The sequence below is a fragment of the Pseudomonas sp. SWI36 genome, assembly GCF_002948105.1.
Taxonomy (GTDB): domain Bacteria; phylum Pseudomonadota; class Gammaproteobacteria; order Pseudomonadales; family Pseudomonadaceae; genus Aquipseudomonas; species Aquipseudomonas alloputida.
Genome location: NZ_CP026675.1, coordinates 4,298,255 through 4,411,340 on the forward strand (window position 1 = coordinate 4,298,255; position 113,086 = coordinate 4,411,340).

The following is a 113,086-nucleotide window of genomic DNA, read 5'->3' on the forward strand; positions in this document are numbered from 1 at the left end:
ACCGTTCATGTGCGGCATGTTGCAGTCGAGTACCAGCACATCGAAGTCGCCTTCCCGCCAGGTCGCCAGGCCTTCCTGCCCATCGCGGGCGCTGGCGTGCTCCAGGCCCAGGTAGCCAAGTTGTTGCGCCATCAGTTGCAGGTTGGCCGGGTGATCATCGATGACCAGCACGTTCAGCCGTGGGTCGGGCACGTCGAGCTGCTCGGGCAGCGGTTTGGGCTGCTCTGCGCCATCCACCCGTTGCAGCGGCATCTTCAGGCGCACCTGGGTACCGACATCCTCCAGGCTCTTCATGGACAGGCTGCCGCCCATCATTTCGCACAGGTTGCGGCAGATGGCCAGGCCCAGCCCGGTACCTGCGCGGGCGCCCTGGCTGTGCGGGTTGGCCTGGATGAACGGGTTGAACAGGCGCTGCAGGTCGTCGGGGTGGATGCCGATGCCACTGTCGCGCACCTCCAGCTCCAGTACGGCTGGTGTGCTGGTTCCGTCATCCAGCAGCCTGACGCAGATGCGCACCTGACCGTGCTCGGTGAACTTGATGGCATTGCTCACCAGGTTGGACAGCACCTGCTTGAAGCGCAGCGGGTCAAGCAGGACATGGCAGCGTGCGGCCGGGGCGATCTGCACCTCCAGGGCCAGGCCTTTCTGCCGCGCCTGGCCATCGAAAATGCGCGCCACCGATTCGACCAGCGCCGCCAGGTCGACCACCTCCGGGGCCAGGGACAAGTGCCCGGACTCGATGCGCACGATGTCGAGAATGTCACCGATCAGGCCTAGCAGGTCTTTGGCCGAATGGTGTGCCAGTTCCAGCGCGCTGCGGTCCACCCGGCCCTGGTCGGCGCGCTTGACCGCCAGTTCCAGCATGCCGATGACGGCATTCATCGGGGTGCGGATTTCGTGGCTGATGGTCGCCAGGAACGTGCTCTTGGCCCGGTTGGCATCGTCGGCCTGCTGCTTGGCCTGGCGCAGCTCCAGGACCAGTTGGCGGCGTTCGCTGATGTCGATCCAGCCGCCGATGATGCCCTGCACCTCACCCAGGGAGTCGCGGTACGGCAGGATCCAGTGGTAGATGGTCAGGTCCCGGCCCTTGATCCGTAATGGACGGTCCTTGATCAGTGGTGAACCCGCCGCCATGACTTTCTGGTAATCCGCCTGGATCTGCCGAGCCTGCTCGGAATCGGCAAACAGGCTGTCCTTGAGTTTTTTGCCGATCACCTGATCGGAGCGGGCCTGCACGGCTTCAAGGTAGCTGTAGTTGCAACTTTTCAGGCAACCCTCGCGGTCGCGCACATACATGGGGTGGGGCGTACCGTTGAGCAGGGCGCGCATGAATGCCAACTGGTCGTTCAGCGCGCGTTCGGCGCGCTGGCGCTGGCGAATCTGCAGGCGCAGGCGGGCATTCCAGAGCAGGGCAAGCAACAAAAGCACGGCCGTGGCCAGCACCACCTGCAGGGCAAGGCGGCTGTAGCCTTTTGTGTTGTCATCCTCATGCCTGCCAAAGCCACGCCAGCGGTTGTTGATTACCCCCAGCTCCTCCGGTGAGATGCTCAGCAAGGCCTTGTCGAGGATCGACAACAGCGCCGGTGACGGGGCAATGGTGGCCATGGCGAAATTGGCGGGTTCGCTGCCGACCGAGGTGCGGATGACCAGTTCGGGGTTGCTGGCCAAGGCGTGATTGGCGTCGATCAGGGTGGTGATCACCGCATCGACAGCCCCGCTGTTGAGCAACGCCATGGAGTAGAACGCGCTTTCGGTCTCGACCCAGCTTATCTTTGGGTAGTCCCGGGACAGCATGGCGTTCATGGTGCTGTAGCGGGTAATGGCGATACGATGCCCCTGCAACTGCTCCAGTGAACTCAATGCATTGTTGTCCTTGTGGTTGACCAGCACATAGGCGCTTTCGAGATAGGGGCGGCTGATTTGCAGGTCGTCCCCTGCTTTGCCGGCGCTGGCCAGTGCGGCGATGACATCGGCCCGGCCATCCTTGAGGCGGGCGACCATGTCGGCAATGCCACTGGCGCGCTGCACTTCGAAACGCAACCCGGTGCGCAGGCGAATGAGGTCCAGCAGGTCGGCGGTGATGCCTCGGAAATGCCCCGAATCATCGAAGTAGGACAGTGGGGCAGCCGCGTCATCGGCTGCCACGCGCATCACGGGGTGCTTCTCCAGCCACTGCTGCTCGGCCGCGCTCAATTGCAGTTGGCGATCGCTCAGTAACAGGTCGCTGCCGGCGCTCCAGCGCTTGAAGATACTGGAGCGAATGGCCGGGCTTTGCCTGTCCAGGATGGTGTTTACCAGGTCCAGCAGCACGGTATCTTGCTGACGCAAGGCAAAACCGAAGCCGATGGCCTCGTGTTTGCCGAAGTTGGCCATGCGCAGGCGGGGCAGATGACCACGGTTGAGCTGGTAGTGCGTGGAGATGGTATCGCCGATGAACACGTCGGCCTGCCCGAACGCGACAGCATTCAGTGCCTGGCTGGAAGAACCGAAGGCCAGCAGCTCGGCCTTGGGGTAGGCGGTGAGTACTTCTTGTCTGGGCAAATAGTGGTAGAGCATGCCCAGGCGCATGCCGGCAAGGTCCGTGTCCAGTGCCCGGTTTTCGTCTTCACGCGTTACCAGTACAGGTTGGTCGACGGCATAGGGGCGCGACAGTGCCAGGCCGTCACTGGCCGCTTCGTAGCCATTGGCGCTGCCCAGCAGGTCGATATCACCGTGCCTGAGCGCCTCCACCGCCGCCTGCCGGCTGGAGAAACGCAGCACCCTCACTGGCAACTGCAAGGCCTTGCCGATCAGGTTTGCATACTCGGCGGTCAGGCCCTGGTAGTCGTTGCCGCCACCGGTGATATCGAACGGTGGATAGTCGGGTGCCGACGTGCCCAGCACCAGTTCCTGCCGGCCTTCGAGCCATTGCCGTTGTTCGGGCGTGAGCACGGGCTGGACGGGGCGGGCCGATGAGCGCGCCAGCAACGTAAAGGACGCGGCTTCGCGATGGCCAGCCTGCGTCGCGCCGCTGAGCAGCAGCAAGACGAGCAGCAGGCGATTGATAACTCGGGCCATGACCACGTTCAGACCAGCGCGTTGCGCTTGGCCATCTCGATCAGATCGACCAGCGTATTGACTTGCAGTTTGTGCATGAGGCGCTTCTTGTAGGTACTGACAGTCTTGCTGCTGAGGAACATGCCCTTGGCAATTTCCTTGTTGCTGCGGCCTTGGGCGAAAAGTTGAAGCACCATCAGTTCTCGGTCATTTACCTGGCGGAAAAGTTGCAGGTCGCTGTCGGTCGTCTGGTTGTTTTTTATTGCCTGGCTGGGGAAGTAGTTATACCCGGCCAGTACGGCCTTGATTGCACTGAGCAGTTCACTCAAGTCTTCCTGTTTGCAGACATAACCTGCTGCGCCCGAGTGCATGCAACGTACGGCAAACAATGCCGGGGACTGTGCGGTCAATACCAGAACCTTCAAGGGCAGGGCCATGCTCTGAAAGCGGGCCAGCACCTCCAGGCCGTCTAGCTTGGGGATGCTGATGTCGAGAATGACCAGGTCGGGGTTGCTCTCGCGGATCATCTGCATGGCGTCTACGCCGTTGTCCGACTCGCCGACAATCTTGTAATTCTGGTTTTCCAGCAGCATACGGACGGCCAGGCGAATCACCGGATGGTCGTCAACGATAAATATGGAGTGCATGTTCAACTTCCCTGCGGTCGATTGAGGGTGACAGTGGGCACCTTATCGCAGTTGGAAGTCCTCAGGCGTGCGAGGAATGGCTGTTAGGCCTATATGGGAAACGGCTTACAAGATAAAACAAAATGGGCTACGGAATAGGTGTGCTTAACTCGCTGTCAAAGCGATTTTGGTAACTTTTCATTAGTTTTTATTCGTGCCGTTTAGTGTGGCCCCCGTTGGTGTAGGAAGTTTCCTGCAAGCGTGGTGCAGCGCCTGGCCGAGCCTGCGCTGCACCGACGCGTTTCAGGTCGGGCTGGAGCGCCCGGTCATCTCCCGGGCCATTTCGCTGGCATAGCTGTCGGTCATGCCGGCGATGAAGTCGATCATGCGCAGGAAGGCGCTGTGCAACGAGGCATGCGGGTCTGGCGCATTGTTGCCGATCAGGTCCAGCACCCTGCGACTCTTGAACGATGGCGTACGTCCACCGTGCTGCTCGAGGGCTGCACCGCAGAACGTGTTCAGCAGAATCTCCAGGGTGGTGTAGGCGCCGATCTCGTGCAGGGTCTTGCGTTTGTCCTGGAAGATCTTGTTGCGCGCCATGTCCTTGGCTTGCAGTACACAGCGTTTGGCTGGGCCATGCATGTGTTCCACCAGGTCGCCCGGCAGTTGCCCGGCCAGCAACGCCTGCTGCTGCTCGACGAATGCGTGGGCGGCGGCGTTGGTCAGGTGCTCGATAGCCTTGCCGCGCAGGATGGCCAGTTTGCGCCGACGAGAATCGCGTGGGCCGAGCTGGCGGTAGGTTTCTGGCAGGTCTTCGCCGACCAGGTCGAGCAACAGCGCCTCGACTTCTGCGTATTGCAGCAGCTCCATTTCCAGGCCGTCTTCCAGGTCGATCAGCGCGTAGCAGATGTCATCGGCAGCCTCCATCAGATACACCAGCGGGTGGCGCGCCCAGCGCTGGTGTTCCAGCTGCGGCAGGCCGAGTTTGCGGGCGATCTGTTCGAGCAGGGGCAGTTCGCTCTGATAGCTGCCGAACTTGTGCTTCTTGTAGCCCAGGGCGTCGGCGTGGCGGGCGCTCCACGGGTACTTGAGGTAGGTGCCGAGGGTGGCATAGGTCAGCCGGGTCCCCCCATCGAACTGGTGGTATTCCAGTTGGGTGAGCACGCGAAAGCCCTGGGCATTGCCTTCGAAGTTGAGAAAGTCGGCCCGTTCGTCATCGCTCATGTCGTCCAGCCAGCCACGCCCGGCCGCCTGCTGGAACCAGTGGCGAATGGCGTCTTCGCCGGAGTGGCCGAATGGCGGGTTGCCGATGTCGTGGGCCAGGCAGGCTGACTGCACGATCATCCCCAGGTCACTGGGGGCGCACCAGTCCGGCAGGTTGTCGCGCAGGGTCTCGCCGACGCGCATCCCCAGCGAGCGGCCGACGCAGCTGACTTCCAGCGAATGAGTCAGGCGCGTATGGATATGGTCGTTGCTCGACACCGGGTGCACCTGGGTCTTGCGGCCGAGGCGGCGGAAGGCACCGGAGAAAATGATGCGGTCGTGGTCTTTGTGGAAGGGGCTGCGCCCGAGTTCATCGGCGCTGTACAGGGCTTTGCCCAGCCGTTCGCGGGTAAGCAAGGTGTGCCAGTCCAAGGCGCGGTCTCCTGTCGTTCGAAGGCAGCAGCATACCCTGCAGGAAGCGCATTGTGCTGCGAAGAAGAGGCCAGCCCCACGATGCATTCGTATCGATGGAACGGGCCTCTTCGCAGCACAAGGCTGCTTCTGCCGGGGCGAACCCTGGTCAGGGGCGGCGGCTGCCTTGCAGGTAGAGGCGTACCAGTGGCAACAGGGTGCTGCCCAACCGTATCAGGCGTGTCAGGTTGCCGCTGCGTACGCCTTTGCCGGTGAGAAATCCCAGCGCCACCACGGCACCGATGCCCCACAGTGGCGCATGCTTGATACCCAGGCCTTCATGTAGCGAGCTGCCCATACCGCGCACGCGGCGCAGCGGTTCAAGCAACTGACCGGACTCATGACGGATTTCCTGGCGGTGCATTTCCATGCGCAGGCGCAGCAGCGCCTTGCGCAGTTCGCGCGGGTTACGCGTGTTTGGCAGTTCTGGCAGGCTCATGGCAACAGGCGCTCCCTGTCCTTGGCAAGTTCGTCGAGGGTGGCGCCGAAGGGCGATGATTCGTCGAACACCGCCGCCTTCAGGCGCACGCCGCAGTACAGTGCAGCAATGCCATAGAACACGCACAGACCAATGATACCGGCCAGTCGATAGCTGTCCCACAGCAGCACCAGCAGCAGCCCGGACAGCGCGGTCAGCAGCAGCAGGGCGAACACCAGCGCCAGGCCGGCGAACAGCAGCAGGCTCAAGGTACGGCCCTTCTGCTCCTGCAACTCGATACCGAACAGCTCGATGTGACTGTGCAGCAGCCCCAGCATGGCCGCGCCCAGGCGCTTGCCCGAAGCGCTGGCGCCGTTGGCGTCATTCTCCATGGGTTCCCCTTAGCGCCGGTTGGCCAGCAGACCGATCAACAGGCCGACGCCGGCGGCGATGCCGATTGCCCGCCACGGGTTTTCCTGCACGTACTGCTCGGCGCTGCCAAGCGCTGCCTGACCGCGTTCACGTACCGAGTCCTGGGTCAGTTGCAGGGTTTCGCGGGCCTGGGCCAGGCGCTCGTGAATCTGCTCGCGCAATTCGTCGGCCTGGTCGCCGGCCAGGTTGGCGGTGTCGGCCAGCAGCTTCTCGGTGTCGCGCACCAAGGCCTGGAAGTCAGCCATCAATATCTCTTGTGCATTCTTTGCCGATTTGCTGGCCATGGGTCTCTCCCTGTCGATGAGTGTTGGTACTTCGAGTGACAGCACGCATGGAAGGTTCAAGTGCGGCTGCTGGTATGGGCCTTGCTATGTTTTTGCCACGTTGCGGAGCGCCTGTGACCGGTTATGCGCCGATTCAGGGCGCCCGCGCAGCGGATACCGATAAACCTTAACCCAATCCACGACAAACCCAAGAAAAAACCACGCAGGCTTCACCCCGCTCACCTGAACAGGGTAGGGGCTGGCACCGATTCGGTGCAGGGATGCAGGTTCTTGAACTGTCCTGGTGCCTTTTTCAGCAGGTCTGCCTATTTCATGGAAAACATGCACAGCGCTATGGACTCTCTGGTCCACGGTTCCAACACCCTGTTCATTCTCATGGGCGCCATTCTGGTGCTGGCCATGCATGCCGGCTTCGCGTTCCTTGAAGTGGGCACGGTGCGCCACAAGAACCAGGTCAACGCCTTGTCGAAGATCCTCAGCGACTTCGCCATCTCGGCGCTGGTCTACTTCTTTATAGGCTACTGGATCGCCTATGGGGTCAACTTCTTCCAACCGGCGGCAACGCTGGCTGTCGACCATGGCTATGCGCTGGTCAAGTGTTTCTTCCTGCTGACCTTCGCGGCGGCGATTCCGGCGATCATCTCCGGAGGCATTGCCGAGCGGGCGCGGTTCGTGCCGCAGTTGTGCGCTACGGCGTTGATCGTGGCGTTCGTCTATCCGTTCTTCGAGGGTGTGGTGTGGAACGGTAATCTGGGCCTACAGGCTTGGCTGCAGGCACGCTTCGGCGCACCGTTCCACGACTTTGCCGGGTCTGTGGTGGTACACGCCATGGGGGGCTGGCTGGCGCTGGCGGCGGTGCTGCTGCTGGGGGCGCGCCGTGGGCGTTACCGCGATGGGCGTTTGGTGGCTTTTGCGCCATCGAGCATTCCCTTTCTGGCGCTGGGCTCGTGGATCCTCATCATCGGCTGGTTCGGCTTCAACGTCATGAGTGCCCAGACCTTGCAGGGCGTCAGCGGCCTGGTGGCGATCAACTCGCTGATGGCCATGGTGGGTGGCACCCTGTCAGCGTTGCTGGCCGGGCGCAACGACCCGGGCTTTCTGCATAACGGCCCGCTGGCCGGGCTGGTGGCGATTTGCGCAGGTTCCGATCTGATGCACCCGGTGGGTGCGCTCGCCACCGGCCTGGTGGCGGGGGCGCTGTTTGTCTGGACCTTCACCGCCGCGCAAAATCGCTGGAAAATCGACGACGTCCTGGGTGTGTGGCCGTTGCATGGTCTGTGTGGCGTGTGGGGTGGCATCGCCTGTGGCGTGTTCGGCCAGGTGGCGTTGGGTGGCATGGGCGGTGTCAGCCTGGTCAGCCAGTTGCTGGGCAGCCTGATGGGCGTGCTGGTGGCCTTGGCCGGTGGCTTTGCCGTGTACGGAGCAATTCGTGCGCTGCATGGCCTGCGCTTGAGCCATGAGCAGGAGTTCCAGGGCGCGGACCTGTCGCTGCACCGGATCGGTGCTACCAGCCAGGATTGAGCCAGGTCAGGTGCAGGGTGGGCGTGGCGCGCCTAGAATAGGCTTCTGTGTATGCCAACCCGGGACCTGCCACATGCTGCCTGAATGTCAACTGTTCGGCACCCTCGGCTGCCACCTCTGCGAAGTGGCCGAGGCTGTGTTGATGCCTCTCGTCGATCATGGCCTGCTGGTAGAGCTGGTCGACATCGCCGAGAGCGAGCCTTTGTTCGAGCGTTATGGCCTGATCATTCCGGTGCTGCGGCGCTGTGACAACGGCGCCGAGTTGCACTGGCCGTTCGATACCGAACAAGTGGTGGCCTTTCTTGGGCAATGATGGCTGCAGAGGAGTTGCAACCCTGCTCCATGATCTGTGAAGCGAGCTGATGATCCGGTGGAGGCGCACCGTCGCCGGTAACCTTCTCCATCATCGGAATAGCTCGCCATGTTGATCACTCCACATTTCACCCTCGATGAAATGACCGTTTCCCAGCTCGCCGCCCGCGACGGGTTCGATAATGCACCGCCCCTCGAAGCCAGGGCCAACCTGCAATTACTGTGTGGTGCGCTGGAACAGGTACGTGCGTTGTTCGACGCGCCCATCATCATCAGCAGCGGGTATCGCAGTGAAAGGGTCAATCGGTTGATCGGTGGCGCCTCCGATAGCCAGCACGTGCAAGGGCTGGCGGCGGACTTCACGGTGATCGAGGTCAGCCCGCGCGAGACCGTCCGGCGAATCAGCGAAAGTGCGGTGCCCTTCGATCAGCTGATCCTGGAATTCGACAGATGGGTGCATCTGTCGGTGACGCGCGGCACGCCACGCAGGCAGGTGCTGACCCTGCGCAAAGGCAGCGGCTACCTGGCGGGGTTGCAATGAAGCGCATTGACGGCAGCAAGGGGATGTTCGTATGCTGTATATAAATACAGTATCGAGGTGAAGCCATGCTCAATGTCGAGCAACTCAAGTACAGCGTCAACCGCATGCCCGTGGATCGGGTGGCTGACGCCGTTCTGGAACTGCGCCTCGAAGGCCTGGTGACGGGCGACTGCACGCCGTTCGGCAAAGTCCACTTCAATACCTGCTTCGCCGAGATCGAGGCCTTGTTCCAGCGGGCCGGTTATCACCGAGGGCTGGATGTGGTGGGCTATGAGGGGTTGCTCTATGCACTCTACGACCCTGGCCGCTGGGAGCCGGTGCAAGTACTGCGCTGGCTGAAGGATCGCTGCGAGGCGATGGCCCAGGCTGGTTGAGGGGGCGGGCTTGGGCGATAATGCGCGGCCATGAACGTCTCGAGCCCAGCCATGACCACGCCTTTCGACCCCGCCCGCCAGCAAGCCAGTACGGTGTGCCTGCCACCTGGTAACTGGGTCACGGTGCTCGATTGCTTGTGTGATCATTTCAAGGCTATCGACCGCGCCCAGTGGCTTGACCGCTTTGCCCGTGGCCGGGTGCTGGATGCCGAGGGGCAGGCAGTTGCCGCCGACCTGCCTTACAAGCGTGGCATGCGTTTGCATTATTTCCGCGAAGTGCCGAACGAACGGCCGATCCCGGTGCAGGAGGTGGTGCTGCATGTGGACGAGCACCTGGTGGTGGCCGATAAACCGCATTTCCTGCCGGTGACGCCGACCGGTGAATACGTCGAGCAGACCTTGTTGCGCCGCCTGATCCGGCGCCTGGACAACCCGCACCTGGTGCCGTTGCACCGCATTGACCGGCACACCGCCGGGCTTGTGCTGTTTTCCGCCAACCCGCACAGCCGCAGCGCCTACCAGCGGCTGTTCCCCGAGCGGCGTATCGACAAGCGTTACCAGGCCATTGCCGCTGCCATGCCACAGCATGCCTTTCCGCTGGTGCACAAAAGCCGCCTGGTGCATGGCGAGCCATTTTTCCGCATGCATGAGGTGGAGGGTGAGGCCAACAGTGAAACCCTGGCCGAGGTGCTGGAGAAGAACGGTGAGCGATGGCGCTATGGGCTGTCGCCCGTGACCGGCAAGACCCATCAGTTGCGTGTGCACATGGCGGCTTTGGGGGCAGGGATCAGCAATGACCCGTTCTATCCGCAATTGCTCAACGAAGAGGATGACTACCAGCGGCCGCTGAAACTGCTGGCGCAGAGCCTGCGTTTCGAGGACCCGCTGAGTGGCGAAGAGCGCTACTTCGAGAGCCGCTTGCGGTTGGACTGGTAACACAGCAAGCGGACTTGCCTGCTAAAGGGGCGGGCCTGCTGGCCAATCTCCACCCGCCGTTCACCGTTGCTGCTGCTACCGTATTCGCGGGTAAACCCGCTCCTACGCACGCATCGGTGGTTCGCCACAGGCCGTCGTAGGAGCGGGTTCACCCGCGAATGGGCCGGGCCTGCTGGCCAATCTCCACCCGCCGTTCACCGTTGCTGCCGCTACCGTATTCGCGGGTAAACCCGCTCCTACATGGACCGGGGGTGGACGCGCATCAGTGGTTCGACACAGGCATCGACGGCCCGGCACAGCATCGGTAGTTCGGCACAGCCGTTGTAGGAGCGGGTTCACCCGCGAATGGGCCGGGCCTGCGGGCCAATTTTCACCCGCCGTTCACCGTTGCCGCCGCTACCGTATTCGCGGGTAAACCCGCTCCTACATGGACCGGGGTGGACGCGCATCAGTGGTTCGACACAGGCATCGACGGCCCGGCACAGCATCGGTGGTTCGGCACAGCCGTTGTAGGAGCGGGTTTACCCGCGAACACCGGCAGAGCCGGTGCCATCCCCAGCGGAAGTCTCGAGCTTCAGCGGTTGAAGCGCTCCACCAGCGAATACTGGCTGCCCGCCGTGCTGGTCAGTTCTTCGCTCAGCAGTGCCGAGTGCTGCGCCTGTTCGGCGGTCTGGTCGGCCAGTTCGGCAATGGTGCTGATGTTGCGGCTGATCTCGTCAGCCACTGCGGTCTGCTCCTCGGTTGCAGCAGCAATCTGGGTGGCCATGTCGGTGATATTGGCCACCGCTTCGCTGATGCCTACCAGCGCTTCGTCGGCCTGCATTACCCGATCGACGCCTTCCTGTGCCTGGCGGTGGCCGGTTTCCATGGTCAGCACTGCGTTGCTGGCGGTCTGTTGCAGCTTGGCGATCAGGCCGTGGATCTGCCCGGTGGATTCGGCGGTGCGCTGGGCCAACTGTCGCACCTCATCAGCCACCACGGCAAAGCCACGGCCCATTTCACCGGCGCGCGCCGCTTCAATGGCTGCGTTCAGCGCCAGCAGGTTGGTCTGGTCGGCGATGCCCTTGATCACGTCGACCACGCCCCCAATCTCGTCGCTGTCTTTGGCCAGTTGCGTAACCGTCTGGCCGGTCTCGCCCACTGCCGCCGACAGGCGCTCGATGGCCTCGCGGGTTTCTCCGGCAATCTGCCGGCCCTGGCTGGTCAGGCGGTTGGCTTCCTGGGTGGCATCGGCGGTGCGCTGTACATGGTTGGCCACTTCCTGAGTGGTGGCGGCCATCTGGTTTACCGCGGCGGCGACTTGCTCGGTCTCCACCCGCTGGCGCTCCAGCCCCGAAGAGCTCTTGTGCGCCAAGGCATCGGACTGTCGTGCCTGTTCGCTCAGGTGTTCGGCACTGTCTTGTAGGCGCGTCAGGCAGGTTTTCATGCGTGCGTCCTGGCTGAGCATGGCCATTTCCAGGCGCGCCTGCACGCCACGGCTGTCGGTGAACATCTGCGCGATCAGTGGGTCGGAAGTGGTTTGCTCGGCCAGGCGCAGCAGGCGCTTGAGGCCGCGCTGCTGCCAGCTCAGGCCAAGCAGGCCCAGCGGTACCGAAAGCCCTGCGGCCAAGGCAAAGCCCCAGGAATGACCCAGCCAGTTGCCGATCAGGAAGCCCACCTGGCTGATCAGGATGAACGGTAGCCAGTCCTGCAGCACTGGCAGCCACTTGTCGCGACGCGGTACCGGCGGCTTGCCCTGGTTGATGCGCTGGTACAGGGCCTCGGCGCGGCGGATCTGTTCGGCGGTGGGCTTGACCCGCACCGACTCGAAGCCGACAACCTGGTTGTTATCGAAAATGGGGGTGACATAGGCGTTGACCCAGTAATGGTCGCCGGACTTGCAGCGGTTCTTGACGATACCCATCCACGGCTGGCCCTGCTTGAGGGTTTGCCACATATGGGCAAACACGGCAGGCGGTACGTCGGGGTGGCGCACCAGGTTGTGCGGTGCGCCCGTCAGCTCCTCGCGGGTGAAACCACTGATTTCGATAAAGGCATCGTTGCAGTAGGTGATCACACCCTTGGCGTTGGTAGTGGAGATCAACCGCTGCTGGGCTGGGAAAGTCCGTTCTCTCTGGGTAATCGGCTGGTTGTTACGCATGGGTGATAGTCCGCAGGGCTTTCGACAGGTATCGGCAAGCGGCTGGTTTTATTGAATGGATATTTGATTCATTGATTGCAGAGATCGAGCGCCGCCCCCGCGGCGCTCGGTTTCAAGAACGGAACGAATCTTCGGCCAGACTCAACTGGCGATCATCTGGCGCAACACATAATGCAGAATCCCCCCCGCCTTGAAGTATTCCACCTCGTTCAGGGTATCAATCCGGCATAGCACCTCGATCTGTTCCTGTTGGCCATCCTCGCGGGTAATGCGCAAGGGCAGGCTCATGCCAGGGTGAATATGCGCGCCGTCCAGCCCCAGTACATCGATCTGCTCCTTGCCGGTCAGCCCCAGCTGTTTGCGGTTGTGCCCAGCCTTGAATTGCAGCGGCAATACGCCCATGCCCACCAGGTTGGAGCGGTGAATACGCTCGAAGCTTTCTGCCAGCACGGCCTTGACCCCCAGCAGGTTGGTACCCTTGGCTGCCCAGTCGCGGCTCGAACCGGTGCCGTACTCCTGGCCGGCAATCACCAGCAGCGGGGTGCCTTCCTGCTGGTAACGCATGGCCGCGTCGTAGATCGACAGCTTCTCGCCAGTGGGCACATGCAACGTGTTGCCGCCTTCTTCGCCTGCCAGCATTTCGTTGCGGATACGGATGTTGGCGAAGGTGCCGCGCATCATCACTTCATGGTTGCCACGCCGCGAACCGTAGGAGTTGAAGTCGCGTGGCTCCACACCCTGTTCCCGCAGGTAGCGCCCGGCCGGGCTGTCGGTCTTGATGTTGCCGGCGGGGGAAATGTGGTCGGTGGTCACTGAATCGCCCAGCAGCGCCAGCACCCGTGCGCCGTGAATATTGGCAATTTGTGGCGGCGGCCCGCCGATGCCGTCGAAGAACGGTGGGTGCTGGATGTAGGTGGAGTCAGCCTGCCACACGTAAGTGGCGGCCTGTGGCACCTCGATGGCCTGCCATTGCGCATCACCGGCAAACACTTCGGCGTACTCCTTGTGGAACATCGCCGTATCGACCTTGGCCACGGCCTCGGCAATTTCCTGCTGACTCGGCCAGATATCCCGCAGGTAGACCGGTTGGCCGTCCTTGCCTGACCCCAGCGGGTCGCGCGTCAGGTCCAGGCGCACGCTGCCGGCCAGGGCGTAGGCCACCACCAGCGGGGGCGAGGCCAGCCAGTTGGTCTTGACCAGTGGGTGCACGCGGCCCTCGAAGTTGCGGTTGCCCGATAGCACCGAGGCCACGGTGAGGTCGGCGCTGCCAATGGCTTTTTCGATCGCCTCGTCCAGCGGGCCGGAGTTGCCGATGCAGGTGGTGCAGCCATAGCCGACCAGATCAAAACCCAGTTGGTCGAGGTAAGGCGTGAGCCCGGCTGCCTTGAAGTAGTCGGTGACGACTTTGGAGCCCGGCGCCAGCGAACTCTTGACCCAAGGTTTGCGTTGCAGGCCCTTTTCCAGTGCTTTTTTCGCCACCAGCCCGGCAGCCATCATCACACTGGGGTTGGACGTGTTGGTGCATGAGGTGATCGCGGCAATCACCACGGCCCCATCGCGCAGGGTGTGGGTCTGGCCCTGATGGCTGTAGTCGACTGCGCCGGTCTGGTCGGCGTTGCCCACTGCCACACCGCCGCCACCTTCGCTTTCCAGGCGGCCAACTTCTTTGGCCAGCGGTTTGGGCTGCAGCTCGATGAAGTGGTCGAAGGCTTGGCTGACCTGGCCCAGCGCTACGCGGTCCTGCGGCCGTTTGGGCCCGGCCAGGCTGGCTTCGACGTCGTCCATGTCCAGGGCCAGCGTGTCGCTGAATGACGGCTCCTGGCCGGGCAGGCGCCACATGCCCTGTGCCTTGCAGTACTGCTCGACCAGTTGCACGGTCGCTTCGGGGCGGCCCGAGAGGCGCAGATAGTCCAGGGTGACTTGGTCGACCGGGAAGAAACCACAGGTGGCGCCGTATTCCGGTGCCATGTTGGCGATGGTTGCGCGGTCGGCCAGGGGCAACTCGGCCAGGCCGTCCCCGTAGAACTCGACGAACTTGCCCACCACGCCTTTCTTGCGCAGCATCTGCGTCACGGTCAGCACCAGGTCAGTGGCAGTGATGCCCTCCCGCAGCTTGCCGGTCAGCTTGAAGCCGATCACTTCGGGGATCAGCATCGATACCGGCTGGCCTAGCATGGCCGCTTCCGCTTCGATGCCGCCGACACCCCAGCCGAGTACGCCCAGGCCGTTGATCATGGTGGTGTGCGAGTCTGTGCCCACCAAGGTATCGGGGAAGGCATAGGTGCGGCCGTCGGCCTCACGGGTCCACACCGTGCGGCCCAGGTATTCCAGGTTGACCTGGTGGCAAATGCCGGTGCCCGGGGGGACCACGCGGAAATTGTCGAAGGCGCTCTGGCCCCATCGCAGAAAGGCATAGCGCTCACCATTGCGTTGCATTTCGATGTCGACGTTTTCGGCGAAGGCCTGTGGCGTGCCGTAGCGGTCGACCATTACCGAGTGGTCGATCACCAGGTCGACCGGTGACAGCGGGTTGATCCGTTGCGGGTCGCCGCCAGCCTTGGCCATGGCGGCGCGCATGGCCGCCAGGTCGACCACGGCGGGCACGCCGGTGAAGTCCTGCATCAACACCCGCGCCGGGCGGTACTGGATCTCGCGGTCGGAGCGCCGTTCGCCAAGCCATTGGGCAATGGCGCGCAAGTCGTCGCCGGTGACGGTCGCGCCATCCTCCCAGCGCAGCAGATTTTCCAGCAGCACTTTCAGCGACATGGGCAGGCGCTGCAGGTCACCCAGCTGGCGGGCGGCCTCGGTGAGGCTGAAGTAGTGGTAGGTCTTGTCGCCGACCTTGAGGGGCTTGAGGGTGTTCAGGCTATCGAGCGAGGGCATTGCCAACTCCTTCTGCACCGGTGCCCGGCAAATATTCACGGTTTGCCGGCAGCACCGCTCTGTATCGGTCCGCACGGCACGGACCTGGCTGAATGGTCAGGTTAGACCGGTTTACGCTACCTGACCTTTTTCTGGACCGGCGGGGCGTGTCGCAGGTTCCGAACTTCCTTTATCATCGCCGCCCTGCCGGCGCCTGTGGTGCGCCAGCCGTAGTGGAGTGAGAGATGAATACCCTGTTCATGCATTGCCGGCCCGGTTTCGAGGGCGAGGTTTGCGCCGAAATCAGCGAACATGCCGCCCGCCTGGGTGTTGCTGGCTATGCCAAAGGCAAGCCGCAAAGTGCCAGTGCCGAGTTTGTCTGTAGCGAGGAGGGCGGTGCCGAGCGCTTGATGGGGGAACTGCGTTTCAACCAGCTGATTTTCCCGCGGCAGTGGGCACGTGGCGGTTACGTCGAACTGCCGGAAAGTGACCGCATCAGCGTACTGCTGGCGCAGTTGGCTGACTTCCCGGTGTTCGGTAGCCTTTGGCTGGAGGTGCTGGACAGCAACGAAGGCAAGGAATTGTCTACCTTCTGCCGAAAGTTCGAAGTGCCGTTGCGCAAGGCCCTGGAGAAGGCCGGCCGCCTGGTCGACGACCCTGGCCGTCCACGCTTGCTGCTGACCTTCATCAGCGGCCGGCGGGTATTTGTCGGCGTTGCATCGGCCAGCAACAGCGCCTTGTGGCCCATGGGCATCCCGCGCCTGAAGTTCCCTCGTGAGGCACCTAGCCGCTCGACACTCAAGCTGGAAGAGGCCTGGCACCAGTTCATCCCGCGTGAGCAGTGGGAGCAGCGCCTGGGTGATGACATGACCGGCGTCGACCTGGGAGCCTCGCCGGGTGGCTGGACCTACCAGCTGGTGCGCCGCGGTATGCTGGTGACAGCCATCGACAACGGGCCGATGGCCGAAAGCCTGATGGACACAGGCCTGGTCCAGCACTTGATGGCCGATGGTTTTACCTGGCAGCCGAAGCAGCCGGTAGACTGGATGGTGTGCGATATCGTCGAGAAGCCGGCGCGTACCACCTCGCTGATTGAAACCTGGCTGGGTGAGGGGCTGTGCCGCGAGGCGGTGGTCAACCTGAAGTTGCCGATGAAGCAGCGTTATGCCGAAGTACGGCGCCTGCTCGACCGTATGGAGGCAACATTCAAGGCACGCAAGATCAGGGTGTCGATTGCCTGCAAGCAGCTGTACCACGACCGCGAGGAAGTGACGTGCCACCTGCGGCGGCTCGACTTGAAGCCACGCTGAGGCCAGCGCGTCGTTCTGCTTCTGCTTCTGCTTCTGCGCCTGTGTCTGCTTCTGCTTTTGCTGTTGCATCTAAGCGCGCGATAGTTCAGGCGACGCAGATTGCGACTTCAGGAGGCCGAGTGCAGGGCTTGCGAAGGGAGGTGACGGGCATGGATGCCCGTCAAGCGCTGGGCCCCAGGATGGGGCCTGCAGCGCGGTCCTCCCGGGAGCAAGCCCGGAGCGAGGGGACCCCGGAGCGCAGCGCAGGGGCCGGATGATGGGAGCCGACGGTTTTTGGTTCCTTTTTGCCACGACAAAAAGGGACCCGCCGTAAGGGCGGAAAGGTGACTATGCGCCACCTTCGCGAATGAATACCTAATTGATGTGGATGCTCACATCCAAGAAGCAAGAAGCAAGAAGCAAGAAGCAAGAAGCAAGAAGCAAGAAGCAAATTCGTCTGTTTTGACTCAGCGAACCGTCCGTTTGCGATGGCGACGCTGACTCACCTTTTCGCCCTTACGGCGAGTCACTTTTTGTCAAACGCGACAAAAAGTAACCAAAAAACGCTGCGCTCCCATCATCCGGCCCCTGCGCTGCGCTCCGGGGTTCCCTCTCTCCGGCCTCGCTCCCGGGAGGACCGCGCTGCAGGCCCCATCCTGGGGCCCAGCGCTTGACGGGCATCCATGCCCGTCACCTCCCTCCGCAAGGCCTGCGTTCGGCCTCCTGAAGTCGCGAAGATCAAGATCAAGATCAAGATCAAGATCAAGATCAAGATCAAGATCAAGATCAAGATCAAGATCAAGATCAAGATCAAGATCAAGATCAAGATCAAGATCAAGATCAAGATCAAGATCAAGATCAAGATCAAGATCAAGATCAAGATCAAGATCAAGATCGAGATCGAGATCAAGAGCGCTGGGTTTGAAAGCCGTGCTTGGACCGCGTCGCGCTATGCGCGACAATAGCGATCATTTTCGGAGCCCCCCATGACCGATTTCACCCCCGACGCCATCCTCGATGCCACCGGCCTGAACTGCCCGGAACCCGTGATGATGCTGCACCAGCACGTACGCAACCTGGCCGCCGGCGGCCTGCTCAAGGTCATCGCCACCGACCCGTCGACCCGCCGCGACATCCCCAAGTTCTGCAACTTCCTCGGCCACGAGCTGCTGCAGCAGCAAGAGGACGCCGGCACTTTCCTGTACTGGATCCGCAAGAAAGCCGACTGAATCGCTCTGGAACACGCCCGGCGTTGCGCCTACACTGCGCTCCCCAGACAGGAGAGCGCCATGCTGATAGTTGCCGACGAGAACATCCCGCTGCTCGATGCCTTCTTCCAGGGTTTCGGTGAAATTCGCCGCTACCCCGGCCGAAGCCTCGATGCTGCCAGCGTCAAGGACGCCGATATCCTGCTGGTGCGCTCGGTGACCAAGGTCGACCGTCAGCTGCTCGAAGGCAGCCGTGTACGCTTTGTCGGCACCTGCACCATCGGCACTGATCACCTGGACCTGGACTACTTTGCAGAAGCTGGCATCCACTGGAGCAGCGCACCTGGCTGCAATGCCCGCGGCGTGGTCGATTACGTGCTGGGCAGCCTGCTGACCCTGGCCGAACTGGATGGCGTGGCATTGCCTGAGCGCGTGTATGGCGTAGTGGGCGCGGGTGAAGTGGGTGGCCGCCTCGTGCGGGTGCTGCATGGCCTGGGCTGGAAGGTGCTGGTGTGCGACCCGTTGCGTCAGGCCGCCGAGGGCGGCGACTACGTCAGCCTCGAAACCATCCTGCAGCAGTGCGATGTGATCAGCTTGCATACCCCGTTGCAACGCGGCGGCCAGCACCCGACCTGGCACCTGCTGGGGCAGGCGCAGCTGGCACAGTTGCGCCCGGGCGCCTGGCTGTTGAACGCCAGCCGTGGCCCGGTGGTGGACAACGTGGCCCTGCGCGAGCTGCTGCTGGACCGTGAAGACGTGCACGCGGTGCTGGATGTGTGGGAAGGGGAGCCGCAGGTCGACCTGACGTTGGCCGACCTGTGCACCCTCGCTACGCCGCACATTGCCGGCTATAGCCTCGATGGCCGCCAGCGTGGCACGGCGCAGATCTACCAGGCGCTTTGCCGCTACTTGAGTGTGAACGAGCAGGTGCGACTGGCCGAGCTGCTGCCCAAGCCACCGCTGGCGCAGATCGAGCTGGATGCCAGCACCGACCTGTCCTGGGCCATGGCCACCCTGTGTCGCGCCGTGTATGACCCGCGCCGTGATGATGCCGATTTCCGCCGTAGCCTGAGCGATGATCCGCAGCAACAGCGGGCGGCGTTCGACCAGTTGCGCAAGCAATACCCGCCAAGGCGCGAGATCGAGGGGCTGGCCGTGCGCTTGCACGGGGAGGCGCCGCAGTTGGCGCAGTTGGTCAGTGCCTTGGGTGGGGTGTTGGTCTAAGCAAGCCTTGTCTTGATCTTGCAGGTAGGTGCGGTTGCCGGTTGGGGCGGCCAAGCCCACTGCCTGGGCAGATAAAAACCCGGCGCAAGCGCCGGGTTGCAAAGAATTCGCCGATCAACCTTTGCGTACGCGCTCGACACGGCTTTCTTCCAGGGCCTTGCAGGCCTGCTGGATCATCTGCTCGGTGATCGGCACTTCGCGCCCCTTGGCGTCGATGATCGAACCGCATACTTGCGGTTGCGGGGAGGTCTGGGGCTTCTGGTTATCACTGCCATGCTGCAAGCTCATGCACTGTCTCCTCTTCAGGTTCAAGCTCAGGGTAGCCCTGCGCCGTGACTGGCCTGTGACAGCTTCCGGGTCACGGCAGCAACAGTCCAGCAGAAACCCTGTGAAAGCTCCATAAGCTGTTTAGATCGATGCGTTATAGCAACCTTCATGCAGTCTCCCGACCGGGATGAGTGGTAGGCTGCCGCTTCCCCACCCTTTGTGGTCGTCGCCATGCCCGAATCGGTTTCCCCGCGCCAACGCCGCGCCTTGCGCCTGGCCTGGCAGTTCGTTCGCCCTTATCGCCGCCAAGTGCTGCTGGCATTGCTGGCGCTGGTGGTCACCGCTGCCATCACCCTGTCGATGGGCCAAGGTATCCGCCTGCTGGTGGATCAAGGCTTCATGACCCGCTCCGCGCACCAGCTCAATCAGACCATCGGGCTGTTCCTGCTGCTGGTGCTGGCGCTGGCGGTGGGTACCTTCAGCCGTTTTTATCTGGTGTCGTGGATTGGCGAGCGTTGTGTGGCCGATATCCGTCGTGCCGTCTTCGATCACCTGATCGGCCTGCACCCAGGTTTTTTCGAAGACAACCGCAGCTCCGAGATCCAGTCTCGGCTGACTGCGGACACCACCTTGCTGCAATCAGTGATCGGTTCATCGCTGTCGATGTTCCTGCGCAACGCGCTGATGGTCATTGGCGGTGTGGTATTGCTGTTCATCACCAACCCCAAGCTCACCAGCATCGTGGTGGTAACGCTGCCGCTGGTGTTGGCACCGATCCTGTTGTTCGGCCGTCGTGTGCGCAGCCTGTCGCGGCAGAGCCAGGACAGGGTCGCCGATGTGGGCAGCTACGTGGCTGAGACGCTGGGGCAGATCAAGACCGTGCAGGCCTACAACCACCAGGCGCACGACCGCGAACTGTTCGCCGATACGGTCGAAGCAGCGTTTACTGTTGCCCGCAAGCGGATTACACAGCGTGCCTGGCTGATTACCCTGGTGATCGTGCTGGTGTTGGGGGCGGTGGGGGTGATGCTGTGGGTCGGCGGCATGGATGTGATTGCCGGGCGTATATCCGCAGGCGAGCTGGCAGCATTCGTGTTCTACAGCCTGATCGTCGGCAGCGCCTTCGGTACCCTCAGTGAGGTGATCGGCGAGTTGCAACGGGCCGCGGGTGCCGCCGAGCGCATTGCCGAACTGTTGGCCGCGCGCAGTGCCATCCTGCCGCCCGCCGAGTCGCAGCAGCTGCCACAGCAGCGGGCCAGCGGGCGTATCGAACTGCAGCAGGTGGTGTTCGCTTACCCCTCACGGCCCACGGTGGCAGCTGTCGACGGCCTGAGCCTGACCATCGAGCCCGGGCAGACCGTCGCCCTGGTTGGCCCTTCCGGGGCAGGCAAGTCGACCCTGTTCGATTTGTTGCTGCGCTTTTACGACCCACAGCAAGGGCGCATCCTGCTCGATGGCCAGCCGGTTACCGAATTTGATCCCGACCAGCTACGCCGGCAGTTCGCTTTGGTGGCACAAAACCCCTCGCTGTTCCGTGGCACGGTGGAGGCCAACATTCGTTATGGCCGGCCCGAGGCGACCTTGGCTGAAGTCGAAGCAGCAGCCCGCGGCGCCCATGCCGACGAATTCATCCGGCAATTGCCCCAAGGCTACCAGACCCAGCTGGGGGAGGGCGGCATCGGCCTTTCCGGCGGGCAACGCCAGCGCCTGGCGATTGCCCGGGCCTTGCTGGTCGATGCGCCGATCCTGTTGCTGGACGAAGCCACCAGTGCCCTGGATGCACAAAGCGAATACTTGATCCAGCAAGCGCTGCCCAGCCTGATGGCCGGCCGTACCACGCTGGTGATCGCCCATCGCCTGGCCACGGTACAGCATGCCGAGCGCATCGCGGTCATCGACCAGGGCCGGCTGGTGGCGGTGGGCACCCACCGTCAGTTGATCGAGGACAGCCCGTTGTATGCGCGGCTGGCAGCGCTGCAGTTCACCACGGGCTAGCGTGTCGTGGCTTTGTAACATTTCTGTAGTAATTGCCTGAGAAGATTTGCCTCAACTGTTGCGTAAGTGCTCGACCTGGCTGCCATTGCGTGATGGCAGCTTTTTTTTGGCCTGCCAGTAATGAGGCTGTACAGCGGCCTCTGCCTACTCCCTCTGGTTCCGAGACCCTCGATGTTGCGTAAATCCCTCAGAGTGCAAATTCTCTCGCTGCTCGGCGGCAGTGTGCTGGCGATGCTGCTGATCGCCCTGGTGTGTTTCCAGTTCCTGTCGTCCAGCGTGCGTGGCTACGCCGAGCTGGTCGACGGGCCGCTGCGGGCCTCGCAATTGATTGACGAAGCCAACCTGCAGTTCAAGATCCAGGTGCAGGAATGGAAGAACGTGCTGTTGCGAGGGCGCCAGCCTGCGGAAATGGACAAGTACTGGCAGCAGTTCCAGGCCCGCGAAGAGCAAGTACAACAACTGCTCGGGCAATTGATCGACAACAGTGATGCCAGGCTCAAGGCGTCGCTGCAGCAATTGCGCGACAGCCACCGCCAGTTGGGCCAGGCCTATGCACAAGGCCGCCAGGCGTTCCTGGCGGCAGGCGGCGACCCGGTAGCGGGCGACCGGGCGGTCAAAGGCGTGGACCGTGCCGCCAGTGAGCAAATGAGCGAACTGGTCGAGCAACTGCGCGCCGATGCTCGCCAGCGTGCAGCCAGCATCAATGCCAGTGCCGAGCGCACGGTATGGTTGGGCCTGCTGGTGATGCTGGCTTCTGCGGTGCTGGTGGGGCTGCTCAGCCTGTGGCTGGTCAACCGTAGCCTGATCGAGCCGATCCGCCAGTTGATCGAGTACGTCGCGCAGCTCAGCCAAGGCAGCTTTGCTGCCCGGGTCGACAGCCGTCGGGAGGATGAGCTGGGGCGTCTGGCGCGGGCGGCCAACACCCTGCGTGACTTCCTTGCCGATACCGTCGGCCGGCTGCAGGACAACGCTCAGGAGCTGGAAGGTGCCAGCGGCCAGTTGCGCAGTATTGCCGGTGACATGGCCCGCGGTACTCATGACCAGTTCCAGCGTACCGACCAGGTAGCCACGGCCATGCACGAAATGTCCGCCACTGCCCAAGAGGTCGCTCGCCACGCTGCCGAGGCGGCCCGCGCGGCCGATGACGCCGACCACAGCGCCCAGGCCGGCGAGCAGGTGATGCAGCAGACCATCGACATCATCGGGCTGGTCAACCGCGAAATCGCCGGCACGGCAACGGTAATTCGCGATCTGGAGCATGACAGCACACGGATAGGCAAAGTGCTGGAAGTGATCCGCGGCATTGCTGAACAGACCAACCTGCTGGCGCTTAACGCGGCCATCGAAGCAGCCCGTGCTGGCGAAGCCGGGCGTGGTTTTGCAGTGGTCGCCGATGAAGTGCGTAGCCTGGCCCAGCGCACGGCAGCGTCGATTGCAGAAATTCACCAGATCATCGAGGCGGTACAGTCGGGGGCTGTGGAGGCGGTCAAGGCCATCGAAAGTGGCCAGCAACGTAGCCAGGAAGGGGCTGAGCAGGTCGAGCAGGCCGGGCAGATGCTGCAACGTATCACCCAGGCGGTGGAGGCGATCCGCGACATGAACCGGCAGATCGCCACAGCGGCCGAGGAGCAGACCAGCGTGGCCGAAGATATCTCGCGCAACCTGATCGAAATTACCCGGATTGCCACGGCCAACCAGGAAGCGGTGCAGCATACCGAGCAGGCGGGGCAGCGCCTGCATGGTTTGTCAGGGCAGTTGGGCGAAGTCACCTCCCGCCTGAGCGCCTGACTCGGTTTGCAGGAGTTGCAGGTGCCCATCGAGGCTGAAGCCGCGCACTGACGTATTTTTCGCACACAACAAAAAGCCCGCACATGGCGGGCTTTCTGACAAGGATTTGGTCGGAGAGACAGGATTCGAACCTGCGGCCTTCTCGTCCCGAACGAGACGCGCTACCTGGCTGCGCTACACTCCGATGAACAAAATCCTACTGCATCCCGTTTTTGCTCGCAAGCCCTTGTTGTTTAAAGGGCCATAGCCTGAACGGGGCCTTGATCAGAGCTCTTTGACGGTGCGGATCTGGTCCTTGTTCAGGCGTGTGCGCTTGCCGTCGAGTTGCTCGAATTCATAGAAGCCAGAGTCTTCATCGTAGGACGGTTTGTCGGTTGCCTGGATCTCCCGGCCATCGTTCAGGGTAATGACGGTTGGGGTCGAGCAGCCAGCAAGGGCGCCCAAACCCAAGGCAAGCAGGAAGGCGGGTAGGGTCCGTTTGATCATCGTGTTTCTCCAAGTGCGATGGTGCTAGATGACATTTAAGACGCAGGACGTTAGTGCAAGTTCACTCCAAGTGCAGCATAGCGACTAATTTGTCCCCTTGACCCAAGGCAAGGCTGAGGGGGGCAACGCTGGAAAAGGTGCGCTGTGATATAACTGCATCCATCTCATCCTGTTGTGACGGACACCCATGAAAGCCAAGGCAGATACCCCCTTCGTGGCGCTGAACATCGCCGTGCTCACGGTCAGCGACACCCGTACCTTCGACACCGACACCTCTGGCCAGATGTTCGTCGACCGCCTGAGCGCCGCCGGTCACCGCCTTGCCGAGCGCGTGCTGCTCAAGGATGACCTGTACAAGATCCGGGCCCAGGTCGCCACATGGATCGCCGATGACAACGTGCAAGTGGTGCTCATTACGGGCGGTACCGGGTTTACTGGTCGTGACAGCACCCCCGAGGCGGTGGCCTGCCTGCTGGACAAGCAAGTAGACGGTTTTGGTGAGCTGTTCCGGCAGATTTCCGTGGCCGACATTGGCACCTCCACCGTGCAGTCGCGTGCCTTGGCCGGGCTGGCCAACGGCACGCTGGTGTGCTGCCTACCGGGCTCCACCAACGCTGTGCGTACCGGTTGGGATGGCATCCTGGCCGAGCAGCTCGATGCCCGTCATCGCCCTTGCAACTTCGTGGCGCACCTGAAGCAGGCAGCGGCCTGTGACAGCCGTGGCTGAGGTCAGCCAGGCCCGGCCGCTGATGCCGGTGGAACAGGCGCTGGAGCAACTGCTGGCGCTGGCCGAAGCTGCACCGATCCGCGAGACCGAAAGCCTGCCGCTGGCCGAAGCCGAGGGCCGCGTGCTGGCCACCGACCTGGTGGCCTCGCTCGACCTGCCGCCCTGGCCGAACAGCGCCATGGACGGTTATGCCTTGCGCCTGGCTGACTGGCAGGGCCAGCCGCTGCCGGTCAGCCAGCGTATTTTCGCCGGCCATGCGCCCCAGCCGCTGCAACCGGGTACCTGCGCGCGGATCTTCACCGGTGCGCCTGTGCCGGAGGGGGCCGACTGCGTCGAGATGCAGGAAAACACCGAAGTGCTCGAAGATGGCCGGGTGCGCTTTCTCGACGTGTTGCGCACCGAGCAGAACATACGCCCTCAAGGCCAGGAAACCCGTAAAGGCGAGCAGGTGATGAGCGCCGGCACCCGCCTTGGGCCGATCGAACTGGGCCTGGCGGCGACCTTGGGGCATGGCCGTCTGGACGTGGTGCGCAAGGTGAAAGTGGCGGTGCTGTCGACCGGCGACGAACTGGTCGAGCCAGGCCTGCCGCTCGGGCCCGGGCAGATCTACAACAGCAACCGCAGGCTGCTGGTCAGCTGGTTGCAGCGGCTGGGTTGCGAAGTGGTCGATGCCGGCATCCTGCCGGATGACCTGGCACGCACTCGCACCTGCCTGGCTGAACTGGGTGGCGTAGACCTGATTCTGTCCACCGGAGGTGTCTCGGTGGGCGAGGCCGACTACCTCGGTGCTGCCCTGCGCGAGGCTGGCGAACTGGCGTTGTGGAAGCTGGCGATCAAACCGGGCAAGCCGCTGACCTTCGGCCACTTCCAAGGCGTGCCGGTGATTGGCTTGCCGGGCAACCCCGCCTCGACCTTGGTCACCTTCGGGCTGCTGACCAGGCCCTACCTGCTGCGTCGTCAGGGTGTGATTGACGTCACGCCGTTGCGGTTCGACATGCCGGCTGGGTTTGACTGGCCCAAGCCGGGTACGCGCCGCGAATACCTGCGCGCGCGCATCGAACAGGGCCGCGTGCGCATCTACAAGAACCAGAGCTCGGGTGTGCTGCGCAGCGCTGCCTGGGCGGAGGGGCTGGTGGAAGTGCGTGAGGGCAGCACGCCAAAGCAGGGCGACAACGTACCATTCATCCCCTTCAGCGAGCTACTTGGCTGAGCGGCCCAGCCAGGCACTGGCCAGCGGCGCGGCCTCGGCCGGTGCCGCCTGGGTCAGGCGTATGTGCACATTCTCCAGTTGTTGGGCAGCCACGCTCCAGTCGTGGCGCTGGCGGGCAAACTGGCGCCCGGCATCGCTCAACTGGCTCATGCGCCAGGGTTGATTGAGCAACTGGGTGATCAGCAATGCCAGTTGGTCACCGTCGTCACTGCCCACGTAGTGCTCGCCGTTATTCACGGTGAGGCCTGAAACGCCCTTGTCGGTGGTGATCACGGGTAAGCCGGCGGCCATCGCTTCGAGGATTTTCACCTTCGAGCCACCGGCATAACGCAGGGGGGCAAAGAACAGCGCGGAACGTCGTTGCAGTTCACGCAGGTCGGGGCGGTAGCCGAACCATTCAATGCGTGGGTCGTTCCAGTGAAGCTTCCAGTTGGCCGGCATGGCATGCCCGGCGATCGCCAGACGCACTGCCGGGTTGCTCATCCACACCTTCGGCATGATGTCGTCCAGTGCCCATTCGATGGCCTCCAGATTGGCGCCATATTCGAAATTGCCGACGAACAACAGACGCTGGCTGTGCAGCGCAGGTTGCACCTGTTGGTAGAAATCACAGTCCACGCCGTTGACCACCACATTCACCGGGCGCCCGCTGATCTGCGCGATCAGCTCGGCATCGTGGGCGCTGACAGCCACCAGTTCGGTGGGCTGGCGCAGCACACGGTGCTCCCAGCGCCGGTAGCGCCAGCGGTCGAAGGCGTTGAGCGGGCGCAGCCACAGCGGCAGGCGATCGTGGCAGGCACCGCCCATTACCGACTCCAGGGTGTGCTCGCTAAGCATGAAGGGCAGCCTGCGAGCCTGCAGGGCTTTTTCGAACGGCTGGAAGCTGTAGCTGTGCTCGATCTGGATCACGTCCCAGGGTTCGTCCAGCAGTTGCTCGAACCGGTGCCGCAAGCAAGGTGCCAGGCCATTGATGATTGCCCGCATGGGGTAGTCGATGATGGGGGAAGCCAGCAGGTTGAGTGGGCTGTGCAGCGGCCTGCGGGGTAGCACGATCAGGCGTTCGAGGAGTGGCTCGAGGGCCTCGCGTGCTGCGTCGCTGAGAGGGATTTTCGACTGCACCAGCAGGGTGATCCGGTGACCGCGCTGGGCCAGTGCACGCAGCAGATGGTATTGCCGGGTCTTGTGGCCGCTGGTGGTCGGCCAAGGCAGGTAGGGCAGTGTCCAGAGAATGCGCATGACCCAAAGTCCTCGCAAAAGGCTGCAGATAGCAAAACGCGCCCGTTGACAGCAGTGGGGGAGCCACTGCCGGGCGCGTCCATGGCAATAGGGGTATTTGCTGAGCATAGCCGGGATTGCCAAGTGTGGAAAAAATGACCGGCGACGCGATCAGTTGCAGGCGTGGCGCCGGCCCAATGTTTTTTTCAGGCCATGCAACGATCCGCGCAGGCCAGTGGTCGAGATAGGGGGTGGTCCATTTTACGGAGACGCGCACATGCAAGGGCGCAAGGCAATGCTCGTGCTGCACGGCAAGCAGGCGATGAACGAAGACGTGCGCAGCGCCGTGGGCGACCTGCGCGATAGCGGCTGGGTGCTGGATGTACGGGTTACCTGGGAGGCGGGCGACGCCCAACGGCTGGTCGCCGAGGCACTGGCAGCGGGCTACAGCCATATCGTCGCCGGTGGCGGGGACGGCACGTTGCGTGATGTGGCCGAGGCCATGGGCCTGGCCGCTACCCAGGCCAGCCTGGCCTTGTTGCCCTTGGGTACGGCCAACGATTTTGCCAAAGCCGCTGGCATCCCCTTGGAGCCGGCATCGGCGCTGGCCTTGCTGAATGTCGCGCCACAACCGATAGACCTGGGGCAGGCTGGCGATCAGCTGTTCCTCAACATGGCCACGGGTGGCTTTGGCAGCCAGGTCACCGCCAATACCTCCGAAGACCTCAAGAAAGTGCTGGGCGCTGCGGCTTACCTGTTCACCGGGTTGTCCCGCTTCAGTGAGCTACAGGCGGCTTCGGTGGAGCTACAGGGGCCAGGCTTCCATTGGCAAGGGGATTTGCTGGCGCTGGGTATCGGCAATGGCCGACAGGCTGGGGGCGGGCAGGTGCTGTGCCCCGAAGCCATGGTCAACGACGGTTTGCTTGACGTCGCTATTCTGCCTGCACCACAGGAAGTGGTGGGGGCTCTGCGGGACCTTTTGGGCGGTGACGGCCTGTTCGTTCGGGCCAGGCTGCCATGGGTCGAGATCAAGAGTTCGCAAGGGTTGGACATCAATCTCGATGGCGAGCCGTTGCAGGCTGCCAGCCTGCGCTTTCAGGCAAGGCCGGCGGCGTTGCACCTGCACCTGCCGGCCGGGTCGCCGTTGCTCAGTCATCCAGGCTGATGATTTTTTCGCGTACGGCGAACAGCACCAGGCCGGCCACGTCGTGAATCTGCAGGCGCTTCATGATTTGCGAGCGGTGAGTTTCCACGGTCTTGATCGACAGGCCCAGGCCCGCAGCGATTTCCCGGGTGGACTTGCCGCGCACGATCAGGCGCAGGATCTCAAGTTGCCGTGACGTCAGATTATGCCGTTCGCCAGCGCTTGGCTTGCCTTGTTTGGTGTGCCGCAGCGCCTGGTTGATGACGGTGTGGGCGATGGCCGGGCTGAGGTAGCGCTCACCGTGGCGTACGGCACCCAGCGCCTGTTCCAGCTCGGTGGCGCTGGTGTCCTTGAGCAGGTAGCCGTGGGCGCCGCTTTCCAGGGCCCGCATGATCAGGTCCGGGTCGGTGTGCATGGACAGGATCAGCACCTTGCAGGTACTGCCGCTGGCCCGCAGTTGGGTGAGGGCGTCCAGGCCGCTGGTCGAACGCATGGAGATGTCCAGCAAGATGATGTCGGGCGCCAGTGTGCGTACCTGGTCGAGTAACTGGTTGCCGTCGTCGGCCTCGCCGACCACGTCATAGCCGGGGATATCGCAGACCAGTGCCCGCACCCCGGCGCGGATCAGCGAGTGGTCATCTACCAGCAGTAGTCTACAGGTCATGGTTGGTAATACTCCTGGCGCGTTGCTGGGTGCGCGGGGACCACGGGAACATCGCTTCGATCTGCGTGCCTCGGCCAGGCTGACTGGTGATGTCGAGGCTGCCCTGCAGCGCGATTACCCGCTCCTGCATGCCGGCCAGGCCGCGCTGACCGGCCTCGGCCGGGTGCCGGGCAGGGGCGAAACCACGACCATCGTCCTGGATCGACAACGACAGCCCTTCAGGGGTGCGTTGCAGGCGGATGACCAGGTTGTGTGCCTGGGCGTGGCGCAGCATGTTGGTCACGGCCTCCTGGGTAATACGGAACACTGCCATGGCCACGGCTTCGTCGATGCCGCCCAGGCGCTGGTTGCACGCCAGGCTCCAGTGCACGCCGCTGGTGGCCAGGGTGCGTACCAGGTGTGCGCGCAGGCTGGCTTCCAGGCCAAGGCTGGCCAACTGCCGGGGGTTGAGCAGCGCGGAAACATCGCGCACGTTACCGAGGGTGTCATCCAGCGTGCTGCGCAGGGCGTCGCAGTGCCCCTGCAACTCGTCGGGCATGCGCCGTTGCAGCCACTGCAGTTGCAGCTTGGCAGCGGTGAGCAGTTGACCGATGTCGTCGTGCAGTTCCCGGCCCAGATGCTGGCGCTCGTCTTCTTGTACCTTGAGCATGCGCTCGGCCAGCTCGGCCGGGCGCAGGTGGATCGACCTGGCGCCCAGGCCCAGTTGTACAACAGCACCCAGCGTGGCGACCAACTGCAGCACCAGCAGGCTGGCCGGGATTGTCTGGTTGGCCAGGTACAGCGCCATGTTGGCAATCAGTGAGGCCACGCACAGCCCGACCGTTGCCCAGCGCAGCACGGCGGCGCGGGAGCAGCAATGCAAAGAAGTCTTCAAGCGTGGAAACATAGGTAGGGAGGCCACTGAAGTATTGCTGATGGAGGCCTTGCACAATGCTGCTCAGAGGCTTTGGCGCAGTACTTTCGTTGTTTTTTTGAACACGTATTCCTGCCACCGTTGTTCCGGCAGCAAGCGTTTGTGGGGGCGCATATTATCACTTTGCATTGCATTGGTCGCGGCCGTGTAACGCGTTGAAACGCCTACTGGTCGGGCCTTTTCGGGTAGCAAAGTGCCACCCTTTAATCGCGCTGTACCCACTTGTGCTGTAACTAGCGCGGCAATGATTCAACGGCATGCACCGAAAGCCTGGTGAACTTTCCAAGTTCGACCATGGTCGGGTTTCAATCAAGTTGCTTAGTTGCACTTTGCGTCAGGTTAATGCATGCGATTAGAGCGGCTGGGGCGGTTGCCGGTTGCCACGTCACTGTGCGGGTGAATGCACGCGCTGCCTTCTTCATCGCAGGACGCGCAGGCTGGCGCAAAGGGTGCTTGTACGACTTTGGCCAATTCACCCAGCAGCACCAGTTGCTCGCCGATGTCCAGGTTCAGCCGCCCTGTACGGCTATCGACCAGCTCCAACTGCCAGGCCAGCAAGGTCAGGCATGCCCCTATGGCGGGTAGGGCTTCACGCTGCAGGCAACCACCGTGACAGGCCGGGGCGAGCAACTGTTGCAGGGCGGTGGTGTAGTGGGCAACTTCACGCAGGCCCAGGCGCGTAGCTTGACGGGCGATAGTGTCGAGGGTGTTGTTCAGGCAACTGCAGGCATCCGGGTCATTGTCTATAAGCTCCAGATGCTGCAGGCATTCCTGGGCCTGGGTCAGCAGTACCTGGGCATCCAGCAGGAAGCCCTGCAGGGCGTCATCGAACGATAAGGCAGTGTCCATCATCAAGTCCCCGCGCGTGGGGTAGGCGCAGGGGGCGGGCACGCCGAAACGATAGCTAGCAAAAGCCTGACTCCATTCATGCAATGAGAATGGCGTCACATTAATGGCTAAAGGATATCGCGAACATCAGGTTGCACCCGATTGCTGCTAAGGGTTTCCCTGATCAAGGGCTAGGGTAGGGAACTTTTGTCGTGCCCCTGATTTGCCCTGGCGTGTCGGCAGTAAAGCATGATGGTAAAGTGATATCAATTATCTGCGCGGCATTTTCCCGCAGGGGTCAAGGTGTGCGTGAAGCCGCCGATACAGGGTAGATGATTTCACCTTTTAAGACTCAAGCCTGGGGGCTTTCCAATGGCTGGCATTCTCGACACGGTAGACCAACGCACGCAACTGGTGGGTGAGAACCGCCTGGAAATTCTGATGTTTCGTCTGGCCGGTCGCCAGCTGTTCGCGATCAACGTGTTCAAGGTGCAGGAAGTACTGCAACTGCCCAAGCTGACTTTAATGCCCCAGCGCCACGCCTATGTCTGCGGTGTGGTCAACCTGCGCGGGCAGACCCTGCCGGTCATCGACCTGTCCCAGGCGATCGGTATGCGCCCACTACAGCCGGGGCCGGACAGCACCATCATCGTCACCGAATACAACCGCTCGGTGCAGGCCTTCCTGGTGGGCGGTGTCGACCGCATCGTCAACATGAACTGGGAGTCGATCATGCCGCCGCCTTCCAGTGCCGGTCGCCAGCACTACCTGACTGCCATCACCAAGGTTGATGAGAAGCTGGTGGAAGTGATCGACGTGGAAAAGGTGCTGGCCGAAATCGTGCCCTACAACGCCCGGGTTTCTGGCGACAAACTCGCCGACCCAGTGCTGGCCCGGGCCCGCGGCCGCGAAGTGCTGCTGGTGGACGACTCCAGTGTGGCCTTGGCGCAATTGCGCGATACCCTGTCTCAGTTGGGCATGAAGCTGCACGTGGCCAGTGATGGCCTGAAGGCGCTGCGCATGCTCAAGGGCTGGGCCGACGCCGGCGAGGACGTGTGCGAAAAGCTGCTGATGGTGTTCACCGATGCAGAAATGCCGGAAATGGACGGCTATCGGCTGACCACCGAGATCCGCAGCGATGCCCGTCTGCGCCAGCTCTATGTGGTGCTGCACACCTCGCTGTCGGGCAGTTTCAACGAATCCATGGTGAAGAAGGTGGGCTGTGACAACTTCCTTTCCAAGTTCCAGCCTGATCGCCTGGTCGATGTGGTCAAGCAGCGCCTGCTGCTGGATACCACCGCTGCGTGAACGTTGTGCCGGCCAGGTATAAGCTTGGCTTTTGGCATGAAGCGAGGCAGCAGGGATGTTTCTCAGTGAGTTGTATCGATACCCGGTGAAGTCGGGGCAGGCGCAAAGCCTGAAGGCCTCACCGGTGGGGTTGCTGGGGTTGCAAGGCGACCGGCGCTGGATGGTGGTCGAGGAAGAAAACGGACGCTTCCTGACCCAGCGTGCCTGGCCACAACTTGGCCAGATCGACGCGAGCGATGACGACAGCGGCCAGTTGCTGCTGCAAGCCCCTGGACAGGCGCCGTTGCGGGTGCCTGTACCGCCTGCCGATGACGCCCTGCGCGGTGTGACGATCTGGCGCGATACCCTGCGTGTGCCGGACGCTGGCGATGCCGCGGCGGCCTGGTTGAGTGAGTTGCTGGGCAAAGCCGTACGCCTGGTGCATTGCCCGGAGCAGCGTGCGCGTTACCTGCCCAATGGTTACGGCTTCAACAGTGACCGTGCGGCGTTTCCGGATGGTTTCCCCTTGCTGCTGATTGGGCAGGGTTCGCTGGACGAGCTTAACCGGCGTATTGGCCGGCCCATGTCGATGCGGCGCTTTCGGCCCAACCTGGTGGTGCAGGGTGCGGAGCCGTTTGCCGAGGATGGCTGGAAGCGGATTCGCATCGGCAGCTTGGTGTTTCGCGTGCTCAAGCCCAGTGTACGGTGCATCTTCACGACCATCGATCCAGCCACCGGGGAGCGCAGCGCTGACCGTGAGCCGATGGCTACGCTGAAGACTTTCCGCGAAAAAGAAGGCGACGTGCTGTTCGGCCAGAACCTGGCTGTGGATGGCAGTGGGTGGCTGGAGGTGGGGATGGAAGTAGAAATCCTGGAATAGGTGTGTTGCCTGTGCCGGCCTCTTCGCGGGTGAACCCGCTCCTACAACGACCGCGTAACCCTTGTAGGAGCGGGTTCACCCGCGAAGAGGCCGGTACAGGCTCAACAGCAATCACATGTCATCGAAATACCGTTCATGCCAATCCACCAATGGCTGCGGTGAATTCAGCTTCTGCCCGTAGATCACCGAATACGACAGCACGTTCTGTACATACTGGCGCGTTTCGTCGAACGGGATCGACTCCACCCACACATCGAAGCTCAGGTGCTTGGCCCCTTTGAGCCACTGTCGCACGCGCCCGGGCCCGGCGTTGTAGGCTGCCGAAGCCAGCACCCGGTTGCCGTTGAACTGGCTGTGTACCTGGCTCAGGTAGGCCGCACCCAGCTGGATGTTCTTGTCCGGGTTCAGCACTTGCGCCGGTGAGGCCAGCGGGATGCTGAACTTGCGTGCGGTTTCCTTGGCGGTGGCCGGCATCAGCTGCATCAGGCCGCTGGCGCCCACGGGTGAGCGTGCGTCCTCCATGAAGGCGCTTTCCTGGCGAGTGATGGCGAATACCCAGCTCGAATGCAGGCCGCGAACCTTGGCTTCACGCACCAGCGTGTCGCGGTGGGCCATGGGGAAGCGGATATCCAGGTCGTCCCAGTACCGGGCCTGGCTGATGGTGCGGATGGCCGGGAAGTACCAACGCAGCTCATAGCCCAGGCGTGCCTGCGCAACCATCTCGTCACGGGTGAAGTGGCGGCTGACGTGGTACCACTCACGGCGGCCGTCGACGATCTGGCCGCGGGCGTGGAATTCCAGTGCGCGCTGGATGCCGGGCGTGTTGCGAACCTTCTTGACCAGTTGTGGGCTCAGCAGCAGCGGCTTGTTGTTCAGCTGGTACGGTGTCTGTGCCCGGTCGGCGGCGAGGAAGCCATAGAAGTCACGCTCACGCGCTGCGGCCTTGTAAAGCAGCGGGACCTGCGGGTTGTTTGGCTGTGCCAGCTCCAGGCTGCGAGCCTGCCAGTACTTCCAGCGGCTGGTGCTGGCCAGGTCCTGGGGAAGGCGCTTGGTCAGCTCGTAAGCGTCCTCCCAGCGGCCCAGGCGCAGCAGCAGGCGAAGGCGCCATTCGCTGACGGTGTTGTCACGCAGCTCGGGGTCATAGCGGGTCATCAGGTCGAGCGCGCGTGGGTCGTAGCGGCGTGCGAGGGTCAGGCCGATTTCGCGGGCGATGGCCACCTTTTCGTCACGCGAGAAGTGCATGCGCTGGGCGTAATCGTCGAGCAGTGCCATGGCCCGTTCCGGGTCCTGCCGGGCCAAGCGACGAAGGCCGAGGCTGACCACGTCGGACATGGCCTCGTTGACCGGGGTAAAGCGCGACGGCTGGTTGAGCAGCTCGGGCTTCTGCGCGACGTCGATCAGCAGGCGCCCCTGCGGGCCGAGGGTGGTCAGGGTCTTGACCAGGGTGTTGGCCAGGCCGTAGTTGCGCGCCTGGGCTGCCAGCTTGGTGCGTTCCCAGCGCTTGGCCTCGGTCAGCTGGCCTTCGGCTGCCCACATGCCGAACAGCGTGTCGCAGGCGGCAGGTTGCGATTTGCCGACGTTCCACAGCTTGTCGGCGGTGGCGTAACCTTCGGCGCGCAAGCCGTGGCTGAGCTGGTATTGGCCGTTGAGGCAGTCCAGCTCGGTGAAGTTGAGCTTGGGGTCGTAGTACTTGACGAAGGTATCCCACTCGCCGCGTTCGGCCAGCCAGCGCAACCAGCGCAGTTTCATCCAGTTGGCCTGGGGCAGGTCGCCATGCTTGGCCAGGAAACCTTCGATTTCCTGGTTGCTGGCGCTTTTCAGGCGGGCGGTGAGTTCGTCGTAGGCCAGGTAGGGCGTCAGCGGGTAGTCGCTCAAGGCCTGGGCATAGCGCAGGTACGGGCCTTTGTCGCCTTTGGCCAGCGCTCGCTTGGCCTCGTCATAGTACTGGCGTTGCAGGGTCAGGTCGGTGGCCTGCGCCGCGCTGGTGGCAGCGGTAAGCAGCAGGCAGGATGCGATATGTAACAGGCGGCTGCGCATGATACGTCCGGGCAGTTGAACCATGGGAAGTGTCGGCGGAGCCAGCACTGTTGAAAGCTATTGCCTTAGCTTAGCTGTTTGCCGGCAGTGGGTGAAAGCACTGTGCTTGTATCGGGATATTAAGTTCGACCAGATGTCGCCAGGTGCCCACCGGTTGGCCTGGCGGATGCCGTCGGGGGCCAAGTCAGGTAGAATGCGCGCCCGATTTATGGAGACGAACATGACCCTGCTCAAATTCAGCGATGTGTCCCTCGCATTCGGCGCCATGCCGCTGCTGGACAAAGTGTCCTGGCAGATCGCTCGTGGCGAGCGGGTGTGCATCATCGGCCGCAACGGCACCGGCAAGTCGAGCATGCTGCGCCTGGTCAAGGGCGAGCAGAAGGGCGACGACGGTGAAATCTGGCGTGCTCCTGGCCTGAAGATCGGTGAGTTGCCACAGGAATTGCCGGTGGCCGACGAGCGCACGGTGTTCGACGTGGTAGCCGCTGGTCTGGACGGCGTGGGCGAATTGCTGGCGCAGTTCCACCACCTGAGCATGAACATCCAGGGCGATGAAGACCTGGAAAAACTCATGCACGTCCAGCACGAGCTGGAAGCCCGCGACGGCTGGCGCCTGCAGCAGGTGGTGGAAAGCACACTCAGCCGCCTGCAGCTGCCGGCCGACAAGACCCTGGCCGAGCTGTCCGGTGGCTGGCGCCGCCGCGTACTGCTGGCCCAGGCGCTGGTGTCCGAGCCCGACCTGCTGCTGCTCGACGAACCGACCAACCACCTGGACATCGGTGCCATCGCCTGGCTCGAAGAGGCCCTGCGTGGCTTCAACGGCGCGGTATTGTTCATCACCCACGACCGTTCGTTCCTGCAGAACCTGGCCACCCGTATCCTCGAACTGGACCGCGGCGGCCTGATCGACTGGAACGGTGACTACGCCAGCTTCCTGGTGCACAAGGAGGCCGCACTGGCCGCCGAAGAAACCGCCAACGCGCTGTTCGACAAGCGCCTGGCCCAGGAAGAAGTGTGGATCCGCCAGGGCATCAAGGCCCGCCGTACCCGCAACGAAGGCCGCGTGCGTGCACTGAAGGCCCTGCGTGTGGAGCGTGGCGAGCGCCGTGAACGACAGGGCAAGGCCAACATCCAGATCGAAGCCGCGGACAAATCCGGCAAGCAGGTGATGGTGCTGGAGAATGTCAGCTTCCATCACGCGGACGGCCCCCTGCTGGTCAAGGACTTTTCCATGGTCCTGCAGCGGCAGGATCGCATCGGTCTGCTGGGCGCAAACGGCACTGGCAAGACCACGTTGCTCAAGATGATGCTGGGCGACCTTGAGCCCACTGCGGGCAAAGTGGAGCGCGGTACCAAGCTTGAGGTGGCCTATTTCGACCAGATGCGCCACCAGCTCGACCTGGAAAAGACCGTGATCGACAACCTGGCCGAAGGCCGTGATTTCATCGAGATCGATGGCCAGAACCGTCACGTGCTGAGCTACCTGGGCGACTTCCTGTTCAGTCCCCAGCGTGCGCGCACGCCGGTCAAGGCGCTGTCAGGTGGTGAGCGTGCGCGGCTGCTGCTGGCCAAGCTGTTCAGCAAGCCGGCCAACCTGCTGGTGCTCGACGAACCGACCAACGACCTGGACGTGGAAACCCTCGAGCTGCTGGAAGAGGTGCTGTCCAACTACAAGGGCACCGTGCTGATGGTCAGCCACGACCGGGCCTTCCTCGACAACGTCGTGACCAGCACCCTGGTGTTCGAAGGCGAGGGCAAGGTGCGTGAGTATGTGGGCGGCTACGAGGACTGGATTCGCCAGGGCGGCTCGCCGAAGCTGCTGGGCGTGACCGAGAGCAAGGGCGGTAAGTCTGCGCTCAACAGCGCGGTGGTGGAGAAGGTCGAGGCCAAGCCTGAGCCTGTTGCGGCGCCGGTGGTGGAAGAAGCTTCGAAGAAGAAGCTCAGCTACAAGCTGCAGCGTGAGCTGGAGATGCTGCCGGGGCAGATCGATGAGCTGGAGCAGCGTATGGCTGAAGCCCAGGAAGAAGTGAATGCGGCGGGCTTCTATCAGCGGCCGATTGCAGAAACTTCGGCGGTGCTGGCGCGGATCGAGAAGCTGCAGGGCGAGCTGGATGTCTTGGTAGAGCGCTGGGCTGAGCTGGAAGGCTGATGGGCGTTAGCCTGTTCCGGCCTCTTCGCGGGTAAAGCCGCACCTACAGGGGGTGCCATACCCTTGTATGTGCGGGCTTGCCCGCGAAGAGGCCGGTTCAGGTCCAGTCAATCCTTCTTCAGCAAGCGTACAGCCAGCACGTCACACGGCGCACCGTGCAGCACATCGTTGGCCGTGGAGCCCAGCAGCAACGCCAGGCCGTGACGGCCATGGCTGCCGACCACGATCAGGTCGCACTTCTGGTCCTTGGCCAACTGGTGGATTTCCTGGCGAGGCTGGCCGTAGGTCAGGTGCGAGTCGCCGCGGTTGATTTCCGGGTATTTGTTGAACAGCCGGTCCATGCGCTCCTTGGCCTGGTCGAACTGCTGCTGTTGCAGCTGCGACAGGTCCATCGGTACGTCACCGCCGAAGGCCATGGCCATCGGCTCGACGATGTGCACCAGGGATACCTTGGCTTTCGAAGGCTCTGCCAGCGCCATGGCGCGCTTGATCACCGGGTCGCATTCTTCGGTCAGGTCGACGGCGACCAACAAATGTTCGTATTGCATGAGCGGTACTCCTGACAATCGCGATAGAAGAAGTATGGTCGCTTTAGGGCGGGTCTACCGTGAAAAATGGCTAACCAGCTCATTTGCAACGCTTTATGGGAACTACTGATATGACGGTATTGCTGGTGGTGTCAATCCTTGCGCTGATTCTCAGTCCGCTTTCCTGGCTGCGCAGCTCGCGCAAGCAGAGCGAGCAGATGAAGTTGCGCCTGGAGGCGCGGCGCATGGGTTTGGCCATGCAGCTGGCGCCGCAGCAGTGGCCGCACTGGCTGGAAAAGGAGCCGCCAAGCCCTTGCCCGCAGTATCACCGAGCCCGGCGCCGTGGGCATGAGGACAGCTTCAGCTTCTGGCAGGTCAGCCCCGGGGTGTGGTGGAACCAGTGGCGCGAACCCTGCGAAGACCCACGCTTCATGGGCGCCTTGTCGCGTTTGCCGGCGAGTGTGTACAAGGTCGAGGCCGATGCGCGGATGATTGCCCTGTACTGGACCGAGCGCGGCGATACTGCTGTGTTGCAGGATGTTGCCTACGCCCTCGAAACCTTGGCTTGAGCGCCGCCCCATGCGCGACCCCTGTAGGCGCGGATTCATCTGCGAACTCTGGCAGAGCCGGTGCCGAACTCCGCGGTGCCTGCTTCGCGGGTAAACCCGCTCCTACGGGGCATCCAGGCTGGTCAATCTGTTCTGTAACGACAAAGCGGCGGCTCGGCATAACCCTGAAGGGGTGGGGTGCCAAGTCGCCGCTTTGCGTTCTGCTGCGCAGAAAAGGCCAGGCAGGCCGGGTTATTCATTCAAGCAAGTGCCAGTGTAGTCGCCTTGGCTCTTCGCGCAAGCGCAAAGCAATCAGCCGATGCTTGTGGTCAATCGCTGACATGAATGACCGGCGATCACTGTCATCATGTTTTGTACCCGGACGATAGAAAATGACTGGAAAGTCGCGTTTTCGCCGTGCTCGTGAGCATTTGACAACGCCCATCTTTTCGGAGAATGTGTGCACACCCAAATCAAACGGGCGTATGAATTGAGCGTTTGTATGTCATGACGCCAAGCCATACTTCCGACTAGCGCGCTGACGGGTGTGCCTGGGGCAAGGCAGCTTAGGCCTGCTTCTGCTGCAGCGATCGGCGTGTACAGTTCAGCTTCCATATCGTGGAGATCAGTTGATGATTTACGAAGGTAAAGCCATCACGGTTAAGGCTCTTGAAAGTGGCATCGTCGAGCTCAAGTTCGACCTCAAGGGTGAGTCCGTCAACAAGTTCAACCGCCTTACCCTGAACGAGCTGCGCCAGGCCGTCGATGCCATCCGGGCCGATGCTTCGGTCAAGGGCGTGATCGTCAGCAGTGGCAAGGACGTGTTCATCGTCGGCGCCGACATCACCGAGTTCGTCGACAACTTCAAGCTGCCTGAGGCCGAACTGGTCGCTGGCAACCTGGAAGCCAATCGCATCTTCAACGCCTTCGAAGACCTCGAAGTGCCGACCGTTGCCGCCATCAACGGCATCGCGCTGGGCGGCGGCCTGGAAATGTGCCTGGCGGCCGACTACCGGGTCATGTCCACCAGCGCCAGGATCGGCCTGCCGGAAGTCAAGCTGGGTATCTACCCGGGCTTCGGCGGTACCGTGCGCCTGCCGCGCCTGATCGGCTCGGACAACGCCATCGAGTGGATCGCCGCCGGCAAGGAAAACCGTGCCGAAGATGCCCTGAAAGTGGGGGCCGTCGACGCCGTGGTCGCCCCTGAGCTGCTGCTGGCCGGTGCCCTCGACCTGATCAAGCGTGCCATCAGTGGCGAGCTGGACTACAAGGCCAAGCGCCAGCCGAAGCTGGAAAAGCTCAAGCTCAATGCCATCGAGCAGATGATGGCCTTCGAGACTGCCAAGGGCTTCGTCGCTGGCCAGGCCGGCCCGAATTACCCGGCCCCGGTCGAAGCGATCAAGAGCATCCAGAAAGCCGCCAACTTCGGTCGCGACAAGGCCCTGGAAGTCGAAGCAGCAGGCTTTGCCAAGCTGGCCAAGACCTCGGTCGCCGAGAGCCTGATCGGCTTGTTCCTCAACGATCAGGAACTCAAGCGCAAGGCCAAGGCGCATGACGAGATCGCCCACGACGTGAAGCAGGCCGCCGTGCTCGGCGCCGGCATCATGGGCGGCGGTATCGCCTACCAGTCGGCGGTCAAAGGTACGCCGATCCTGATGAAGGACATCCGCGAGGAAGCCATTCAGCTGGGTCTGAACGAGGCCTCCAAGCTGCTTGGCAACCGAGTCGAGAAGGGCCGCCTGACCCCGGCCAAGATGGCCGAGGCCCTCAACGCCATTCGCCCGACCCTGTCCTATGGCGATTTCGCCAATGTCGACATCGTCGTCGAGGCTGTGGTCGAGAACCCGAAGGTCAAGCAAGCGGTACTGGCGGAAGTGGAAGGCCAGGTGAAGGACGATGCGATCCTCGCTTCCAACACTTCGACCATCTCCATCAACCTGCTGGCCAAGGCGCTCAAGCGCCCGGAAAACTTCGTCGGCATGCACTTCTTCAACCCGGTGCACATGATGCCGCTGGTTGAAGTGATCCGTGGCGAAAAGTCCAGTGAAGTGGCGGTCGCCACCACCGTGGCCTACGCCAAGAAAATGGGCAAGAACCCGATCGTGGTCAACGACTGCCCGGGCTTTTTGGTCAACCGCGTGCTGTTCCCTTACTTCGGCGGTTTCGCCAGGCTGGTCAGCGCCGGTGTCGATTTTGTGCGCATCGACAAGGTCATGGAAAAGTTCGGCTGGCCGATGGGCCCGGCCTACCTGATGGACGTGGTCGGCATCGACACCGGTCACCATGGCCGCGATGTGATGGCCGAAGGTTTCCCGGACCGCATGAAGGACGAGCGTCGCTCGGCCGTTGATGCGCTGTACGAGGCCAACCGCCTGGGCCAGAAGAACGGCAAGGGCTTCTACGCCTACGAAACCGACAAGCGCGGCAAACCGAAGAAGGTCTTCGATGCCGCCGTGCTCGACGTGCTCAAGCCTATCGTGTTCGAGCAGCGTGAAGTCACTGACGAAGACATCATCAACTGGATGATGGTCCCGCTGTGCCTTGAGACCGTGCGTTGCCTGGAAGACGGCATCGTCGAAACCGCCGCCGAAGCTGACATGGGCTTGGTCTACGGCATTGGTTTCCCTCCCTTCCGCGGTGGTGCGCTGCGTTACATCGACTCGATCGGTGTGGCCGAATTCGTTGCCCTGGCCGATCAGTACGCCGACCTGGGGCCGCTGTACCACCCGACCGCCAAGCTGCGTGAAATGGCCAAGAACGGCCAGCGCTTCTTCAACTGAGCGGTCAACGAGCTAGAGCGAGAGATTTGATATGAGCCTGAATCCAAGAGACGTGGTGATTGTCGACTTCGGTCGCACGCCAATGGGCCGCTCCAAGGGTGGCATGCACCGCAATACCCGCGCTGAAGACATGTCGGCGCACCTGATCAGCAAACTGCTGGAACGCAACGGCAAGGTCGACCCGAAAGAAGTCGAGGACGTGATCTGGGGCTGCGTCAACCAGACCCTGGAGCAGGGCTGGAACATCGCCCGCATGGCTTCGCTGATGACCCCGATCCCGCACACCTCTGCGGCGCAGACCGTCAGCCGCCTGTGCGGCTCGTCCATGAGCGCCCTGCACACGGCTGCCCAGGCGATCATGACCGGTAACGGTGATGTGTTCGTGGTGGGTGGCGTGGAGCACATGGGCCACGTCAGCATGATGCACGGCGTCGACCCCAACCCGCACCTGTCCTTGCATGCCGCCAAGGCTTCCGGGATGATGGGCCTGACTGCAGAAATGCTTGGCAAGATGCACGGCATCACCCGTGAGCAGCAGGACCTGTTCGGCTTGCGCTCACACCAGCTGGCCCACAAAGCCACGGTCGAAGGCAAGTTCAGGGATGAGATCATCCCGATGCAGGGCTACGACGAGAACGGCTTCCTGAAGGTGTTCGATTTCGACGAAACCATTCGCCCGGAAACCACCCTCGAAGGCCTGGCGTCGCTCAAGCCTGCGTTCAACCCGAAAGGCGGTACGGTCACGGCCGGTACCTCGTCGCAGATCACCGACGGCGCCTCGTGCATGATCGTCATGTCCGGTCAGCGTGCCATGGACCTGGGTATCCAGCCATTGGCGGTGATCCGTTCGATGGCCGTGGCCGGTGTAGACCCGGCAATCATGGGCTACGGCCCGGTGCCATCGACCCAGAAAGCCCTCAAGCGTGCGGGCTTGACCATGGCCGATATCGACTTCATCGAGCTCAACGAAGCCTTCGCTGCACAGGCCCTGCCCGTGCTGAAAGACTTGAAAGTGCTCGACAAGATGGATGAGAAGGTTAACCTGCACGGCGGCGCCATTGCTTTGGGCCACCCGTTCGGTTGCTCCGGGGCGCGGATTTCCGGCACCCTGCTCAACGTCATGAAGCAAAATGGCGGTACGCTGGGTGTTGCGACCATGTGCGTCGGCCTGGGCCAAGGTATCACCACTGTCTTCGAACGCGTCTGATCGCGTAGCGGGACAGCAGCCGGGGCCTAGTGCCCCGGTTTTGTTTTTTCAGGTTTTATTCAGGAGGTGTGCAGCATGCAGATACAACCAGGCGTATACCGGCATTACAAAGGGCCTGAGTACCGTGTCTTCAGTGTTGCGCGGCACTCCGAAACCGAAGAGTGGATGGTGTTCTACCAATGCCTGTATGGTGATTACAGCTTCTGGGTACGTCCCCTGTCGATGTTCCAGGAGTCCGTCGAATTTGACGGCGAGCAGGTGCCACGCTTTGCTTTGGTCAAGGCCGAAGAGGGGCTGCCCGGGTTGCTGGGCAAGTCGCACGCGTGATCGTCCGAGCTTGACCTCACACTTTTGCCACTATATATAGCGGTGCCGCGTCTGGCACTTGGCGCGTTTTTTATCTTCAGATTCAGGAATACTCCGATCCATGGGCAAATCGCTGGTCATTGTGGAATCCCCGGCCAAGGCCAAGACCATCAACAAGTACCTGGGCAACCAGTACGTGGTGAAGTCGAGTATCGGCCATATCCGAGACCTCCCCACCAGCGGTTCGGCCAGCGCGAGCAAAGAGCCGGCCGCCAAGCGTGGCAAGGCTGCGGGTGAGGCGCCGGCGCTTTCGCCGAAAGAGAAGGCCCGCCGCCAGCTGGTGGCGCGCATGGGCGTCGACCCCGACCATGGCTGGAAGGCCAAGTACGAGATCCTGCCTGGCAAGGAAAAGGTGATCGAAGAGCTGCGCCGCCTGGCCAAGGATGCCGACACCATCTATCTCGCAACCGACTTGGACCGCGAAGGGGAAGCCATTGCCTGGCACCTGCGCGAGGCCATCGGGGGTGACGACACCCGCTACAAGCGCGTGGTGTTCAACGAAATTACCAAGAAGGCCATTCAGGAAGCGTTCTCGCAGCCAGGCGAGCTGGACATCGACCGGGTCAACGCCCAGCAGGCGCGGCGTTTCCTCGACCGCGTGGTCGGTTACATGGTTTCGCCGCTGCTGTGGGCCAAGATTGCCCGCGGTCTGTCCGCTGGCCGTGTGCAGTCGGTAGCGGTAAAGCTTGTGGTAGAGCGCGAGCGTGAGATCCGCGCGTTCATCCCGGAAGAGTACTGGGAGATCCACGCCGACCTCGGCACTGCCAAGAACGCCAAGGTGCGTTTCGAGGTGGCGCGCGAGAAGGGCGAGGCCTTCAAGCCGCTGAACGAAGCTCAGGCCATGGCTGCGCTGGAAAAGCTCAAGGCTTCCAGCTACAGCGTGGTCAAGCGCGAAGACCGCCCGACCAGCAGCAAGCCATCGGCACCGTTCATTACGTCCACCTTGCAGCAAGCGGCCAGTAACCGCCTGGGCTTCGGTGTGAAGAAAACCATGATGATGGCCCAGCGCTTGTACGAAGCTGGTTACATCACCTACATGCGTACCGACTCGACCAACCTGTCGGCTGACGCCCTGGATATGGCACGCAGCTACATCGAGCGGGAGTTCGGCAAGCAGTACCTGCCGGAGGCGCCACTGGTTTACGGCAGCAAGGAGGGCGCCCAGGAGGCGCACGAAGCGATTCGGCCTTCTGACGTGAATACCCACCCGACCAAGCTCAGCGGCATGGAGCGTGACGCCGAGCGCCTGTACGAGCTGATCTGGCGCCAGTTCCTGGCGTGCCAGATGCCGCCAGCGCAGTACCTGTCCACCAGCGTTACCGTCGCGGCCGGCGATTTCGAGCTGCGTGCCAAGGGCCGCATCCTCAAGTTCGACGGTTACACCCGTGTGCTGCCACAGCAGAGCAAGCCCGGCGAAGACGACGTGCTGCCAGAGATGGTGCAGGGTGAAGCACTCAAGCTGATCCAGATCGACCCGAGCCAGCACTTCACCAAGCCACCTGCACGCTTTACCGAAGCCAGCCTGGTCAAGGAAATGGAAAAGCGCGGCATTGGCCGCCCATCGACCTACGCGGCGATCATTTCCACCATCCAGGACCGTGGCTATGTGACGCTGCACAACCGCCGCTTCTACTCCGAGAAGATGGGCGACATCGTCACCGAGCGTTTGTCGGAGAGCTTCTCCAACCTGATGGACTACGGCTTTACCGCCGACATGGAAGAGAACCTCGACGACGTGGCCCAGGGCGAGCGTGACTGGAAAAACGTGCTCGACGAGTTCTACGGCGATTTCAGCAAAAAGCTGCAGACTGCCGAGTCCAGCGAAGACGGCATGCGCGCCAACCAGCCGACCATGACCAACATTCCGTGCAAGGAATGTGGTCGGCCGATGATGATTCGCACGGCCTCTACAGGTGTGTTCCTGGGTTGCTCTGGCTACAGCCTGCCGCCGAAAGAGCGCTGCAAGGCTACCGTCAACCTGGTGCCGGGCGACGAGATTGCCGCTGACGACGAGGGCGAGTCGGAATCGCGCGTGTTGCTGGGCAAGCACCGTTGCCCGATCTGCGCCACGGCGATGGACGCCTACCTGCTGGACGAGAAACACAAGCTGCACATCTGCGGTAACAACCCGGATTGCGCCGGTTACGAGATCGAAGAAGGCAACTACCGCATCAAGGGTTACGAAGGGCCGAGCCTGGAGTGCGACAAGTGCGGTAGCGAGATGCAGTTGAAGACCGGCCGTTTCGGCAAGTTCTTCGGCTGCACCAACCCAACGTGCAAGAACACCCGCAAGCTGCTCAAGAGCGGCGAGGCGGCGCCACCGAAGATGGACAAGGTGGACATGCCGGAGCTCAAGTGCGAGAAGGTCGACGATACCTACGTGCTGCGCGACGGTGCTTCCGGGTTGTTCCTGGCTGCCAGCCAGTTCCCCAAGAACCGCGAAACCCGTGCGCCGCTGGTGCTGGAGATTGTGCCGCACAAGCATGAGATCGACCCGAAGTACCACTTCCTGTGCGATGCGCCGCAGAAAGACCCGGATGGCCGCCCGGCGGTGATTCGCTACAGCCGCAAGACCAAGGAGCAGTACGTGCAGTCCGAGGTCGATGGCAAGCCGACCGGCTGGAAGGCGTTCTACGACGGCAATGCCTGGAAGGTTGAAGACAAGCGCTGATCCATCGGTGCTGTGATTTGGGGCCGCTTTGCGCCCCTTCGCGGGCTTGCCCGCTCCCACAGGTATCGCGCCGCCATTGAATGTGGCGCTGTACTGGTGGGAGCGGGCAAGCCCGCGAAGGGGCGCAAAGCGGCCCCAATCATTTATGATGCAGATATCCGCCTTGTAGCCTTATGGGAGGGCACTGAAATGGCCCAGGAACTCTACACCCGTACCAACCAGAAACTGTTCTTCGCCGGCCTCGCCCTCGAGTCCATGGCCAAGGCTGAACAAAGCCAGGCCATGAATGCCCAAGGTCTGGTCCAGGCTGAGCGCGAGTCGGCGCTGTTCCACCTGTATGGCGCTTTGTTGGGGCTGTGCCATGAGATCGGGGGCTTTTACCGCCTGCCGGTTGTCGCAACGGTGGAGCAAGCCCTGGCTGACGATGCCCTGAACGGTATCGCCATCCCGGAAGTGGCCGAGTTGCTGGAGCTGGCCCGCCAGCGGGAAACCTGGCTGGCGCAAATGCTCGGTGCTTATGCCGATTTGTTCCGACCACCGGTCGCCAGAAAAGCGCCGAAAACCGACGTTACCCAGCCCCTGATTCAAGCTGTCAATCTTGATGAGCCTGAGCATCCAGCGCTGTCGCGTGCCGAGCTGGAAAGCTGGCGCAATGACCTTAAAAGTTTGGTGAGACGTTTCCGTGACGCGTTGAGTGAGTGCTGATAGCCGCAACGGCTGGTACAATAATCGCCTTTCGCGGAGAACTGCCATTTATGTCTACGTCTTTTCTGGAAATTGTCGAGTTGCCTGACGGCCGCATCGAACTTCGTCGCGCCGAGGATGAGGGCTCTCTGGTAACCCTGGATTTCTCGGAAGACGCCAAGGTGTTCCTGCAGGGTCAGCATGTGGAAGTGGCAAAGGCCATGCTCAGTGTGGGCGTGCAGATGGCCGGTCGCCTGATGGATGGCGAGCTCGAGCGTGATGAAGGGCCGCGTGTGCTGCACTGAGTGTGCAGCAGCGTATCAGGCTATTTGAAGTGACAGGCAAAGCCTGAACATCAGCCGAGGCGGATGTTCAGGCTTTGTGCGTTTCCGGCACTGGCTGCACGTAGCAGTTGTTGGCGTGCAGTGGCATTGACGTTGCCCAGCCAGCTCACCACGGTGTGGCTGAGGCCCAGGTGCAAAGCCTCACAGGCCAGTTGCAGCGCGCTTTGATTGCTGCGGGGTTGCAGCAGCAGAATACGTTCACGGTTGAGCCCGGCATCGCGCAGCCAGGCCTGGGTCAGGCTTGGCGGTGGGGCGATCAGGGTCAGCCAGCGGGCCTCGTCCTCTTCGCTCAGTTCGCGCAGCACGGGGGCCAGCAGGCTTTGGCAGTGGCCAGGGGCGCCGCGCAGCGACAGTTCGCTGAACAGCTCGGGCTGGCTGCTCTTGCGCGCCGGTTCCCTGGCTTTCAGGCCTGGCAGCACGGGCTGGGCGAGGAATGCTTCGAACAGGGGCAACTGGGCTTGCTCGGGTGCGTGAATGAACTGCTGCATGACGCCTCCTGGATCAGCGGCGAATGACGCCGACGCTCAAGCCCTCGATCACCAGCTCCTGTTCTTTCAGGTCGACTTCGATGGGGGCGAATTCGGGGTTTTCGGCAAGCAGCCAGACTTTGCTGCCTTCGCGCTTGAAGCGCTTGACGGTGACTTCGTCACCGATGCGCGCCACAACGATCTGGCCGTTGCGGGCTTCACGGCAGGTGTGCACCGCCAGCAGGTCACCGTCGAAGATGCCGACGTCCTTCATGCTCATGCCGTGTACGCGCAGCAAATAGTCGGCTTGGGGGTGGAAGAAGGCAGGGTTGATGTTGCAGGATTGCTCGATGTGCTGTTCGGCAAGAATCGGCGCACCGGCAGCGACCCGGCCGATGATGGGCAGGCCGGCTTCTTCGGCCTTGGCTTCCAGGCCAGGGATGCGGATGCCGCGGGAAGCGCCCGGCGTCATTTCGATCGCGCCCTTGCGGGCAAGGGCCTTGAGGTGCTCCTCGGCGGCATTGGGCGACTTGAAGCCCAGCTCCTGAGCAATCTCGGCGCGGGTAGGCGGGAAGCCGTTGTCTTCCAGGCAGCGCTTGATGAACGCGAGAATTTCGGCTTGGCGTGGCGTCAGTTTCAACATGGTAAGCGCTCTGTCTTTTTGTACAGTGACTGGGATTATATACAGTGTCGGGCCCGCTGCAAGCGCCAAGCTGCAAGAAAGGGCGAAACGGCAGTCCTCCTGCGCTTTTCAGCCACCCCAGAAGCGATTTCGCGATATCCGGCGGGTGTTGCTGTCACTTCACGCTTGCAGCTTCCAGCTTGCACCTTTTAAATGGCGACCGCCCAGTCACCGAGCCTTGACAGAAGCAGGGCTGAAACGTATGTTTCAAACACCTGTTTGTCTGACGGAGTAGTCGGAGTAGTCATGGCCCAATCGGAAACCGTTGAACGCATTCTCGACGCTGCCGAGCAGCTGTTCGCGGAAAGGGGGTTCGCCGAAACCTCGTTGCGGCTGATTACCAGCAAGGCCGGGGTCAACCTGGCGGCAGTCAACTATCATTTCGGCTCCAAGAAGGCGCTGATCCAGGCCGTTTTCTCGCGTTTCCTCGGCCCATTCTGCGCCAGTCTGGAGCGTGAGCTGGAGCGCCGCCAGGCCAAGCCGGAGCACAAGCCCAGCCTCGAAGAACTGCTGGAAATGCTCGTAGAGCAGGCGCTGGCCGTGCAGCCGCGCAGCAACAACGACCTGTCGATCTTCATGCGCCTGCTGGGCCTGGCGTTCAGCCAGAGCCAGGGTCACCTGCGGCGCTATCTGGAAGACATGTACGGCAAGGTGTTCCGCCGCTACATGCTGCTGGTGAACGAGGCTGCGCCACGCATTCCGCCACTGGAACTGTTCTGGCGTGTGCACTTCATGCTGGGTGCCGCGGCCTTCAGCATGTCCGGTATCAAGGCCCTGCGGGCGATTGCCGAGACCGACTTCGGCATCAACACCTCGATCGAGCAGGTGATGCGCCTGATGGTGCCGTTCCTGGCGGCAGGCATGCGCGCTGACAGCGGTGTGACCGACGAGGCGATGGCCACTGCGCAGCTACGCCCGCGCACAAAGACCGGTTCGGCTACCGCCAAGGCCTGAAGGCTGGGCGTGGCGGGGCGCTTCCGCTAAGCTAGCGCCCATGCCCGATTTCGATCTACTTCGCATCTCCCTTGCTGACCAGTGCCTGTACGGCTTCGCCTGTGGCCAACGGCGCGTGTCTGCCGGTGTCTGCTGCCCCTCGGTGGGCCTCTCTCTGTCTTCAATGAAGGATTACCCATGACTGTCAGCCTGCAAGGCTCCCTGATGGTGGATATCGCCGGTAAATGGCTGACCGCCGAAGACCGTCAACTGCTTTGCCAGCCGGAAGTGGCTGGCCTGATCATCTTCGCCCGCAATATCGACAGCCCGCGCCAGGTGCGCGAACTGTGCGCGTCCATCCGCGCCATTCGCCCCGATCTGATCCTGGCAGTGGACCAGGAAGGCGGGCGCGTACAGCGTCTGCGCCAGGGCTTTGTGCGCCTGCCGGCCATGCGTGCGCTGGCCGATAACGACAATGCTGAGTACCTGGCTGAGCAGTGCGGCTGGCTGATGGCGACTGAGGTGCTTGCGGTTGGCCTGGACCTCAGCTTCGCTCCGGTGCTCGACCTGGACCACCAGCGTAGCGCCGTGGTGGGCAGCCGCGCGTTCGAGGGTGACCCGCTGCTTGCAACGCGCCTGGCCGGCGCGTTCATCCGTGGCATGAATGCGGCGGGTATGGCTGCCTGTGGCAAGCATTTCCCGGGGCATGGCTGGGCCGAAGCCGATTCGCACGTGGCCATCCCCACTGATGAACGCAGCCTGGAACAACTGCGCCAGGCCGACCTGGTGCCGTTTACCCGCCTGAGTGGGCAACTGGCGGCAGTGATGCCGGCGCATGTCATCTACCCGCAGGTTGACAACCAGCCCGCTGGCTTCTCGCGGCGTTGGTTGCAGGACATCCTGCGTGGCGAGCTGGGTTTTGACGGGGTGATCTTCAGTGATGACCTGTCGATGGCCGGTGCGCATGTGGTGGGCGATGCAGCCAGCCGTATCGAAGCGGCGCTGAGCGCCGGTTGTGATATGGGCCTGGTGTGCAATGACCGGGCGGCGGCGGAGCTGGCGCTGAGTGCAGCGCAGCGCATGAAGGTCAAGCCGTCGCCGCGGATTGCGCGGATGCGTGGGCAAGGGTTTGCGCGAACCGATTATCGCCAGCAGCCGCGCTGGCTGGAGGCGTTGGGGGCATTGAAGGAAGCTCAGCTGGTCGATTGACTGCGCGGGCCTGTTCGTTCCCACAAGTCGGGTTTACCCGCGAATACGGTAGCGGCGGCAACGGTGAACGGCGGGTGGAGATTGGTCGGCAGGGCCGGCCCTTTCGCGGGTAAACCCGCTCCTACACGCGGCCTGTGCCCAACCACCGACCTGTGTCCACCCCTGATCCGTCGTAGGAGCGGGTTTACCCGCGAATACGGTAGCGGCGGCAGCGGTGAACGGCAGGTGGAGATTGGCCAGCAGGCCCGGCCCATTCGCGGGTGAACCCGCTCCTACACGCGGCCTGTGCCCAACCACCGACCTGTGTCCACCCCTGATCCGTTGTAGGAGCGGGTTTACCCGCGAATACGGTAGCGGCGGCAACGGTGAGCGGCAGGTGGAGATTGGCCAGCAGGGCCGGCCCATTCGCGGGTGAACCCGCTCCTACGCTCTATCCCCCTTTGGCCTACCGCCCGCGCTTCCCGGGCAATGGCGCAAACAGGGCCTCGATTTCTTCATCGCCAAGCCGCCATTGTCCAGCCTGCCCGCCGTCCAGCAGGCTGGCTGCCAGTGCTGCCTTTTCCTGCTGCAACAACTGGATCTTCTCTTCCACCGTACCCCGGGTAATCAGCTTGAACACGAACACCGGCTTGTCCTGGCCGATGCGGTAGGCACGGTCGGTAGCCTGGTTTTCGCTGGCCGGGTTCCACCAGGGGTCGAAGTGGATCACGGTGTCCGCCGCCGTCAGGTTCAAGCCTACGCCCCCAGCCTTGAGGCTGATCAGGAACACTTCGCTTTCACCTTGCTGGAACTGCTGCACTGGCGTGCGACGGTCGCGAGTGTCGCCGGTCAGCAGGCTGTAGCGGATTTTGCGCTTCTCAAGCTCCTGCTCGATCAGCGCCAGCATCGAGGTGAACTGTGAGAACAACAACACCCGACGCCCTTCGCTGAGCAGTTCTTCGAGCATTTCCAGCAGCGCACCCAGCTTGCCCTTGTCGGCCTGGTTGCCTTTGCTTTCTACCCCCTTGACCAGGCGCAGGTCACAGCATACCTGGCGCAGCTTGAGCAACGCGTCGAGGATCACGATCTGGCTGCGTGCGGCGCCATTGCGGGCGATTTCGTCGCGGACTTTCTGGTCCATGGCCACTCGCACGGCTTCATATGTATCGCGCTGGGCATCACTGAGCTCGACCCAGTGCACCATCTCGGTCTTGGCCGGCAGTTCTGTGGCCACCTGCTCCTTGGTGCGGCGCAGCAGGAACGGCCGGATGCGGCTGGCCAGGTGGGCCATGCGCTCGCTGTCACCGTGGCGTTCGATCGGGTTGCGGTAATCCTGGTTGAAGCGCTTCAGGTCGCCCAGCCAGCCGGGCATCAGGAAGTGGAAGATCGACCACAGCTCGCCCAGGTTGTTTTCCATCGGCGTGCCGGTCAGGCACAAACGCTGCCCGGCCTGTAGCTCGCAGACGGCGAGGGCAGCCTTGCTGCTGCTGCTCTTGATGTTTTGCGCCTCGTCCAGTATCAGCACGTGCCAGGCCTGGGGGCGCAGCTGTTCGAGGTCGCGCGGCATCAGGGCGTAAGTGGTCAGGACCAGATCGTACTCATGCAGCTTGGAGAAGTGCTTGCTGCGCCCCGGCCCATGCAGTGCCAGGACGCGCAGGTCGGGGGCGAAGCGCTGGGCTTCGTCCAGCCAGTTGGGAATGAGGCTGGTCGGCATGACTGCCAGGGCTGGTGCACTCAGGCGCCCGGACTGTTTCTCCAGCAGCAGATGGGCCAAGGCCTGCAGGGTCTTGCCCAGGCCCATGTCGTCGCCGAGGATGCCGCCGGTACCCATCTCGCGCAGGGCCTGCAGCCAGTTCAGGCCTTGCTGCTGATAAGGTCGCAAGCTGGCCTGCAGCCCGATGGGCGGTTCTACCTGCAGGTCGCGGGCATCGCGCAAGCGGCGGCCCAGGTCGCGCACGTGCTCGCCACCTTCCCAGTGCAGGGGCAGGCCTTCGATTTCGTTCAGGCGCGCGGCGTCGGCACGCTCCATGCGCAGGGACGGGCCTGCCGTGTCCTCGTGCAGGTACAGCTCGCCCAGGGTGCCCATGACTGCCTTGATGCGGCCGTAGGGCAGGGCGACGCGCAAAGCCGGGGCATCGAGACGGCCGCGGTTGAGGTCGATCAGCAGATGTTCATCATCGCTGCGCCGGGCCAGTTCGCTGGGGCGTAGCAGCTCCGGGCTGCTGCGCAGCAGGTGCAACACGATCGGCAGCAGGCTGTGGCGCTGGCCATCGACCACGATGCCTAATTCCAGGTCGAACCATTCATGGCCGGGCGCTTCGTCGATGGTTGCATACCAGTCGTCCACCTCCTGCAGGTTGAAGGCGAAGTCGCGGTGAATGTCGATGTCCCAACCGGCTTCGCGCAGGCGTGGCAGGCCCTCGCGGGCAAAGCGCAGCCAGGCTTCGTCGTCAGGCAACTGGTACATTTCGCCGGCGCTGTCGGGTAGGGCCTTGCTCTGCCGTGTAGCGGGTTTGAAGCCGAAATCGCGCAGCATCTGGCGCAGCGTCTGCTCGGCTTGAGGCTGGCGGCGAATGCGCTGGCTGGTGCTGCCTGCCAGGCGGGTCAGCGGCTTTTCGTCGGTGCCGCTGGCCTGCAAACCGTCATAATCGAACGCCAATGCGGCGCGATGTTGCATCTGCCGTTGCATGCGACCGGTTTTTGGCATGTAGGCGGTGTATTCAAGGCTGCCGAGAGCAAGAAGGGGCTTTGGCTGGATGTTATCGAGCAACTGCTCCTGCACTTGCGTCGGGGTCGGCACCTTGTGGCTGAGGGCATTGAGCTTGTGGCTCAGGGGTACGACCAGGTGTTCCGGTACATCGGGTGCAATAGTCAGCTGCACGGCGACGTGCGGATCCAGGCTGTGCTCGACCTTGCCCACTTCACGGGTTGGCAGGTCCAGGTAGTAAAGCGGCAGCAGCGGGATGACGCAGCGCAGCATCGCTTCGCCGCTGTACCACCGCCCCCGGTAATTTCCGTTGTCCAGGCGTACCCAGCGAAACTCGGCGTGACGCACCGGGCCTTCATGCAGCAGGGGGAGGTCGGTATCGAAGAACATTCGGCCGGTTTCGAGGGCGCGCTGGAACAGCTCGCCACCTTCATGGCCCTTCAGTCGGTAGCCGCGATCCTGGCCGCCGCCCTGATTCAGGGCCGAGAGCAGGCGCAGAATGCGGATGTCTTCGTCTGTTACGAAGCGCGGTGGCTCGTAGAGAAAATCGTAAAGGGACTGGACGCGGCTGAAGCGGATGCCGTCCTCCGTTCGCGTGCCCTTGCGCACAAGCAGGGCGCAGCCGGCATCGTCGGTAAGTTGCAGCTGATAGCACACCATGCGCCCGCGTTTTTCTTCGGTAGCGTCGGCTTTGGGCGGGGCCTGCTCCAGGCCGCTCAACCAGTGCTGCAGTTCGGCAGACAAGGCGCCCGGGTTGGCTTGCGTGTCCTTACTGCTGGAAAATCGCTCGCTGACGCAGAAAAGGACAGCGGCGCAATGCTTGCAGTTTTGCCGTACCGGGCAATCGCAGTCACCGCGCACATGGCAGCGGCCGCCCGCTACGTGCAATTTGATGTGTTGCCGGTAGTGGTTGCTGCCGCTCCCTTGGCAACTGGCCGTTATGGTTGGCCCATGAATGCCTTCCAGTTCGGCCCTGCCTTCCTCGGCATAGCGCTCACCGCGCTGCAGGGCAGCTTTGCTGAACGATTGAATCCAGTTCGGATAGGCGTTCACCATTTCGGCGGCATCGTCCTTCATGGGCTTACTGCTCCATCATCTCCGGGTCCATCACCGGCATTTTCGGCGTGCCTGGTGGGGTCACCTTCAGCAGCACCGCCAGGTGCCCGCCGTCGAGAAAGGTCAGCTGGCCGCCCTTGACGTTGCTGTTGCTCTGCCTGAACTGCTCGCTTTGCAGCACGCTGCCGTTGCCATCCAGCTGGTTGACCCAGAAGTTGGCCTCGACGGTGATGAAGCGGCCTTCAGCGATGCTCAGGTTGCCTTCGATCGGGAAGTGCCCGAACTGTTCGGTGCCTTCGCCCAGGGCGATGCGGCTGGGTTCGCTGCCCACCTGCTGTTGCCAGGCCTTGTGCATCAGCACCGTGTAGTCGGCGGTGGCTTCCAGGCGGGTGGCTTCATCTTCCAGTGCTGGGGGGCGCTCGGCATCTTTCGCCAGGCGTGGGGCGCCAGCGCTCCAGTCTTCGGGGGCGAACGGGCTGGTGAAGGCGGGCACGCTGTTCTGCCGCACCAGAATCATTTCTACCTGATACAGGCCTTCGGCGAAGGCAGCTGGGGCGAACAGCGCCAGCAGCAGGGTCAGGCAACGGATGGCACGCATGAGTCTTCCTTAGGCAGGCTGTGGGGTCAGGCGCTCGAACAGCGCCTCCAGGGTATTGAAACGTTCGTCGGGGCGTTCCATCGGTACCAGGAAGCGGAACTGGGTGGCCCCTTCGAACTTGTAACGTTTGGGCTGACCCTGGATCAGCTTGATCAGGGTCAGTGGGTCGACCGGTGTTTCGGCTTCGAACTCAAGCTTGCCACCGTTGGGCCCTGCATCGACTTTCTTGATGCCGAGCTTTTCCGCGTGCAGCTTGAGTGACGTCAGGCGCATCAGGTTCTTGGTCGGCTCTGGCAACAAGCCGAAGCGGTCGATCATCTCCACCTGCAAGTCCTTGAGGCCTTCTTCGTCGGCAGCCGAGGCGATGCGTTTGTACAGGATCAGGCGCGCATGCACGTCAGGCAGGTAGTCCTCGGGGATCAGTGCCGGCAGGCGCAGGTTGATCTCCGGGCCGCCGCCCAGTGGTTGCTCAAGGTTCGGCTGGGTACCTTTACGGATTGCCTTGACCGCACGTTCGAGCATTTCCATGTACAGGGTGAAGCCCACCGCCTGGATCTGCCCGCTCTGGCCTTCGCCCAGCAGCTCGCCGGCACCGCGGATTTCCAGGTCGTTGGTGGCCAGCACAAAGCCTGCGCCAAGGTCTTGCGTGTTGGCGATTGCCTCCAGACGCTTTTCGGCGTCGGCGCTCACCTTCTGACGGGTAGGTGTAAGCAGGTAGGCGTAGGCCTGGTGGTGGCTACGGCCAACCCGGCCACGCAGCTGGTGCAGCTGGGCCAGGCCGAACTTGTCGGCGCGCTCGATGACGATGGTGTTGGCGCTGGGCACGTCGATACCGGTTTCGATAATGGTCGAGGCCACCAGCACGTTGAAGCGCTTGTGGTAGAAATCGCTCATCACCTGTTCCAGCTCGCGTTCGCGCATTTGCCCGTGGCCGATGCCGATGCGTGCCTCGGGCACCAGCTCGGCAAGGTCGGCGGCGCATTTTTCGATGGTTTTCACATCGTTGTGCAGGTAATACACCTGGCCACCGCGCAACAGTTCGCGCAGCAGCGCCTCCTTGACCGTGCTCTTGTTCTGTTCCATGACGAAGGTGCGCACCGACAGGCGGCGTGCTGGCGGCGTGGCGATGATCGACAGGTCGCGCATGCCCGCCACCGCCATGTTCAGCGTGCGCGGAATCGGCGTGGCGGTCAGGGTGAGGATATCGACCTCGCTGCGCAGCGCCTTCAGCTGTTCTTTCTGGCGCACGCCAAAGCGGTGCTCTTCATCGATGATGGCCAGGCCCAGGTCCTTGAAGCGCACGTCGTCCTGCAGCAGCTTGTGGGTGCCGATGAGGATGTCGATCTTGCCTTCGGCAAGGTCCGCGGCGGCGGCGGCCACTTCCTTGGCCGACTTGAAGCGGCTCATCACTTCCACGGTCACGGGCCAGTCGGCAAAGCGGTCGCGGAAGCTGTTGTAATGCTGCTGGGCAAGCAGGGTGGTGGGCACCAGCACGGCCACCTGGCGGCCACTGTGCACGGCGATGAACGCCGCGCGCATGGCCACTTCGGTCTTGCCGAAGCCCACGTCGCCACAGACCAGGCGGTCCATTGGCTTGGGTGCCAGCATGTCGGCGCGCACGGCCTCGATGGCGGCCTGCTGGTCCGGGGTCTCCTCGAACGGGAAGCCGGCGCTGAAGGTGGCGTAGTCAGCCGACGGGTCGGCAAACGCGTAGCCCTTGCGCGCGGCGCGGCGAGCATAGATGTCGAGCAGTTCGGCGGCCACGTCGCGGACCTGTTCGGCGGCCTTGCGCTTGGCTTTCTGCCAGGCCTCCGAACCCAGCCGGTGCAGCGGTGCCAGGGCGTCGTCGCTGCCGGTGTAGCGGGCGATCAGGTGCAGGTTGGCCACCGGCACATACAGCTTGGCGTTCTCGGCGTATTCCAGCGTCAGGAATTCGGCGGCCTGGCCGTCGATTTCCAGGGTGGCCAGGCCAAGGTAGCGGCCGACACCATGGTCGATGTGCACCACCGGCGCGCCTTCGCGCAGCTCGGTGAGGTTCTTGATGACCGCGTCGTTGGCGGTTTCGCCGCGCTTGTCACGGCGCCGGCGCTGCATCACCCGCTGGCCGAACAGTGGGCTTTCGGCAATCAGGGCCAGGCCTGGGTCGTCCAGCAGCAGGCCGTCGTCCAGCGGGGCGATGGTGATCGCCAGGCGCTCGGCACCGGTAATGAAGTCGTCCCAGCCTTCGACGGTATGCGGGCGCAGCTTCAGCCGTTCGAGCAGTTCCAGCAGCACTTCCCGGCGGCCCGCTGATTCGGCAGTGAAGAGCACGCGGCCGGGGAACTGGTCGAGGAAGTTGGCCAGCTCGGCCAGCGGCTGGTTGGCCTTGGCCTCGATGGCCAGGTTGGGCAGGGCGCGCGCCGGGAAGCGCTCGCGGCCCACGCCAGGCTCCAGCTCTTCGCTGCTGACCACCACCCGGGGCCACTGCTTGAGCCGGGTGAAGCAATCTTCCACCGGCAGGAACAGCTCGGCCGGCGGCAACAGCGGCCGGCTGAGGTCGCCGCGGCGGTCTTCATAACGCCCGCGCACGTCGTTCCAGAAGTGCTCGGCGGCCTGTTCCACACCGGGTAGCGAGAACACCTGGGTGTCGGTCGGCAGGTAGTCGAACAGGGTCGAGGTTTCTTCGAAGAACAGCGGCAGGTAGTACTCGATACCGGCGGGGATGATGCCGCTGGCCAGGTCCTGGAAGATTGCACTGCGGCGGAAGTCGACGTCGAAGCGCTCGCGAAAGCGTGCCTTGAAGCGGGTCACTTCTTCCTTCTGCATCGGGAATTCGCGTGCTGGCAGCAGGCGCACCGAATCCACCTTGTCGATCGAGCGCTGGGTCTCGGGGTCGAAGGTGCGCAGCGTCTCGATCTCGTTATCGAACAGGTCGATGCGGTAGGGCAGTTTGCTGCCCATCGGGAACAGGTCGATCAGCGCGCCGCGCACGGCGAACTCGCCATGCTCGTAGACGGTGTCGACACAACGATAACCGCTGGCCTCCAGGCGCAGGCGCATCTGTTCCACGTCGATGGTCTGGCCCACATCCAGCACCAGGCTGCTGCCCAGCAGAAAACGCGTGGGCGCCAGGCGGTGCAGGGCGGTGGTGATCGGCACCACGAGGATGCCGTGGCTCAGCTCCGGCAGGCGGTACAGGCTGGCGATGCGCTGGGAGATGATGTCCTGGTGCGGCGAGAACAGGTCGTAGGGCAGGGTTTCCCAGTCGGGGAACGGCAGCACGGGCAGGTCCGGGGCAAAGAAGCGCAGCTCCTGCTCCAGACGGTCGGCGGCCTGGCTGTCGGCCGTCAGCAGCAGGGTGAAGCGGCCAGCGCTGCTGGCGGCTTCGGCGATGGCAAGGCTGAGGGCGGCACCGGGCAGGTTGCCCCAGGTTTGTTTGCCGGCCGTGGCCGACATTTGCGGTAGGCGCAGAACTGACACGGGAGATTGCACTCCAAGCGTTGCGGCAAAGAGACCGATTGTACCGGTGACAGTGCCGGCTGTCAGGCTCGAAAGGGCATGAACACTGGCTTGCGTCACTGCGACAGGCACTCATTGCCGGTTCCGCGTTGGGGCGTCATAATGTAGCCCCTTTTTTCTGTCCCTACATGTGGAAGGTTCCCGTGACTCAGAAGCCCGACCAGTGTCTTGGTGAGTGGATTGATCGTGAAGCCCTGGCTGAAGCGATGATCCCGCTTATCGGTCAGCTCTACCGCAATAACAATGTGGTGAGCTCGATTTATGGCCGCAGCCTGATCAACCGTTCGGTTATCTCGATTCTCAAGGCGCACCGCTTTGCGCGCCACCGCCAAACCGACGAAACCGAACTGTCCGTCCACGAGACATTCCCCCTGCTCAAGGCCATGAGCGAGCTGAAACTGGGCGCCGCATCGGTCGACCTGGGCAAGCTGGCCAACAAGTTCAAGCAGGAAGGCAATGGCCGCACTGCCGAGCAGTTCGTCCGTGAAGAGCTGGCCGACGTGGTCGGTCAGCAGAACGCTTCGGCGCGCAAAGGCACCGACGTTGTCCTGTACGGCTTCGGTCGCATCGGCCGCCTGCTGGCGCGCATCCTGATCGAGAAGACCGGTGGTGGTGACGGCCTGCGTCTGCGTGCCATCGTCGTGCGCAAAGGCGCCGAAAACGACCTGGTCAAGCGTGCCAGCCTGCTGCGCCGTGACTCGGTGCATGGTCCGTTCGATGGCACCATCACCATCGACGAAGCCAACAACACCATCACTGCCAACGGCAACCTGATCCAGGTTATCTACGCCAAGAGCCCGAGCGAAGTCGACTACACCCAGTACGGCATCGACAATGCGCTCATCGTCGACAACACCGGCGTATGGCGTGACGCCGACGGCCTGGGCCAGCACCTGGCCTGCCCGGGTGCTGCCCGCGTGATCCTCACCGCACCTGGCAAGGGCGCGCTGAAGAACATCGTGCACGGTATCAACCACGGTGATATCACTGCCGATGACAAGATCATCTCGGCGGCCTCCTGCACCACCAACGCCATCGTGCCGGTGCTCAAGGCCATCAACGACCAGTACGGCATCGTCAACGGCCACGTCGAAACCGTTCACTCGTTCACCAACGACCAGAACCTGATCGACAACTTCCACAAGGGCAGCCGCCGTGGCCGTGCCGCGCCGCTGAACATGGTAATCACCGAAACCGGCGCCGCCACCGCTGCTGCCAAGGCACTGCCAGTGCTCAAGGGCAAGCTGACCGGCAACGCCATTCGTGTCCCGACGCCGAACGTTTCGATGGCCATCCTGAACCTGAACCTGGAAAAGGCCACCACCCGCGACGAGATCAACGAGTACCTGCGCCAGACCGCCATGCACTCGGAGCTGCATAAGCAGATCGACTACGTGGCCTCCCAGGAAGTGGTTTCGACCGACTTCGTCGGCTCGCGCCACGCCGGTGTGGTTGACGCAGAAGCGACCATCGCCAACGACAACCGCGTTGTTCTGTACGTCTGGTACGACAACGAATTCGGTTATAGCTGCCAGGTGGTTCGTGTGATGGAAGACATGGCTGGTGTGAACCCGCCAGCGTTTCCACGCTGATTCGCTTGTAAGGCAATGAAAAAACGGGAACCTTCGGGTTCCCGTTTTTTTTATTCTGAATGTGTGTTGTCAGTGCCGGCCCTTTCGCGGGTAAACCCGCTCCTACAGGATTATGGACTGCCCCTGTAGGAGTGGGTTTACCCGCGAAGAGGCCAGCACCGGCAACCGAGAAACCCTACTGTGCGCACAGCCCTACTGTTCATTCTGCTGCTACTCACCGCCTGCAACCAAGGCCCCACCCTGGAGCGCCTGGGTGGCCCGACCATGGGCAGCAGCTACAGCATCCAGTACGTCCGCGAGCCTGGTGGCCCGCTGCCGGCCCAGGTGCAGATGGCGGTGGAAACCATCCTGCACGAAATCGACCACCACTACTCGACCTACCGCGGCGATTCCATCGTAAGCCAGTTCAACCGCTTGCCTGCGGGCCAGTGCCTGGCCCTGCCGCCTGACATGCTCGCGTTGGTCAGCCTGGGCCAGCACCTTGCCGAGCAGAGCGATGGCGCTTTCGATCTAACGGTAGAGCCATTGCTCGACTTGTGGGGCTTCGGCCCTCAGGCCCGTCACGAGCAGGTACCCGAACCACAGGCACTGGCCCAGGTGCGCCAGCGCGTGGGTTACCAGCACTTGCGCGTCAAAGGTCGAGCCCTGTGCAAGGATGCCCCGGTGCAGCTCGACTTCAACAGCATCGTCGCCGGTCATGCTGTCGACTTGATCGCTGCGCGCCTGCAGGCCATGGGTGTCAGCAGTTTTGTCGCCGAGGCCACTGGCGAGCTGAAGGCGGTTGGCCGCAAGCCTGACGGCAGCCCTTGGCGTATTGCCCTGGAACTGCCCCGCGAAGACCGTCAGATCGCCCGCCAGATCATCCCGGTCAATAGCCTTTCAGTATCAACCTCGGGTGACTATCGGCACTATTTCGAGCAGAATGGCCGGCGCTATTCGCACACCTTCGATGCCCGCCTCGGGCGCCCGGTCGAACATGACCTGGCTGCCGTTACGGTGCTGGACGCCTCAGCACTGCTGGCCGATGGCTATTCGACGCTGCTGCTCATCCTGGGCCCACAGCGAGGCTGGGATTTTGCCGTGGCGCATGATCTGGCTGCGGTTTTGGTGACTCGAGCAGAGGGAGGCTTCGTCTCCCGAGCTACGCCCGCGTTCGAACGGGCAGTGAAAGGCCAGTGAAAGCACAAGCAGGGATGATTGCCGCCAGGGAATGGGTGAAGCATATGTAGTGCGGGCAAAATTGGCCTACGACGCGACCAAGGGTTAATGTGCGCGGCGTTCAGGGTTGATTAGACTGCACCCGAATTTTCTCATGGCGCCCCGGCGGCATGATCGTGCCCCGCGAGCGACCGTGGCTTGCGGGCCAGTTCTGAAGGAGTACGCATGGCTGTCTACAACTACGACGTAGTGGTGCTGGGTTCCGGCCCGGCCGGTGAAGGCGCGGCAATGAACGCCGCCAAAGCAGGGCGCAAGGTAGCGATGGTCGATGACCGTCGCCAGGTCGGTGGCAACTGCACCCACTTGGGTACCATTCCGTCCAAGGCACTGCGTCACTCGGTGCGGCAGATCATGCAGTTCAACACCAACCCGATGTTTCGTGCCATCGGCGAGCCGCGCTGGTTCTCGTTCCCGGACGTGCTGAAAAGCGCCGAGAAGGTCATCGCCAAGCAGGTCGCATCGCGCACCGGCTACTATGCCCGTAACCGCGTCGACGTGTTCGTCGGCACCGGCAGCTTTGCCGACGAGCAAACCGTGGAAGTGGTGTGCCCGAATGGCGTGGTCGAGAAGCTCAACGCCAAGCACATCATCATCGCGACCGGCTCGCGCCCCTACCGCCCGGCCGACATCGACTTCCACCACCCGCGCGTGTACGACAGCGACACCATCCTCAGCCTCAGCCATACCCCGCGCAAGCTGATCGTGTACGGCGCCGGCGTGATCGGTTGCGAATACGCTTCGATCTTCAGTGGCCTGGGCGTATTGGTCGAGCTGGTTGACAACCGTGGCCAGCTGCTGAGCTTCCTCGATTCGGAAATTTCCCAGGCGCTGAGCTACCACTTCAGCAACAACAACATCACCGTGCGCCACAACGAAGAGTACGAGCGCGTCGAAGGCCTGGACAACGGGGTGATCCTGCACCTCAAGTCGGGCAAGAAGATCAAGGCCGACGCCTTGCTGTGGTGCAACGGCCGTACCGGCAACACTGACAAGCTGGGCCTGGAAAACATCGGCATCAAGGTGAACAGCCGTGGTCAGATCGAGGTCGACGAGGCCTACCGTACCACCGTGCCGAACATCTACGGTGCCGGCGACGTGATCGGCTGGCCAAGCCTGGCCAGTGCCGCCCATGACCAGGGCCGGTCGGCCGCTGGCAGCATTGTCGATAACGGCAGCTGGCGCTTCGTCAACGACGTGCCGACGGGTATCTACACCATTCCCGAGATCAGCTCGATCGGCAAGAACGAGCAGGAGCTGACCCAGGCCAAGGTGCCGTACGAAGTGGGCAAGGCCTTCTTCAAGAGCATGGCGCGTGCGCAGATCGCCGGCGAGCCGCAGGGCATGCTGAAGATCCTGTTCCACCGCGAAACCCTGGAAATCCTCGGCGTGCATTGCTTCGGCTACCAGGCTTCGGAAATCGTCCACATTGGCCAGGCGATCATGAACCAGCCAGGTGAGCAGAACAACCTGAAGTACTTCGTCAACACCACGTTCAACTACCCGACCATGGCCGAAGCCTATCGGGTAGCTGCCTATGACGGCCTGAACCGGCTTTTTTGAGCGGCTCCGACCGGTGGCCTGAGCCGGTCGGAGAGACCGATTTCAACCCTACCCGAGGGTGGTCTTGGCCAAACCGGGAAAGTCTGTAATCAGGCTGTCCACACCAAAGTCAGCCAGCCGGCGCATCAGTGCCGGCTCGTTGACCGTCCACACCGACACATGCAAACCCTGGCCCTGTGCTTTGAGCAGGCGCTCGGGGGTGCACAGCGTCCAGTTCAATGCCAGCAGTTCGCAGCCGTAGTTCTGTGCCACTTTCAGCGGGTCAAGCCAGGCGTATTCGGCCACCAGCCCGCGCTTCACATCTGGCACCAGTTCCAGGGCGGCGCCCAGTACTTCGCGTGAACTGGAGGTGATGGTCACCTTGTCCAGCAGGCCATATTGCTGGGCCAGTTCGCGGATCGCCAGGACGGTGGTGGCCGCGCGGGTGCGCGAGGCGCTTTTCACCTCCAGTTGCCAGTGTTCGAACGGGCATTTTTCGAACAGCTCTTCCAGTTTCGGGATCGGGCAGGGCTGCACATGGCCCGGGCCGCCTTTGCGGGCATCGATCTTGACCAGTTCGGCGGCCGGGTGCTCGACCACTTTGCCGCGCCGGCCCGTGGTGCGCTTGAGGGTGGGGTCGTGGATGACCATCAGTTCGTTGTCGGATGACAAGTGCAGGTCCAGCTCGCAGCGGGTCACGCCATGGGACAGGCATTGCTGAAAGCTCTTCAGGGTGTTCTCGGGTGCTTCGCCCTTGGCGCCGCGATGGCCGTAGATCAGGGTCACGTTCGTTCCTTCAAATCAGGGAAAAATTGGCTCAGGAGGCGGGGTCGTTCAGTTCCAGCTGCTGGCGCCGTTGTTGTTGCTGGCGCTGCAGGATGTATCGGGCCAGCAGTTGTCGTTGGGCGTCGGTCATGTCGATGAACTCGGTACCGACCTCGAAGCCGCCCTCCGGGCGAGGGTCGCAATGGGTAACCTTGCCGCGCAGCAGCAGGCCGTGGGCGCGCGGCATCAGCACCATTTTCACTTTCACCCGGGTACCGGGGGCAATCTGTGTGGCGTGGACGGATTCGACGCCGCCTTCGGAAATGACCACCGGCAGTGGTTCGCCGACCTCGCCAAGCAGGGTTTGCCCAACCACCGCGCTGAGCAAGTCGAGGCGCTTGTTCTGTGCCCGCAGGAACGCGGCGAGGGTGCGGTCCTTGTCGCTTAACTGGCGCAACAGGTGTTGCGACTCGAAGTCGGCCAGGTGCAGCTCGCTGAGCAGGTTGAACAGCGGCGAATCATCTTGCAACACATCTGGTTCAAGGGCTTCGGCCGCGCTAAGGGGGCTTATTTGAAGTGCGATCCGATCTTCGATGCGGTAGTATTCGCGGCGATCTTCTTCGTCTAATGTCGTCATGGCGAACCCAAGGTAGCGGCGGTGGTCCGAGTGTAAAGCCGCCGTAGGCGCCTCGCCACAAGGACGTTCCCTTTCATCCGAACAAGCCCCGACATGTTCAGACCTCTTTTCGCATTCATCGGCACGCGTTATACCCGTGCCAAACGTCGCAATCACTTCGTCTCGTTCATTTCCCTGACCTCGATGATCGGCCTCGCCCTGGGCGTGGTGGTAATGATCGTGGTGCTGTCGGTGATGAACGGTTTCGACCATGAGATGCGCACCCGCGTGTTGGGGATGATTCCTCATGCCACGCTGGAGAGCGGCCAGCCCATTGCCGACTGGCAGGCCCTTGCCCAACAAGTAAAGCAGAATCCGCAGGTGGTAGCGGTTGCGCCGTTCACCCAGATGCAGGGCCTGCTGACCCATGATGGCAAGGTGCAGAAGGTGCTGCTCAATGGCATCGACCCCGCTCGCGAGCGCGAGGTGTCGATCATCGACAACTTCGTCCTGCAAGGCCGCCTGGACCAGTTGGCGCCGGGCGAGTGGGGCATCATGATCGGCGACAAGGCGGCGGCCAAGCTGGGCGTTGCCATCGGCGACAAGCTCACCTTCGTCGCCCCCGAGGTCAGCGTGACGCCCGCCGGCATGTTCCCGCGCATGAAGCGCTTCACCGTGGTTGGCACCTTCCACGTTGGCGCGGGGGAGATCGACGGCTACCTGGGCCTGACCAACATCAGCGACCTGTCCCGCCTGCACCGCTGGAAGCCCGACCAGGTCCAGGGCCTGCGCCTGAAGTTCGACGACCTGTTCCAGGCGCCGCGCGTAGCCTGGAGCATCGCCCAGCAGCTGGGCGACCAGGAATTCTATAGCCGTGACTGGACCCGTACCCACGGCAACCTGTACCAGGCGATCCGTATGGAAAAGGCCATGATCGGCCTGCTGTTGCTGCTGATCGTGGCGGTAGCGGCGTTCAACATCATTTCCACCCTGGTGATGGTGGTCAACGACAAGCGCGGCGACATCGCCATCCTGCGCACCCTGGGCGCCACGCCCGGGCAGATCATGCTCATCTTCATGGTCCAGGGCACGGTGATCGGGGTGATTGGTACGCTGATCGGCGCCGTGGTCGGGATCTTCGCGGCACTGAACGTGAGCGCGGCGATCGCCGGCATCGAGACACTGATCGGCCACAAGTTCCTCAACGCCGACGTGTACTTCATCGATTACCTGCCGTCGCAGATCCTGGCCCAGGACGTGTACATGGTCTGTGGAGCGGCACTGGTCCTGAGTTTCTTCGCCACCCTGTATCCGGCCTGGCGTGCGGCCCGCACCCAGCCTGCAGAGGCGCTACGTTATGAGTGAGTCGCGCATGAGTGATAAAGCCGTTCTGAGTTGCCGCAACCTGGGCAAGTCCTACGACGAGGGCCCGGAGTCGGTGCAGGTGCTGTCCGGGCTCAACCTGGAACTGCGGGCCGGTGAGCGGGTGGCCATCGTTGGCAGTTCCGGCTCGGGCAAGAGTACCTTGCTCAACCTGCTGGGCGGCCTCGACCGGCCGACCCAGGGCAGCGTGTGGCTGGCTGGCGAAGAGTTGTCGGCATTGGGCGAGCGTGCCCGTGGCCTGCTACGCAACCGCGAGTTGGGCTTTGTCTACCAGTTCCACCATCTGCTGCCGGAATTCACCGCCATCGAGAACGTGTGCATGCCGCTGCTGATCGGCCGGACGCCCATCCCCGAGGCACGGGAGCGTGCCGAGGCGCTGCTCAAGCGGGTAGGCCTGGGCCACCGCTTGAACCACAAGCCGGCCGAGCTTTCCGGCGGCGAACGCCAGCGCGTGGCGATTGCCCGGGCGCTGGTCAACCGCCCCGGCCTGGTGATGCTCGACGAGCCAACCGGTAACCTCGACCACCATACCGCCCAAGGCATCCAGGAGCTGATGCAGGAGCTGTCCAGCGCTTCGCGCACGGCATTCCTGGTGGTCACCCACGACCTCAACCTGGCGCGGCAGATGGACCGTGTGCTGAAGCTCGACGATGGCCACCTGGTGGCCATCTGATCGACTGCCGGGGTGGCAGGTGCTGCCCCGTTTTCCTGTTTCCATTGGGTGATTTCGTACATGTTCAGACCCTTGCCCATCTTTATCGGCGCGCGCTACACCCGAGCCAAGCGTCGCAACCACTTCATCTCGTTCATTTCGATGACTTCGATGATCGGCCTGTCGCTGGGCGTGCTGGCGATGATCGTGGTGCTGTCGGTAATGAACGGCTTCCAGCGCGAAATGAGCTCGCGCATTCTCGGCCTGGTACCGCATGCCGCCATCCTGGGCGTGCAGCCGCTGGACGATTGGCACAAGGTGGCCGACGCAGCCATGAAGAATCCGGCGGTGATGGCGGTGGCGCCGATTACCGAGATGGAAGGCATGCTGTCGTACAAGGGCGCCATGCAGCCGATCCAGGTGGGTGGTATCGACCCGGCCGAGGAGGGCAAGGTTTCCATCGTTGGCCAGCACATCGTCCAGGGCCGCCTGCAGGGCTTGCAGCCCGGTGAATTCGGCGTGGTCATCGGTGAGCTGACCGCACGCCGCTTCCGCCTGAACACCGGCGACAAGCTGACCTTGATCGTGCCGGAAATCAGCAAGGAACCGGGTGGCATCACCCCGCGCATGCAGCGCCTCACCGTGGTTGGCATCTTCAAGGTCGGCGCCGAGCTGGATGGGTCGCAGGCCTATATCCATGTTGCTGATGCAGCCGAGATGCAGCGCTGGGCGCCAGGCCAGGTGCAAGGTGTGCGCCTGAAGCTGCACGACCTGTATGCCGCTCCGCAGGTGTCCAAGGCAATTGCTGCCGGGCTTGGTGACGCCTACCGGGCCGATGACTGGTCGCATACCCAGGGCAGCCTGTTCAGCGCCATGAAGATGGAAAAGACCATGATCGGCCTGTTGCTGATGATGATCATCGCGGTCGCGGCGTTCAATATCATCGCCACCCTGGTGATGGTGGTGAACGACAAGGGGCCGGACATTGCCATCCTGCGTACCTTGGGCGCCACGCCGGCGCAGATCATGGGCACGTTCATGGTCCAGGGCAGCCTGATCGGCATTGTCGGCACGCTGATTGGTGGCGTACTGGGCGTGATTGCGGCGTTCAATGTCAGCCAGATCGTCGGCTGGCTGGAGCGGGTGAGCGGGCAGCACATCTTTACCTCGGATGTGTACTTCGTCAGCAGCTTGCCGTCGCAGTTGCAGTGGGGGGATGTGGCGATCATCTGCACCGCCGGCCTGGTGATGAGTTTCCTGGCGACCATTTACCCGGCCTACCGGGCGTCGCAGGTGCAGCCGGCGATTGGCCTGGCGGTTTGATGTCTGCCTGAGATCCTGGGGGCGTGAAGCCCCTCAGGGTTACCGGTCTTGAGTGAACTCGATCACGAATCGGGTCCACCCATCCTCGCACTCCGCCCGTATGCATCCGCCATGGGCCTGCACGATCGACCGGGTAATCGCCAGGCCCAGCCCCGCATGCTCGCTGCTGCCTTCCCGTCGAGCCGGGTCCACCCGGTAGAAGCGGTCGAAAAGCCGCGGTAGCGCGGCCGGGTCGATAGCCAGCCCGGTATTGGCCACGTTGATCGTCGGCCCCGGCCCCAGGGTCACCTTGATCTGTCCTCCAGCCGGGGTAAAGCGCATGGCGTTGTCCAGCAGGTTGGACAGTGCCCGGCGCAGCATATGCCGGTCACCGTGCAGTACGGCTTCACCCTCGCGCAGCATCTGCACGTCGCTGTCTTCTGCCAGGGGCGCGTAGTACTCCAGCAGCGCATCCACCTCGTCATGCAGCGCCAAAGGCGCGTCCCCTGGTACCAGCAGGCCGTGGTCGGCCTTGGCCAGAAACAGCATGTCGTTGATCATCTGCGCCATCCATTGCAGTTCTTCCAGGTTGCCATGCAGCGCCTCTCGGTATTCTTCGAGGCTGCGTGGGCGGGTGAGGGTGACCTGGGTGTGCGTCAGCAGGTTGGACAGCGGCGTACGTAACTCGTGGGCGATATCGGCGGAAAACGCTGACAGGCGCTGGAAGGCATCATCCAGGCGCTGCAGCATCGCGTTCATGCTGCTGGCCAGCTCGGCCAACTCTTCGGGCATCTGCGCCACCGGCAGACGGGTGGTGAGGGAGCGCGCTGACACGCTGGCGGCCACCTGGCCCATCTGCCGCAATGGGCGCAGGCCGCTGCGGGCGGCCCAGGCACCCAATAGTGCGGTGATTAGCGCCGACAGGCCGACCGTCAGCCAGATCAGCCGTTGCATGCCCTGCAGGAAGTGCTGGTGGTGGGTGATGTCGAGGTACAGGGTCAGTCGCGGCGACTGCATGGCGCCCTGTGTCAGGGGCACGGACAGGCTGCGGTAGTCGATGCCTGGCGCATGCAGCGTGGCCAGCCCGGTGGCCTGCGCTGCATGCGGCAGCCCGCTGCGGCTTTCGAACCAGGTGGCGCCATTGCTGGCACTGATACGCAGGGCCAGGTCGGCCTGGTGACTCAGTTCATCGCGCAGGGCAGGCAGGCGGGCCTGGAGCTCATCAGCCGTGCTGACGCCAGCCAGTTGCGTACGAAACAATGACAGGCGCGAGTCCAGCAGTTGTTGGTCGAGTTCGACGAAGTGCTGCTCGCTGGCCCGGCTGAACAGCAGACCGGCGCCCAGCGAGACGGTGGCGGTGCAGGCGGCGAACAGCAGGGCCAGGCGGCTGCCGAGGGAAACCCGGCGCATCAATCGGTGCGCTCTTCGAGTACGTAACCCATGCCGCGGACAGTGTGGATCAGCTTGTTGGGGTGCGGGTCGTCGATCTTCAGGCGCAGGCGGCGGATGGCCACTTCGATCACATTGGTGTCGCTGTCGAAGTTCATGTCCCACACCTGCGAGGCGATCAGCGATTTTGGCAGTACCTCACCCTGGCGGCGCAGCAGCAGCTCAAGGAGTGAGAATTCCTTGGCGGTCAGGTCGATGCGCAGCCCGGCGCGCTCGGCGCGGCGGCGGATCAGGTCCAGGCGCAGGTCGGCCAGGCTCAGGGTCGTGTCCTGGCTCGGGCTGGTGCCACGGCGCAGCAGGCTGCGTACCCGGGCCAGCAGTTCGGAAAAGGCGAACGGCTTGACCAGGTAGTCGTCGGCGCCCAGTTCCAGGCCATGCACGCGATCCTCGACGGCGTCGCGGGCGGTCAGGAACAGCACTGGCGTATCCAGGCCAGCCTGGCGCACGGCCTGAAGAATCTGCCAGCCGTCGCGGCCGGGCAGCATCACGTCGAGGATCAGCAGGTCGTGGTCGCCGGTCAGGGCGAGGAACTGGCCGGTCTCGCCATCGGTGGCCAGCTCGGTGGCAAAGCCGGCCTCGCTCAGGCCTTGGCTCAGGTACTGGCCGGTGCGGGCCTGGTCTTCGACGATCAGCAGTTTCATGCGCTGTCCATATTCTGAAAGATTGTGCGTAGCCTATGGCGCCGCTTTACCGCTAGCACAGGGGCAATGGGATGGCTGAAATGATACGTGACGATGCGCCCGCTCGCCCAAGCTGACAAAGTTGTAATGTGCCTGTCAGGTAGCTGCCAGTCGCCCCCGGCTAATGTGGCTTCATCCTGCTGTGTATTCCCGGAGCCATCATGAAACACCTGTTCATTGCCGCCACCCTTGCCCTGGGCAGCCTGCCGGCTTTCGCTGGCCAGGCGCAGACCTTCGCCTTTGGTGAGCCTGCCCCGGCGGCCAAGGCCACCCGCACGGTCAACGTGGTGCTCAAGGACATCGCCTTCGAGCCAAAAAGCCTGCAGGTAAAAGCCGGCGAGACGGTGCGCTTCGTGCTGGTCAACGAGGGCAGGCTGCCGCACGAATTCAACCTGGGCGACAAGGCCATGCATGCCGAACACCAGAAGGAAATGGTCGCCATGCAAGGCAAGATGTTCACCGAGGCGATGAACCACGAAGGTATGGATCACGGCAAGATGATGAACCACGGCCAAATGATGGACCATGGTGACGGCCATGGTCACGGGGGTGGCAACACTGTGATGGTCATGCCCGGCCAGCGCGCCGAACTGACCTGGACCTTCCGCCAATCGGCGCCCATCGAGTTTGCCTGCAACGTGCCGGGGCATTACCAGGCGGGTATGGTCGGGGCATTGACCATTGAGTGACTGGCCCTGCAAGGCGGAGTGCAAAACCGGTAGACTAGGGGCATTTTCGAACCTCTAGGTCAGTTTCCATGCATCCCGCTGCCGAACATTCCCCGCTGGGCAAGTCCAGCGAATACATCGCCACCTACTCCCCGGAGCAGTTGTTCCCGATCCCGCGCACTGCCAAGTGGGCCGAGCTGGGCGTCACTGCACAGACCTTGCCCTGGCAGGGGGTGGATTACTGGAACTGCTTCGAGCTGAGCTGGCTGCTGCCTTCGGGCAAGCCGGTGGTAGCGATCGGCGAGTTCGCCATCCCGGCTGATTCGCCAAACATCATCGAGTCCAAGTCATTCAAGCTGTACCTCAACTCGCTGAACCAGACAGTGTTCACCTCGCTGGGCGCGTTGCAGGCTTGCCTGGAAAAAGACCTGTCCGCCGCTGCCGGCAAGCCGGTGGGGGTGAAGGTGCGCACCTTGGCCGAGGTTGAAGCCCAGGGTGTGGTGGCTTTGCCGGGGCAGTGCATCGATGCACTGGACGTGGCCATCAGCAACTACGAGCAGCCGCAGCCAGAGCTGTTGCGCTGCAACCCGGAGCGGGTGGTGGAAGAAACCCTACATAGCCATCTGCTGAAGTCCAATTGCCCGGTCACCGGCCAGCCGGATTGGGGCAGCGTGGTGGTCGAGTACAAGGGCAGGGCGCTGGACCACGCCAGCCTGCTGACCTATCTGATCAGCTTCCGCCAGCATGCCGACTTCCATGAGCAGTGTGTGGAACGGATTTATCTGGACCTGAAGAATCTGCTGCAGCCGGAGCACCTGACGGTCTATGCGCGCTATGTGCGCCGCGGTGGGCTGGACATCAACCCGTATCGCAGCACCGGGCCGATCAGCCCGGATAACAAACGGCTGGTCCGGCAGTAATACAGGGGGGGCCGCTTTGCGGCCCCCGCTATTTCAGATCCCCATGCTGTGCAGCGAGTTGGCAATGCTGCGCAGGGTGGCTGTGAGGTCGGGGTGTTCGGCCTCGAAGCGTTCGATCGCCAGGTTCACGCCGTCCACCAGATTGTTGTCTGGCGTGGCTTCCTCAAGTTTCAGTTGCGCCTCGATCTGGCGCGCCTCTTCGTGCAGGGCGGCCAGCTCTTCTTCCGAAAGCGGTACGTTGCGGTCCAGTTGCTCGCGCAAGCTGTTCAGGCGCTCTTGCAATTCGCGGGCAGGCATTGGCTATTCTCCATCAATGGCTTGGCAAGCCATGGACCTCGGCGACGTGGCAAAGGTTCTGGCCTGTCTTCAGGGTAATCTACCTGCTGCCGATTTGCATGATCCGCGTCAAGACGGCTGTATCAGGGTTTTTCACCCTTGCGCCGGCGCTGGGCGATGTCCACCAGGCAGGTGTCCAGCGCTTCCAGATGGTCGATCACCGAGTGCACGCCCAGGCTGAACAGCGCCAGCGTCGCCTTGCTGCGCGCCAGATCCTGCTCTTGCGGGCTCATGGCTTGCCATTGCGCAGAAGTGCGGTCGCATAACGGGCTGCAGGCGGCCAGGCCTACTGTCCACAAGCCGGCGTTAAGGCCAGACTGCAGCAGGCGCGGGTCGCCGCTGACCAATACGCAGCCATCCAGGCGCTCGCTGTCCAGCGCCATCAGTGCCTGCCAGCAAGCGTTCGGCGCCGGCCAGCGCACGCCGTTGACCGCATGCCCTGGCAGCCAGTCGGGCAGTACATGGGCCAGGCGTTCGCTTTGCGCGGTATTGAGGTCATCCAGCCAGATGCACGGCACTTGGCGCTGACGCAGGCTGGCAAGGGTGGCCAGGGCGCCGGGGGCGGGTGATGGCGCGCCATGGGTAGCCTGCACCAGGCAGCCGCGCAAGCCGAACAGTACAGCAGTGAAGGCGGGCGCAGTGTCCATGGCAACTTCCCCCAAATGGTTCGAAGGCTATGCGTTGATTGTTACCGTCCTGTGACATCGGCCGCTGCGCAACAGTTGTTCACAAAATATTGAGCAAAAATGTGTAAGGCTGTTTATCAGCCCGCAAGTCTCTATACTGCCGCCTTGATAGCAGCGCGATGTGTTGCGCTTGCGGCCAAGAAATTCGATGGAGAAACATCTATGCGTAGGATCGGTGCCAGTGTGATCGAACGAGTCACCCAGGCCTGTGTCTGCGCCAGCATGCTGCTGGCGCCCGCGGCAGCCACCCAGGCCGCCACCGAGGAAGATCCCTGGGAAGCGGTCAACCGCCCGATCTTCCGCTTCAACGACACCCTCGACACCTATGCCCTCAAACCATTGGCCAAGGGCTACCAGGCGGTCACTCCACAGTTCCTCGAAGATGGCATCCACAACATCTTTCGCAACCTGGGGGACGTGACCAACCTGGCCAACAACGTGTTGCAGCTCAAGCCGCATGCGGCGGGCGTGGATACGGCGCGGTTGATCGTCAACACCACCTTCGGCCTGGGTGGCTTCTTCGATGTGGGTACCAAGATGGGCCTGCAGCGCAACGACGAGGACTTTGGCCAGACCCTGGGCTACTGGGGTGTGCCGAGCGGGCCGTATGTGGTCATCCCACTGCTGGGCCCAAGCACTGTGCGTGATGGTGTGGCCAAGTACCCGGACACCTACACCAAACCCTATCGCTACATCGACCACGTGCCTACGCGCAATTCGATCTTCGCGTTGGACCTGATCGACACCCGCGCCAGCCTGCTCTCGGCCGAAAAGCTGATTCAGGGTGACAAGTACATCTTCATTCGCAATGCCTACCTGCAAAACCGCGAGTTCAAGGTGAAGGATGGCGAGGTCGAAGACGACTTCTGATCTGTGAACCTGGGGCCGCAAAGCGGCCCCTAGTTCAATGCATGGCCAGAATCCGCAGCCCGAACTTCTGCTGCCCGCCCGGCTGGTCGGCAATCCATACCACTTCGGTGCTGGCATGCAGCCCCTTCAGCGCCGGATGGTCGGAGTCGATCCGTACCTCGATCTGATCACCCACCAGAAAGCGCTGTGGCGCCTGCACTTGCATGCCGCCGCTGGACAGGTCCAGGCACACCGCCGCAATCACCTGGCCTTCGTGCAAAAGGCTGACCTCGGTGTCGATGCGCATGCGAATGAAGTCGCGTTTCTCGCTATGGCTGGAGGGCGTGTGGGGCATGCTGCATCCTTCCCGTCGGGTTGCGCTGGTCGACTTTCTTATAACTCCCGGTGATTTGCCCTGTAAAGAGCGGCGAGGTCGACCCCAGCATGCTTGAAACCCCTGCCGGATGGGAGTACCGTCTGCGCCTTACAAGGTACCTCTGACAGTTGCCGGGCAGGTGTTCTTGTCCTACAACTCAAGTAGAGTGTGACCATAAAGAATTCCCGTAGCTGGCCGTCTGCCTTGCCGACACCGCTGCACCAACCTAAATCGGCGCCGTTCGCCCACATGCAGAAAACCAGTGCAACGCTGCTGATCATCGATGACGACGACGTGGTCCGTGCCAGCCTCGCCGCCTATCTTGAAGACAGTGGTTTCAGCGTCCTCCAGGCCGGTAATGGCCAGCAGGGGCTTCAGGTCTTCGAAGAACACCAGCCCGACCTCGTGATCTGCGATCTGCGCATGCCGCAGATGGGCGGCCTCGAACTGATCCGTCAGGTCAGCGAGCGTGCGCCGCAGTTGCCGGTGATCGTGGTGTCCGGTGCCGGCGTCATGAGTGATGCGGTGGAAGCGTTGCGCCTGGGCGCCGCCGACTACCTCATCAAGCCGCTGGAAGACCTGGCCGTACTCGAGCATTCGGTGCGCCGCGCCCTCGACCGCTCGCGCCTTGTGCTGGAAAACCAGCGCTACCGCGACAAGCTCGAAGCCGCCAACCGCGAACTGGAGGCCAGCCTGCACCTGTTGCAGGAGGACCAGACCGCCGGTCGCCAGGTGCAGATGAACATGTTGCCGGAAAGCCCCTGGGTGGCCGGCGAGTTCGCCTTCGAGCACCAGATCATCCCGTCGTTGTATCTTTCGGGTGATTTTGTCGATTATTTCCGCGTGGACGAGCGGCGCATTGCTTTCTACCTCGCCGATGTATCCGGGCATGGGGCGTCGTCGGCCTTTGTCACCGTGCTGTTGAAATTCATGACCACGCGCCTCATGTTCGAGCTCAAGCGCAGCAGAATGCGTGAGTTCAAGCCGTCTGAAGTGCTCAGCCACATCAACCGCGGCCTGATCAACAGCAAGCTGGGCAAGCACGTCACCATGGTCGGCGGGGTGATCGACGAAGAGTCCGGCCTGCTGACCTACGCTGTCGGCGGCCATTTGCCGTTGCCGGTACTGTACACCCCCGAACATTGCCGCTACCTGGAAGGCCGCGGCCTGCCGGTGGGGTTGTTCGATGAGGCCACATACCAGGACTTGGTGGTGGAGCTACCCCCGCAGTTCAGCCTCAGCCTGATGTCCGATGGCATTCTGGACCTTTTGCCGGGTGATACGCTCAAAGATAAAGAAGCCGCCTTGCCGGAGATCGTCAAGGCAGCAGGTGGCAGTCTGGATGGGCTGCGTCAACGATTTGGATTGGCTACGCTTGGGGAGATGCCGGATGATATCGCCCTATTGGTGTTGAGCAGGAACCTTCAATGAGTACCGGTAGAATTCAGTTCGCCGAGCAGAGCGGTACCTTCGTACTGAAATTCGTTGGTGAAGTGCGCCTGACCCTGTGTTCGGCGCTGGATGCGACGATCGAGAAAATTTTCACTGCGCTGAACTTCTCGGCGATTGTCATCGACCTGACTGAAACCGAGAGTATCGACAGCACCACGCTGGGCCTGCTGGCGAAGCTGTCGATCCTGTCGCGGCAGAAGGTGGGCCTGCTGCCGACGGTGGTGACTACCAATCCGGACATTTCACGGCTATTGCAGTCGATGGGCTTCGATCAGGTGTTCAACATCGTCGATCGGCCGATACCCTGCACCGATTGCCTGACCGACTTGCCGTCGCAGGACCAGAATGAAGATGTGGTGCGCTCCAAGGTGCTGGAGGCGCACAAGATCCTCATGGGCCTGAATGACTCCAACCGCGAAGCCTTCCATGATCTGGTCAATGCGCTGGAGCGGAGCTGATCTCTGGCCTGTGCCGGCATCTTCGCGGGTAAACCCGCTCCTACGACGGCCTGCGCCCAAACACCAATGTGTGTCCGCCCCCAATCAGGTGTAATCGATGGACTCGCCCCCGCCGAGGCATCACAGTGCCACGGTGGTGTTCGAAGAAGCCAACGGCAGCGAGGGCGAGACCATGAAAAAGCATAGTTCGAAACACGATTCCCTGTCTTCCACTGATGTGGAGCTTTGCACAACCATCTGCGTAGACCTGGCCAAACAGGTCTTCCAATTAGCAGGCGAGGACGCTACCGGTCGGGTGATCTACGAAGATCGCATCAAATCCCGCCAAGCGTTCCACGATTTCCTGCTCAGGCTGCCAACGACCGTGGCCGTCTTGATGGAGTGCGGTCCAGGTGCACAAGCCTGGGCCAGACTGCTGCAGGCCAAAGGTAATCCGGTTCGCATCCTGCCGGCGCAACGTGTCGCCGAACATCGCAGCGGTGCTAAGAACGATCGTAACGACTGCTATGCCATTTTGCGTGCCGGTCGCGATACGAGCATCGCTTCGATACCGATCAAGAGCACCACAGCACTGGCTATTCAAGCGCTGCACCGTATCCGGCGCGGTAACATCAAGCGACATACCGCGCTGGGTAATCAGATCCGTGGTTTGCTACTCGAGCATGGCGTATCCATGCCCCAGGGCGATGCCGCGGTCAATAAGCATGTGCCTCAGGCGCTTGAGGATGCTTCCTTGCCTCTACCCGACCTGTTGCGCGAGTTGCTCGATGAGTTGCTGATGGACTGGTTGTCTCTAGGTGAACGCATAGCGGCGCTGAGCCGCCGGCTCGAAGCGACTGCCCAAGAGGATAAAGTCGCTCAGCGACTGATCACCATTCGTGGCGTCGGCCCTATCATTGCCACGGCGATCGTGGCGAAACAGACCGACCCCAGCCGCTTCGCCAGTGGCCGAATGTATTCCGCCTTCTTCGGTATCGTGCCCGATCAGCACAGCAGCGGAAACAAAATCAGATTGGGCAAGATGAGCAAGCGCGGTGACGGCTACATACGCAGCCTGATGATCCAGGGCGCGCATGCTGTCTTGAGTCAGTTAAGGCCTGATTCCGATCAGCCAGATGATCGCCGCCTCTTGCGCTGGCTATCCCGCCTTGGGCGCAAGGAGGCGGCGATCAGGCTGGCTAATCGAAATCTGCGGATTATCTGGGCCCTGTTACAGAGCGATCAGGTTTACCAACGCAAACCGAACGAAAAACCGGAGGCGGCTATGAGCCTCTGACCAACCGGGTAATGCCACCGGGGCGCTAGGCGCTCCAACCCCTGCTAGTGAACATTGACCCTAGGTAAGACCGTCGCAGACCGATGCCTCCGCTCCTACAGGCCTGATAGTGGCCTCAATGTAAACGGCACACTGCGAGCTCACCACGATGTTGGCCAGAAGCAAAAAGCTTCCTCGAACAGGCCTGATACATAGATGCAACCGGGTTCCTATGTTCAAAAAAGCAGCTAGACAGTGTGGGCGAGTCCATACATAGGAGCGGGTTTACCCGCGAAGAGGCCGGCACAGGCTGTAAAAATTCTGAATCTCACTGCTCCCGGTTTTTAAACTCTGTAGCCTCACCCCCGCTCGCATCCAGCTGATACACCCGCGCCGGCCGCCCCTGTTCATCAAAAAACACCTGTCCCAGCCCGGCACCATTCCACAACCGCTCCCCCGCCTTGCTATGGTTCGGCGTGCGCGGCACTACTTCCATCTCCCGCCGCTTGGTAAACCAGTTCAGGGGTGAACGCGGCGCGTACAGCCAGCGGTTGAGCCGGTCGAGCACATCCAGCAAACGCCGGGGAAACTCGTTCTTGATTCCGCTGCTGGTCACCTGCCACAAGTGCGGGCTGCGCTGGCGGTGGCGAATCAGCACCTCATACACGAACGAGTAATGCACATCCCCCGACAGCACCACGTAGTGCCCCGGCGTGCGCGAGTGGCGGAAGATATTGAGGATGACCTGTGCTGCACCGCGGTGGGCCATCCAGTTTTCGGCATCCACCAGCAGGGGGTAGCCCAGCCAGCTGAACACCTTCTGCACCGTCTCGATCAGCTTCACCCCGAAAATCGGCGCAGGTGACACGATGACCGCCGAAGGATGATCGAGCAGTGCTTGCTGTAATTCACTCAGCGCTTCCCAGTCCAGCAGGCCGGACGGCTTGGCCAGGTTGCTTTCGCTGCGCCAGCGGCGGGTGCGGGTGTCCAGTACCAGCAGGGGTGGTTCTGTAGGCAGGCTGAACTGCCAGCCCTGGAAGCGCAGCAGCTCGCCGATCAACTCATCCTGGTTCTGGCGGGTCAGCACCTGGCACTGTTCGATCAGCGGATTGCAATCGTCCGGGTTGTTGCCCCAGGCCTGGCAGAGCAGGTAGCCGAGCAAGGCGTTGCCGATGATCCTTCGCGAGAATGGGTGGCCGTAGGCCGTTTCCTCCCACTGCGCCGAGAGGTTCCAGTCGTCGGTGATGTCGTGGTCGTCGAAGATCATCAGGCAGGGCAGGTGGGCCATCACCCGCGCCACCTGACCGAGATTGTCGGCAAACCCCTGGATCAGCGGCAGCTCTTGCCGGTATCGGGCTTGATGCTCGTCGCTGAGCCCGCCGGGGATGTCCAGGTCCACCAGCTGCCAGGGCACCGGCGACCACACCAACAGGTACATGGCCATGACTTCGGCGAAGGTCACCAGATGGTTGTCGGCGTTGCTGGACGAGAATATCGGCTTGCGCTTGCCGCCGAAAAAACGCTCGCGCAGGGTATCGTTGCGTTCCAGCGCCGGCAGCAGGTCGGCACGGTGGTAGTAGCTGGCCGGGTGCTGGTACAGCGCCTGGCTGTCGGCTACCACTGCACCTTCCAGTTGCTCGTCGAACAAGCCCAGGCGCGAGATCAGGCTATGGATGGCGCGCAGCATGGGACCCGCGACATCGTCGGCGTAAACCTGGTCGCCCGTCATCACTAGCACGGCGGGGCGGTCTTCGGGCTTCTTGCACCCCTGCAGCAGCCGGTCGGCGCACAGCAGGCCGTCGGCAGCAGGGTGGTGCGGCTTGCGGCAGGAGCCGTGCAGCAAATGGTCGAGGCGCTCACGCAGCACCAGGCTCGGGCGTGGGTTGCCGGGGTAGAGCAGGTGTGGGGCCCAGTCGGCGATACCCTGGCCGTTGATCAGTAGGTCGTAGTCGAGCAGCTGGTTGCAGGGCAGGGGGCTGGCGAATTGGATGTCCAGCAGGTGAACGTAGGCATGCCGGCCAATCGGCACCACTTGGCAATCGACATGGGCCTTGCTTGCCAGGCAGACGAACTCGGGCTGCAGTGGTTGGGTAGTGACCAGCCAGACGGCCAGACGCTGGGGTTCCAGGCGGCGCAGTACCGGGCCGGCGAGAACGAGGGGCAACGGGTTAGGGGAGGTCATCGACAGCTCGGGTGGCTATGGCGGCCTGTTCGCGGGCAAGCCCGCCCTTACATCGATCGGTGTAGGAGCGGGCTTGCCCGCGAACAGGCCCGAGAATTCAATACACAACTAAGGCGTGGCAAACAAAACGGGCGGAAAATACTGAACACTTCCCGCCCGTCGGGCAAACACGAACTGTATCAGGCCTTTTCAGCCATCAACTTCTCCAGCTTTTCCTGGTCCCGCGCAAACTGGCGGATACCTTCGGCCAGTTTCTCGGTGCCCATGGCGTCTTCGTTCATCGCCCAGCGGAACTGGCTTTCGTTCAGGTGCTGCTTGGCTTCACCGGCGTTGCCCGGTTTCAGCACCTGCGGCAACTCACCCTGGTCATCGCTGAGCTGCTGCAGCAATTCGGGGCTGATGGTCAGGCGGTCACAGCCGGCCAGTTGTTCGATCTGGCCGATATTGCGGAAGCTGGCGCCCATCACCACAGTGTTGTAACCATTGGCCTTGTAGTAGTTGTAGATGCGGGTGACCGACTGCACGCCTGGGTCCTCGGCGCCCACGTATTCCTGGCCGGTGCTCTTCTTGTACCAGTCGTAGATACGGCCCACGAACGGCGAAATCAAAAACACCCCGGCATCGGCACAAGCCTGGGCCTGGGCGAAGGAGAACAACAGGGTCAGGTTGGTCTGGATACCTTCCTTCTCCAGCTGCTCGGCGGCACGAATGCCTTCCCAGGTGGAGGCCAGCTTGATCAGTACACGCTCTTTTGCCACTCCGGCCGCCTCGTACAGGGCGATCAGCTGACGCGCCTTGTTCAGCAGGGCTGGCTCATCGAACGACAGGCGTGCATCCACCTCGGTGGAGATACGCCCCGGGATGACCTTGAGAATGCCCGAGCCTACCGCCACCGCAAACTTGTCGCAGGCCAGGTCGACATTACCCTTGGCGTCGGCCTTCACCTGTTTAAGCAGGTCGGCGTAGCCCGGGATGGCAGCAGCCTTGAGCAGCAGCGACGGGTTGGTGGTGGCATCGACCGGCTTCAGGCGGGTGATGGCGTCCAGGTCCCCGGTGTCGGCGACCACGGTGGTGAACTGCTTGAGTTGTTCCAGCTTGGAGGTCATGGGCGTGCTCTGTCCTGTGCATTTACTCGACATTACCCGAGCCCCGACAGCCGCTCAAGGGCCGCCGAAACCCTGCGGACCCGCTGGCCCGCACAGGGCTGTACGAAAGGTGAAGATTCGAGTCGCAAGCAAGCCCGAGGTTCCCTCCCTCTGAGGTCACCGCCCCTGCAACAACTCCACCGCCTGGTCAAACACCGCCAAGGGTTCAGCCGCCTTGTGAATGTCTGCCGACAGCAACTGGCGGAAGCGCCGCGCCCCTTTGAATCCTTGGGCCAGCCCCAGAATATGCCGGGTAACGTGGTGCATCGCACCGCCACTTTCCATATGCGCCACGATGTAAGGCCGCAGTTGCGCCAATGCCTCGCTACGGCTGACCACCGGCGCATCGCTGCCAAACAGTTGCTGGTCCACCTCGGCCAGCAGATAAGGGTTGTGATACGCCTCGCGCCCCAGCATCACGCCATCGAAGGTTTCAAGGTGTGCCTGGCATTCGTCCAGGGTCTTGATCCCGCCGTTGAGCACGATCTCCAGGTCCGGGAAGTCCCTCTTCAACTGCGCTGCGATGTCATAGCGCAGCGGCGGGATCTCGCGGTTCTCTTTCGGCGACAGCCCTTCCAGAATCGCGATGCGTGCATGCACGGTAAAACTCCGGCAGCCGGCCTCACGCACCTGGCCGACGAAGTCGCTCAGTTCGGCGTAGCTGTCACGGCCGTTGATACCAATGCGGTGCTTCACCGTGACAGGCGTCGATACGGCATCTCGCATGGCCTTCACGCAGTCGGCCACCAGCGCCGGGTGAGCCATCAGGCACGCGCCGATCATGTTGTTCTGCACCCGGTCGCTCGGGCAGCCAACGTTGAGGTTGACCTCATCGTAGCCCGCTTCTTCAGCCAGGCGCGCACACGCGGCCAGGTCGGCCGGCACACTGCCGCCCAGTTGGAGGGCTAACGGGTGCTCAGAAGCATCGTGGCGCAGGAAACGGTGAGCGTCGTTGTGCAGCAGGGCACCGGTGGTGACCATTTCGGTGTAGAGCAGGGTTTGCCGGGAGAGCAGGCGCAGGAAGAACCGGCAATGTCTGTCGGTCCAGTCCATCATGGGGGCAACGCTGAAGCGGCGTGACGGCTCAGGGCGCGTGGTTTGTGGCTTTGAAGCGTTTTCTAGGAGCATTCTGGGCTACGCATTTATGTACCATTTTCCGGGGGCGTGTTGGGTTTGACAGTGGTGCGGGCTACCGCCGCCAAACACACTCGTACCACCGGAAATCATGGCAACGATCAGAGCAAGGAAAAAGGCCGATGGAATGGTTAGCTATACCGTCCAGATCCGCCTCAAGAAAAAGGGTGTCCTAGTCTACCAAAGGTCCCAGACATTCGCCCGCCAGCAGGCTGCCCAAGCCTGGGCGACAGATGGTTGGCGTGGAGGATCTGCATTTTCGCGATCTGCGCCACGCAGGCGTGAGCTGGTTATTCGAAATGGACTGGGATATCCCTGCGGCGTTACACCCCTCTGCGGAGCGTGAAGCAGACCTAGCACAGAAGCTACACTGCACGCCCCGATCACCCACGACAGCCTGCTCCAATCAATCGCAGGCTTCTGAAAAGGAAGTCAAGCAAATGGATGTACGTTGCACCTCTCTGGACGAAGTCCGTCAACGGATCGATGAAATCGACCGCAGCCTCGTTTCGCTTCTCGCCAAACGTGGAAGGCTCGTGACGCAAGCAGCGAGCTTCAAGAAAACCACCGATGATGTGCGTGCGCCTGCTCGGGTCGAGCAAGTGATCAAGAAGGTTCGTGAGATGGCTGACGAAACCGGTGCCTCGGCTGAGGTGGTGGAGCAGGTCTATCGGGCGATGATTTCGGCCTTCATCGCTGAGGAACTGAACACCCATGCGAAGCTGGCCGTCGAGGCTTCAGCATCGTGATGAAACGCGGGGCTCATACGCAGCCCCGCCGCTTTCTCCTGCTTGCTATCTCTGGCTCAACGCCGCAATCGAGACGCCAGACGCGACGAAGGTGAGGCCTGCGCCCACGTTCAGCCCATTCACCAGCCGTGGCCGCCGGTACAGGTAGCGAGACAGTCCCGTGGCGAAAATGCCCATCAAGGCAAACCCCTTGGCCAAGAACACTGCACAACTGACCACGATGTTTGCGCTGTCGAACCATTTGATTGGGCGCCGATAGTTTATTGAACGCTGCGCTATCGGCCGAAAAATGGGCTGGCGGGGTCGAGATGTTGCTTACTACGCGCTCGGGAAACGTGATCGGCGTTTCCCTGGCAGCCTGTCGGAATGCGAGAACTTTGGTGTCTGTGTCAGGTCCAACCTGCACTTTAGCTATCCACTCGCGTCTCCGGAGCCGAACAAAAATGAGAAAACCTTTGGTTGCTGTCTTTGCTTGTGCATTGGCACTCGGAATGACGGCATTCTTGCCCGCCGATATCTCCCCTATCAGTTCCGCTTATGCCAAGGGCGGCGGTGGTGGCGGCGGTGGTCATGGCGGTGGCGGCGGACATGGCGGTGGAAACGGCGCCGGACATGGCGGTGGCATGGGAGGGCATAGTGGAAGCGGGAAGGGCCTTGGAAGTGATCACGCCGGAAAGGCGACACGCGATCATGGGGTAAGCGGCAATCATTACGGAAGCTCGCGCAACAGCGACAACGGTCATGGCACCACCACCTCGGGTGTCGCTCACTCCAAGGACACTCGCGGTTTGGCCAAGTCCACGGCCATCTCTGGAACGACGCCAGGCGATCATAATTCGAAAGGCCTCAGCAACGCTGTCGGGTCTTCTTCAAAAAATGATCGATGATTTGACCGCATCCATGCTGTACCGGCTTTAGCGTGCACGAAAGCCCAGCGTAGGCCGGGCTAAATGAACGGGTCACCCCCACACCCTGCGAGGGCTAAGCTTTCGCAGGGTGTTTTGTTTTGGAGGCCATCATCACGAGCGAGTCAGCACGGGTCGGGATCGATCTCGGTAAACACAGTTGCCACCGGCATGGCCAAGACACGTTGGGCCAAGCGGTGTTTCGCAAGCGGGTAGACGGCACGATCAGCCACACAGCCCAGATTCGCATCCCAAGTACAGGGGGCGCTTAGCTGGCGTAGCAAGTCTCTGATTGGCCAGGCCTGCGTTTTGCTGCTGCGCTCTGTGTCGTAGCGGCCATGCTTCAGGTCGTATCTGGATGCGGCCTGAATCTTACCGGTCAGTATAGTCAGCTCCGTCCCTTTGCCGGAGTGCCTTGAATTGGACAATACCCGTGAGCGTTTGATTGATGCCGCGCTGAAGCTGTTTCTGTCGCAAGGTTTGTACGTGACGGGGGTAACGGCCATTGCCGCGATGGCGGGTGTTACCAAAATGACGCTCTACAGTCATTTCCCCTCCAAGGATGCGCTGATAGTGGCTTGCCTTGAGGAGCGTGACCGACGCTGGCGTGAAGAGGTAGCGCGCACCCTGGCTGGGCATCCTGAGCCGGTCAGTGGCATGCTCGCTTTTTTCGATCTGTATGAACGCTTTCTTTTGAAAGATAGCGAGCGCGGGTGCCTGTTCGTTAACAGTGCGGCTGAGTTCCCCCAGTTTAGCCACCCCGTGCATTTAGCAGTGAGCAGGCATAAGCAAGGGATACGCGAAAACCTTGCTGCCTTGGCCATAAGCGCCGGTATAAACGACCCCGACGCAGTTGCCCAAGGGTTGTTTATCTTGTTGGAAGGCAGTTTTGTCAGCGGCGCGATGGGCCAGGACATGCGGGTATTCGACACTGCCCGGCAAATAGCTCATTGCTGGATTCAGAGGCAGGAGCAGGGCGTATGACCCTGGGCCTGTTAGCGGCCATTGCCGCCACCTTTTCCTGGTCACTGCTCTACATTTTTCCGGGGCTGGTCGGTGACTACAGCCTTTTTGACCTGGCGGTGGTGAGCTATGCCTTTGCCGGGTTAGGTAGCCTGCTGGTGCTGTTCGTTTACCGCAGCGAAGTGCGGCAATTGCGACTGAGTGACTGGGCCTGCGCCGCACTGCTGGGCTTCTTGGGATACATTGGCTACTTCTTCCTGATCACCACTGCGGTTTTAGCAGCCGGGCCGGTGATCCCCCCTGTGATGATGGGGTCAGTACCGATCGTGCTCGCGATTGCCGGCAACATGCGCAGCGCCAGCGTGCCTTGGCGCGCCATTGCCGGGCCACTGATGGTGGCGGCCCTGGGCATCAGCCTGGTCAATCTGAGCGTGTTTGATGCTAGCCGTGCGGCGGTAGTGCTCCCGACCGCGTCGTTACTGCTTGGGTTGCTTGCATCGTTGTTGGCAATCGCATTCTGGACCGGTTTTGGTCTGTTGAATGAAAGTGCTTTGGCTCGACGCCCAAGCATGTCTCCCATGTTGTGGTCAGCCATGTTGATCTTCATGTGCAGCGTCGAAATGCTGGCGTTCATCCCGGTTGGGCTGTACTTGAAACTGTCTCATTTCGCTAGCTATCCGAGCGGATTGGCAGGTACTCAGGCGCTGATCGTCTGTGGGCTGATTCAGGGGTTAGGGGCCACCCTTGCAGGTGCCTGGGCATGGTCAATCGCAACGCGGCGTCTTCCGCTGGCGCTGAGCGGGCAATTGATCGCCAGCGGGACCATTTATGCAACTACGATGGGCCTGCTCATCAACCAGCGCTGGCCGTCTCCTATGGAAGCGCTTGGTACAGCCTTGTTGTTCGTAGGGGTGGTGTGGGCTATTCACGCCTTTTATCGCAAGCAAACACGCCTCCAGACGCATGGCGAGGCATCCAGAGTACGTATCTGATCCCCGGCTCGGTTGCCCGGCCATGCGCCTGGGCCGGCCAAGTTGGCTACGCCCGCTGTGCATGGCTCAGCCTATTTCAGCGGCACGTAGATGTCCGTCTGCCATTGCTCCAGTGGCGTTTCCGGGTACACGCTCAGGTAATGAAAGAACAACGGATGATCACGCAGTTCTTCGTTGCTCGATGGCAGCCAGTCACGATAAAGCGGGTAGATGGTTTCGCCAATGTAGTCAGGCGAACCGGTATGTCGAATCACGGCACAGCGCCCCGCCGGTATTACCCGTTCATGCACCCCGAAATCGTTGGGCTGCACTGTCTCGTCTATCTCGCCGCACACGGCAAAGCGAAAGGCGTGGGCCGGGGTGGTGTCGGGGTTGTCGTAGGGGATACCGAAGGTACGGCTGCTGGCCACAGGCGACTGGCCGCTGTGCATGCGCCATTGGCGAAAACGCGCGACGCTTTCGCTGACCAGGCCGGGCGGCCCTTGGTGTTCGAGCGCGGCCACGCGGGTTTCGGCGAAATTCACGATACGGATCTGCATGGTGATACTCCTGGATCGCTGAGGAACATTGAATACCGCACTCCAGGCCTGCCAGTTCGGTGCCTTGGCGAACGCGCTCGGCGCCATGCCGAAGGCGCGCTTGAACGCTCTGGCAAAGGCTTCGGGGCTTTCGAAACCGGCGCCGAATGCGGCCTCCAGTATGGGCGTCGCGGGCGAGGCGACCAGTTGATGCGCTGCGCGTCGAAGCCTCATCAGTTGCACATACCGTGAAACCGGAACGCCCATGTAGGCCGTGAACTGCCGATGGAAGTGAAATGCCGAGAAGTTGGCGATGCGGCTCAAGGCATTCACCGACAGGTCACCTTCGAGGTGGCTGTCGATGTAGGCAAGCACGGTTTCGAACCGTTTCATGTAGCTAGGGTTGTGCTGTGAGTCAGTCAACGAACGGAATCTCTGGAAGGTGCGGTAAGCGCTAGCATCCGTTGTTCAGGCACCGGGGTGCCTAGCCGTGATTGCTCTATCGGGTGGCTTGATGTGCTGCCAAGCGTTATGAGTCAGGGTTACACGGTGAGTACCAAGGGGCAGCAGCGTCGACGTGAACATGTTTCTGCTTCCTGGGCAGGAACGGTGTATCAAGCGTTCCCAGTGCTATCGAAATCCAGTCGGCAAACTCACCTTGGGCGCGTGACCAGAACAAGGTCGAGCCGCACTCCGTGCAGAACTCGCGCGTAACCGTCGGTGATGAAGAAAAGGCCTTGATGCTGGACGCGCCGCGCAATATGCGCAGCATGCTGCGCGGAATGCTGCCGTACGAAGCGAATGCGGCGCCGTGACTTTTGCGGCACTGGCTGCAGTGGCAGTGGCTCACTGCCTTGGGTGGGGTGAGTAGCAGGTAAGAGACGGCTGCGCACAAGCAGCTTCCTTGGTATGCCTCTGTCATTGGCGCTTCCGTGCAGGTGGGAAAGCGCCAGCGTAAACGCCTTGGCCCGATCAGTCGACTGGCCTGCGGGCCGACAGGCAATCAAACGCTACGTGTCAAGCCGCCATCGACCTTGATGTTCTGCCCGGTGATGTAGGCAGCGCCTTCGCTGGCAAGAAACGCAATGGTGGCGGCGATTTCCTCGCAGGTGCCATAGCGTTTGAGCGGCACGCTGTCGCGGCGCTGTTCGGTGGCTGGCAGGCTGTCGATCCAGCCGGGGAGGACGTTGTTGATCCTCACGTTGTCCCCGGCGAATTGGTCGGCGAAGATTTTGGTGAATGCGGCCAGGCCCGAGCGGAACACTGCAGACGTCGGGAACAGCTCACTCGGCTCGAACGCCCAGGCGGTGGAAATGTTGATGATCACACCCCCTTTCTGGTGCTGCATGTAAGGCGTCACCAGGCGAGTCGGGCGGATGACATTGAGCAGATAGGTGTCCATGCCCTTGTGCCAGTCTTCGTCGCTGATTTCCAGGATTGGCGCGCGCGGACCATGGCCGGCGCTATTGACCAGCACGTCGATGCGCCCCCACTTTTCCACCACGGCATCGACCAGGCGTTTCAGGTCCTCAACCGACTGGTTGCTACCCGTTACGCCAATACCACCAAGCTCGGCAGCCAGGGCTTCGCCCTTGCCCGAGGAGGAAAGGATGCCAACCTTGAACCCGTCAGCGGCCAGGCGCCGTGCCGCTGCCGCGCCCATACCACTGCCACCTGCTGTGATGATCGCAACTTTTTCTACTGACATGCTGCCTCCGGAACGTTAATCGCTGAATGCTTAGGCGCACTAAAATTAGCAGCAGTTATGGCAGCGAGGGAGACAGCTAAACTTCACCAAGGCAGTAGATTAACTATTGCCTGCCTGTTGCTTGAGCCAGCGCTGGACAATGCCGAGCGACTCCGGCTGCTGCAACTTTCGTGGCCATACCAGGTAGAACGACTTATCGAGCCTGAGTTGCTGAGCGAAGACCTGGGTCAGCCTGCCCGCGACGATGTCATCACTGACGAACGCCAGGCTTGCCAACGCAATACCCTGACCACTGATGGCGGCATCGATGGCCAATGAAGTCTGGTTGAACCGCAGGTTTCTGGCAGTCGCTTGCCCGTGTTGCGGGAACAGTTGTGCAAGGAACCGAGGCCAGAAATCATGGGCATCGTGGAGCAGGGTGAACGCTTGAAGCTGCTCGAAGCTGGTGGGGGTTTTGCTGGCTTCGAACAACGTTGGGCTGGCCACGGCGACGATACGCTGTTCCATCAACAGTTCGCTGTTCAAGCCCGCGCCGATGTCGGGCTTGCCATAGCGGACTGCGAGATCCACGCCGTCGGTATTGAAGTGGGACAGCCGATCTGTGGCCAGTACACGTAAATCGATGTCCGGATGGCTGTGCGCAAAGCTGCCCAGCCGGGGAATGAGCCATTTGGAGGCAAAGGTTGGTGTCACGCTGACCGTCAGGTGAGACGCCTGTGGCCGCAGCAGGCGGGTTGCCTCATCGATCATCGCCAAGGCGTTGCGAATGCTGCCGCTGTAGCCCAGCCCCGCATCGGTCAGTGCCAGGCCCCGGGGCAGGCGCTCGAACAAACGAAGGTTCAGGCTCGCTTCCAGCCCGCGTATCTGTTGTGCCACTGCCGCCTGGGTCACCCCCAGCTCTTCGGCGGCCAGGCGGAAGTTCAGGTGGCGGGCAACCACTTCGAACACACGTAGCGCATTGAGCGAGGGCAAATCAGGGAAACCGTTTGGCATGGCGATGGACAGGGTCGGGCTGGAGGATTCAGCCACGAGGCTACTCGCCGAGCGCCAGTAAAGAAACCCGCGCCACCGCAGCCAATCCGCCACGCTGCGCAGCAAGCCCTCTGTTGGCGGCTGCACATTTCCATCGTTTGGCTTGACGCGTGAAATTTTTCATGTAAATTTTCATGAAAAATAAGTCTAAAAATTTCACGGCAGTCCGAAACGATGAAGATGCACGAAGAGGTTGAAGCCCTCGCGATCCTTATTCACGACCTGCGCAAATTCAAGAACCTGACCTTGGGTGAACTGGCCGAGCGCATCAACCGCTCGGTGGGTTTCCTCTCCCAGGTCGAACGCGGCGTTTCGCGCCCGACCGTGGCAGACCTCACCGCTATCAGCGAAGCGCTCGGCGTATCGACCGCGTACTTCTACAACCTGAGCAAGCCCCGCAGCATTGGCTGGGTCACGCGCCCCCACGAGCGGCGCACGTTGTACCTGGAGTCGGGCATCACCGATGTACTGGCTTCGCCGACCATCGCAGGCGCCTTCTCCATGCTCGACAGCCTCCTCGAGCCGGGCGCCACCAGTGGGGAGGCGTACTTGAGCGACCGTTCCGAGCAGGGCTGTTTCGTGCTCGAGGGCGAACTCACGGTGTGGCTGGACCAGGGCGATGCCGTGACCCTGCAAGCCAACGACTGCTTCCAGCTGCAACCCCATGCGCCGTTCCGTTACGCCAACCTGACGGACAGAACCACCCGCGTGCTCTGGGTCTTCAATTGAATTCGTTCACCTCACAAGGATAAGAAGATGAGTGTCATCTTTCCGGATCTGCTGGCTGAAGTGCGCTCGTTCCGAGCAGAACACCCGGCAATTCGCTATGTCGACCTGATTGCGCTGGACATCCCCGGGCACTTCTACGGCAAGCGCTACCCCATGGACATGCTGGAAAAAGTCGCAGCCGGTGCGCCACTGAAGCTGCCGCAGAACTGCGTGCTGCTGGGTACCCAGGGCGGCCTTTACCCGATTGGTGACTATTGCTTCGCCGACGGCGACCCGGATGCCGCCCGGCGCCTGGTGCCGGGTACGCTGAAGCCGGTGCGTTGGGAAAAGGAAGTGATCGCCCAGATGCTGATCACGTCCGACGGCACTGCTAAGCCGATCGAATTCGAGCCTCGTGAAGTGCTGGCGCGTGTGCTTCAGCGTCTGGCCAAGCGTGGCATCCGCCCGGTGGTGGCGTTCGAACTGGAGTTCTACCTGTTCGACCGCAAGCTTGATAACGGCCTGCCACAGTATCCACGTGACACGGCGACCGAGGATCAGGACGATCAGCCGAACATGCACATCGAGCGGTTGTCGCGCTTTTCGTCGGTCCTGCACGAGATGGTCGATGGCGCCAACGAGCAGGGCGTGCCGGCGAACGTCATCACCGCAGAGCTGGGCCCAGGCCAGTTCGAGATCAACTTCTCCCACAGCGACGATGCCCTCAGTGCGGCGGACTGGTCGGCACTGTTCTGCCGCAGTACCCGCGGTATCGCGATGAAGCATGGCTACCGTGCCAGCTTCATGAGCAAACCCTACCTGGACGCGCCAGGCAGCGGCATGCATGTGCACGTCAGCCTGTACGACGCCGCCGGCAATAACATCCTGGCGGGAAGCGAACAGCGCAAGCTGCGCCATGCGGTGGCAGGCTGCCTGGAACTGCTGCCGCACTGCATGCCGATCTTTGCCCCCAACCACAATGCCTACCGACGTTATGGCGCCATGGTCAACGCGGCGAGCAAGGCCAGCTGGGGTTTCGAAGACCGTGACGCGTGCATCCGCATCCCCGAGTCCGACCCGCGCAACCTGCGCATCGAGCACCGCCTCGCTGGTGCCGACGCCAACCCGTATCTGGTACTGGCGGCCATTTTGACCGGGATGGAGCATGGCCTGGATCGCGGCGTGGAGCCCATCGCCCCGCTGAACGACAACCGCCAGAGCGGCATCGACTTCCCCAAGGATGCCCTCAGTGCCTTGGCCGCCATGCGTCATCACCCGGTGGTCAACCAAGGCCTGGGCAGCGAGTTCGTGATGGTCTATTGCGAAAACAAATACCAGGAGCAACTGGACTTCATGCACCACATCGATGCCCGCGAATACCGCTGGTTCCTGTAGGTACCGAGGTTGGAACAGCGACGCTGCACCCTCCCTTTCTACCGTTTCAATACAACGCGCAATATGGATTTGCCGGAGGAAGATATGCCACGTGTGCCCGTGATCGGCATTACCGCATGCACCAGCATGATTGAGCTGCATGCAACCCAGACCATCAGCGAGAAGTACGCGCGCGCGGCAGCCAAGGCAGCGTGTGGGCTGCCCATCGTCATTCCCAGCCTCGGTGAGTTGATGGACAGCGCCGATATTCTCGACGTGGTGGATGGGCTGATCTTCACCGGTTCGCCGTCCAACATCGAGCCGTACCACTACAACGGCCCGGCCAGTGCCGAGGGCACCCATCACGACCAACTGCGCGATGCCACCACGTTGCCGCTGATGCGCGCCGCCATCGCCGCCGGCGTACCGGTACTCGGCATTTGCCGTGGCTTCCAGGAAATGAACGTGGCGTTGGGTGGCACCCTGCACCAGAAGGTCCACGAGACCGGCATGTTCATGGACCACCGCGAAGGCAAGGATGAGCCCCTCGACAAGCAATACGGGCCGCGCCACACCCTGCATGTAGAGCCTGGCGGCATGCTCGACCGCATGGGCTTGCCGGCGATATTCGATGTCAATTCCATCCACGGCCAAGGCATCGACGTACTGGCCCCCGGGCTGAGGGTGGAAGCGCTGGCACCCGATGGCCTGGTGGAAGCGATTTCGGTCGAGAGCAGCAAGGGCTTTGTCCTGGGCGTGCAATGGCACCCCGAGTTCCAGGTCATGGATAACCCCCATTACCTGGCCATCTTCCAGTCCTTTGGCAAGGCCTGCCGGCACCGCTCGGTACTGCGCCAGAGGCTGTTGCTGTCTGCCTGAGCAGCCACCTTTCCCACCTGTAGAAAATACCCTCGCAGCGCGGCTGCGCAACTTGATGGAGTGAAGTCAATGAGTGAACAGAATTCGCAGACCCTTGCCTGGCAAACCATGAGCCGCGACCATCACCTGGCCCCGTTCAGCGATGTCAGGCAACTGGCCGAGAAAGGCCCGCGCATCATCACCTCGGCCAAGGGCGTGTACCTGTGGGACAGCGAGGGCAACAAGATTCTCGATGGCATGGCCGGCCTGTGGTGCGTGGCGGTCGGCTATGGTCGCGATGAGCTGGCCGAGGTCGCCAGCCAGCAGATGAAGCAGTTGCCTTACTACAACCTGTTCTTCCAGACCGCGCACCCGCCTGCGCTGGAGCTGGCCAAGGCGATCGCCGAGGTGGCCCCGCAAGGCATGAACCACGTGTTCTTCACCGGCTCCGGCTCCGAAGGCAACGACACCGTGCTGCGCATGGTCCGCCATTACTGGGCACTAAAGGGTCAGAAGAACAAGAAGGTCATCATTGGCCGCATCAACGGCTACCACGGCTCTACCGTGGCGGGCGCGGCCTTGGGCGGCATGAGTGGCATGCACCAGCAGGGCGGGGTGATCCCGGATATCGTGCACATCCCGCAGCCATACTGGTTCGGCGAAGGCGGCGACATGACCGAGGCCGACTTCGGCGTGTGGGCGGCCGAGCAACTGGAGAAGAAGATCCTCGAAGTTGGCGTGGACAACGTTGCCGCCTTCATCGCCGAGCCGATCCAGGGCGCCGGTGGCGTGATCATTCCACCGCAGACCTATTGGCCGAAGATCAAGGAAATCCTGGCCAGGTACGACATCCTCTTCGTCGCCGACGAAGTGATCTGCGGGTTCGGCCGTACCGGTGAGTGGTTCGGCACCGATTACTACGACCTCAAGCCTGACCTGATGACCATCGCCAAGGGCCTGACCTCCGGTTACATCCCCATGGGCGGGGTGATTGTGCGTGACGAGGTGGCCAAGGTCATCAGCGAAGGCGGCGACTTCAACCACGGCTTCACCTATTCCGGCCACCCTGTGGCGGCGGCGGTGGGCCTGGAGAACCTGCGGATCCTGCGTGACGAGCAGATCATCCAGCAGGTGCATGATAAAACCGCGCCGTATCTGCAACAACGCCTGCGCGAACTGGCCGACCACCCGCTGGTAGGCGAAGTGCGCGGCCTGGGCATGCTCGGTGCGATCGAGTTGGTGAAAGACAAGGCCACCCGTGCCCGTCATGAAGGCAAAGGTGTCGGCATGATCTGTCGCCAGCACTGCTTCGACAACGGCCTGATCATGCGCGCTGTAGGCGACACCATGATCATCGCGCCACCGCTGGTGATCAGTATCGAAGAGATCGACGAACTGGTGGAGAAAGCCCGCAAGTGCCTGGACCTGACTTATGAGGCTGTTCGGTAGCGGCAGAAGCTGTTCTCAGCACCTGTGAGATCAAGCACCGCCTGCGCGGTGCTCGATCGGTGCCGCAATCGTACATTTCACGTCAGGCACCACCCGCAAAGCATTTTGCTTTGTGAAATGAATCCTGTACTTTTCTGGGCATCCATTTCCCGTCTGAAAGTCGCGATTCAACCATGAAAGTGCACGAAGAAATCGAAGGCCTGGCAGTACTGATTCGCGACCTGCGCAAGTTCAAGGGCCTGACTCTGGGTGAGCTGGCACAGCGCATCGGCCGTTCGGTGGGCTTTCTGTCCCAGGTCGAACGCGGCGTATCACGCCCGACCGTGGCCGATCTCACAGCCATCAGTGAAGAGCTCGGTGTATCCACAGCCTACTTCTACAAGCTGGAAAAACCCCGTGAGCTCGACTGGGTGACCCGCCCGCACGAGCGTCGCACGCTGCACCTGGCGGGTGGTATCACCGATGTGCTGGCATCGCCCTCGATAACGGGCGCGTTTTCCATGCTCGACAGCCATTTGCAGCCGGGAGCCAGCAGTGGCGAGGAGTACCTGGACGACAGCTCGGAGCAGGGTTGCTTCGTGCTCGAAGGCGAACTGACGGTGTGGTTGGGCGATGCTGAGCCGGTCACGCTGCACGCCAATGACAGTTTTCAGTTGCAACCCCACGCCCGTTTCCGTTACGCCAACCTGACCGACAAGCCCACACGTGTGCTTTGGGTGTTCAGCTGAGGGCCGTCGCACGGGCATGCGCGTTGTGCTTCGGCTAGCCGGGAAAGTTGGCCTGCAAGCAATGTGCAGGCTGCATGGGGTATCCTTGCACCACGCAATCAACTTCGAAGCAGTGAATGAACAATGGGTTTTGAACAACTAGCTGAGCTACGAGACCGCCTGCGGGCGGAAAAAGGGCAGGTAAAGGCCGATAGCGCGAAACCGCCCAAGCGCAAGTCGCCCCCGCAGGCGAAGCCGCGTGAGATGGACCCGGCGGTGGCAGCGATCTGGCCACTGCAGAAGCATTTTCCCTTGGCTTTCCCGGTCAACCCGGCCCCCAAGGTGCCGCTCAAGGAGGGCATTTTCAAGGATGCCGAGCAACACCTGGAGCTGCTTGGGTTGACCCGCGAACAGCTCAAGCTGGGCATTTCCACGTGGTGCCGGGGCGCTCGATACTGGGCGAGCATGGTGGAGAATGCACCGCGCCTTGACCTGAATGGTCAGGCCGCAGGTACTGTGACCGCCGCTCAGGCGCTGCATGCCAAGCAGCAAGCTGCGCGGCAACGCAGCCAGGACCGACGCAATCGTGCGAAGTCAAAGGCCCAGGCCCAGGCTCCGGCCCCCGCCGCCGACACCGCAACGGTGCAGTCTACCGACTGAACTCAGTCGCGTTCTGCCCCGTAGCCATGCTGGATGGCATCCCATTGCCGGGGCTGCCGTCTGGCAGGCCCGGCAATGGACCAGGTTCGGTTTCGAGGGCCTGGTGCATGCAACGATGGTTTCAAGACCCACCTGATCGGCAAGCCGTGGCAGATGATGCCGGGGCGTAATCACGTGCGTCGGTTTCAGAATGCGCCTGGTCGCTCGCATACAACCCCTCGGCGCTACAAGTGCCATGCTAGCAGGATGCCCAAGGGTCAGTGCGCGCAGACGTGCGGCCGTGGGCGAGGAGGCCACCCGTACCATGCAACTGTGACGTGGACGGTGCGCCGCAGCAGAACACGCCGGAAACCTGCCCTTTAAAAACAATCAGGCAGGGTCCGTGATGCCGAGGTCCGCTGTATGCCTGATGAATTGCTCCACCTGCCTGTAATCCAGCGCATTCTGGCCCGCGACAAGGACACCCCCGGTGCCCTGTTGCCGATCCTGCATGCCGTCCAGCACGAGATAGGTTACATCCCCGATGCCTCGGTCCCCGAAATCGCCCATGCCCTGAACCTCAGCCTGGCTGAAGTACGTGGGGTAATCAGCTTTTATCACGACTTCCGCACCGCGCCGCCCGCGCGCCACACCCTGCGCCTGTGCCGTGCCGAGTCGTGCCAGAGCCGTGGCGCCGAAGCCCTGGCCGCGCAATTGCGTGAACAGTTGGCACTGGACGACCACGGCACCAGCGCCGACGGGTCCATCAGCCTGCGCCCTGTTTACTGCCTGGGTGCCTGTGCCTGTTCGCCAGCGCTGGAGCTGGACGGCCAGGTGCACGCGCGACTCACCCCTGAGCGCCTGCGGGACTTGGTCAACGGTTGCCGGGAGGACTCAGCATGCTGAAGCTGTATATTCCCTGTGATTCGGTAGCCCGTGCCGTGGGTGCCGACCAGGTTGCCGAGGCCCTGCTGCGCGAGGCCGAGCGCCGCCAGTTGCCGCTGGACATCCAGCGCACCAGCTCGCGCGGGCTTTACTGGCTGGAGCCGCTGATCGAGTGCGACAGTGCGCAAGGGCGCCTGGGTTTCGGCCCGATTACGCCACAGGATGTGCCGTCACTGCTTGATGCCCTGGCGGGGGAACCCGGTGGCCACTCGCTGGCATTGGGGCCGGTCGAAGAAATACCCTATCTCAAGACCCAGCAACGCTTGCTGTTCGCTCGCGCTGGCATCACCCGCCCATTGTCGCTGGACGACTATCGTGCCAACGGCGGTTTCGCAGGCCTGGAGGCCGCTGTGGCGCTGGACGGTGCCGAAGTGGTTGCCGCAGTCCTCGACTCCGGCCTGCGTGGCCGTGGTGGTGCGGCGTTCCCGGCCGGCATCAAGTGGCGCACCGTGCGTGATGCTGGCGCCGGGCAGAAGTACGTGGTGTGCAACGCCGACGAGGGTGACTCGGGCACGTTCGCTGATCGCATGCTGATGGAAGGCGACCCCTTCCTGCTGATCGAGGGCATGATCATTGCCGGCCTCGCCGTGGGTGCCGACAAGGGCTATATCTATGTGCGCTCGGAGTATCCCGATGCCATCCGGGTACTCGACCAGGCCTTCGCCATCGCGCGTGACGCAGGCTACCTGGGTGCTGACGTAGCCGGCAGCGGCCAGGCGTTCGACCTGGAGGTGCGGGTGGGCGCCGGCGCCTATATTTGCGGCGAAGAAACCGCACTGCTCGAATCCATCGAAGGCAAGCGTGGCATCGTCCGCGCCAAGCCACCGCTGCCTGCGCTGCAAGGGCTGTTCGGCCTGCCGACGCTGGTGCACAACGTGCTTACCCTGGCTTCGGTGCCCATCATTCTGGCCAAGGGTGCAGCGTTCTATCGCGATTTCGGCATGGGCCGCTCGCTGGGCACCATGCCGTTCCAGCTGGCCGGCAACATTCGCCAGGGTGGCCTGGTCGAGCGCGCGTTCGGCCTGACCCTGCGCGAGCTGGTGGAAGGCTATGGCGGTGGTACGGCCAGTGGCCGCCCGCTGAAGGCCGCGCAGGTCGGTGGCCCGCTCGGGGCCTGGGTACCTCCCAGCCATTTCGACACCCCATTGGACTATGAAGCGTTTGCTGCCGTGGGCGCGATGCTCGGCCACGGCGGTGTGGTGGTGGCCGACGATACGTTGAACATGGCCAGTATGGCGCGTTTCGCCCTGCAGTTCTGTGCCGAGGAGTCCTGCGGCAAGTGCACCCCGTGCCGTATCGGTTCCACCCGGGGCATGGAAGTGGTCGACCGGCTGATCGCCAGCAGCGACATCACCGAGCGCCATGACCAGGCGCTGTTGCTGCGCGACCTGTGCGACACCCTGCAGTACGGTTCGCTGTGCGCCATGGGCGGTATGACTGCCTATCCGGTGGCCAGCGCCCTCAAGTACTTCCCCGCCGACTTTGGGCTGACCACCACGGAGGCCGCACAGTGATCAATTTCTTCGACCCCGCTTCTGATAAAAGCAGCGACCTCGGCACACCGGCCCGCGAAAGCGACGTGCAGGTCAGCCTGAGCATCGACGGCCGCGCCATCAGCGTGCCTGCTGGCACCTCGGTCATGCGCGCCGCCGCCATGCTGGGCACCAGCATCCCCAAACTGTGCGCCACTGACAGCCTCGAAGCCTTCGGCTCCTGCCGCATGTGCATGGTGGAAATTGAAGGCATGCGCGGCTACCCGGCATCCTGCACCACGCCAGTCAGCGAAGGCATGGTGGTGCGCACCGAAACCCCGCGCCTGGCCGGCCTGCGCCGCAACGTGATGGAGCTGTACATTTCCGACCACCCGCTGGACTGCCTGACCTGTTCGGCCAACGGTAACTGCGAGCTGCAGACCGTCGCCGGCCAGGTGGGCCTGCGTGAGGTGCGCTACGGCTATGACGGCGCCAACCACCTGGACGAGAAAAAAGACGTTTCCAACCCGTATTTCGACTACGAGCCGAGCAAGTGCATCGTCTGCAGCCGCTGTGTGCGCGCCTGCGAGGACATCCAGGGTACGTTCGCCCTGACCATTACCGGGCGTGGTTTCGAATCGCGGGTGGCGGCAGCGGGTGGCGAAAACTTCCTTGCGTCCGAATGCGTGTCGTGCGGCGCCTGCGTGCAGGCCTGTCCGACCGCGACCCTGACGGAAAAGAGCCTGGTGCAGCTTGGCCAGCCTGAGCGTTCGGTCATTACCACTTGCGCCTACTGCGGCGTTGGCTGCTCATTCCGCGCCGAAATCAAGGGTGACCAGCTGGTGCGCATGGTCCCGGACAAGAACGGTGGCGCCAACCACGGCCACGCCTGCGTCAAGGGCCGCTTTGCCTGGGGCTACGCCACCCACCCGGACCGCATCACCAAACCGATGATCCGCAAGCGCCTGGAAGACCCATGGCAGGAAGTCAGCTGGGACGAGGCCGTGACCTATGCCGCCAGCGAGTTCCGCCGCATCCAGCTCAAATACGGGCGCGACTCCATCGGCGGTATCACCTCCAGCCGCTGTACCAACGAAGAAGCCTATCTGGTGCAGAAACTGGTGCGCACGGCCTTCGGTAACAACAACGTCGACACCTGCGCACGGGTATGCCATTCGCCCACCGGTTATGGCCTGAAGCAGACCCTGGGTGAGTCGGCCGGCACGCAAAGCTTCGACTCGGTGATGCAGGCCGACGTTGTGCTGGTGATCGGCGCCAACCCCACCGATGCGCACCCGGTGTTCGGCTCGCAACTCAAGCGCCGCCTGCGCCAAGGGGCGCGGCTGATCGTGATCGACCCACGGCGCATCGACCTGGTCGACTCGCCGCACGCCCGCGCCGACCTGCACCTGCAACTGCGCCCGGGTACCAACGTGGCCATGCTCAACGCCCTGGCCCACGTGATCGTTACCGAGGGCCTGCTGGCCCAAAGCTTCATCGATGCCCGCTGCGAAACCGAAGACTTCGCCCGTTGGCGCGACTTCGTCAGCCTGCCAGACAACGCCCCCGAGGTGCTCGGCCCGGTTTGTGGCGTGCCTGCTGAGCAGATCCGCGCTGCGGCCCGGCTGTATGCCACCGGCGGCAACGCGGCCATCTACTACGGCCTGGGTGTGACCGAGCACAGCCAAGGCAGTACCGCAGTGATGGGCATCGCCAACCTGGCCATGGCCACTGGCAACATCGGTCGTGAAGGGGTAGGGGTGAACCCGCTGCGCGGGCAGAACAACGTGCAGGGCTCGTGCGACATGGGCTCGTTCCCGCACGAGCTGCCCGGCTACCGGCATGTCTCCAACGAGGGCGTGCGCGCCGAGTTCGAACAGGCGTGGGGCGTGACCTTGCAGCCCGACCCGGGTCTGCGCATTCCCAACATGTTCGAGGCGGCGCTGGATGGCAGCTTCAAGGCGCTGTACTGCCAGGGTGAGGACATCGCCCAGAGCGACCCCAACACCCAGCACGTCACCGCGGCCTTGCTGGCCATGGAGTGCGTGGTGGTGCAGGACATCTTCCTCAACGAAACTGCCAAGTTCGCCCATGTGTTCCTGCCGGGCAGTTCGTTCCTGGAAAAGGACGGCACCTTCACCAACGCCGAGCGGCGAATTTCGCGGGTGCGCAAGGTCATGGAGCCGCTGGCCGGCAAGGCCGACTGGGAAGCTACCGTGGCCCTGGCCAACGCCCTGGGCTACCCGATGAACTACCGCCATCCTTCCGAGATCATGGACGAGATCGCCCGCCTGACGCCGACCTTCCGTCGTGTCAGCTACGCGGAACTCGACCGCCACGGCAGCCTGCAGTGGCCGTGCAACGACGCTGCCCCAGACGGCACGCCGACCATGCACATCGACCAGTTCGTGCGTGGCAAGGGGCGCTTCATGCTCACCGGCTACGTGCCCACCGACGAAAAGGTCAACAACCGCTACCCGTTGCTGCTGACCACCGGGCGCATTCTCAGCCAGTACAACGTCGGCGCCCAGACCCGGCGTACCGGCAACGTCGCCTGGCATGACGCCGACCGCCTGGAGATCCACCCGACCGACGCTGAAAGCCGTGGCATCCAAGACGGTGACTGGGTCGGCATCGGCAGCCGCGCCGGGCAGACAGTGCTGCGTGCCAAGGTCAGTACGCGGGTGGCGCCGGGAGTGGTGTACACCACCTTCCACTTCCCCGAGTCGGGGGCCAACGTGATCACCACCGACAACTCCGACTGGGCCACCAACTGCCCCGAGTACAAGGTGACGGCAGTGGAAGTGGTGAAAGTGTTCCAGCCATCGCAATGGCAGAAGCGCTATCAGGACTTCAGTGATGAACAGCAGCGGCTGCTGAAAGAGCGCCGTACTGCGGAGAAAGCCGAGGTTCGCCGATGAGCAGCGAAAACCTGGTCAAGATGGCCAACCAGATTGCCCATTACTTCGACAGCGAGCCCGACCGGGCGCTGGCGGTGCAAGGGGTGCGGCAGCATTTGCAGAGCTTCTGGACGCCGGCGATGCGCCGGCAGCTGGCGGAATGGAGCGAGGCCCATGCGGGGGAGGGGCTTGACCCGAAGGTGCGGGAGGCGTTGGTCTAGACTCCCGGGCGGCAACGGAACCTTGGGGCGGGTTTGCCTGCGAATGTGGCGTTGAAATCAATGACGCATTCGCGGGTGAACCCGCTCCTACAAGGGGCCTGCATATTGCCTACTTAGCCGCGGGCCAACTCCGCCAGGTGGGCGATGGCTTCTTCGCTCTTGAGCACCAGCACATCGCCCTCCAGCGCATCCAGCACCACTTCCGAGGTATTGCCAATCAACGCCCCGGAAATCCCCGTGCGGCACACCGTGCCTATCACGGTCACCACTGCATCAAGCTTCTTTTCGGTATGTGGAATCAACACATCCGCTGGCCCTTCGGCCACGTGCAGGCACTCATCGCTGATGCCGTATTCGGCCTGGAACGCCTTGCATGCTTCACGGTAGCGTTTTTCGATCGTATCGCTCAGCTGATAGGCCGGGTCCGACGCTGACAGCATCGGCGACGGGTGGGCACTGATGACGTGCAGTTCTCCCTTGGCCAGTTTGGCAATCTCGAAGCCGTGGTCGATGATGCTGGCATGCAGGCGGCGGTGGTCTTCGTCCTGGTTGCCCACGTCCACCGCCGCCAGGATTTTGCCCCCGGTCCATGGCCGCTCGCTCTTGACCATCAGCACCGCACACGGGCATTGGCGCAGCAGCTTCCAGTCGCTGGGGGTGAGCAGGGCCTTTTTCAGCGGGTTGTCCGGGCGGTGGTCCTTGATCACCAGTTCACAGCCTTCGGCCTGCTGTACATGGATGATGGTGTCGTGCAGGTTGTCGCGCCAGCCCTCTTCATGGGTGACATTGTCGAAGCCGTCATCATGCAACTGGCTGCTCAGCAGGCTCAGCAGCGCACTGTGATCATGCCGTTTGTCGCACATCAGCAAGTGCAGGCGCGCGCCGGTGATGCCGGCAATCAGCTTGGCCCGTGTAAGCGCCCGGCTGTGGGCGTGCGCGGGGTCGAGGACGACGAGGATGCTGCGGACGGCTTGCATGGGCGTAAACTCCCTTCGATGATGGCGACCAGTGCCTGACTATAGTCGGCGCTTTCCCCTCCAGCGCTTGATGTACATCAAGCATAGTCACTGGCGTCGCCAGCCGCCGCCGGTATAATCGCCGGCCCTGCCTGTTCTGTGTGGTTGCACGCTTATGTCCCTGATCCCCGAAATCGACGCCTTTCTTGGCTGCCCGACGCCAGACGCCTGGATCGAAGCGGCGCTCGCCGACCAGGAAACCCTGCTGATCGACCACAAGAACTGCGAGTTCAAGGCCGCCAGCACGGCCTTGAGCCTGATCGCCAAGTACAACACTCACCTGGATCTGATCAACATGATGTCGCGCCTGGCCCGCGAGGAGCTGGTGCACCACGAACAGGTGTTACGCCTCATGAAACGCCGCGGTGTGCCGTTGCGCCCGGTGTCTGCAGGGCGTTATGCGTCGGGGTTGCGCCGGCTGGTGCGCGCCCACGAGCCGGTCAAGCTGGTGGATACGCTGGTGGTGGGGGCGTTCATCGAGGCGCGCAGTTGCGAACGTTTTGCCGCGCTGGTGCCGCATCTGGATGAAGAGCTGGGCCGCTTCTACCACGGGCTGCTGAAAAGCGAAGCGCGCCACTACCAGGGCTACCTGAAACTGGCGCACAACTATGGTGATGAAGCGGACATCGCTCGCCGCGTCGAGTTGGTACGCGCGGCGGAAATGGAGCTGATCCAGTCACCAGACCAGGAGCTGCGCTTCCACAGCGGCATCCCGCAGGCTTTGGCCGCCTGATGGGCACCAGGCGGCGCAGGCCTTAACTGCGCCGGCCCAGTAGCAGGCCTACCGCCAGCCCGAGGCCGGCGGAAATGGCCACGGTCTGCCAGGGGTGGCCGCCGATGTAGTCCTGAGTGGCGTCCACCACCGGTTGCGCCTTGCTGCGCACGTTGCTCGCCGCCTGGCGTGCCTGGCGCAGCTTCAGGCTCACCTGGGCGCGCAACGTCTCTGCTTCTTCGCCGACCAGTGCGGCACTGTCGTTCAGCAGTTTTTCCGATTCTTCTATCAGCGATTGCAGTTCGCTGAATACCTGGTCCTTGATCTGATCGCTGTCAGCCAGCGTGGCGTTTTTCCGGGCCATGAACTCGTCCTCGTCAATGGGGGTATGAACAATGGATGCCGCCACGTCGGGAAAGTTGCGGCGGCTTTCCGATGATGGGTTGCCTGGGTGTAAGATAGCGGCCATTTTCAAACCTGCAGGTAACTTCATGAGTTTCAATCTGGCCAACATGAGCTTTGAGGAACGGGCGCAGATCGAGGCAGAGAAGGCCCGGCTGTTCGAGATGTGGCAGAACAACCTGGGCAAAGCCAAGGGCGAAGCCGCCCGGCTGATTGCCGAAAAGCCACGGCGCAAGGGCAAATGGGCCGAGTGGGTGCGCGCCGAACTGGACGGCATGACGCCGCCTGAATACGCCAGCATGGTGCGCAGCGAAGTCAACAAGCTGATGGCCGCAGCCAGCGCCAACCGCTGAGCACACCCGCCCGGCGCTTGTCAGTAGGTGCCCTTGGGCAGGTCCAGCTTGCCTTCATCGGTAAAGCGCACGGTCCCCAGCGGCCCGCCGGCCAGTTTGCCGCGCAGCTTGTAGGGTAGACCCTGCAGCGAATCCAGCTTGCCCAGCCCATAGGCCTGGCGCAGGAAGGAAAACGCCGTGATGCTTACCGGCACCACGATCACCGCTTCGTCGTAGCGGCCAATATGCCCCTGCTGGTCACTGACCCCAGCGGCCAGCGGCTGGCCGTTCACTTCCAGGTTCAAGGCGATGCCGTTGTAATCGATCGGCGCCTCATTGGGGTTTTGCACCCGCATTTTCACCGCCATGCGCAGTTCCAGCTCCTGACCGGGCAGTGGTTCGATGCCGATTACGCTGATGTTTACCGGGTCGCGTGGCTGGAACAGCGCACAGGCCCCCAGGCCACAGGCCAGCAGCAGGACCAGGAACAGGCGGGTGTAGCGGTAAAGACGGGCAGTCATGGGCTGTGACCTTGCCGGAATGGAGCTGGCAGTGTGGCAAATGCGCGTCGGCGTTGAAAGTATCGGTTCATATGAAAGATACTGTTTCTCATTAACGCCCGATAACCTCTCTTACTGGCTGTTCCCAATCATGCTGACTTCACCCATGTCGGGCCTGCTGGCAAGTTTCCAGGAGCACTACGACGACCTGCTGCAGTTTCTGACACGGCGCATGAGCGACCGCCAGCGCGCGGCCGATGTGGCGCAGGAAACCTACCTGAAGCTGGTGAACATCGACGAGCAGGCGGTGCCGGTGTTGCACGCACGCAGTTTCATCTTCCGCGTCGCCGGCAACCTGGCGATTGACGCCTTGCGCCGTGAGCAACGCATCGCCGCCAGCCACGACGACAGCGACGGAGCCTGTGAGGTGGCCTGCCCGGCGCCCGCCCCTGAGGCGGCGTTGCTGGCCCGCGAGCGTTTGCAGATTCTTGACCAGGCGCTGTTGCAGTTGCCCGACAATGCCCGCCAGGCGCTGTTGCTCAACCGTGTCGAGGGCCTGACCCAGAAGCAGGTCGCTCAACGCCTGGGGGTTTCCGAGAGCATGGTGGCAAAGTATATCGGCCAGGCCCTGCGCCATTGCCGCGGCCGGTTGAAACAGGCGGGTGTGGCGGCTTCGGTGGTGTTGCTGGTCGCCGCCGTGGCGGGTTGGCAGCAAGCCCCGATGCTGCTGGCCGATTATCACACCGCCGTGGGCGAGCGGCAGGTCATTACCCTGACAGATGGCACACGGGTGACGCTGAACAGCGCCAGTGCCTTGAGCGTGGCGTTCAGCGAGCATGAGCGGCGTGTGGTACTCGATGCGGGTGAGGCGTTGTTCGAGACCGCCGATGATTCACGTCCGTTTGTGGTCGAAACGGCCGGTGCGCGGGTGCAGGGCAATGCTGCCACCTTCAGCGTGCAGCGCGATGGCCACGTCGTGTTGGCTCGCGGTGAAGCCAAGGTGGGTGAACATGAACTGGCAGTGGCGGCCGATGCCGGCACGCAGATGGCCTGGCAGCGTGGCAAGCTGATCTTCAACGGCAAGCCGCTGGGGCAGGTGCTGACCGAGCTTGAGCGATACCGGCATGGGCGCATTGTGTTGTCCGACAGCAAGCTGGCTGCGATGGAAGTGAGCGGGGTGTTTGACCTGGATGAACCTGAGGCCCTGTTGCGGACGTTGGAGCAGCGGTATGGCCTGAAGGTGACTTACCTGCCGTGGTTGGCCGTGGTGCATTGATCAGCCTGTGCCGGCCTCTTAGCGGCAAGCCCGTTCCTGCACAGATCGCACAATCTTCAGGCGGGCGCAGTCGTTGTAGGAGCGGGCTTGCCCGCGAAGAGGCCGGACATAAATAAAAATATTTTCCATTTGGCACTGCAAGTTCCTGCAAGCCAGATCGTCGTAGTGAGACTGATCAGCAACCCATTCTCATTTACGACTTGTCAGGAAGCTCATTCGTGCCTCTGATGCTCAAGCCCTTGCACCGCCGTCGCGGTTCTTTTCACCATGCCTTGATGTCTTGCAGTGCCGTGGCCCTGTTGCTCGGACCCATGCACGCAGGGGCCGCGACGACTGCCGAACAGACCCAGATGCAAGCCCGCCAGGTCCAGCTCGACCTGCCAGCCCAACCGCTGGACCAGGCGCTCACCACCTTCGCCGACCAGGCCGGCCTGCACCTGCTGTACACCACAGGCGATGTCGCCGGCCAGGTCAGCCCGGCGTTGCAGGGTAACTACAGTGTCGAGCAGGCCCTGCAGCAGTTGCTGGCCGGCAGCGGCATGAGCTGGCAGTTCAGCGAGGCTCGCACCGTCACCCTGCGCAAGGCCGAGGCCGCGCCGCAGGCGGTCAACCTCAAGCCGATCGAAGTCAGCGTAGCCTCGCGCACCAGCACCGCCATCAGCGAAATCCCCGGGACCGTCTGGGTAGTGGACCAGCAGCAATTGCGCGAGCAGATCGACAGCGGCGTCAGCCTGAAGGAAGCCATCGGCAAGCTGGTGCCGGGCCTTGACCTGGCGCCGGAAGGGCGCACCAATTACGGCCAGAACATGCGTGGGCGCAACGTGCTGGTGATGATCGACGGGGTCAGCCAGAACAGCTCCCGCGGCCTGTCGCGCCAGTTCGACAGCATTTCGCCGTTCAACGTCGAGCGCGTCGAAGTGCTGTCTGGCGCCAGCGCCATCTACGGCGGTGGCGCCACCGGCGGCATCATCAACATCGTGACCAAGAAGGGCGAGCCTGGCCCGGCGCGCTTCGAAACCCAGTTGGGGGCCAGCAGCGGTTTCAACAACAGCGACGACCTGGCCACCCGCTTCGCCCAGTCCGTCAGCGGTGGTAACGAGCGGGTCAATGCCCGGTTGGGTATTTCCGGTGAGCAGAACGAAGCCTTCTACGATGGTGCTGGCGACCAGATCTTCATCGACAACACCCAGACCGACCTGCAGTACAACCGCACCATCGACGTACTCGGTACCTTGGGCCTGCAACTGAACGACCAGCAGAGCCTCGACCTGTTGGCCCAGTACTACGACTCGGGCAACCACGGCAGCACGGGTATCTACTTCCCCAACCTGAACTACAACGCGCCATCCGACCTGGAAGACGCCGAGCTGCGCAGCGGTTATTCATCGGACCTGGAGCCGCGTACGCGGCGCTTGCTGCTCAACGCCAATTACCACCACACCGACGTGCTGGGCCAGGACTTCTACCTGCAGGCTTCGTACCGCAAGGAAGACGACAACTTCTACCCGTTCCCGTACTACAACCGTGCCACGCCCACCGGCTCGCGCGGGGTGTACTTTGCCGCCTCGCAGCAGAACTTCGAAGTCACCAGCCTCAAGGGCCTGTTTGCCAAACAGTGGGATACGCTGAAGCTGACCTACGGCGTTGACCTGGACCGCGAGCGCTTCAACGCCGAGCAGACCACCTTCAACGCCCAGACCTCGTCCGAGTCGGGTGGCCTGGAGCTGGAAAAAGACAGCAAGGCCGACCGCTACCCCAGCTACCGGGTGGATGGTGTGTCGGTGTATGCCCAGCTGGACTGGCATGCCACCGACAACCTGACATTGTCCGGTGGTGCCCGGCGGCAGCAGATGGACGTGGATGTCAGCGACTTCAAGGGTGTGCCAGGTGGCAGTAACGACTATCAGGTCAACCTGTTCAACGTCGGTGCCATCTACGACTTCAAGAACGGCCACCAGGTGTGGAGCAACTATGGCGAAGGCTTCGACCTGCCTGACCCGGCCAAGTACTACGGCAAGCCGGGCCTGAGCGTGGCCGATAACCCGTTGGCCGGTATCAAGAGCCGCCAGGTGGAATTGGGCTGGCGCTATGCCGACCTGGATTGGGATGCACAGGCAGCGCTGTACTACATCTGGTCGGACAAGATCATCAACGTCGATTCACAAACGCTGACCATCGACGTGGAAGAGCAGAAAAGCCGCGACTTCGGCTTTGAAGGTGCACTGACCCGGCACTTCCAGACCGGCTGGGAAGCTGGCGGCACATTGCACATGACACGCTCCGAGGAAGAGGCCGAGGACGGCGGCTGGATCAAGCGCGATGCCCGTTATGCCTCGTTGTCCAAGGCCACCGCGTTTGTCGGCTGGAAGGGCGATGGGCGCAGTGCACGCTTGCAGGCCAACCATGCCTTCAGCCTGAAGGACGATGCCGATCACGAGATTGACGGCTACACCACCTTCGACCTGCTGGGCAGCCAGGACACCGGTTTCGGCACCTTCAGTGCCGGTATCCAGAACCTGCTGGACAAGCAGTACAGCACGGTATGGGGACAGCGTGCGACGTTGTTCTATTCGCCGACCTACGGGCCGGCGTATCTGTATGACTACCAGGGGCGTGGGCGGACCTATACGCTGAGCTGGAGCATGGCTTACTGATTGTGGTGGCCTGAACGGGCCTGTTCGCGGAGGCAACGGTGAACGGCGGGTGGGTGAACGGCGGGTGGAGATTGGCCAGCAGGGCCGGCCTCTTCGCGGGTAAACCCGCTCCTACACGACGGTGCCTGTGCCCAGCCACCGATGCGTGTCCACCCTCGATCCGGCGTAGGAGCGGGTTTACCCGCGAATACGGTAGCGGCGTCAACGGTGAACGCCTGGTGGAAATTGGCCAGCAGGGCCGGCCTCTTCGCGGGTAAACCCGCTCCTACACGACGGTGCCTGTGCCCAGCCACCGATGCGTGTCCACCACCGATCCGGCGTAGGAGCGGGTTTACCCGCGAATGCGGTAGCGGCGTCAACGGTGAACGCCTGGTGGAGATTGGCCAGCAGGGCCGGCCCCTTCGCGGGTAAACCCGCTCCTACACGACGGTGGACTGTGCCCAGCCACCGATGCGTGTCCACCCTCGATCCGGCGTAGGAGCGGGTTTACCCGCGAATGCGGTAGCGGCGGCAACGGTGAACGCCTGGTGGAGATTGGCCAGCAGGTCCGGCCCCTTCGCGGGTAAACCCGCTCCTACACGACGGTGGACTGTGCCCAGCCACCGATGCGTGTCCACCCTCGATCCGGCGTAGGAGCGGGTTTACCCGCGAATGCGGTAGCGGCGGCAACAGTGAACGGCGGGTGGAAATTGGCCAGCAGGGCCGGCCTCTTCGCGGGTAAACCCGCTCCTACACGACGGTGCCTGTGCCCAGCCACCGATGCGTGTCCACCCTCGATCCGGCGTAGGAGCGGGTTTACCCGCGAATACGGTAGCGGCGTCAACGGTGAACGCCTGGTGGAAATTGGCCAGCAGGGCCGGCCTCTTCGCGGGTAAACCCGCTCCTACACGACGGTGCCTGTGCCCAGCCACCGATGCGTGTCCACCCTCGATCCGGCGTAGGAGCGGGTTTACCCGCGAATACGGTAGCGGCGGCAACGGTGAACGCCTGGTGGAAATTGGCCAGCAGGGCCGGCCTCTTCGCGGGTAAACCCGTTCCTACACGACGGTGCCTGTGCCCAGCCATCGATGCGTGTCCACCACCGATCCGGCGTAGGAGCGGGTTTACCCGCGAATGCGGTAGCGGCGGCAACGGTGAACGCCTGGTGGAGATTGGCCAGCAGGTCCGGCCCCTTCGCGGGTAAACCCGCTCCTACACGACGGTGGACTGTGCCCAGCCACCGATGCGTGTCCACCCCCGATCCGGCGTAGGAGCGGGTTTACCCGCGAATACGGTAGCGGCGTCAACGGTGAACGCCTGGTGGAAATTGGCCAGCAGGGCCGGCCTCTTCGCGGGTAAACCCGCGAAGAGGCCGGTTCAGGCAAACGCCGCCAGCAAATCCTGCGCAAATACATGGGCTGCCTCGCCAACCCCCTGTGCCCGGTGCCGGGCCAGGGTGAACGGCACCCCAAAATCAAGCTCAGGGTCCAGTGCCCATAACAGCCCCTCGGCCTCCCAGGCCTGTGCACAATGGCATGGCAAGTAGCCAATATGCCGACCAGACAGAATGAACGTCAGCACGCTTTCGATCTGCTCCGCCACTGCCGTGCTGCGTCTGCTCTGGAACGGTTCGCCCCCTTTGAGAAAACGGTACGGATGGCGCACCTGGTCCATGTCCAGCAACCGCTCAAGCCCAACATCCGTTTTGCCATACAGCACATGCCCCCTGCCGCAATACAGCCGCTGTCGTTCCGCGAACAAGGGCTGGTAATCAAAGGCCGCCTGATTGCCGGAAAAATAGCTGATGGCATAGTCCAGCCGCTGCTCCAGCAACAGCCGTTCCAGCTCCGCCGGCGGTGCACTGACAAGCTCCAGTTGCACCGATTCCTCTCGCCTGCGAAATGCCGCAATGGCCGCCGCCAGTTTCAGGCTCACCGCCTTGCCCTGATTTTCCGCCATGCCTATGCGCACAGTCCCCAGCAGCCGCCCGGCAACGCCGTTGGTCTGCTGGCGAAACTGCTCGATGTTCAGCAGCAGCCCACGCGCCGCCTCCAATAGCAATTCACCTTTTTCCGTCAGGCGAAAACCACCCTTGCCGCGGCTGCACAGGCGGTAACCCAAGCGTGCCTCCAGTTGCGCCATGCGCTGGCTGATGGTGGGCTGGCTCAGGCCCAGCACGCCTTGAGCGGCGCTGAAGCCACCTGCCTCGACTACAGTGACGAACAGCCGCAGCAGGTGCAGGTCGGGATCGTGCACTTGTCCGAGCATTACATTGCTCCTGATGAATGTCAGCTTTGCAAACTTGTCATTGGTGCAATGTAACCCGGCTGGCATGCTCGCGGCATCCACCCATTTACCGAGGTGTCCGCCATGCGTCAATCGTTGTGCCTTTTGTCTCTGGTTCTGGCCCTGCCGCTGCAGGCCGAAGAGAAGGTCGTCAACCTCTACAGCTGGGCCGATTACGTCGCTCCGCAAACCCTGCAGCGCTTCGAACAGGAAACGGGCTACAAGGTGCGGTACGACACCTTTGACACCCCCGAAGTGCTGGAAACCAAGCTGTTGACCGGTGGTAGCGGCTACGACGTGGTGGTGCCGTCATCCACCGTGCTGGCCCGGGCGCTCAAGGCCAATGCCCTGCAACCGCTGGACGCTCAGGCCATGCCTGGTTATGGCAACCTCGACAAGGACCTACTGGGCAAACTGGCCGAGGTTGACCCCGGCAACCGCCATGCTGTGCCGTACACCTGGGGCACGCTGGGCCTTGGGGTAAATGTGGAGGCAGTACGCCAGCGCCTTGGCGATGTACCGCTGGACAGCCTCGACCTGTTGTTCAAGCCCGAGTACGCCACCCGCCTGAAGGGTTGCGGCATCGCTTTGCCTGACTCGCCCCAGGAGGTGATCGGCGTAGCCCTGAATTACCTGGGCAAGGACCCTTACAGCCAGAACAAGGATGACCTGGCTGCCGCGCAGAACCTGCTCAGCCAGTTGCAGCCGTCGATCAGCTACGTTGCCAACGGCCGGCAGATCAACGACCTGGCCAATGGCAGCGTGTGCCTGGCGTTGACCTACAACGGTGATGCCGCGATGGCCGCCGACCAGGCCCGTCGTGCCGGCAAGCCGTTCGAGGTGATCTACCGCATCCCCCGTGAAGGCACGCTGGTATGGCAGGACAACCTGGTCATCCCCAAGGACGCCCCGCACCCCGAGGCCGCACGGGCGTTCATCGCCTTCATGCTCAAGCCAGAGTCGGTGGCAGCGCTGACCAACACGCTGTTCTTCGCCAATGCCAACCAGGCTGCCACGCCGCTGGTGGACGAAGCGGTGCGCAACGACCCGGATATCTATCCGTCGGCCGAGGTGCGTCAGCGTCTGTATGCCGACCGCAGCATGGCCTTGGCCGACCTGCGCCAACGCAACCGTCTGTGGACCGCCTTCCGCAGCCGGCAGTAGCCCATGACAATCAAGGAGCCCGACCGTGGACCAAGCCGCAAGCAATGACCAGGCCATGACCCGCGATAGCCTGTATGGTACCGCCGCAGAAAGCACCTACGCCGGTGTTGTCAGTTTTTCCCGCCGCCGCTACAGCCGCGACTTGCGCGGTGTGGATGTGGTGGTCAGCGGTGTGCCGTTCGACACGGCCACCAGTAACCGCCCCGGCGCGCGCTTCGGCCCGCGGGCGATCCGTGCGGCCTCGGTCCAGCAGGCCTGGGCCCGCCACTGGCCGTGGGCGTTCGACCCGTTCGACCACCTGGCGGTGATCGACTATGGCGACTGCCCCTTCGACAGCGGCACGCCGCAGTCGGTACCGGACAGCATCGAGGCCCATGCCGAGCACATTCTGCAGGCGGGTTGCGCCATGCTCACCCTCGGTGGCGACCACTTCATCAGCTACCCGCTGCTCAAGGCTCACGCCCGCCGCCATGGCCCGCTGGCGCTGATCCATTTCGATGCGCACAGTGACACCTGGCCGGACGAGGCGGGCAAGCGCATCGACCACGGCACCATGTTCTGGCATGCCGCCCGCGAAGGCCTGGTTGACCCGGCCCACTCGGTGCAGATTGGCCTGCGCACGACCAATGACGACAGCCAGCGCTTTGCCATTCTCGACGCCAGGCAAGTGCACCGCCAGGGCACAGAGGCGGTGATTGCAGCGATTCGCCAGCGGGTGGGCGAGCGGCCGGTGTACCTGACCTTCGACATTGACTGCCTCGACCCGGCCTACGCGCCCGGTACCGGAACGCCTGTGTGTGGCGGGCTGAGCACGGTGCAGGCGCTGGAGATTCTGGGTGGGCTGCGTGGCATCAACCTGGTAGGCATGGACTTGGTGGAAGTGGCGCCAGCCTATGACCATGCCGATATCACCGCCTTGGCCGGGGCAACCCTGGCCATGGAGATGCTGTGCCTGTATGCGGCGCGGCACAAGGTGGACAACGGCCAGTAGATTTTTGTGGCCATTCGCGGGCAAGCCCGCTCCCACACGTGTCTCACAGGGCCAGAAATCTGTGGGTGACCGTGGGAGCGGGCGCGCCCGCGAATGGCTGCAAAGCAGCCCTCCGCGGCCCATACTGAAACATCAGGAATCATCTCCACCCGCATTCACACTTTTGCCGCGAACCCCTCGCGCCTTAGGCTATCAAACCCACCAGGCGCGGCATTTTCGTACAGGAGGTGAAGCATGACCCCGACATTGCCCATCCTGGCCCTCGGCCTGGCCTTGTGCCTGCCCGCGCACGCGGCTGCGCAGCAGCCCGTGCAACGTGCTGCCGGCAACAGCAACCCTTACAACAGCCCGATCCAGCGGGCCAATCCCAACAGCCGTCAAGGCAGCATGCCGGCTGCGCCACCGGTACGTGGCCCGTCCACCGACCCGTACCAGCGCCCACCCACCCTGGACAACCGCGGCATCGGTAACGGCGACAACCTGCGTCGTCAGCAGCAAACCCCGAACCTGGAACCCACCCGGCCACCGCGCGACAACCCACGTGCGCCTTAAGCCCACTTGAAAGGAATCCGGCATGCTTCGAGCACCCTGGCTAGCCACCCTGACCGCCGCCGCGCTACTGCCACTGTGGGCGCATGCAGCGGCCGAACAGCGGTTCCCCAGCGAAGAAGGTACCTTGGTCGTCGACACGCTTGCCGATGGCCTGCGCAACCCCTGGGCCCTGGCCTTCCTGCCCGGTGGCAAGGACATGCTGGTGACCGAGCGCGCCGGCAACCTGCGGCTGGTCAATGCCGAAGGCAAGGTTGGCCCGTCGATCAGCGGTGTACCCAAGGTCTGGGCCGAAGGCCAGGGCGGCTTGCTGGATGTGGCGCTGTCACCGGAGTTCGGCAAGGACCGCACCGTCTACCTGTCCTACGCCGAGGAGGGCAGTGACGGCAAGGCCGGTACTGCAGTCGGCCGCGGGCAGCTGTCCGAAGACCGCGCCCGGCTGGAGAATTTCACCGTGATCTTCCGCCAGCAGCCCAAGCTGTCGGTGGGTAACCACTTCGGCTCGCGGCTGGTGTTCGACCGCGACGGCTACCTGTTCATCGCCCTGGGCGAGAACAACCAACGCCCCACTGCCCAGGACCTGGACAAGTTGCAAGGCAAGGTCGTGCGTATTCTGCCGGACGGCGAAGTGCCCAAAGACAACCCCTTCGTCGGCAAGGACAACGTGCGTCCGGAGATCTGGTCGTACGGCCACCGTAATCAGCAAGGCGCCGCGCTCAACCCCTGGACCGGTCAACTGTGGACCCACGAACACGGCCCGCGCGGTGGTGATGAAATCAACATTCCAAAGCCTGGCAAGAACTATGGCTGGCCGATCGCGACCCACGGCATCAATTACTCGCTGCTGCCCATCCCCGAGGCCAAGGGCGAGCATGTGGACGGCATGGTCGACCCGCACCATGTATGGGAAAAGTCACCGGGCATCAGCGGTATGGCGTTCTACGACAGCCCAACGTTCAAGGCCTGGGACCACAATCTGTTCATGGGGGCGCTGGCCACTCAGGAATTGATCCGCTTGCAACTGGAGGGCGACAAGGTGGTGCACGAAGAGCGGTTGCTCGGTGACCTGAAGGCGCGCATCCGTGATGTGCGGGTGGGGCCGGATGGTTACCTGTATGTACTGACCGATGACAAGGACGGTGCGCTACTCAAGGTCGGCCTGGCCGACTGACGCGCGCCTGCACCGAGGGTGACAGTCGGGTAGAATGCGGCATGGCCCTCGACCCCCAAACCCTCTACCAGCAAGCCCTGAGCACTCGGGGCTACGTCGCTGACCCCGCCCAGGCCCGCGTCGTCGAGGCCTTGCAAGCCTGCTTCCAGTCCCTCGAGCAGGGCCGCCCCACCCAGGGCCTCTACCTCTGGGGCCCGGTCGGGCGCGGCAAGACCTGGCTGATGGACCAGTTCCACCAGTGTCTGCGCATACCGAGCCGGCGCCAGCACTTTCATCACTTCATGGCCTGGGTGCATCAACGCCTGTTTCAGCTCAACGGCACCGCCGACCCGCTATTGGCCCTGGCGGCGGAGCTGGCGCGGCAGATCCGCGTGCTGTGCTTCGATGAATTGTTCGTCAGCGACATTGGGGATGCGATCATCCTCGGCCGCTTGTTCCAGGTATTGTTCGATCAGGGTGTGGTGATCGTCGCCACCTCCAACCAGCCACCCGAGCAGCTCTACCGCGATGGCTTCAACCGCGAGCGGTTCCTGCCAGCCATCGCCGCCATTGGTCGTCACATGCAGGTACTGCCGGTAGCAGGCGAGCAGGATCACCGCCTGCACCCCGGTGAAGCGCGGCAGCGCTATTGGGTAGCCGAGGCGGGGCAAGCCAGCCAGTTGGGCGAGGTGTTTCGCCAGCTCAGCCCGGAAGATGCCGGCACTGATCAGCCCTTGGGTATTGGCTCAAGGCACATTCACGTCGTGCGGCGCAGTGAGCAGGCTATCTGGTGTCGTTTCACCGATCTGTGCGATCAACCCTTGGCGGCCATGGAGTTCATGGCCTTGTGCGACCGTTTTCCCTCGATTCTGGTATCCGGCATTCCGGCGCTGGGCGGGGAACAGCGGGCGGGGCGGATTGCCCGTGGCACCGAGGATGGCGCGGCGAGGGTCGTGGCGGGTGACCGTGAATTGCCGGCGCTGTCACTCAAGGACGATGCGGTTCGCCGCTTCATTGCCTTGGTCGACGAATGCTATGACCGCCGGGTGGCGTTGTACCTGGAGGCACAGGTGCCGCTCGATGCCCTCTACACTCAAGGGTATCTGGCGTTCCCGTACCAGCGCACCCTGAGCCGGCTACGGGAGATGCAACTGCAACGCTTCGCCTGAAAAGGAGCCGACCATGCAGCCGTTATCGCATCATCTGCTGACCCAGGCCTATAACAATGGCTGGGCCAACCACCGCCTGTACAAGGCCTGCCTGCAACTGACCCAGGACGAGTTCGTCGCCCCGCGTTGCAGCTACTTCCCGTCGATCAAGGCCACCCTCAACCACTTGCTGACGGTGGATTGGTTTTACCTGCATATGCTTGAGTGCGAGCAGCGCGGCGAGCAGCCCGATGCCGACGGCGAACGCTTTTTCGACCCGGAACAGCCGTTTGCCACCTGCACCGATCTGCATGCCGAGCAGGCCCAGGCTGACCACCGTTTGATCGCCTACTGCCGGGGGCTGAGTGATGGCGACCTGGGCCGCTATGTGAGCGTCGTGCGGCCTGATCGGGTGCAACGCGAGCAGCGGCTGCGTTTGCTGGCGCATCTGTTCGAACATCAGGTGCATCACCGTGGGCAGGTGCACGCGATGCTCAGTGATACAGCGGTCAGGCCACCACAGCTGGATGAGTTTTTCTGCGAGGAAGAGGCCGAGTTGCGGGCGGGCGACTTTGCCGAGCTGGGCTGGACAGAAGAGCAGGTCTGGAAAGTGTAATGGCACCCTGTGGCAGCAGCGGTCTTGTGCAAAGTACAAAAGCGTGCGCTGCCACAGGGGCCAATCATTGGCTCACTTGCCCAGCCATTCGACCAGGGTGCGATTGAACCGCACCGGTTCCTCGATTTGCGGCGCGTGCCCCATGCCTTCGAACGTGATCAGCTCACCTTTGGGTATCAGCTTGGCCACCTGCGGCCCCAGCTCTGCATAGTTGCCCAGCTTGGCCTTTACCTCCGGCGGCGCGATATCGCTGCCGATGGCCGTGGTGTCCTTGTCGCCGATCAGCAGCAGGGTCGGCATCTGCAGGTGCTTGAATTCGTGGTACACCGGCTGGGTGAAGATCATGTCGTAGATCAGCGCCGAGTTCCACGCCACCGCTTCATGCCCCGGCCCTTTGTTCAAGCCCACCAGCATCTGCACCCAGCGTTCGTATTCAGGCTTCCAGCGCCCGGCGTAATAGGTCTTGCGTTCATATGCACGTACGCCTTCGGCATCCAGTTTGAGTTCGCGGGCATACCACTGGTCCACGGTGCGGTAGGGCACCCCCAGGGCTTTCCAGTCTTCCAGACCGATCGGGTTGACCATTGCCAGGCGTTCCACCTGCTGGGGGTACATCAGCGCATAGCGGGTGGCGAGCATGCCGCCGGTGGAGTGGCCGAGCACAATGGTCTGCTTCACACCCAGCTGTTCGAGCAGGGCATGGGTGTTGTCGGCCAGTTGTTGAAAGCTGTACTGGTAATGCGCCGGTTTGCTCGACGTACAGAAACCGACCTGGTCGGGCGCGATGACCC

At 62.6% G+C, this 113,086-nt stretch carries 102 protein-coding genes, 1 tRNA gene and 2 pseudogenes (2 of these 105 cut by a window edge); 64 read left to right on the forward strand and 41 right to left on the reverse strand.

Annotation, left to right across the window (positions count from 1 at the left end; translation table 11 throughout):
• From C4Q27_RS20530 to C4Q27_RS20555, 6 genes are all read right to left on the reverse strand, one after another.
• On the reverse strand, positions 1–3,057 hold the 5' portion of the coding sequence (locus C4Q27_RS20530) for an ATP-binding protein (RefSeq protein ID WP_104887290.1). 576 nt of this gene lie to the left of the window's left edge; the window shows 3,057 of its 3,633 coding nt (coding positions 1–3,057); its start codon is at positions 3,055–3,057; the stop codon falls past the left edge of the window.
• Positions 3,058–3,065: 8 nt separating this feature from the next.
• Positions 3,066–3,683: a response regulator transcription factor gene (locus C4Q27_RS20535; RefSeq protein WP_003248700.1), complete on the reverse strand. Its 618-nt coding sequence runs from the start codon at positions 3,681–3,683 to the stop codon at positions 3,066–3,068.
• 282 nt (positions 3,684–3,965) lie between these two features.
• Entirely contained in the window at positions 3,966–5,297 is a 1,332-nt protein-coding gene (locus C4Q27_RS20540; RefSeq protein WP_014753953.1) for a deoxyguanosinetriphosphate triphosphohydrolase, read from the reverse strand.
• Positions 5,298–5,445: 148 nt separating this feature from the next.
• Entirely contained in the window at positions 5,446–5,775 is a 330-nt protein-coding gene (locus C4Q27_RS20545; RefSeq protein WP_020192627.1) for a hypothetical protein, read from the reverse strand.
• The gene (locus tag C4Q27_RS20550; protein ID WP_010953103.1) at positions 5,772–6,146 is read right to left on the reverse strand and encodes a phage holin family protein; all 375 of its coding nucleotides are present in this window, start codon (positions 6,144–6,146) and stop codon (positions 5,772–5,774) included. Before C4Q27_RS20550 ends, C4Q27_RS20545 begins: the two co-directional genes overlap by 4 nt.
• 9 nt (positions 6,147–6,155) lie before the next feature.
• Positions 6,156–6,470, reverse strand: coding sequence for a YqjD family protein (locus C4Q27_RS20555; RefSeq protein ID WP_010953104.1), 315 nt, complete (start codon positions 6,468–6,470; stop codon positions 6,156–6,158).
• Between the two features lie 312 nt (positions 6,471–6,782).
• Here C4Q27_RS20555 and C4Q27_RS20560 point away from each other — a divergent pair, with 312 nt between their 5' ends.
• The 5 genes from C4Q27_RS20560 to C4Q27_RS20580 all read left to right on the forward strand — a co-directional run bounded on the left by C4Q27_RS20560 (position 6,783) and on the right by C4Q27_RS20580 (position 10,154).
• Positions 6,783–7,991, forward strand: coding sequence for an ammonium transporter (locus tag C4Q27_RS20560; RefSeq protein ID WP_064491093.1), 1,209 nt, complete (start codon positions 6,783–6,785; stop codon positions 7,989–7,991).
• A 73-nt stretch (positions 7,992–8,064) separates the two neighbouring features.
• The gene (locus C4Q27_RS20565; RefSeq protein WP_010953106.1) at positions 8,065–8,304 is read left to right on the forward strand and encodes a glutaredoxin family protein; all 240 of its coding nucleotides are present in this window, start codon (positions 8,065–8,067) and stop codon (positions 8,302–8,304) included.
• 108 nt (positions 8,305–8,412) lie between these two features.
• Complete coding sequence (locus tag C4Q27_RS20570) at positions 8,413–8,844, forward strand: D-Ala-D-Ala carboxypeptidase family metallohydrolase (RefSeq protein WP_064491094.1); 432 nt, start codon at positions 8,413–8,415, stop codon at positions 8,842–8,844.
• A gap of 65 nt (positions 8,845–8,909) precedes the next feature.
• Entirely contained in the window at positions 8,910–9,218 is a 309-nt protein-coding gene (locus tag C4Q27_RS20575) for a hypothetical protein (RefSeq protein WP_014591801.1), read from the forward strand.
• Positions 9,219–9,269: 51 nt separating this feature from the next.
• Complete coding sequence (locus C4Q27_RS20580) at positions 9,270–10,154, forward strand: pseudouridine synthase (RefSeq protein ID WP_014591800.1); 885 nt, start codon at positions 9,270–9,272, stop codon at positions 10,152–10,154.
• A gap of 574 nt (positions 10,155–10,728) precedes the next feature.
• Here C4Q27_RS20580 and C4Q27_RS20595 read toward each other — a convergent pair.
• Together C4Q27_RS20595 and acnA are read right to left on the reverse strand one after the other, a co-directional pair.
• Entirely contained in the window at positions 10,729–12,294 is a 1,566-nt protein-coding gene (locus C4Q27_RS20595; protein WP_064491416.1) for a PAS domain-containing methyl-accepting chemotaxis protein, read from the reverse strand.
• A gap of 141 nt (positions 12,295–12,435) precedes the next feature.
• Positions 12,436–15,177 carry an aconitate hydratase AcnA gene (gene acnA / locus C4Q27_RS20600; protein ID WP_010953110.1) on the reverse strand — a complete coding sequence of 914 codons (2,742 nt, stop codon included), beginning with the start codon at positions 15,175–15,177 and terminating at the stop codon, positions 12,436–12,438.
• Positions 15,178–15,401: 224 nt separating this feature from the next.
• On the opposite strand from acnA, the gene rlmM reads away from it, so the two are divergent.
• The 4 genes from rlmM (at position 15,402) to pdxB (ending at position 18,877) form a co-directional block, all read left to right on the forward strand.
• Positions 15,402–16,466 carry a 23S rRNA (cytidine(2498)-2'-O)-methyltransferase RlmM gene (rlmM, locus tag C4Q27_RS20605; RefSeq protein ID WP_004577178.1) on the forward strand — a complete coding sequence of 355 codons (1,065 nt, stop codon included), beginning with the start codon at positions 15,402–15,404 and terminating at the stop codon, positions 16,464–16,466.
• A 662-nt stretch (positions 16,467–17,128) separates the two neighbouring features.
• Positions 17,129–17,410 carry a hypothetical protein gene (locus C4Q27_RS29320; RefSeq protein ID WP_158666135.1) on the forward strand — a complete coding sequence of 94 codons (282 nt, stop codon included), beginning with the start codon at positions 17,129–17,131 and terminating at the stop codon, positions 17,408–17,410.
• A 21-nt stretch (positions 17,411–17,431) separates the two neighbouring features.
• Complete coding sequence (tusA, locus tag C4Q27_RS20620) at positions 17,432–17,674, forward strand: sulfurtransferase TusA (RefSeq protein WP_003248727.1); 243 nt, start codon at positions 17,432–17,434, stop codon at positions 17,672–17,674.
• 60 nt (positions 17,675–17,734) lie between these two features.
• Positions 17,735–18,877, forward strand: coding sequence for a 4-phosphoerythronate dehydrogenase PdxB (gene pdxB, locus C4Q27_RS20625; protein ID WP_064492324.1), 1,143 nt, complete (start codon positions 17,735–17,737; stop codon positions 18,875–18,877).
• Between the two features lie 114 nt (positions 18,878–18,991).
• Here pdxB and C4Q27_RS29455 read toward each other — a convergent pair whose 3' ends face one another.
• Positions 18,992–19,165 carry a PA1571 family protein gene (locus tag C4Q27_RS29455; RefSeq protein WP_003248731.1) on the reverse strand — a complete coding sequence of 58 codons (174 nt, stop codon included), beginning with the start codon at positions 19,163–19,165 and terminating at the stop codon, positions 18,992–18,994.
• Between the two features lie 210 nt (positions 19,166–19,375).
• On the opposite strand from C4Q27_RS29455, the gene C4Q27_RS20630 reads away from it, so the two are divergent.
• From C4Q27_RS20630 to C4Q27_RS30070, 3 genes and pseudogenes are all read left to right on the forward strand, one after another.
• On the forward strand, positions 19,376–21,139 hold the full coding sequence (locus tag C4Q27_RS20630) for an ABC transporter transmembrane domain-containing protein (RefSeq protein ID WP_064492325.1): 1,764 nt from the start codon (positions 19,376–19,378) through the stop codon (positions 21,137–21,139).
• 744 nt (positions 21,140–21,883) lie between these two features.
• Positions 21,884–21,994: pseudogene (locus C4Q27_RS30065) on the forward strand (hypothetical protein); the annotation flags it as partial.
• A gap of 228 nt (positions 21,995–22,222) precedes the next feature.
• Positions 22,223–22,927: a methyl-accepting chemotaxis protein gene (locus C4Q27_RS30070; RefSeq protein ID WP_371264241.1), complete on the forward strand. Its 705-nt coding sequence runs from the start codon at positions 22,223–22,225 to the stop codon at positions 22,925–22,927.
• Positions 22,928–23,034: 107 nt separating this feature from the next.
• Here the strand turns inward: C4Q27_RS30070 and C4Q27_RS20640 are convergent.
• Together C4Q27_RS20640 and C4Q27_RS20645 are read right to left on the reverse strand one after the other, a co-directional pair.
• Positions 23,035–23,111 (reverse strand) — tRNA-Pro (locus C4Q27_RS20640).
• Between the two features lie 80 nt (positions 23,112–23,191).
• Entirely contained in the window at positions 23,192–23,413 is a 222-nt protein-coding gene (locus C4Q27_RS20645; protein WP_003248738.1) for a YgdI/YgdR family lipoprotein, read from the reverse strand.
• A 187-nt stretch (positions 23,414–23,600) separates the two neighbouring features.
• Here C4Q27_RS20645 and moaB point away from each other — a divergent pair, with 187 nt between their 5' ends.
• Together moaB and glp are read left to right on the forward strand one after the other, a co-directional pair.
• A complete protein-coding gene (gene moaB, locus C4Q27_RS20650) occupies positions 23,601–24,140 on the forward strand; it encodes a molybdenum cofactor biosynthesis protein B (protein WP_010953117.1) in 540 nt (179 codons plus the stop codon).
• Positions 24,124–25,350: a gephyrin-like molybdotransferase Glp gene (glp, locus tag C4Q27_RS20655; RefSeq protein WP_104887292.1), complete on the forward strand. Its 1,227-nt coding sequence runs from the start codon at positions 24,124–24,126 to the stop codon at positions 25,348–25,350. Before moaB ends, glp begins: the two co-directional genes overlap by 17 nt.
• On the opposite strand, the gene C4Q27_RS20660 is transcribed toward glp, so the two are convergent.
• Complete coding sequence (locus C4Q27_RS20660) at positions 25,339–26,586, reverse strand: glycosyltransferase family 4 protein (protein ID WP_064492321.1); 1,248 nt, start codon at positions 26,584–26,586, stop codon at positions 25,339–25,341. The genes glp and C4Q27_RS20660 overlap by 12 nt on opposite strands.
• Before the next feature lie 256 nt (positions 26,587–26,842).
• On the opposite strand from C4Q27_RS20660, the gene yegS reads away from it, so the two are divergent.
• Positions 26,843–27,730, forward strand: coding sequence for a lipid kinase YegS (gene yegS, locus C4Q27_RS20665; protein WP_064492320.1), 888 nt, complete (start codon positions 26,843–26,845; stop codon positions 27,728–27,730).
• Here the strand turns inward: yegS and C4Q27_RS20670 are convergent.
• The 3 genes from C4Q27_RS20670 to C4Q27_RS20680 form a co-directional block, all read right to left on the reverse strand.
• Positions 27,714–28,373, reverse strand: coding sequence for a response regulator transcription factor (locus C4Q27_RS20670; RefSeq protein WP_010953120.1), 660 nt, complete (start codon positions 28,371–28,373; stop codon positions 27,714–27,716). The two genes, yegS and C4Q27_RS20670, sit on opposite strands and share 17 nt — an antisense overlap.
• Positions 28,363–29,259: a sensor histidine kinase gene (locus C4Q27_RS20675; RefSeq protein ID WP_104887293.1), complete on the reverse strand. Its 897-nt coding sequence runs from the start codon at positions 29,257–29,259 to the stop codon at positions 28,363–28,365. Before C4Q27_RS20675 ends, C4Q27_RS20670 begins: the two co-directional genes overlap by 11 nt.
• 366 nt (positions 29,260–29,625) lie before the next feature.
• Positions 29,626–30,135: a hypothetical protein gene (locus tag C4Q27_RS20680; protein ID WP_003248752.1), complete on the reverse strand. Its 510-nt coding sequence runs from the start codon at positions 30,133–30,135 to the stop codon at positions 29,626–29,628.
• Between the two features lie 351 nt (positions 30,136–30,486).
• Between C4Q27_RS20680 and C4Q27_RS20685 the strand changes: the two genes are divergently transcribed.
• Both C4Q27_RS20685 and C4Q27_RS20690 read left to right on the forward strand, forming a co-directional pair.
• Positions 30,487–31,422 (forward strand): chemotaxis protein CheV, encoded by a 936-nt coding sequence (locus tag C4Q27_RS20685; RefSeq protein WP_003248753.1) that lies wholly within the window; start codon positions 30,487–30,489, stop codon positions 31,420–31,422.
• Positions 31,423–31,477: 55 nt separating this feature from the next.
• A complete protein-coding gene (locus C4Q27_RS20690) occupies positions 31,478–32,281 on the forward strand; it encodes an MOSC domain-containing protein (protein WP_060545641.1) in 804 nt (267 codons plus the stop codon).
• A 111-nt stretch (positions 32,282–32,392) separates the two neighbouring features.
• Here the strand turns inward: C4Q27_RS20690 and C4Q27_RS20700 are convergent, their stop codons facing one another.
• Positions 32,393–34,318 carry a transglycosylase SLT domain-containing protein gene (locus C4Q27_RS20700; protein WP_104887294.1) on the reverse strand — a complete coding sequence of 642 codons (1,926 nt, stop codon included), beginning with the start codon at positions 34,316–34,318 and terminating at the stop codon, positions 32,393–32,395.
• Between the two features lie 220 nt (positions 34,319–34,538).
• Here C4Q27_RS20700 and C4Q27_RS20705 point away from each other — a divergent pair, with 220 nt between their 5' ends.
• A complete protein-coding gene (locus tag C4Q27_RS20705) occupies positions 34,539–36,467 on the forward strand; it encodes an ATP-binding cassette domain-containing protein (protein WP_014591783.1) in 1,929 nt (642 codons plus the stop codon).
• Positions 36,468–36,574: 107 nt separating this feature from the next.
• On the opposite strand, the gene C4Q27_RS20710 is transcribed toward C4Q27_RS20705, so the two are convergent.
• Complete coding sequence (locus tag C4Q27_RS20710; RefSeq protein ID WP_014591782.1) at positions 36,575–37,015, reverse strand: universal stress protein; 441 nt, start codon at positions 37,013–37,015, stop codon at positions 36,575–36,577.
• A 110-nt stretch (positions 37,016–37,125) separates the two neighbouring features.
• On the opposite strand from C4Q27_RS20710, the gene C4Q27_RS20715 reads away from it, so the two are divergent.
• From C4Q27_RS20715 to C4Q27_RS20750, 7 genes are all read left to right on the forward strand, one after another.
• Positions 37,126–37,563 (forward strand): hypothetical protein, encoded by a 438-nt coding sequence (locus C4Q27_RS20715; protein WP_003248762.1) that lies wholly within the window; start codon positions 37,126–37,128, stop codon positions 37,561–37,563.
• A gap of 611 nt (positions 37,564–38,174) precedes the next feature.
• Positions 38,175–40,322, forward strand: coding sequence for a fatty acid oxidation complex subunit alpha FadB (gene fadB / locus C4Q27_RS20725; protein ID WP_064492317.1), 2,148 nt, complete (start codon positions 38,175–38,177; stop codon positions 40,320–40,322).
• 31 nt (positions 40,323–40,353) lie between these two features.
• Positions 40,354–41,529 (forward strand): acetyl-CoA C-acyltransferase FadA, encoded by a 1,176-nt coding sequence (gene fadA, locus C4Q27_RS20730; RefSeq protein ID WP_064492316.1) that lies wholly within the window; start codon positions 40,354–40,356, stop codon positions 41,527–41,529.
• Positions 41,530–41,604: 75 nt separating this feature from the next.
• Positions 41,605–41,856, forward strand: a complete 252-nt coding sequence (locus C4Q27_RS20735; RefSeq protein ID WP_003248769.1) for a DUF1653 domain-containing protein — start codon at positions 41,605–41,607, stop codon at positions 41,854–41,856.
• 100 nt (positions 41,857–41,956) lie between these two features.
• Complete coding sequence (gene topA / locus C4Q27_RS20740; RefSeq protein WP_064492315.1) at positions 41,957–44,566, forward strand: type I DNA topoisomerase; 2,610 nt, start codon at positions 41,957–41,959, stop codon at positions 44,564–44,566.
• A gap of 189 nt (positions 44,567–44,755) precedes the next feature.
• The gene (locus tag C4Q27_RS20745; protein WP_003248773.1) at positions 44,756–45,271 is read left to right on the forward strand and encodes a DUF6586 family protein; all 516 of its coding nucleotides are present in this window, start codon (positions 44,756–44,758) and stop codon (positions 45,269–45,271) included.
• Between the two features lie 50 nt (positions 45,272–45,321).
• Positions 45,322–45,555, forward strand: a complete 234-nt coding sequence (locus tag C4Q27_RS20750) for a hypothetical protein (RefSeq protein ID WP_003248777.1) — start codon at positions 45,322–45,324, stop codon at positions 45,553–45,555.
• Positions 45,556–45,605: 50 nt separating this feature from the next.
• Here the strand turns inward: C4Q27_RS20750 and sulA are convergent, their stop codons facing one another.
• On the reverse strand, positions 45,606–46,082 hold the full coding sequence (sulA, locus tag C4Q27_RS20755; protein ID WP_014753928.1) for an SOS-induced cell division inhibitor SulA: 477 nt from the start codon (positions 46,080–46,082) through the stop codon (positions 45,606–45,608).
• A 13-nt stretch (positions 46,083–46,095) separates the two neighbouring features.
• The gene (gene lexA / locus C4Q27_RS20760) at positions 46,096–46,704 is read right to left on the reverse strand and encodes a transcriptional repressor LexA (protein ID WP_010953131.1); all 609 of its coding nucleotides are present in this window, start codon (positions 46,702–46,704) and stop codon (positions 46,096–46,098) included.
• A gap of 285 nt (positions 46,705–46,989) precedes the next feature.
• On the opposite strand from lexA, the gene C4Q27_RS20765 reads away from it, so the two are divergent.
• Both C4Q27_RS20765 and nagZ read left to right on the forward strand, forming a co-directional pair.
• Positions 46,990–47,697, forward strand: coding sequence for a TetR/AcrR family transcriptional regulator (locus C4Q27_RS20765; protein ID WP_010953132.1), 708 nt, complete (start codon positions 46,990–46,992; stop codon positions 47,695–47,697).
• A 189-nt stretch (positions 47,698–47,886) separates the two neighbouring features.
• On the forward strand, positions 47,887–48,885 hold the full coding sequence (gene nagZ / locus C4Q27_RS20770; RefSeq protein ID WP_177410043.1) for a beta-N-acetylhexosaminidase: 999 nt from the start codon (positions 47,887–47,889) through the stop codon (positions 48,883–48,885).
• A 445-nt stretch (positions 48,886–49,330) separates the two neighbouring features.
• On the opposite strand, the gene C4Q27_RS20775 is transcribed toward nagZ, so the two are convergent.
• Genes C4Q27_RS20775 through mfd form a run of 3 tightly spaced genes read right to left on the reverse strand, consistent with a single transcriptional unit; the run spans position 49,331 to position 56,684 of the window.
• Positions 49,331–52,648: a DEAD/DEAH box helicase gene (locus tag C4Q27_RS20775; RefSeq protein WP_104887296.1), complete on the reverse strand. Its 3,318-nt coding sequence runs from the start codon at positions 52,646–52,648 to the stop codon at positions 49,331–49,333.
• Positions 52,649–52,652: 4 nt separating this feature from the next.
• The gene (locus tag C4Q27_RS20780; RefSeq protein WP_010953135.1) at positions 52,653–53,225 is read right to left on the reverse strand and encodes a peptidoglycan binding protein CsiV; all 573 of its coding nucleotides are present in this window, start codon (positions 53,223–53,225) and stop codon (positions 52,653–52,655) included.
• 9 nt (positions 53,226–53,234) lie between these two features.
• Entirely contained in the window at positions 53,235–56,684 is a 3,450-nt protein-coding gene (gene mfd / locus C4Q27_RS20785) for a transcription-repair coupling factor (RefSeq protein WP_104887297.1), read from the reverse strand.
• A 167-nt stretch (positions 56,685–56,851) separates the two neighbouring features.
• Here mfd and C4Q27_RS20790 point away from each other — a divergent pair, with 167 nt between their 5' ends.
• From C4Q27_RS20790 to sthA, 3 genes are all read left to right on the forward strand, one after another.
• Complete coding sequence (locus C4Q27_RS20790; RefSeq protein WP_010953137.1) at positions 56,852–58,315, forward strand: glyceraldehyde-3-phosphate dehydrogenase; 1,464 nt, start codon at positions 56,852–56,854, stop codon at positions 58,313–58,315.
• A gap of 180 nt (positions 58,316–58,495) precedes the next feature.
• Positions 58,496–59,494 carry an FAD:protein FMN transferase gene (locus C4Q27_RS20795; protein ID WP_064491086.1) on the forward strand — a complete coding sequence of 333 codons (999 nt, stop codon included), beginning with the start codon at positions 58,496–58,498 and terminating at the stop codon, positions 59,492–59,494.
• 204 nt (positions 59,495–59,698) lie between these two features.
• Complete coding sequence (gene sthA / locus C4Q27_RS20800) at positions 59,699–61,093, forward strand: Si-specific NAD(P)(+) transhydrogenase (protein WP_010953139.1); 1,395 nt, start codon at positions 59,699–59,701, stop codon at positions 61,091–61,093.
• A gap of 48 nt (positions 61,094–61,141) precedes the next feature.
• Here the strand turns inward: sthA and C4Q27_RS20805 are convergent, their stop codons facing one another.
• Together C4Q27_RS20805 and C4Q27_RS20810 are read right to left on the reverse strand one after the other, a co-directional pair.
• Positions 61,142–61,858 (reverse strand): glycerophosphodiester phosphodiesterase family protein, encoded by a 717-nt coding sequence (locus C4Q27_RS20805; RefSeq protein WP_003248799.1) that lies wholly within the window; start codon positions 61,856–61,858, stop codon positions 61,142–61,144.
• 31 nt (positions 61,859–61,889) lie between these two features.
• Positions 61,890–62,474: a PilZ domain-containing protein gene (locus C4Q27_RS20810; RefSeq protein WP_064491085.1), complete on the reverse strand. Its 585-nt coding sequence runs from the start codon at positions 62,472–62,474 to the stop codon at positions 61,890–61,892.
• 93 nt (positions 62,475–62,567) lie between these two features.
• On the opposite strand from C4Q27_RS20810, the gene C4Q27_RS20815 reads away from it, so the two are divergent.
• Genes C4Q27_RS20815 through C4Q27_RS20825 form a run of 3 tightly spaced genes read left to right on the forward strand, consistent with a single transcriptional unit; the run spans position 62,568 to position 65,811 of the window.
• Entirely contained in the window at positions 62,568–63,818 is a 1,251-nt protein-coding gene (locus C4Q27_RS20815) for a lipoprotein-releasing ABC transporter permease subunit (RefSeq protein ID WP_010953141.1), read from the forward strand.
• 7 nt (positions 63,819–63,825) lie between these two features.
• Positions 63,826–64,509, forward strand: coding sequence for a lipoprotein-releasing ABC transporter ATP-binding protein LolD (lolD, locus tag C4Q27_RS20820; protein ID WP_172830932.1), 684 nt, complete (start codon positions 63,826–63,828; stop codon positions 64,507–64,509).
• A gap of 60 nt (positions 64,510–64,569) precedes the next feature.
• Entirely contained in the window at positions 64,570–65,811 is a 1,242-nt protein-coding gene (locus tag C4Q27_RS20825) for a lipoprotein-releasing ABC transporter permease subunit (RefSeq protein ID WP_026031816.1), read from the forward strand.
• Positions 65,812–65,850: 39 nt separating this feature from the next.
• Here C4Q27_RS20825 and cinS read toward each other — a convergent pair whose 3' ends face one another.
• Together cinS and cinR are read right to left on the reverse strand one after the other, a co-directional pair.
• The gene (gene cinS, locus C4Q27_RS20830; protein ID WP_104887298.1) at positions 65,851–67,203 is read right to left on the reverse strand and encodes a two-component system sensor histidine kinase CinS; all 1,353 of its coding nucleotides are present in this window, start codon (positions 67,201–67,203) and stop codon (positions 65,851–65,853) included.
• Complete coding sequence (gene cinR, locus C4Q27_RS20835) at positions 67,200–67,880, reverse strand: two-component system response regulator CinR (RefSeq protein WP_104887299.1); 681 nt, start codon at positions 67,878–67,880, stop codon at positions 67,200–67,202. The genes cinS and cinR overlap by 4 nt, the downstream gene beginning before the upstream one ends.
• Positions 67,881–68,080: 200 nt before the next feature.
• Between cinR and C4Q27_RS20840 the strand changes: the two genes are divergently transcribed.
• Both C4Q27_RS20840 and queF read left to right on the forward strand, forming a co-directional pair.
• Positions 68,081–68,608: a plastocyanin/azurin family copper-binding protein gene (locus tag C4Q27_RS20840; protein ID WP_064491082.1), complete on the forward strand. Its 528-nt coding sequence runs from the start codon at positions 68,081–68,083 to the stop codon at positions 68,606–68,608.
• A 68-nt stretch (positions 68,609–68,676) separates the two neighbouring features.
• Entirely contained in the window at positions 68,677–69,507 is an 831-nt protein-coding gene (queF, locus tag C4Q27_RS20845) for an NADPH-dependent 7-cyano-7-deazaguanine reductase QueF (RefSeq protein WP_064491081.1), read from the forward strand.
• A gap of 33 nt (positions 69,508–69,540) precedes the next feature.
• On the opposite strand, the gene C4Q27_RS20850 is transcribed toward queF, so the two are convergent.
• Both C4Q27_RS20850 and C4Q27_RS20855 read right to left on the reverse strand, forming a co-directional pair.
• Positions 69,541–69,804, reverse strand: coding sequence for a DUF4404 family protein (locus C4Q27_RS20850; protein ID WP_104887300.1), 264 nt, complete (start codon positions 69,802–69,804; stop codon positions 69,541–69,543).
• Positions 69,805–69,926: 122 nt separating this feature from the next.
• Positions 69,927–70,490, reverse strand: coding sequence for a hypothetical protein (locus tag C4Q27_RS20855; protein WP_012053149.1), 564 nt, complete (start codon positions 70,488–70,490; stop codon positions 69,927–69,929).
• Positions 70,491–70,691: 201 nt separating this feature from the next.
• On the opposite strand from C4Q27_RS20855, the gene C4Q27_RS20860 reads away from it, so the two are divergent.
• On the forward strand, positions 70,692–71,399 hold the full coding sequence (locus C4Q27_RS20860) for a VacJ family lipoprotein (protein WP_064491079.1): 708 nt from the start codon (positions 70,692–70,694) through the stop codon (positions 71,397–71,399).
• A gap of 34 nt (positions 71,400–71,433) precedes the next feature.
• Here C4Q27_RS20860 and C4Q27_RS20865 read toward each other — a convergent pair whose 3' ends face one another.
• Complete coding sequence (locus C4Q27_RS20865) at positions 71,434–71,733, reverse strand: PilZ domain-containing protein (RefSeq protein WP_014859666.1); 300 nt, start codon at positions 71,731–71,733, stop codon at positions 71,434–71,436.
• A 270-nt stretch (positions 71,734–72,003) separates the two neighbouring features.
• Between C4Q27_RS20865 and rssB the strand changes: the two genes are divergently transcribed.
• The 3 genes from rssB (at position 72,004) to C4Q27_RS20880 (ending at position 74,940) form a co-directional block, all read left to right on the forward strand.
• Positions 72,004–73,185, forward strand: a complete 1,182-nt coding sequence (rssB, locus tag C4Q27_RS20870; RefSeq protein WP_010953151.1) for a two-component system response regulator RssB — start codon at positions 72,004–72,006, stop codon at positions 73,183–73,185.
• Positions 73,182–73,664, forward strand: coding sequence for an anti-sigma factor antagonist RssC (gene rssC, locus C4Q27_RS20875; protein ID WP_010953152.1), 483 nt, complete (start codon positions 73,182–73,184; stop codon positions 73,662–73,664). Before rssB ends, rssC begins: the two co-directional genes overlap by 4 nt.
• A 217-nt stretch (positions 73,665–73,881) precedes the next feature.
• The gene (locus C4Q27_RS20880; RefSeq protein ID WP_104887859.1) at positions 73,882–74,940 is read left to right on the forward strand and encodes an IS110-like element ISPpu11 family transposase; all 1,059 of its coding nucleotides are present in this window, start codon (positions 73,882–73,884) and stop codon (positions 74,938–74,940) included.
• Positions 74,941–75,247: 307 nt separating this feature from the next.
• Here C4Q27_RS20880 and C4Q27_RS20885 read toward each other — a convergent pair whose 3' ends face one another.
• The 3 genes from C4Q27_RS20885 to dusA all read right to left on the reverse strand — a co-directional run bounded on the left by C4Q27_RS20885 (position 75,248) and on the right by dusA (position 79,374).
• Positions 75,248–77,101 carry an alkaline phosphatase D family protein gene (locus C4Q27_RS20885; protein WP_104887301.1) on the reverse strand — a complete coding sequence of 618 codons (1,854 nt, stop codon included), beginning with the start codon at positions 77,099–77,101 and terminating at the stop codon, positions 75,248–75,250.
• 179 nt (positions 77,102–77,280) lie between these two features.
• Positions 77,281–78,207, reverse strand: a complete 927-nt coding sequence (tal, locus tag C4Q27_RS20890; protein ID WP_020190071.1) for a transaldolase — start codon at positions 78,205–78,207, stop codon at positions 77,281–77,283.
• Positions 78,208–78,363: 156 nt separating this feature from the next.
• Complete coding sequence (gene dusA, locus C4Q27_RS20895; RefSeq protein WP_104887302.1) at positions 78,364–79,374, reverse strand: tRNA dihydrouridine(20/20a) synthase DusA; 1,011 nt, start codon at positions 79,372–79,374, stop codon at positions 78,364–78,366.
• Between the two features lie 97 nt (positions 79,375–79,471).
• Here dusA and C4Q27_RS29845 point away from each other — a divergent pair.
• The 5 genes and pseudogenes from C4Q27_RS29845 to C4Q27_RS20925 form a co-directional block, all read left to right on the forward strand.
• Positions 79,472–79,609: pseudogene (locus C4Q27_RS29845) on the forward strand (site-specific integrase); the annotation flags it as partial.
• A gap of 211 nt (positions 79,610–79,820) precedes the next feature.
• Positions 79,821–80,129 (forward strand): chorismate mutase, encoded by a 309-nt coding sequence (locus C4Q27_RS20905; RefSeq protein WP_104887303.1) that lies wholly within the window; start codon positions 79,821–79,823, stop codon positions 80,127–80,129.
• Positions 80,130–80,572: 443 nt separating this feature from the next.
• Entirely contained in the window at positions 80,573–81,016 is a 444-nt protein-coding gene (locus C4Q27_RS29325) for a hypothetical protein (RefSeq protein WP_158666136.1), read from the forward strand.
• A 438-nt stretch (positions 81,017–81,454) separates the two neighbouring features.
• Positions 81,455–82,018, forward strand: coding sequence for a TetR/AcrR family transcriptional regulator (locus C4Q27_RS20920; protein ID WP_104887304.1), 564 nt, complete (start codon positions 81,455–81,457; stop codon positions 82,016–82,018).
• Positions 82,015–82,989, forward strand: coding sequence for a DMT family transporter (locus C4Q27_RS20925; RefSeq protein WP_104887305.1), 975 nt, complete (start codon positions 82,015–82,017; stop codon positions 82,987–82,989). The genes C4Q27_RS20920 and C4Q27_RS20925 overlap by 4 nt, the downstream gene beginning before the upstream one ends.
• Before the next feature lie 71 nt (positions 82,990–83,060).
• On the opposite strand, the gene C4Q27_RS20930 is transcribed toward C4Q27_RS20925, so the two are convergent.
• From C4Q27_RS20930 to C4Q27_RS20945, 4 genes are all read right to left on the reverse strand, one after another.
• Complete coding sequence (locus C4Q27_RS20930; RefSeq protein ID WP_104887306.1) at positions 83,061–83,900, reverse strand: GyrI-like domain-containing protein; 840 nt, start codon at positions 83,898–83,900, stop codon at positions 83,061–83,063.
• Between the two features lie 136 nt (positions 83,901–84,036).
• Positions 84,037–84,429 carry a GFA family protein gene (locus C4Q27_RS20935; protein WP_081273312.1) on the reverse strand — a complete coding sequence of 131 codons (393 nt, stop codon included), beginning with the start codon at positions 84,427–84,429 and terminating at the stop codon, positions 84,037–84,039.
• Between the two features lie 81 nt (positions 84,430–84,510).
• Positions 84,511–85,215, reverse strand: a complete 705-nt coding sequence (locus C4Q27_RS20940) for an SDR family oxidoreductase (RefSeq protein ID WP_104887307.1) — start codon at positions 85,213–85,215, stop codon at positions 84,511–84,513.
• A gap of 99 nt (positions 85,216–85,314) precedes the next feature.
• Positions 85,315–86,208, reverse strand: coding sequence for a LysR substrate-binding domain-containing protein (locus C4Q27_RS20945; RefSeq protein WP_064493519.1), 894 nt, complete (start codon positions 86,206–86,208; stop codon positions 85,315–85,317).
• 213 nt (positions 86,209–86,421) lie between these two features.
• On the opposite strand from C4Q27_RS20945, the gene C4Q27_RS20950 reads away from it, so the two are divergent.
• The 10 genes from C4Q27_RS20950 to C4Q27_RS20995 all read left to right on the forward strand — a co-directional run bounded on the left by C4Q27_RS20950 (position 86,422) and on the right by C4Q27_RS20995 (position 97,520).
• Positions 86,422–86,976: a helix-turn-helix domain-containing protein gene (locus tag C4Q27_RS20950; RefSeq protein ID WP_064493509.1), complete on the forward strand. Its 555-nt coding sequence runs from the start codon at positions 86,422–86,424 to the stop codon at positions 86,974–86,976.
• 27 nt (positions 86,977–87,003) lie between these two features.
• Positions 87,004–88,350 (forward strand): glutamine synthetase family protein, encoded by a 1,347-nt coding sequence (locus C4Q27_RS20955; protein WP_064493510.1) that lies wholly within the window; start codon positions 87,004–87,006, stop codon positions 88,348–88,350.
• An 84-nt stretch (positions 88,351–88,434) separates the two neighbouring features.
• Entirely contained in the window at positions 88,435–89,208 is a 774-nt protein-coding gene (locus C4Q27_RS20960) for a gamma-glutamyl-gamma-aminobutyrate hydrolase family protein (protein WP_064493511.1), read from the forward strand.
• Positions 89,209–89,277: 69 nt separating this feature from the next.
• A complete protein-coding gene (locus C4Q27_RS20965) occupies positions 89,278–90,636 on the forward strand; it encodes an aspartate aminotransferase family protein (protein WP_064493512.1) in 1,359 nt (452 codons plus the stop codon).
• 173 nt (positions 90,637–90,809) lie between these two features.
• A complete protein-coding gene (locus C4Q27_RS20970; protein ID WP_064493513.1) occupies positions 90,810–91,364 on the forward strand; it encodes a helix-turn-helix domain-containing protein in 555 nt (184 codons plus the stop codon).
• Between the two features lie 123 nt (positions 91,365–91,487).
• Complete coding sequence (locus C4Q27_RS20975; RefSeq protein ID WP_064493514.1) at positions 91,488–92,003, forward strand: ProQ/FinO family protein; 516 nt, start codon at positions 91,488–91,490, stop codon at positions 92,001–92,003.
• Between the two features lie 402 nt (positions 92,004–92,405).
• Positions 92,406–92,888, forward strand: a complete 483-nt coding sequence (locus C4Q27_RS20980; protein WP_010953168.1) for a formate dehydrogenase subunit gamma — start codon at positions 92,406–92,408, stop codon at positions 92,886–92,888.
• Complete coding sequence (locus tag C4Q27_RS20985; protein WP_014591748.1) at positions 92,882–94,441, forward strand: NADH-quinone oxidoreductase subunit NuoF; 1,560 nt, start codon at positions 92,882–92,884, stop codon at positions 94,439–94,441. Before C4Q27_RS20980 ends, C4Q27_RS20985 begins: the two co-directional genes overlap by 7 nt.
• A complete protein-coding gene (gene fdhF / locus C4Q27_RS20990) occupies positions 94,438–97,320 on the forward strand; it encodes a formate dehydrogenase subunit alpha (RefSeq protein ID WP_020191292.1) in 2,883 nt (960 codons plus the stop codon). The genes C4Q27_RS20985 and fdhF overlap by 4 nt, the downstream gene beginning before the upstream one ends.
• On the forward strand, positions 97,317–97,520 hold the full coding sequence (locus tag C4Q27_RS20995; RefSeq protein WP_010953171.1) for a formate dehydrogenase subunit delta: 204 nt from the start codon (positions 97,317–97,319) through the stop codon (positions 97,518–97,520). Before fdhF ends, C4Q27_RS20995 begins: the two co-directional genes overlap by 4 nt.
• 113 nt (positions 97,521–97,633) lie before the next feature.
• Here the strand turns inward: C4Q27_RS20995 and C4Q27_RS21000 are convergent, their stop codons facing one another.
• Complete coding sequence (locus C4Q27_RS21000; RefSeq protein WP_104887308.1) at positions 97,634–98,497, reverse strand: universal stress protein; 864 nt, start codon at positions 98,495–98,497, stop codon at positions 97,634–97,636.
• A gap of 154 nt (positions 98,498–98,651) precedes the next feature.
• Here C4Q27_RS21000 and C4Q27_RS21005 point away from each other — a divergent pair, with 154 nt between their 5' ends.
• On the forward strand, positions 98,652–99,269 hold the full coding sequence (locus C4Q27_RS21005; protein ID WP_003248869.1) for a tRNA-(ms[2]io[6]A)-hydroxylase: 618 nt from the start codon (positions 98,652–98,654) through the stop codon (positions 99,267–99,269).
• Positions 99,270–99,291: 22 nt separating this feature from the next.
• Here the strand turns inward: C4Q27_RS21005 and C4Q27_RS21010 are convergent, their stop codons facing one another.
• Positions 99,292–99,717, reverse strand: coding sequence for a YqjD family protein (locus tag C4Q27_RS21010; RefSeq protein ID WP_010953174.1), 426 nt, complete (start codon positions 99,715–99,717; stop codon positions 99,292–99,294).
• 22 nt (positions 99,718–99,739) lie between these two features.
• Here C4Q27_RS21010 and C4Q27_RS21015 point away from each other — a divergent pair, with 22 nt between their 5' ends.
• Positions 99,740–100,003 carry a hypothetical protein gene (locus C4Q27_RS21015; protein ID WP_003248880.1) on the forward strand — a complete coding sequence of 88 codons (264 nt, stop codon included), beginning with the start codon at positions 99,740–99,742 and terminating at the stop codon, positions 100,001–100,003.
• 20 nt (positions 100,004–100,023) lie between these two features.
• Here the strand turns inward: C4Q27_RS21015 and C4Q27_RS21020 are convergent, their stop codons facing one another.
• Positions 100,024–100,503, reverse strand: coding sequence for an LEA type 2 family protein (locus C4Q27_RS21020; RefSeq protein WP_020192401.1), 480 nt, complete (start codon positions 100,501–100,503; stop codon positions 100,024–100,026).
• Between the two features lie 130 nt (positions 100,504–100,633).
• Here C4Q27_RS21020 and C4Q27_RS21025 point away from each other — a divergent pair, with 130 nt between their 5' ends.
• Together C4Q27_RS21025 and C4Q27_RS21030 are read left to right on the forward strand one after the other, a co-directional pair.
• Positions 100,634–101,758 (forward strand): sigma-70 family RNA polymerase sigma factor, encoded by a 1,125-nt coding sequence (locus C4Q27_RS21025; protein ID WP_029615541.1) that lies wholly within the window; start codon positions 100,634–100,636, stop codon positions 101,756–101,758.
• 227 nt (positions 101,759–101,985) lie between these two features.
• Positions 101,986–104,412, forward strand: coding sequence for a TonB-dependent receptor (locus tag C4Q27_RS21030; protein ID WP_064493518.1), 2,427 nt, complete (start codon positions 101,986–101,988; stop codon positions 104,410–104,412).
• 1,356 nt (positions 104,413–105,768) lie between these two features.
• On the opposite strand, the gene C4Q27_RS21040 is transcribed toward C4Q27_RS21030, so the two are convergent.
• The gene (locus tag C4Q27_RS21040; protein WP_104887309.1) at positions 105,769–106,659 is read right to left on the reverse strand and encodes a LysR family transcriptional regulator; all 891 of its coding nucleotides are present in this window, start codon (positions 106,657–106,659) and stop codon (positions 105,769–105,771) included.
• Positions 106,660–106,761: 102 nt separating this feature from the next.
• Here C4Q27_RS21040 and C4Q27_RS21045 point away from each other — a divergent pair, with 102 nt between their 5' ends.
• The 6 genes from C4Q27_RS21045 to C4Q27_RS21070 all read left to right on the forward strand — a co-directional run bounded on the left by C4Q27_RS21045 (position 106,762) and on the right by C4Q27_RS21070 (position 112,295).
• Positions 106,762–107,841: an extracellular solute-binding protein gene (locus tag C4Q27_RS21045; protein WP_104887310.1), complete on the forward strand. Its 1,080-nt coding sequence runs from the start codon at positions 106,762–106,764 to the stop codon at positions 107,839–107,841.
• Between the two features lie 25 nt (positions 107,842–107,866).
• The gene (gene speB / locus C4Q27_RS21050) at positions 107,867–108,832 is read left to right on the forward strand and encodes an agmatinase (RefSeq protein ID WP_104887311.1); all 966 of its coding nucleotides are present in this window, start codon (positions 107,867–107,869) and stop codon (positions 108,830–108,832) included.
• Positions 108,833–109,066: 234 nt separating this feature from the next.
• Positions 109,067–109,384, forward strand: a complete 318-nt coding sequence (locus C4Q27_RS21055; protein ID WP_104887312.1) for a hypothetical protein — start codon at positions 109,067–109,069, stop codon at positions 109,382–109,384.
• A 22-nt stretch (positions 109,385–109,406) separates the two neighbouring features.
• Entirely contained in the window at positions 109,407–110,552 is a 1,146-nt protein-coding gene (locus tag C4Q27_RS21060) for a PQQ-dependent sugar dehydrogenase (RefSeq protein ID WP_104887313.1), read from the forward strand.
• Between the two features lie 41 nt (positions 110,553–110,593).
• Entirely contained in the window at positions 110,594–111,700 is a 1,107-nt protein-coding gene (zapE, locus tag C4Q27_RS21065) for a cell division protein ZapE (RefSeq protein WP_064491220.1), read from the forward strand.
• 13 nt (positions 111,701–111,713) lie between these two features.
• The gene (locus C4Q27_RS21070) at positions 111,714–112,295 is read left to right on the forward strand and encodes a DinB family protein (RefSeq protein WP_047604606.1); all 582 of its coding nucleotides are present in this window, start codon (positions 111,714–111,716) and stop codon (positions 112,293–112,295) included.
• A gap of 72 nt (positions 112,296–112,367) precedes the next feature.
• Here C4Q27_RS21070 and C4Q27_RS21075 read toward each other — a convergent pair whose 3' ends face one another.
• On the reverse strand, positions 112,368–113,086 hold the 3' portion of the coding sequence (locus C4Q27_RS21075) for an alpha/beta fold hydrolase (RefSeq protein WP_064491219.1). The gene runs 280 nt beyond the window's last position; 719 of the gene's 999 nt are visible here — the last part of the coding sequence; its start codon lies off the right edge, out of view; its stop codon occupies positions 112,368–112,370.

Coding starts and splice junctions, on each gene's coding strand:
- C4Q27_RS20535 (WP_003248700.1), bottom strand. CDS start 3,683: ATGCACTCCATATTTATCGTTGACGACCATCCGGTGATTCGCCTGGCC.
- C4Q27_RS20545 (WP_020192627.1), bottom strand. CDS start 5,775: ATGAGCCTGCCAGAACTGCCAAACACGCGTAACCCGCGCGAACTGCGC.
- C4Q27_RS20550 (WP_010953103.1), bottom strand. CDS start 6,146: ATGGAGAATGACGCCAACGGCGCCAGCGCTTCGGGCAAGCGCCTGGGC.
- C4Q27_RS20555 (WP_010953104.1), bottom strand. CDS start 6,470: ATGGCCAGCAAATCGGCAAAGAATGCACAAGAGATATTGATGGCTGAC.
- C4Q27_RS20560 (WP_064491093.1), top strand. CDS start 6,783: ATGGAAAACATGCACAGCGCTATGGACTCTCTGGTCCACGGTTCCAAC.
- C4Q27_RS20565 (WP_010953106.1), top strand. CDS start 8,065: ATGCTGCCTGAATGTCAACTGTTCGGCACCCTCGGCTGCCACCTCTGC.
- C4Q27_RS20570 (WP_064491094.1), top strand. CDS start 8,413: ATGTTGATCACTCCACATTTCACCCTCGATGAAATGACCGTTTCCCAG.
- C4Q27_RS20575 (WP_014591801.1), top strand. CDS start 8,910: ATGCTCAATGTCGAGCAACTCAAGTACAGCGTCAACCGCATGCCCGTG.
- C4Q27_RS20580 (WP_014591800.1), top strand. CDS start 9,270: ATGACCACGCCTTTCGACCCCGCCCGCCAGCAAGCCAGTACGGTGTGC.
- C4Q27_RS20595 (WP_064491416.1), bottom strand. CDS start 12,294: ATGCGTAACAACCAGCCGATTACCCAGAGAGAACGGACTTTCCCAGCC.
- acnA (WP_010953110.1), bottom strand. CDS start 15,177: ATGCCCTCGCTCGATAGCCTGAACACCCTCAAGCCCCTCAAGGTCGGC.
- rlmM (WP_004577178.1), top strand. CDS start 15,402: ATGAATACCCTGTTCATGCATTGCCGGCCCGGTTTCGAGGGCGAGGTT.
- C4Q27_RS29320 (WP_158666135.1), top strand. CDS start 17,129: ATGCCCGTCACCTCCCTCCGCAAGGCCTGCGTTCGGCCTCCTGAAGTC.
- tusA (WP_003248727.1), top strand. CDS start 17,432: ATGACCGATTTCACCCCCGACGCCATCCTCGATGCCACCGGCCTGAAC.
- pdxB (WP_064492324.1), top strand. CDS start 17,735: ATGCTGATAGTTGCCGACGAGAACATCCCGCTGCTCGATGCCTTCTTC.
- C4Q27_RS29455 (WP_003248731.1), bottom strand. CDS start 19,165: ATGAGCTTGCAGCATGGCAGTGATAACCAGAAGCCCCAGACCTCCCCG.
- C4Q27_RS20630 (WP_064492325.1), top strand. CDS start 19,376: ATGCCCGAATCGGTTTCCCCGCGCCAACGCCGCGCCTTGCGCCTGGCC.
- C4Q27_RS30070 (WP_371264241.1), top strand. CDS start 22,223: ATGTCCGCCACTGCCCAAGAGGTCGCTCGCCACGCTGCCGAGGCGGCC.
- C4Q27_RS20645 (WP_003248738.1), bottom strand. CDS start 23,413: ATGATCAAACGGACCCTACCCGCCTTCCTGCTTGCCTTGGGTTTGGGC.
- moaB (WP_010953117.1), top strand. CDS start 23,601: ATGAAAGCCAAGGCAGATACCCCCTTCGTGGCGCTGAACATCGCCGTG.
- C4Q27_RS20660 (WP_064492321.1), bottom strand. CDS start 26,586: ATGCGCATTCTCTGGACACTGCCCTACCTGCCTTGGCCGACCACCAGC.
- yegS (WP_064492320.1), top strand. CDS start 26,843: ATGCAAGGGCGCAAGGCAATGCTCGTGCTGCACGGCAAGCAGGCGATG.
- C4Q27_RS20670 (WP_010953120.1), bottom strand. CDS start 28,373: ATGACCTGTAGACTACTGCTGGTAGATGACCACTCGCTGATCCGCGCC.
- C4Q27_RS20675 (WP_104887293.1), bottom strand. CDS start 29,259: ATGTTTCCACGCTTGAAGACTTCTTTGCATTGCTGCTCCCGCGCCGCC.
- C4Q27_RS20680 (WP_003248752.1), bottom strand. CDS start 30,135: ATGGACACTGCCTTATCGTTCGATGACGCCCTGCAGGGCTTCCTGCTG.
- C4Q27_RS20685 (WP_003248753.1), top strand. CDS start 30,487: ATGGCTGGCATTCTCGACACGGTAGACCAACGCACGCAACTGGTGGGT.
- C4Q27_RS20690 (WP_060545641.1), top strand. CDS start 31,478: ATGTTTCTCAGTGAGTTGTATCGATACCCGGTGAAGTCGGGGCAGGCG.
- C4Q27_RS20700 (WP_104887294.1), bottom strand. CDS start 34,318: ATGCGCAGCCGCCTGTTACATATCGCATCCTGCCTGCTGCTTACCGCT.
- C4Q27_RS20705 (WP_014591783.1), top strand. CDS start 34,539: ATGACCCTGCTCAAATTCAGCGATGTGTCCCTCGCATTCGGCGCCATG.
- C4Q27_RS20710 (WP_014591782.1), bottom strand. CDS start 37,015: ATGCAATACGAACATTTGTTGGTCGCCGTCGACCTGACCGAAGAATGC.
- C4Q27_RS20715 (WP_003248762.1), top strand. CDS start 37,126: ATGACGGTATTGCTGGTGGTGTCAATCCTTGCGCTGATTCTCAGTCCG.
- fadB (WP_064492317.1), top strand. CDS start 38,175: ATGATTTACGAAGGTAAAGCCATCACGGTTAAGGCTCTTGAAAGTGGC.
- fadA (WP_064492316.1), top strand. CDS start 40,354: ATGAGCCTGAATCCAAGAGACGTGGTGATTGTCGACTTCGGTCGCACG.
- C4Q27_RS20735 (WP_003248769.1), top strand. CDS start 41,605: ATGCAGATACAACCAGGCGTATACCGGCATTACAAAGGGCCTGAGTAC.
- topA (WP_064492315.1), top strand. CDS start 41,957: ATGGGCAAATCGCTGGTCATTGTGGAATCCCCGGCCAAGGCCAAGACC.
- C4Q27_RS20745 (WP_003248773.1), top strand. CDS start 44,756: ATGGCCCAGGAACTCTACACCCGTACCAACCAGAAACTGTTCTTCGCC.
- C4Q27_RS20750 (WP_003248777.1), top strand. CDS start 45,322: ATGTCTACGTCTTTTCTGGAAATTGTCGAGTTGCCTGACGGCCGCATC.
- sulA (WP_014753928.1), bottom strand. CDS start 46,082: ATGCAGCAGTTCATTCACGCACCCGAGCAAGCCCAGTTGCCCCTGTTC.
- lexA (WP_010953131.1), bottom strand. CDS start 46,704: ATGTTGAAACTGACGCCACGCCAAGCCGAAATTCTCGCGTTCATCAAG.
- C4Q27_RS20765 (WP_010953132.1), top strand. CDS start 46,990: ATGGCCCAATCGGAAACCGTTGAACGCATTCTCGACGCTGCCGAGCAG.
- C4Q27_RS20775 (WP_104887296.1), bottom strand. CDS start 52,648: ATGAAGGACGATGCCGCCGAAATGGTGAACGCCTATCCGAACTGGATT.
- C4Q27_RS20780 (WP_010953135.1), bottom strand. CDS start 53,225: ATGCGTGCCATCCGTTGCCTGACCCTGCTGCTGGCGCTGTTCGCCCCA.
- C4Q27_RS20790 (WP_010953137.1), top strand. CDS start 56,852: ATGTGGAAGGTTCCCGTGACTCAGAAGCCCGACCAGTGTCTTGGTGAG.
- sthA (WP_010953139.1), top strand. CDS start 59,699: ATGGCTGTCTACAACTACGACGTAGTGGTGCTGGGTTCCGGCCCGGCC.
- C4Q27_RS20810 (WP_064491085.1), bottom strand. CDS start 62,474: ATGACGACATTAGACGAAGAAGATCGCCGCGAATACTACCGCATCGAA.
- C4Q27_RS20815 (WP_010953141.1), top strand. CDS start 62,568: ATGTTCAGACCTCTTTTCGCATTCATCGGCACGCGTTATACCCGTGCC.
- lolD (WP_172830932.1), top strand. CDS start 63,826: ATGAGTGATAAAGCCGTTCTGAGTTGCCGCAACCTGGGCAAGTCCTAC.
- C4Q27_RS20825 (WP_026031816.1), top strand. CDS start 64,570: ATGTTCAGACCCTTGCCCATCTTTATCGGCGCGCGCTACACCCGAGCC.
- cinR (WP_104887299.1), bottom strand. CDS start 67,880: ATGAAACTGCTGATCGTCGAAGACCAGGCCCGCACCGGCCAGTACCTG.
- C4Q27_RS20840 (WP_064491082.1), top strand. CDS start 68,081: ATGAAACACCTGTTCATTGCCGCCACCCTTGCCCTGGGCAGCCTGCCG.
- queF (WP_064491081.1), top strand. CDS start 68,677: ATGCATCCCGCTGCCGAACATTCCCCGCTGGGCAAGTCCAGCGAATAC.
- C4Q27_RS20850 (WP_104887300.1), bottom strand. CDS start 69,804: ATGCCTGCCCGCGAATTGCAAGAGCGCCTGAACAGCTTGCGCGAGCAA.
- C4Q27_RS20855 (WP_012053149.1), bottom strand. CDS start 70,490: ATGGACACTGCGCCCGCCTTCACTGCTGTACTGTTCGGCTTGCGCGGC.
- C4Q27_RS20860 (WP_064491079.1), top strand. CDS start 70,692: ATGCGTAGGATCGGTGCCAGTGTGATCGAACGAGTCACCCAGGCCTGT.
- C4Q27_RS20865 (WP_014859666.1), bottom strand. CDS start 71,733: ATGCCCCACACGCCCTCCAGCCATAGCGAGAAACGCGACTTCATTCGC.
- rssB (WP_010953151.1), top strand. CDS start 72,004: ATGCAGAAAACCAGTGCAACGCTGCTGATCATCGATGACGACGACGTG.
- rssC (WP_010953152.1), top strand. CDS start 73,182: ATGAGTACCGGTAGAATTCAGTTCGCCGAGCAGAGCGGTACCTTCGTA.
- C4Q27_RS20885 (WP_104887301.1), bottom strand. CDS start 77,101: ATGACCTCCCCTAACCCGTTGCCCCTCGTTCTCGCCGGCCCGGTACTG.
- tal (WP_020190071.1), bottom strand. CDS start 78,207: ATGACCTCCAAGCTGGAACAACTCAAGCAGTTCACCACCGTGGTCGCC.
- dusA (WP_104887302.1), bottom strand. CDS start 79,374: ATGCTCCTAGAAAACGCTTCAAAGCCACAAACCACGCGCCCTGAGCCG.
- C4Q27_RS20905 (WP_104887303.1), top strand. CDS start 79,821: ATGGATGTACGTTGCACCTCTCTGGACGAAGTCCGTCAACGGATCGAT.
- C4Q27_RS29325 (WP_158666136.1), top strand. CDS start 80,573: ATGAGAAAACCTTTGGTTGCTGTCTTTGCTTGTGCATTGGCACTCGGA.
- C4Q27_RS20925 (WP_104887305.1), top strand. CDS start 82,015: ATGACCCTGGGCCTGTTAGCGGCCATTGCCGCCACCTTTTCCTGGTCA.
- C4Q27_RS20930 (WP_104887306.1), bottom strand. CDS start 83,900: ATGAAACGGTTCGAAACCGTGCTTGCCTACATCGACAGCCACCTCGAA.
- C4Q27_RS20935 (WP_081273312.1), bottom strand. CDS start 84,429: ATGACAGAGGCATACCAAGGAAGCTGCTTGTGCGCAGCCGTCTCTTAC.
- C4Q27_RS20940 (WP_104887307.1), bottom strand. CDS start 85,215: ATGTCAGTAGAAAAAGTTGCGATCATCACAGCAGGTGGCAGTGGTATG.
- C4Q27_RS20945 (WP_064493519.1), bottom strand. CDS start 86,208: ATGCCAAACGGTTTCCCTGATTTGCCCTCGCTCAATGCGCTACGTGTG.
- C4Q27_RS20950 (WP_064493509.1), top strand. CDS start 86,422: ATGAAGATGCACGAAGAGGTTGAAGCCCTCGCGATCCTTATTCACGAC.
- C4Q27_RS20955 (WP_064493510.1), top strand. CDS start 87,004: ATGAGTGTCATCTTTCCGGATCTGCTGGCTGAAGTGCGCTCGTTCCGA.
- C4Q27_RS20960 (WP_064493511.1), top strand. CDS start 88,435: ATGCCACGTGTGCCCGTGATCGGCATTACCGCATGCACCAGCATGATT.
- C4Q27_RS20965 (WP_064493512.1), top strand. CDS start 89,278: ATGAGTGAACAGAATTCGCAGACCCTTGCCTGGCAAACCATGAGCCGC.
- C4Q27_RS20970 (WP_064493513.1), top strand. CDS start 90,810: ATGAAAGTGCACGAAGAAATCGAAGGCCTGGCAGTACTGATTCGCGAC.
- C4Q27_RS20975 (WP_064493514.1), top strand. CDS start 91,488: ATGGGTTTTGAACAACTAGCTGAGCTACGAGACCGCCTGCGGGCGGAA.
- C4Q27_RS20980 (WP_010953168.1), top strand. CDS start 92,406: ATGCCTGATGAATTGCTCCACCTGCCTGTAATCCAGCGCATTCTGGCC.
- C4Q27_RS20985 (WP_014591748.1), top strand. CDS start 92,882: ATGCTGAAGCTGTATATTCCCTGTGATTCGGTAGCCCGTGCCGTGGGT.
- C4Q27_RS20995 (WP_010953171.1), top strand. CDS start 97,317: ATGAGCAGCGAAAACCTGGTCAAGATGGCCAACCAGATTGCCCATTAC.
- C4Q27_RS21000 (WP_104887308.1), bottom strand. CDS start 98,497: ATGCAAGCCGTCCGCAGCATCCTCGTCGTCCTCGACCCCGCGCACGCC.
- C4Q27_RS21005 (WP_003248869.1), top strand. CDS start 98,652: ATGTCCCTGATCCCCGAAATCGACGCCTTTCTTGGCTGCCCGACGCCA.
- C4Q27_RS21010 (WP_010953174.1), bottom strand. CDS start 99,717: ATGGCCGCTATCTTACACCCAGGCAACCCATCATCGGAAAGCCGCCGC.
- C4Q27_RS21015 (WP_003248880.1), top strand. CDS start 99,740: ATGAGTTTCAATCTGGCCAACATGAGCTTTGAGGAACGGGCGCAGATC.
- C4Q27_RS21020 (WP_020192401.1), bottom strand. CDS start 100,503: ATGACTGCCCGTCTTTACCGCTACACCCGCCTGTTCCTGGTCCTGCTG.
- C4Q27_RS21025 (WP_029615541.1), top strand. CDS start 100,634: ATGCTGACTTCACCCATGTCGGGCCTGCTGGCAAGTTTCCAGGAGCAC.
- C4Q27_RS21030 (WP_064493518.1), top strand. CDS start 101,986: ATGCTCAAGCCCTTGCACCGCCGTCGCGGTTCTTTTCACCATGCCTTG.
- C4Q27_RS21040 (WP_104887309.1), bottom strand. CDS start 106,659: ATGCTCGGACAAGTGCACGATCCCGACCTGCACCTGCTGCGGCTGTTC.
- C4Q27_RS21045 (WP_104887310.1), top strand. CDS start 106,762: ATGCGTCAATCGTTGTGCCTTTTGTCTCTGGTTCTGGCCCTGCCGCTG.
- C4Q27_RS21055 (WP_104887312.1), top strand. CDS start 109,067: ATGACCCCGACATTGCCCATCCTGGCCCTCGGCCTGGCCTTGTGCCTG.
- C4Q27_RS21060 (WP_104887313.1), top strand. CDS start 109,407: ATGCTTCGAGCACCCTGGCTAGCCACCCTGACCGCCGCCGCGCTACTG.
- zapE (WP_064491220.1), top strand. CDS start 110,594: ATGGCCCTCGACCCCCAAACCCTCTACCAGCAAGCCCTGAGCACTCGG.
- C4Q27_RS21070 (WP_047604606.1), top strand. CDS start 111,714: ATGCAGCCGTTATCGCATCATCTGCTGACCCAGGCCTATAACAATGGC.